At 40.5% G+C, this 115,343-nt stretch carries 95 protein-coding genes, 14 tRNA genes, 2 rRNA genes and 2 riboswitches (1 of these 113 only partly in view); of the genes, 24 read left to right on the top strand and 87 right to left on the bottom strand.

Features of this window, described 5'->3' with window-relative positions:
- The 17 genes from MHH44_RS02180 to MHH44_RS02100 form a co-directional block, all read right to left on the bottom strand.
- A protein-coding gene (locus MHH44_RS02180; RefSeq protein ID WP_014824906.1) for a sensor histidine kinase crosses the window boundary here: on the bottom strand, positions 1-1,177 show its 5' portion. It extends 197 nt beyond the left edge of the window; only the first 1,177 of its 1,374 coding nucleotides appear in the window; the start codon lies at positions 1,175-1,177; its stop codon lies off the left edge, out of view.
- The gene (locus MHH44_RS02175) at positions 1,174-1,842 is read right to left on the bottom strand and encodes a response regulator transcription factor (protein ID WP_039966977.1); all 669 of its coding nucleotides are present in this window, start codon (positions 1,840-1,842) and stop codon (positions 1,174-1,176) included. The genes MHH44_RS02180 and MHH44_RS02175 overlap by 4 nt, the downstream gene beginning before the upstream one ends.
- 102 nt (positions 1,843-1,944) lie before the next feature.
- A complete protein-coding gene (locus MHH44_RS02170; RefSeq protein WP_340734562.1) occupies positions 1,945-4,047 on the bottom strand; it encodes an MMPL family transporter in 2,103 nt (700 codons plus the stop codon).
- Between the two features lie 137 nt (positions 4,048-4,184).
- Positions 4,185-5,663, bottom strand: coding sequence for a class I adenylate-forming enzyme family protein (locus MHH44_RS02165; protein WP_340797662.1), 1,479 nt, complete (start codon positions 5,661-5,663; stop codon positions 4,185-4,187).
- Positions 5,664-5,678: 15 nt separating this feature from the next.
- Positions 5,679-6,410, bottom strand: coding sequence for a 3-oxoacyl-ACP reductase FabG (fabG, locus tag MHH44_RS02160; RefSeq protein WP_065217498.1), 732 nt, complete (start codon positions 6,408-6,410; stop codon positions 5,679-5,681).
- 16 nt (positions 6,411-6,426) lie between these two features.
- Complete coding sequence (phaZ, locus tag MHH44_RS02155) at positions 6,427-7,326, bottom strand: intracellular short-chain-length polyhydroxyalkanoate depolymerase (RefSeq protein WP_340734559.1); 900 nt, start codon at positions 7,324-7,326, stop codon at positions 6,427-6,429.
- A 1-nt stretch (position 7,327) separates the two neighbouring features.
- Positions 7,328-8,332, bottom strand: coding sequence for a 3-oxoacyl-ACP synthase (locus tag MHH44_RS02150; RefSeq protein ID WP_340797661.1), 1,005 nt, complete (start codon positions 8,330-8,332; stop codon positions 7,328-7,330).
- Positions 8,329-9,354: a branched-chain amino acid ABC transporter permease gene (locus MHH44_RS02145; protein WP_340734557.1), complete on the bottom strand. Its 1,026-nt coding sequence runs from the start codon at positions 9,352-9,354 to the stop codon at positions 8,329-8,331. The genes MHH44_RS02150 and MHH44_RS02145 overlap by 4 nt, the downstream gene beginning before the upstream one ends.
- Positions 9,355-9,358: 4 nt before the next feature.
- Positions 9,359-10,222 carry a branched-chain amino acid ABC transporter permease gene (locus MHH44_RS02140; RefSeq protein WP_008406200.1) on the bottom strand — a complete coding sequence of 288 codons (864 nt, stop codon included), beginning with the start codon at positions 10,220-10,222 and terminating at the stop codon, positions 9,359-9,361.
- Positions 10,223-10,235: 13 nt separating this feature from the next.
- Complete coding sequence (locus tag MHH44_RS02135; protein WP_340797660.1) at positions 10,236-10,943, bottom strand: ABC transporter ATP-binding protein; 708 nt, start codon at positions 10,941-10,943, stop codon at positions 10,236-10,238.
- Positions 10,936-11,694, bottom strand: coding sequence for an ABC transporter ATP-binding protein (locus MHH44_RS02130; RefSeq protein WP_340797659.1), 759 nt, complete (start codon positions 11,692-11,694; stop codon positions 10,936-10,938). The genes MHH44_RS02135 and MHH44_RS02130 overlap by 8 nt, the downstream gene beginning before the upstream one ends.
- A gap of 94 nt (positions 11,695-11,788) precedes the next feature.
- Complete coding sequence (locus MHH44_RS02125; RefSeq protein ID WP_340797658.1) at positions 11,789-13,042, bottom strand: substrate-binding domain-containing protein; 1,254 nt, start codon at positions 13,040-13,042, stop codon at positions 11,789-11,791.
- A gap of 526 nt (positions 13,043-13,568) precedes the next feature.
- A complete protein-coding gene (locus MHH44_RS02120; RefSeq protein WP_340797657.1) occupies positions 13,569-16,700 on the bottom strand; it encodes a BTAD domain-containing putative transcriptional regulator in 3,132 nt (1,043 codons plus the stop codon).
- Between the two features lie 165 nt (positions 16,701-16,865).
- Positions 16,866-17,048, bottom strand: a complete 183-nt coding sequence (locus MHH44_RS02115; RefSeq protein ID WP_340797656.1) for an amino acid transporter — start codon at positions 17,046-17,048, stop codon at positions 16,866-16,868.
- A gap of 472 nt (positions 17,049-17,520) precedes the next feature.
- Entirely contained in the window at positions 17,521-18,198 is a 678-nt protein-coding gene (locus tag MHH44_RS02110) for a GNAT family N-acetyltransferase (RefSeq protein WP_340797655.1), read from the bottom strand.
- Positions 18,199-19,311, bottom strand: coding sequence for a mandelate racemase/muconate lactonizing enzyme family protein (locus tag MHH44_RS02105; protein WP_445683034.1), 1,113 nt, complete (start codon positions 19,309-19,311; stop codon positions 18,199-18,201).
- Positions 19,312-19,553: 242 nt separating this feature from the next.
- The gene (locus MHH44_RS02100; RefSeq protein WP_008406186.1) at positions 19,554-20,165 is read right to left on the bottom strand and encodes a flavin reductase family protein; all 612 of its coding nucleotides are present in this window, start codon (positions 20,163-20,165) and stop codon (positions 19,554-19,556) included.
- Between the two features lie 809 nt (positions 20,166-20,974).
- On the opposite strand from MHH44_RS02100, the gene MHH44_RS02095 reads away from it, so the two are divergent.
- The 9 genes from MHH44_RS02095 (at position 20,975) to MHH44_RS02055 (ending at position 30,198) form a co-directional block, all read left to right on the top strand.
- A complete protein-coding gene (locus MHH44_RS02095) occupies positions 20,975-22,249 on the top strand; it encodes an L-lactate MFS transporter (protein ID WP_008406185.1) in 1,275 nt (424 codons plus the stop codon).
- 147 nt (positions 22,250-22,396) lie between these two features.
- Entirely contained in the window at positions 22,397-23,581 is a 1,185-nt protein-coding gene (locus tag MHH44_RS02090; RefSeq protein WP_340797654.1) for a YbfB/YjiJ family MFS transporter, read from the top strand.
- A 119-nt stretch (positions 23,582-23,700) separates the two neighbouring features.
- Positions 23,701-24,534 (top strand): MerR family transcriptional regulator, encoded by an 834-nt coding sequence (locus tag MHH44_RS02085; RefSeq protein WP_340797653.1) that lies wholly within the window; start codon positions 23,701-23,703, stop codon positions 24,532-24,534.
- Between the two features lie 111 nt (positions 24,535-24,645).
- Positions 24,646-25,809, top strand: a complete 1,164-nt coding sequence (locus MHH44_RS02080; protein ID WP_014824922.1) for an MFS transporter — start codon at positions 24,646-24,648, stop codon at positions 25,807-25,809.
- A 64-nt stretch (positions 25,810-25,873) separates the two neighbouring features.
- On the top strand, positions 25,874-27,076 hold the full coding sequence (locus tag MHH44_RS02075; RefSeq protein ID WP_340797652.1) for an ornithine--oxo-acid transaminase: 1,203 nt from the start codon (positions 25,874-25,876) through the stop codon (positions 27,074-27,076).
- A gap of 71 nt (positions 27,077-27,147) precedes the next feature.
- A complete protein-coding gene (locus MHH44_RS02070; protein WP_039966958.1) occupies positions 27,148-27,708 on the top strand; it encodes a DUF1273 domain-containing protein in 561 nt (186 codons plus the stop codon).
- A gap of 106 nt (positions 27,709-27,814) precedes the next feature.
- Positions 27,815-28,126, top strand: coding sequence for a hypothetical protein (locus MHH44_RS02065; RefSeq protein ID WP_008406178.1), 312 nt, complete (start codon positions 27,815-27,817; stop codon positions 28,124-28,126).
- 370 nt (positions 28,127-28,496) lie between these two features.
- Positions 28,497-29,888 carry a class II fumarate hydratase gene (fumC, locus tag MHH44_RS02060; protein WP_340797651.1) on the top strand — a complete coding sequence of 464 codons (1,392 nt, stop codon included), beginning with the start codon at positions 28,497-28,499 and terminating at the stop codon, positions 29,886-29,888.
- Positions 29,889-29,973: 85 nt separating this feature from the next.
- On the top strand, positions 29,974-30,198 hold the full coding sequence (locus tag MHH44_RS02055; RefSeq protein ID WP_008406175.1) for a hypothetical protein: 225 nt from the start codon (positions 29,974-29,976) through the stop codon (positions 30,196-30,198).
- A gap of 53 nt (positions 30,199-30,251) precedes the next feature.
- On the opposite strand, the gene MHH44_RS02050 is transcribed toward MHH44_RS02055, so the two are convergent.
- The 9 genes from MHH44_RS02050 to MHH44_RS02010 form a co-directional block, all read right to left on the bottom strand.
- On the bottom strand, positions 30,252-31,004 hold the full coding sequence (locus MHH44_RS02050; protein WP_340797650.1) for a prepilin peptidase: 753 nt from the start codon (positions 31,002-31,004) through the stop codon (positions 30,252-30,254).
- A gap of 313 nt (positions 31,005-31,317) precedes the next feature.
- On the bottom strand, positions 31,318-32,025 hold the full coding sequence (locus MHH44_RS02045) for a potassium transporter (RefSeq protein ID WP_340797649.1): 708 nt from the start codon (positions 32,023-32,025) through the stop codon (positions 31,318-31,320).
- Positions 32,025-32,615: a PilN domain-containing protein gene (locus MHH44_RS02040; protein ID WP_340797648.1), complete on the bottom strand. Its 591-nt coding sequence runs from the start codon at positions 32,613-32,615 to the stop codon at positions 32,025-32,027. The genes MHH44_RS02045 and MHH44_RS02040 overlap by 1 nt, the downstream gene beginning before the upstream one ends.
- On the bottom strand, positions 32,612-33,589 hold the full coding sequence (pilM, locus tag MHH44_RS02035) for a type IV pilus biogenesis protein PilM (RefSeq protein WP_340797647.1): 978 nt from the start codon (positions 33,587-33,589) through the stop codon (positions 32,612-32,614). Before pilM ends, MHH44_RS02040 begins: the two co-directional genes overlap by 4 nt.
- A gap of 123 nt (positions 33,590-33,712) precedes the next feature.
- A complete protein-coding gene (locus MHH44_RS02030; RefSeq protein ID WP_340797646.1) occupies positions 33,713-34,168 on the bottom strand; it encodes a prepilin-type N-terminal cleavage/methylation domain-containing protein in 456 nt (151 codons plus the stop codon).
- 100 nt (positions 34,169-34,268) lie between these two features.
- Positions 34,269-35,477 carry a type II secretion system F family protein gene (locus MHH44_RS02025; protein ID WP_340797645.1) on the bottom strand — a complete coding sequence of 403 codons (1,209 nt, stop codon included), beginning with the start codon at positions 35,475-35,477 and terminating at the stop codon, positions 34,269-34,271.
- Positions 35,474-36,517 carry a type IV pilus twitching motility protein PilT gene (locus MHH44_RS02020; RefSeq protein WP_340797644.1) on the bottom strand — a complete coding sequence of 348 codons (1,044 nt, stop codon included), beginning with the start codon at positions 36,515-36,517 and terminating at the stop codon, positions 35,474-35,476. Before MHH44_RS02020 ends, MHH44_RS02025 begins: the two co-directional genes overlap by 4 nt.
- A gap of 12 nt (positions 36,518-36,529) precedes the next feature.
- Complete coding sequence (locus tag MHH44_RS02015; protein WP_340797643.1) at positions 36,530-38,194, bottom strand: GspE/PulE family protein; 1,665 nt, start codon at positions 38,192-38,194, stop codon at positions 36,530-36,532.
- 15 nt (positions 38,195-38,209) lie between these two features.
- A complete protein-coding gene (locus MHH44_RS02010; protein WP_340797642.1) occupies positions 38,210-39,613 on the bottom strand; it encodes a VanW family protein in 1,404 nt (467 codons plus the stop codon).
- Between the two features lie 402 nt (positions 39,614-40,015).
- On the opposite strand from MHH44_RS02010, the gene MHH44_RS02005 reads away from it, so the two are divergent.
- The 3 genes from MHH44_RS02005 to MHH44_RS01995 are packed head-to-tail and all read left to right on the top strand — an operon-like array spanning position 40,016 to position 42,471.
- Positions 40,016-40,486, top strand: a complete 471-nt coding sequence (locus tag MHH44_RS02005) for a type IV pilus modification PilV family protein (protein WP_340797641.1) — start codon at positions 40,016-40,018, stop codon at positions 40,484-40,486.
- 4 nt (positions 40,487-40,490) lie between these two features.
- A complete protein-coding gene (locus MHH44_RS02000; RefSeq protein WP_340797640.1) occupies positions 40,491-40,982 on the top strand; it encodes a hypothetical protein in 492 nt (163 codons plus the stop codon).
- 1 nt (position 40,983) lies between these two features.
- Entirely contained in the window at positions 40,984-42,471 is a 1,488-nt protein-coding gene (locus tag MHH44_RS01995; RefSeq protein WP_340797639.1) for a hypothetical protein, read from the top strand.
- A gap of 131 nt (positions 42,472-42,602) precedes the next feature.
- On the opposite strand, the gene MHH44_RS01990 is transcribed toward MHH44_RS01995, so the two are convergent.
- From MHH44_RS01990 to MHH44_RS01970, 5 genes are all read right to left on the bottom strand, one after another.
- A protein-coding gene (locus MHH44_RS01990; protein WP_221712469.1) for an IS3 family transposase occupies positions 42,603-43,957 on the bottom strand; the annotation gives its coding sequence in 2 pieces (ribosomal slippage) (positions 42,603-43,504 and positions 43,504-43,957; 1,356 coding nt in all).
- 515 nt (positions 43,958-44,472) lie between these two features.
- Positions 44,473-45,768, bottom strand: a complete 1,296-nt coding sequence (locus MHH44_RS01985; RefSeq protein WP_340797638.1) for a nucleobase:cation symporter-2 family protein — start codon at positions 45,766-45,768, stop codon at positions 44,473-44,475.
- Positions 45,769-45,858: 90 nt separating this feature from the next.
- Positions 45,859-46,431 (bottom strand): xanthine phosphoribosyltransferase, encoded by a 573-nt coding sequence (locus MHH44_RS01980; RefSeq protein ID WP_008408004.1) that lies wholly within the window; start codon positions 46,429-46,431, stop codon positions 45,859-45,861.
- 148 nt (positions 46,432-46,579) lie between these two features.
- Positions 46,580-46,681: riboswitch (purine riboswitch) on the bottom strand.
- Positions 46,682-46,806: 125 nt separating this feature from the next.
- On the bottom strand, positions 46,807-47,502 hold the full coding sequence (locus MHH44_RS01975) for an RNA 2'-phosphotransferase (RefSeq protein WP_340797637.1): 696 nt from the start codon (positions 47,500-47,502) through the stop codon (positions 46,807-46,809).
- Between the two features lie 255 nt (positions 47,503-47,757).
- A complete protein-coding gene (locus MHH44_RS01970; RefSeq protein WP_340797636.1) occupies positions 47,758-49,215 on the bottom strand; it encodes an amino acid permease in 1,458 nt (485 codons plus the stop codon).
- Positions 49,216-49,307: 92 nt separating this feature from the next.
- Positions 49,308-49,488: riboswitch (Lysine riboswitch) on the bottom strand.
- A 155-nt stretch (positions 49,489-49,643) separates the two neighbouring features.
- Here MHH44_RS01970 and MHH44_RS01965 point away from each other — a divergent pair.
- Positions 49,644-50,843 (top strand): CynX/NimT family MFS transporter, encoded by a 1,200-nt coding sequence (locus MHH44_RS01965; RefSeq protein WP_008408001.1) that lies wholly within the window; start codon positions 49,644-49,646, stop codon positions 50,841-50,843.
- Positions 50,844-50,904: 61 nt separating this feature from the next.
- Positions 50,905-51,459, top strand: a complete 555-nt coding sequence (locus MHH44_RS01960) for a restriction endonuclease (protein ID WP_340797635.1) — start codon at positions 50,905-50,907, stop codon at positions 51,457-51,459.
- Between the two features lie 42 nt (positions 51,460-51,501).
- Here MHH44_RS01960 and MHH44_RS01955 read toward each other — a convergent pair whose 3' ends face one another.
- The 13 genes from MHH44_RS01955 to MHH44_RS01895 form a co-directional block, all read right to left on the bottom strand.
- Positions 51,502-52,557 (bottom strand): nitric oxide synthase oxygenase, encoded by a 1,056-nt coding sequence (locus MHH44_RS01955; RefSeq protein WP_340797634.1) that lies wholly within the window; start codon positions 52,555-52,557, stop codon positions 51,502-51,504.
- A gap of 92 nt (positions 52,558-52,649) precedes the next feature.
- The gene (locus tag MHH44_RS01950) at positions 52,650-53,639 is read right to left on the bottom strand and encodes a quinone oxidoreductase family protein (RefSeq protein ID WP_340797633.1); all 990 of its coding nucleotides are present in this window, start codon (positions 53,637-53,639) and stop codon (positions 52,650-52,652) included.
- Between the two features lie 89 nt (positions 53,640-53,728).
- The gene (locus tag MHH44_RS01945; protein WP_008407995.1) at positions 53,729-55,255 is read right to left on the bottom strand and encodes a tripartite tricarboxylate transporter permease; all 1,527 of its coding nucleotides are present in this window, start codon (positions 55,253-55,255) and stop codon (positions 53,729-53,731) included.
- Between the two features lie 19 nt (positions 55,256-55,274).
- Entirely contained in the window at positions 55,275-55,739 is a 465-nt protein-coding gene (locus tag MHH44_RS01940) for a tripartite tricarboxylate transporter TctB family protein (RefSeq protein WP_340797632.1), read from the bottom strand.
- Positions 55,740-55,798: 59 nt separating this feature from the next.
- On the bottom strand, positions 55,799-56,818 hold the full coding sequence (locus tag MHH44_RS01935; protein WP_008407993.1) for a tripartite tricarboxylate transporter substrate binding protein: 1,020 nt from the start codon (positions 56,816-56,818) through the stop codon (positions 55,799-55,801).
- A gap of 177 nt (positions 56,819-56,995) precedes the next feature.
- Positions 56,996-57,685 (bottom strand): response regulator, encoded by a 690-nt coding sequence (locus MHH44_RS01930; RefSeq protein ID WP_008407992.1) that lies wholly within the window; start codon positions 57,683-57,685, stop codon positions 56,996-56,998.
- A gap of 5 nt (positions 57,686-57,690) precedes the next feature.
- Positions 57,691-59,274 (bottom strand): ATP-binding protein, encoded by a 1,584-nt coding sequence (locus tag MHH44_RS01925; protein WP_008407991.1) that lies wholly within the window; start codon positions 59,272-59,274, stop codon positions 57,691-57,693.
- 223 nt (positions 59,275-59,497) lie between these two features.
- Complete coding sequence (locus MHH44_RS01920; protein ID WP_340797631.1) at positions 59,498-60,703, bottom strand: RtcB family protein; 1,206 nt, start codon at positions 60,701-60,703, stop codon at positions 59,498-59,500.
- Positions 60,696-60,962, bottom strand: a complete 267-nt coding sequence (locus MHH44_RS01915) for a hypothetical protein (protein WP_340797630.1) — start codon at positions 60,960-60,962, stop codon at positions 60,696-60,698. Before MHH44_RS01915 ends, MHH44_RS01920 begins: the two co-directional genes overlap by 8 nt.
- A 338-nt stretch (positions 60,963-61,300) precedes the next feature.
- Positions 61,301-62,272 (bottom strand): agmatinase family protein, encoded by a 972-nt coding sequence (locus MHH44_RS01910; protein ID WP_340797629.1) that lies wholly within the window; start codon positions 62,270-62,272, stop codon positions 61,301-61,303.
- Positions 62,269-63,498 carry an imidazolonepropionase gene (gene hutI, locus MHH44_RS01905; RefSeq protein WP_340799476.1) on the bottom strand — a complete coding sequence of 410 codons (1,230 nt, stop codon included), beginning with the start codon at positions 63,496-63,498 and terminating at the stop codon, positions 62,269-62,271. The genes MHH44_RS01910 and hutI overlap by 4 nt, the downstream gene beginning before the upstream one ends.
- A gap of 45 nt (positions 63,499-63,543) precedes the next feature.
- Positions 63,544-65,205, bottom strand: a complete 1,662-nt coding sequence (gene hutU, locus MHH44_RS01900; RefSeq protein WP_340734533.1) for a urocanate hydratase — start codon at positions 65,203-65,205, stop codon at positions 63,544-63,546.
- 25 nt (positions 65,206-65,230) lie between these two features.
- Positions 65,231-66,565 carry a YjiH family protein gene (locus MHH44_RS01895; RefSeq protein WP_340797628.1) on the bottom strand — a complete coding sequence of 445 codons (1,335 nt, stop codon included), beginning with the start codon at positions 66,563-66,565 and terminating at the stop codon, positions 65,231-65,233.
- A 157-nt stretch (positions 66,566-66,722) separates the two neighbouring features.
- Here MHH44_RS01895 and MHH44_RS01890 point away from each other — a divergent pair, with 157 nt between their 5' ends.
- On the top strand, positions 66,723-68,195 hold the full coding sequence (locus MHH44_RS01890; protein ID WP_340797627.1) for a response regulator transcription factor: 1,473 nt from the start codon (positions 66,723-66,725) through the stop codon (positions 68,193-68,195).
- A gap of 302 nt (positions 68,196-68,497) precedes the next feature.
- Here the strand turns inward: MHH44_RS01890 and MHH44_RS01885 are convergent, their stop codons facing one another.
- From MHH44_RS01885 to MHH44_RS01790, 20 genes are all read right to left on the bottom strand, one after another.
- A complete protein-coding gene (locus MHH44_RS01885) occupies positions 68,498-69,343 on the bottom strand; it encodes an aspartate/glutamate racemase family protein (protein ID WP_340797626.1) in 846 nt (281 codons plus the stop codon).
- Complete coding sequence (locus MHH44_RS01880) at positions 69,340-70,719, bottom strand: FAD-dependent oxidoreductase (protein WP_340797625.1); 1,380 nt, start codon at positions 70,717-70,719, stop codon at positions 69,340-69,342. Before MHH44_RS01880 ends, MHH44_RS01885 begins: the two co-directional genes overlap by 4 nt.
- Before the next feature lie 5 nt (positions 70,720-70,724).
- Positions 70,725-71,171, bottom strand: coding sequence for a GlcG/HbpS family heme-binding protein (locus tag MHH44_RS01875; RefSeq protein ID WP_008407978.1), 447 nt, complete (start codon positions 71,169-71,171; stop codon positions 70,725-70,727).
- A 21-nt stretch (positions 71,172-71,192) separates the two neighbouring features.
- Positions 71,193-71,927, bottom strand: a complete 735-nt coding sequence (locus tag MHH44_RS01870) for an SDR family NAD(P)-dependent oxidoreductase (protein WP_340797624.1) — start codon at positions 71,925-71,927, stop codon at positions 71,193-71,195.
- A gap of 10 nt (positions 71,928-71,937) precedes the next feature.
- Complete coding sequence (locus tag MHH44_RS01865; protein ID WP_340797623.1) at positions 71,938-73,356, bottom strand: FAD-dependent oxidoreductase; 1,419 nt, start codon at positions 73,354-73,356, stop codon at positions 71,938-71,940.
- Positions 73,357-73,378: 22 nt separating this feature from the next.
- Positions 73,379-74,242 (bottom strand): isocitrate lyase/PEP mutase family protein, encoded by an 864-nt coding sequence (locus MHH44_RS01860; protein WP_340797622.1) that lies wholly within the window; start codon positions 74,240-74,242, stop codon positions 73,379-73,381.
- A gap of 14 nt (positions 74,243-74,256) precedes the next feature.
- The gene (locus MHH44_RS01855; RefSeq protein WP_340797621.1) at positions 74,257-75,042 is read right to left on the bottom strand and encodes an FAD synthetase family protein; all 786 of its coding nucleotides are present in this window, start codon (positions 75,040-75,042) and stop codon (positions 74,257-74,259) included.
- Between the two features lie 56 nt (positions 75,043-75,098).
- Positions 75,099-76,049, bottom strand: coding sequence for a VOC family protein (locus tag MHH44_RS01850; RefSeq protein WP_014824964.1), 951 nt, complete (start codon positions 76,047-76,049; stop codon positions 75,099-75,101).
- A 132-nt stretch (positions 76,050-76,181) separates the two neighbouring features.
- The gene (locus tag MHH44_RS01845; RefSeq protein ID WP_340797620.1) at positions 76,182-77,132 is read right to left on the bottom strand and encodes an SMP-30/gluconolactonase/LRE family protein; all 951 of its coding nucleotides are present in this window, start codon (positions 77,130-77,132) and stop codon (positions 76,182-76,184) included.
- 133 nt (positions 77,133-77,265) lie between these two features.
- Entirely contained in the window at positions 77,266-78,261 is a 996-nt protein-coding gene (gene dmpG, locus MHH44_RS01840; RefSeq protein WP_008407967.1) for a 4-hydroxy-2-oxovalerate aldolase, read from the bottom strand.
- Entirely contained in the window at positions 78,258-79,145 is an 888-nt protein-coding gene (locus MHH44_RS01835; protein WP_340797619.1) for an acetaldehyde dehydrogenase (acetylating), read from the bottom strand. The genes dmpG and MHH44_RS01835 overlap by 4 nt, the downstream gene beginning before the upstream one ends.
- Before the next feature lie 17 nt (positions 79,146-79,162).
- The gene (locus tag MHH44_RS01830; protein ID WP_340797618.1) at positions 79,163-79,933 is read right to left on the bottom strand and encodes a 2-keto-4-pentenoate hydratase; all 771 of its coding nucleotides are present in this window, start codon (positions 79,931-79,933) and stop codon (positions 79,163-79,165) included.
- Between the two features lie 14 nt (positions 79,934-79,947).
- A complete protein-coding gene (locus MHH44_RS01825; RefSeq protein ID WP_340799475.1) occupies positions 79,948-80,424 on the bottom strand; it encodes a flavin reductase family protein in 477 nt (158 codons plus the stop codon).
- A gap of 70 nt (positions 80,425-80,494) precedes the next feature.
- Positions 80,495-81,448 (bottom strand): VOC family protein, encoded by a 954-nt coding sequence (locus MHH44_RS01820; RefSeq protein ID WP_008407963.1) that lies wholly within the window; start codon positions 81,446-81,448, stop codon positions 80,495-80,497.
- A 33-nt stretch (positions 81,449-81,481) separates the two neighbouring features.
- Complete coding sequence (locus tag MHH44_RS01815; RefSeq protein ID WP_340797617.1) at positions 81,482-82,690, bottom strand: acyl-CoA dehydrogenase family protein; 1,209 nt, start codon at positions 82,688-82,690, stop codon at positions 81,482-81,484.
- Between the two features lie 20 nt (positions 82,691-82,710).
- Complete coding sequence (locus tag MHH44_RS01810; protein ID WP_340797616.1) at positions 82,711-83,568, bottom strand: alpha/beta fold hydrolase; 858 nt, start codon at positions 83,566-83,568, stop codon at positions 82,711-82,713.
- Between the two features lie 13 nt (positions 83,569-83,581).
- Positions 83,582-85,066 (bottom strand): FAD-dependent tricarballylate dehydrogenase TcuA, encoded by a 1,485-nt coding sequence (gene tcuA, locus MHH44_RS01805; RefSeq protein ID WP_340799474.1) that lies wholly within the window; start codon positions 85,064-85,066, stop codon positions 83,582-83,584.
- A gap of 68 nt (positions 85,067-85,134) precedes the next feature.
- Positions 85,135-85,989, bottom strand: coding sequence for an alpha/beta fold hydrolase (locus MHH44_RS01800; protein ID WP_008407959.1), 855 nt, complete (start codon positions 85,987-85,989; stop codon positions 85,135-85,137).
- Positions 85,990-86,000: 11 nt separating this feature from the next.
- Positions 86,001-86,993 carry a VOC family protein gene (locus tag MHH44_RS01795; RefSeq protein WP_014824974.1) on the bottom strand — a complete coding sequence of 331 codons (993 nt, stop codon included), beginning with the start codon at positions 86,991-86,993 and terminating at the stop codon, positions 86,001-86,003.
- 101 nt (positions 86,994-87,094) lie between these two features.
- Complete coding sequence (locus tag MHH44_RS01790) at positions 87,095-88,294, bottom strand: acyl-CoA dehydrogenase family protein (protein ID WP_039967394.1); 1,200 nt, start codon at positions 88,292-88,294, stop codon at positions 87,095-87,097.
- A gap of 449 nt (positions 88,295-88,743) precedes the next feature.
- Here MHH44_RS01790 and MHH44_RS01785 point away from each other — a divergent pair, with 449 nt between their 5' ends.
- The 3 genes from MHH44_RS01785 to MHH44_RS01775 all read left to right on the top strand — a co-directional run bounded on the left by MHH44_RS01785 (position 88,744) and on the right by MHH44_RS01775 (position 93,186).
- The gene (locus MHH44_RS01785) at positions 88,744-90,570 is read left to right on the top strand and encodes a helix-turn-helix domain-containing protein (protein WP_008407954.1); all 1,827 of its coding nucleotides are present in this window, start codon (positions 88,744-88,746) and stop codon (positions 90,568-90,570) included.
- 275 nt (positions 90,571-90,845) lie between these two features.
- Positions 90,846-92,054, top strand: coding sequence for an MFS transporter (locus MHH44_RS01780; protein ID WP_340797615.1), 1,209 nt, complete (start codon positions 90,846-90,848; stop codon positions 92,052-92,054).
- Between the two features lie 169 nt (positions 92,055-92,223).
- A complete protein-coding gene (locus MHH44_RS01775; RefSeq protein ID WP_340797614.1) occupies positions 92,224-93,186 on the top strand; it encodes a fumarylacetoacetate hydrolase family protein in 963 nt (320 codons plus the stop codon).
- 47 nt (positions 93,187-93,233) lie between these two features.
- On the opposite strand, the gene MHH44_RS01770 is transcribed toward MHH44_RS01775, so the two are convergent.
- A complete protein-coding gene (locus MHH44_RS01770) occupies positions 93,234-95,081 on the bottom strand; it encodes an SLC13 family permease (RefSeq protein WP_340797613.1) in 1,848 nt (615 codons plus the stop codon).
- Between the two features lie 317 nt (positions 95,082-95,398).
- Here MHH44_RS01770 and MHH44_RS01765 point away from each other — a divergent pair, with 317 nt between their 5' ends.
- Positions 95,399-96,889 carry a catalase gene (locus MHH44_RS01765; RefSeq protein WP_008407947.1) on the top strand — a complete coding sequence of 497 codons (1,491 nt, stop codon included), beginning with the start codon at positions 95,399-95,401 and terminating at the stop codon, positions 96,887-96,889.
- Positions 96,890-97,344: 455 nt separating this feature from the next.
- On the opposite strand, the gene MHH44_RS01760 is transcribed toward MHH44_RS01765, so the two are convergent.
- Both MHH44_RS01760 and MHH44_RS01755 read right to left on the bottom strand, forming a co-directional pair.
- On the bottom strand, positions 97,345-98,274 hold the full coding sequence (locus MHH44_RS01760; protein WP_340797612.1) for an AEC family transporter: 930 nt from the start codon (positions 98,272-98,274) through the stop codon (positions 97,345-97,347).
- A gap of 230 nt (positions 98,275-98,504) precedes the next feature.
- On the bottom strand, positions 98,505-100,262 hold the full coding sequence (locus MHH44_RS01755; protein ID WP_340797611.1) for an S-layer homology domain-containing protein: 1,758 nt from the start codon (positions 100,260-100,262) through the stop codon (positions 98,505-98,507).
- Between the two features lie 142 nt (positions 100,263-100,404).
- On the opposite strand from MHH44_RS01755, the gene MHH44_RS01750 reads away from it, so the two are divergent.
- Positions 100,405-101,466, top strand: coding sequence for an S-layer homology domain-containing protein (locus tag MHH44_RS01750; RefSeq protein ID WP_340797610.1), 1,062 nt, complete (start codon positions 100,405-100,407; stop codon positions 101,464-101,466).
- Positions 101,467-101,607: 141 nt separating this feature from the next.
- Complete coding sequence (locus MHH44_RS01745; protein ID WP_340797609.1) at positions 101,608-103,761, top strand: leucine-rich repeat domain-containing protein; 2,154 nt, start codon at positions 101,608-101,610, stop codon at positions 103,759-103,761.
- Positions 103,762-103,803: 42 nt separating this feature from the next.
- Here MHH44_RS01745 and MHH44_RS01740 read toward each other — a convergent pair whose 3' ends face one another.
- Together MHH44_RS01740 and MHH44_RS01735 are read right to left on the bottom strand one after the other, a co-directional pair.
- On the bottom strand, positions 103,804-104,799 hold the full coding sequence (locus MHH44_RS01740; protein WP_340797608.1) for an MBL fold metallo-hydrolase: 996 nt from the start codon (positions 104,797-104,799) through the stop codon (positions 103,804-103,806).
- Positions 104,800-104,928: 129 nt separating this feature from the next.
- On the bottom strand, positions 104,929-105,438 hold the full coding sequence (locus tag MHH44_RS01735; RefSeq protein WP_339263529.1) for a DinB family protein: 510 nt from the start codon (positions 105,436-105,438) through the stop codon (positions 104,929-104,931).
- A gap of 52 nt (positions 105,439-105,490) precedes the next feature.
- On the opposite strand from MHH44_RS01735, the gene MHH44_RS01730 reads away from it, so the two are divergent.
- A complete protein-coding gene (locus MHH44_RS01730) occupies positions 105,491-106,252 on the top strand; it encodes an IclR family transcriptional regulator (RefSeq protein WP_014824986.1) in 762 nt (253 codons plus the stop codon).
- 29 nt (positions 106,253-106,281) lie between these two features.
- Here MHH44_RS01730 and MHH44_RS01725 read toward each other — a convergent pair whose 3' ends face one another.
- On the bottom strand, positions 106,282-107,496 hold the full coding sequence (locus MHH44_RS01725) for an FAD-dependent monooxygenase (protein WP_087617022.1): 1,215 nt from the start codon (positions 107,494-107,496) through the stop codon (positions 106,282-106,284).
- 239 nt (positions 107,497-107,735) lie between these two features.
- Here MHH44_RS01725 and MHH44_RS01720 point away from each other — a divergent pair, with 239 nt between their 5' ends.
- Both MHH44_RS01720 and MHH44_RS01715 read left to right on the top strand, forming a co-directional pair.
- Complete coding sequence (locus tag MHH44_RS01720) at positions 107,736-108,686, top strand: fumarylacetoacetate hydrolase family protein (RefSeq protein ID WP_008407937.1); 951 nt, start codon at positions 107,736-107,738, stop codon at positions 108,684-108,686.
- A gap of 57 nt (positions 108,687-108,743) precedes the next feature.
- Positions 108,744-109,868: a cupin domain-containing protein gene (locus MHH44_RS01715; RefSeq protein WP_008407936.1), complete on the top strand. Its 1,125-nt coding sequence runs from the start codon at positions 108,744-108,746 to the stop codon at positions 109,866-109,868.
- A 568-nt stretch (positions 109,869-110,436) separates the two neighbouring features.
- Here MHH44_RS01715 and MHH44_RS01710 read toward each other — a convergent pair.
- The 17 genes from MHH44_RS01710 to MHH44_RS01630 form a co-directional block, all read right to left on the bottom strand.
- On the bottom strand, positions 110,437-110,700 hold the full coding sequence (locus tag MHH44_RS01710) for a hypothetical protein (protein WP_340797607.1): 264 nt from the start codon (positions 110,698-110,700) through the stop codon (positions 110,437-110,439).
- A gap of 114 nt (positions 110,701-110,814) precedes the next feature.
- Positions 110,815-110,886, bottom strand: a tRNA-Glu gene (locus MHH44_RS01705).
- A 2-nt stretch (positions 110,887-110,888) separates the two neighbouring features.
- Positions 110,889-110,964: transfer RNA gene (locus MHH44_RS01700), tRNA-Asn, on the bottom strand.
- Between the two features lie 9 nt (positions 110,965-110,973).
- Positions 110,974-111,050 (bottom strand) — tRNA-Ile (locus tag MHH44_RS01695).
- A 6-nt stretch (positions 111,051-111,056) separates the two neighbouring features.
- Positions 111,057-111,132 (bottom strand) — tRNA-Phe (locus MHH44_RS01690).
- A gap of 10 nt (positions 111,133-111,142) precedes the next feature.
- Positions 111,143-111,218 (bottom strand) — tRNA-Asp (locus MHH44_RS01685).
- Positions 111,219-111,244: 26 nt separating this feature from the next.
- Positions 111,245-111,337 (bottom strand) — tRNA-Ser (locus tag MHH44_RS01680).
- 19 nt (positions 111,338-111,356) lie between these two features.
- Positions 111,357-111,432, bottom strand: a tRNA-Ala gene (locus tag MHH44_RS01675).
- An 8-nt stretch (positions 111,433-111,440) separates the two neighbouring features.
- Positions 111,441-111,517, bottom strand: a tRNA-Pro gene (locus MHH44_RS01670).
- Between the two features lie 23 nt (positions 111,518-111,540).
- A tRNA-Arg gene (locus MHH44_RS01665) sits at positions 111,541-111,617 on the bottom strand.
- Positions 111,618-111,644: 27 nt separating this feature from the next.
- A tRNA-Leu gene (locus tag MHH44_RS01660) sits at positions 111,645-111,733 on the bottom strand.
- 4 nt (positions 111,734-111,737) lie between these two features.
- A tRNA-Gly gene (locus tag MHH44_RS01655) sits at positions 111,738-111,812 on the bottom strand.
- 50 nt (positions 111,813-111,862) lie between these two features.
- Positions 111,863-111,938: transfer RNA gene (locus tag MHH44_RS01650), tRNA-Lys, on the bottom strand.
- 6 nt (positions 111,939-111,944) lie between these two features.
- A tRNA-Thr gene (locus MHH44_RS01645) sits at positions 111,945-112,020 on the bottom strand.
- Between the two features lie 9 nt (positions 112,021-112,029).
- A tRNA-Val gene (locus tag MHH44_RS01640) sits at positions 112,030-112,105 on the bottom strand.
- Positions 112,106-112,114: 9 nt separating this feature from the next.
- Positions 112,115-112,230, bottom strand: a 5S ribosomal RNA gene (gene rrf, locus MHH44_RS01635).
- Between the two features lie 86 nt (positions 112,231-112,316).
- Positions 112,317-115,245 (bottom strand): 23S ribosomal RNA (locus MHH44_RS01630).
- Positions 115,246-115,343 lie beyond the last annotated feature (98 nt).

Genomic DNA, 115,343 nt, shown 5'->3' with positions numbered 1-115,343 from the left:
CGTTATCTTTTATCGTCACAAAAATCTGATTGTCCTTTTTACTGCAGGTTACGATAATTTTCCCTTTGTCCTCACTGTAACGAATGGCATTTGACAGCAAATTGTCCCATACTTGTTCCATTAACTGCTCATCTGCAAAAACTTCAACTGGCTCCAGCTCATATACTAACTCCATCTGCTTATCATCCAGTTTCCATCGCTTTGAAAATAGCCGTTCCTTCAACTGTTTATCTAATGAATAAGTCTTTTTTTGGACAGGTAAGTTTTTCTGGTCAAGCGAGCTTAGTAATAGCAATTGCTTTGTTAATGCGGAAAGTCGCTTTGTTTCCTGTTCTATAATTTCCAAATACTGTACACGTTCTTCTTCCGTATTTTCCGCATCCTTCAGCACATTCGCATAGCCTTGAATATTGAGCAAAGGCGATTGAAAGTCATGCGATACATTGTTGATGAAGTCTTTCTTGATCTGATCATTTTCAGCAAGACGATTAGCCATCTTTTGAAACTGTGTTGCAAGCTGCCCAAGCTCATCATTCCGATCAATCGTTAATTGAATATCGTAATTTTCAAGGGCAATTTGCTTTGTTGCCTGCTGCAATTGTTTCAATGGTCTTACCATCTGACGGGCAAGCAAAATCATCGTCAATAAAATTACGACAGCGGTAATAATAATAAAACTAACGATCAATAAATGCATTTCAGAAAAGAGTGTGGCATTTTCCTGCCGTATGAAAAAGGCATAGCTCTCATCATCTAGTTGAAACGACACACCAATTGTATTTTTAATATCGTTCGCGAAATGATTCATAAAGTAAGAAGAACCATAATAATCACGAATGCCGTGATACACTTCATCCTTACCGATAATACTTAACATTTCAGGCGTGAGATTTGTTTTTTTAAACGCACTTCCGTATGAAACTAAATTTCCATCGGGATAGATGACCCCTATTTGATAGCCAAGCTTTGCAATGGATTGAAAGTAGGCATCAGCACTTTCTTTTGGCATTGATTTTAAAATCTGCTGTACTTCCTGTGCTACCCCATAATTTTTGGCATCTGTATCAGGTCTGATTTGCGATTTATAAATTTGACCGATTAACAGCATGGACATCGTAATGCTTATAATAATTACAGTCAATGTCACGACAATATATTGCCTGTATAATGTTTTCATTTCAATTCCTCTATTTTATAGCCGATTCCTCGTACAGTTTGAATTTTCACTTGTGCATTCACTTCTTCCAACCGGCTGCGTAGACGCTTAATATGTGTTGTCAGTGTGAAATCATCCCCGTCATAGTCATAGCCCCACACTTGTTCCATTAGCTGGTCTCGCGTAAATACGACTTCCGGTCTTGAACATAGGATGCTTAATAGCTCAAATTCTTTTAAAGGCAGTAACGATACTTGTTCTCCTACCTTTACTTCATACGTTTGCCGGTCAATGAGCATATTGGCGATCTTTATTTGACTGCGTTCAGTTTTTTGAAAGCGGCGTAAAATTGCACGTACTCTAAACAGCAGTTCTTTCGGCTCGAATGGCTTCACCATATAGTCATCTGCCCCTGCCAAAAACCCTTTTTCCTTATCATCCAGCGTTGTTTTGGCAGTTAGCATCAATACGGGCACACCGATTTCGGCTAGGTTTTTCGTCAATGTTACGCCATCCATTTTCGGCATCATTACATCGACAATGGCCAAATCTACCGGCTCCTGCTGTAATAAATTCAGCGCTTCCATACCATCACTTGCAAACAGTGCTTCGAATCCCTCTTTTTTCAAATGGATGCCGATTAATTTTCGTATAAATGCATCGTCATCTACAACTAATATCCGCATTGGATCACCGCCTTTTATTTGAAGTTCCATTACATATAAATTTATTCTCATTCTATCCATAAAAAGAGACATCGAAATACTCGATGCCCCTCAATCTAACCATTACTTCTTGTCTTTTTCAAATGTTAATATCAACATTGGTAATAGCATACCACGCACTAGGAATGTATCAATAAGGATGCCTACTGAGACGATAAATCCGAATACGAATAAATCGGCAATTGGCATCGTCATTAAAGCCGCGAAAGTCGCTGCCAGAATAACACCCGCTGATGAAATGACACCGCCTGTATTGCGAATCGCGATTTCCAGCGCCTGTTTTACTGTGGCACGTTTGCGTTCTTCAAGGAATCGGGACACTAAAATAATATTATAGTCAATACCTAACGCAACTAGGAAGATAAATGCATAGACAGGTACACGCGTACTGATTGCATCGTAGCCAAATAATACGTCGACAAGGAATAACCCTAATCCCAATGCCGATAAATACGACACTAAAATTGTTGCCATCATGTAAATCGGCATTTTCCAAGACTTCGTAAGAACAAACAATAGTACTAAAATTAAAATCGTTTCTAAAACTACAATTTTAATGATATCAGCGTTGTTTACATTACGCTCATCCAGCAATTTAGCCGTTGTTCCTGCAAAGTGCAGTTCACCGTTAATCCCGGCTGCCGCTAAATAATCCGCGCTGTTGTCACGCATTTCTCCAAGTTTATCGATTGCTTCCGGATCATATGGATTTAGATCAAACGCCATTGATAATTTCATTTTTGTTTCATCGTCCGAAACGGCCGATGAACGTACCGAAGCTATTTCATCTTCGGCTAATAATGCTTCCATTAAACCTTGTTTTTGCTCTTCTGTTAAAGCCTGTTCACTTTCAACTAATAAGGAAGTCGGTGCAAGTTCCCCTTTATCAAAGCGCGACTCGACGATTTCATAGCCGACGCGGGATGGCAATTCTTCCGGGAATGATTTCACCGTGTCAAATTCATACTCTAAATTAAATACATTTAATGAAGTAATAATCATGAAAATCAGAACTAATCCGCCTGATAAATAAGGTTTGTTCACAACAAACTTGGCGATTGCTCCCCAAATTCCATGTTTCACTTCTTTTGATTCACCGAATTTCGGTACTTTTGGCCAGAATGCTTTACGGCCAAATAATGCGAATAACGCGGGAACTAATGTGATGGAACCTAGCATAATAACAAAGACCGCTGTACCAAAGATTGGCGCGAAGTTTTGATAGTCACGGAAATCTGCGAAGAATAGAACAAGCATTGCTGCAAGCACTGTACCACCAGCAAAAAATACTGGCTCGCCAGTTGCACGCATCGCATATTTCATCGCTTCATATTTGTTTTCGTAATGGTTTAATTCCTCACGGTAACGTGAGAATACGAATAACGAGTAATCGATTACTGCAGCAAATAACAGGATACTCATAATCGATGTTGTAGAATTATTAATTTCTAGACCAGCTGCCCCCATTAAAGCAACCGACTGATTTACTACTTGATAAACAATTACCGTTGCAAGCAATGGAATGATTGCTAATAGCGGAGAACGGTAAATAATAATTAGTAGAACTAAAATAATCCCGATTGTCGCGAATAACAATTGTAAATCTGCTTGTTCAAACAGCTTAACTGTATCGCCGGCAATCCCTGCTGGACCTGTAATATAAAACTTCGTATCGCCTGTTTTTTCAGCTGCTTCATTTCCAATTTCAGATGCAAAATCGTTAATTTCCGCATACTCTGAATTGCCAAGACCTTTTTCCAGCGTCATCGGCACGATCATAGTCGTCTTGTCTTCAGACTTGAAGCCCTCTAAAGCTTGCGGAGGCAATGTTGAAATATCGATAATCTGATCGATTCCTTCAATATCTTCCGCAATCATTGCATTTAAAATTTCTTTCACACTGTCAACATTAATTTCCCCATCTTCATTATGGAAAACTAATATACCTGGTGTACCTTCATCGTTCGGGAAATACTCGCTCAACTTATTTTCAGCGATAATTGACTGCGCATCATCCGGCAGTGACTGGAAGTTTGTTACTTTGTATTCGCTCAGCATCGGACCGGCACTTAACCCGATCATCAGCACAAGCCATACAATAAGCGTAATCCAGGCCCCACGTTTTGTTGAGACCCAATCTGTAATTGGATTTAATAACTTGTTCATCGAAATCCTCCTTTTTTACACTTCTGCATTATATAGGAGCTATATGAACTTCATATAAACTTCTTAGGAAATCGATTCAAAAAAGACCAAAATGTCCCTATCAACATTTTGGTCCTTTAAACATCGGTATATACGCTTTATTCTGTTATAAACACACAATTCATAAGCTGCTTTTTATCAATTTTACCGACAACTGTTTTCGGAAGTTCCTGGAGAAAATAAATTTGCTTCGGCACTTTATAATTGGCGAGGCGTTCTTTACAGTACTTTAAAAGCTCAGATTTAAGTTGCTCGGACGGATCTCCAGAAATTACAAACGCTACAACACATTCGCCCCATTTTTCATTTGGAATACCTATAACCGAAACTTCCTGCACGGCTTTATGGGCGATTAAACATTGTTCGACTTCTTGCGGATATACATTTTCTCCGCCCGTTATAATCATTTCCTTTTTCCGTCCGACAATATAATAATCACCGTCTTCATCAAACTTTGCCAAGTCACCTGTCTTTAACCAGCCACCCTCGAATGTTTGGCTCGTCGCCTCTTCATTCTTCCAGTAGTGCGTAAAAACATGGCTCCCTTTTAAGCAAAGTTCCCCAACTTCCCCTTCTGCACATAGCTGACCTGCTTTATTGATAATTTTCACTTCGTTGAAAAGCATACTTTTTCCGATCGCACCCTTTTTGTTCATCGCTATTTCTGCATCGATATAAAAGTTATTAGGACCTGCTTCCGTTAAACCGTAACCTTCTTTAAAAAAAAGCCCTCTTTTTAGGAAACACTCATAAACAGGCTTTGGACAAGGTGCCCCTCCCGATAAAAATAATTTCACTGTCGGAAAACTGGACTGCATAAAATAGTCTGTTTCAATAATGGATTGGTACATCGTCGGTACAAACAATGAAACGGTCGTTTTATATTCGTCAACTGCCCGAACCGCTCTTTCCGGATCAAACTTTTGGCCGATCACTACTGTCCCGCCTGCCATAAGAATAGGTAATGCAAGTGCATTAATTCCTCCTGTATGAAATAGGGGCATATAATTCAGTGTGCAGTCCTTGTCATTTAACCCCCAGCTAATGACGGTATTTATCGCATTCGTAGTGACAGCCTCATACGACAAGACGACACCTTTTGGTTTACCGGTCGTCCCTCCTGTATAAATCATCATCCATGGAAGCTGAGGTTCATCACGCCACTTATATGTAGTAGGCTCAATTAATTCCGAGCTACCGCATGTTAAGAACTTGGCTGGCGAAAGCTGCATTGCGCGTTCACAATGCGTATCATCCGTAATTAATAAAGCAGGTGTGCAATCGGATAAAACCACCTGTAATTCGGCTATAGATAATTTTGTATTCAACGGAACATAGATCAATTCGTTCAAGCGACAAGCAATTAAAATGGCAAAGCTTTCAATTGAATTTTCCATCAACGTTACGACACGATCTCCCCGCTGTAACTGCTGTTTGGAAAAAGTGCTGCTCCATCCATTCGCATGCTGCATCAGCTCTTTATATGTCCACGTCTCACCTGTTTCTATTTGAATTAAAGCCGTTTTATCCGGTGTTTGGCCCGCTCGTTTCGCAATCCAAAAGTCCACCTGTTGCATTAGCCATCCCACCTTCTACATCATAATGCCGCCATCAACTTGCAGAACATGACCTGTAATATAACTCGCTTCATCCGATGCAAGAAATAAATAAGCATTTGCGATATCTTCCGGTTTCCCTAATCGCTGCAAACTTGTAATGCCCTCCATTTGCTGGAGCACTTTTTCCGGCATTTTTTCGACCATTGGCGTTGCGGTAAATCCAGGAGCAACAGCATTTACATTGATCCCTTTACGTCCGAGTTCCTTTGCCCAAGTTTTTGTCATCCCAATAATGGCCGCTTTTGTTGCGGCATAGTTTGTTTGACCAAAATTACCGTATACACCACTTACCGATGAAGTACTGATAATTTTCCCTGACCCTTGTGCGATCATATGAGGAGCTACTGCTTGTGTGCAGTAGTAAACACCGTTTAAATTAATTTGAATAACCTTCTCAAAATCCTCTTCGCTCATTTTGACAAGCGTTGCATCACGGGTAATCCCTGCGTTATTTATCAAAATATCGATTTTGCCGAAACGGTCAACAACTTGCTCAACCATTTCCTTTACGTCAGCGAGTTTTGATACATCAACAGCAAAGAAGGCGACATTTTCCCCTAGCTCTGCTTCCATTTTTTCACCTTGTTGTTTGTCATAGTCTACAATGGCCACTTTTGCGCCTTCTTCCAAAAAACGCTTTACCGCTGCAAGGCCAATACCACCTGCACCACCTGTAATAATTGCTACTTTATTTGCTAAACGCATATAGTCCCGCCCCCTTTTAAGATAGGATAAACTCCTCTATTGCCTCTTTCGTTTCATCCAAACAATCGACTAGCGGCGAGTGTCCGCAGTTTGCCAGTTTCATTATTTGTGCCTGGCCTGCAAAATCCTCGATAATTTCGGTTGTCATCGCCCCAGTAACTACAAAGTCGCGATCGCCGTATAAAACAAATGTCGGAATGTGTATATCTTTCACTTGATTCGTTCCCCTTGCGACTACATTATCGACTGCACTTATATTGAATGTATTTAATGCATGGTACACATCCGCCAAGTTACGCTGTGTCAGCATGTCATCCACATATTGTTCATAGCGCGCTTCGTCCGGCTGGTTCTGTGTATAGATCACACTGTTCCATACAAACTTCAGGCCATCACGGTTTTTCGTGTCATACATTTGTTGCATCGGAATCGTTTTCACAGGATCCTGCTCAATTTGTTCAATTGTCGCTAAACGCTTTGTAAGATCCGGTGTTCCGTCCGCATTTGAACTATAAAACGGATACCCGCGTGTTGAACCCGAAGCAAATAATACGAGCTTTTTACTGTAGTCCGGGTAATCTGCACAAAACTGCATCGCCACATTACCGCCTGTCGACCAGCCAATGATTGTAAAGTTCTTCAACTCAAGCGCATCAACGAAAAGCTTAATATCATCGCTGAAGTCTTTAATCGATGTAATCCGTTTATTGTACGTGGATTCGCCAAAGCCGCGCATATCTACCGCATAAATTGTGAATCGTTCATCCATTGATTCCATCAGCAAATCCCAATGTTTCGAACTTGTCATATTGCCATGAACTAATAGCACAAGTTCATCGCCGCCTTCTCGCTTCCGATATGTTAAAGTTTCACCATTTGATAATTCCACATTTGCCAAAACGTCCAGCTTATTCATTTTAAGCCCCCCATTTTACTGTAATCGCACCCCATGCATAGCCTATACCTGCACTCACTAACGAAACAATTTGCCCTTCCTGCAGGTTCCCTTCCTTTCGCGCAAGACAAAGAGATAAAATTTGATCGATTTGCCCGATATGACCGTAATGCGACAAATAAATCGAATTACCCTCTGAAAGCCCCAGCTCTTGTAATACATAGTCATGTGCAGACTTTTTCATATGAAGCATCGCAACATAATGTAAATTAGCTTCTCTATAACCACTTTTCTGCAGCGATTGGCGAATTACCTTTAAAAAATTGCTTAATGATTTCTGCTCCAAACGAAGCTTCATGCCTTCAGGATCGAGAACATCCAATATATAGCGGCCTTCCTGAAGATGATCAACCGTTAACGGTTCCTTTGTGCCACCTACCGGAACAACAACATCTTCCGAAAATGAACCGTCTGTAATAAGCGAGGCTTCCAGTACTTCGTGCCCGCCCGCGTTTTTCTGTAAAATCATGGCACCCGCACCTGCACCTAGATTGAACATAAAGCGTGTCCGCTCGTTTTCATAATCGATAAAATCATGGTTGCGGTACCCTCCAGCCAACAGGACCGTCTTGACGGAATCATCCGCAAGCATTAAACTTTTTGCTACTTTCATCGCCATAATGGCCGTACCGCATCGAAGCTGGACATCAAATGCCCATGCATTCACTGCCCCGATTTCTTCCTGAATTTTTATGGCAGCCGTCCATAACGGGTACTCTTTATGCTCTTCCCCGATATAAATGACGACATCAATATCTTTTGCATCCACTTGCGCTTCGGAAATTGCTTCCTTCGCCGCTTTCACACTCATTTCAACTGGATGGTCATTTGGACCAGCAACTACTTTTTCAATAATGCCCATTTTCGTCTCAACGACAAAGGTTGGAATATTTGCTTTTTCTGCAATTTGGGCACCTGTCATACGTCCTTCAGGTAAATACATTCCTAATCCAGTTATCCCGATCATCGCTGTATCTCCTTTTCACGAAGCTTTACGGATGCCTTTGTTTTTTGCCCCTTTTTCAGCCTCCACTCGTGATAGCGCATTGATACCGTACCTACGATGCCTCGCGGGAAGAATATTACCGCTAAAATGTACAAAATACCGAAGAAAATAATCCAACGTTCAAAAATCGGATAGTCTCTTGCAAGACCTGATAAGTAATGTTGCGCAAATTCGATGACGCCTGCACCGATGATCGGTCCGATTAATGTTCCAACTCCTCCGATGATCGTCATCATCAGTGCATCCAGCGTAATATCCATCGTCAGCACACTCGTATTGACAAAGCGTAGCGATATGGCGTAAAGCGAACCTGCCAAACTTGCAACAGAACCGGCAATAACGGAAGCAATGATTTTGTACCCCAACGTTTTAAACCCGAGGGAACGTGTACGCTGCTCATTTTCACGAATCGCAACAAGCACTTTCCCGAACGGTGATGCAACGATTCGTTTCAGTAAAATGAAAATGACAACTAGACAGATGAGCACTAAAAAGTAAAAGTACAGTCGCTCACGGAACAGTTCCGGTGCTCGGAAAGTAAACCCGTCATTCCCTTTCGTTACCGTACGCCATTTTTCCGCCAACACTAAGAACAACCCTGAAATAGCTAACGTAAACATTGCATAAAAGTGACTTTTCAACCGAAGCGTCAATGCACCACTTATTACACTAATAATGGCGGATAGCACAATACCGACTACAATCGAAGCAGCAAAAATACCGATGGACGGACCATAATCGCTCAGCATAATTGCGGTCGTATATGCACCAATCCCGAAAAACATCGCATGACCGAATGAAATAATACCTGTGTAACCTAGTAAAATATCGTAACTCATCGCCAGTATTGCAAAGATACAAAACTGCGTTAACAAAATCGTCATCGTTCGAGAATCCAGCACAAACGGTAATACGGCCATGACTCCTACTACGACTGCATATACTAAATTCATTTTCGATAAAATTAATGGCTGTTTTAACATTGAATCACCCCTTCGCAACTGTGAATAAGCCTTGTGGACGGAAAATCAGAACACTTGCCATTAAAATCATGTTGACCGCAACGGATAAAAACGGCACATAATATGCCATAAAGCTTCCGGCAAGCCCTACTAAAATTGCTGCCATCAATGAACCTTGGAAACTCCCCATTCCGCCGATGACTACAACGATAAATCCTAAAATTGCATATTCCATTCCCATTTCCGCATAAACAACCCCTGAATACGGAGCCATCAGCATTCCGCCTAATGCCGCCAATGCCGCGCCGCACATAAAGACAATTAAAAATACACGCTTAATGTTGATACCCAAGGCCTGTGTCATTTCCCGATTCATAACCCCAGCCCGAACGACTAATCCGATTTTCGTCCGATTTAATATAAAGTACAGAACACCAAATAAAGCAAAACCTACAATGATAATAAAAATCCGGTATTTAATAATCGTTAAATCGCCAATTTGCCAGCTGCCTGCCAAATAAGAAGGAACTTTAACAGGTACACCATTTGGACCGAAAACAACTTTAATCATTTCCTGCAGCACGAGCATAAATCCGAGCGTAATTAGAATCTGCTGTACGTGATTTCCGTAAACCGGCTTAATAATAAGTTTTTCCGTAATAAATCCTAGAACAAGGCCTGTGAGAATCGCTACAACAATTCCGACTAAAAAGCTGTTGCTCCATAAATACGTGAATACCCCTGTATAGGCACCCCATACGAACAGTCCGCCGTGCGCAAAATTCAGTACATCCATTAACCCGAATATAAGCGTCAATCCGGCTGCCAGTAAGAAAATAAGCATTCCTGTCGCTAGTCCATTTATCGCTAAACTGATTATTAGTTCCATTCGCTTCCCCTCCTTATCCGATTCCTAAATATTTACGCTTCAGCTGTTCGTCTTCGATCAAACCTTGCATTTCTCCTGATTGCACTGTTCGCCCGTCATCAATCAATGTGAACGTATCACCGATTTTACTCGCCATCATAAAGTTCTGTTCGACAAGTACGATCGATGTATGCTTTTTCATTTCAGTAATGGCTTCCATCACTTTCTCAATCACAATTGGCGCAAGCCCTTTCGAAGGTTCATCGATTAACAGCAGCTTGCTGTCGTTGACGAAGGCCCTTGCCATCGCAAGCATTTGCTTTTGACCGCCCGATAGATTGCCCCCTTGCTTTTTCCAGAACTTTTTCAAATCCGGGAATAACTCTAAAATGTAAGCCTGCTTTTGCATTGTCGCATTCGTTTCGTTTCGAATTGCCACTTTCATGTTTTCCTCTACAGTCAGCTGGCCGAAAATCCCCTGATCTTCCGGTACATAGCCGATTCCACTGTTCGCAATATCATAAGGCGTCATTTTAGTAATATCTTTCCCGTCGAAATGAATCGCTCCTTTCGATGCTGGTGTCAATCCCATAATCGTGCGAAGTGTCGTCGTTTTCCCGGCGCCATTCCGCCCTAGTAAAACCGATACTTCTCCTGCTTTCGCTTCAAAATTGATACCTTGCAAAATGTGATATTGTGAAATAAACGTCTCCACACGCTCCAGCGTTAAAATATTATTCATACGCAAGGCCTCCTAAATACGCTTGTTGTACCGTTTCATTGTTCATAATTTCCTCAGGTGACCCGTCAGCTAACAGCGCTCCATTGAACAGCACCATAATCGAATCGGACAAATCGATAATCATATCCATTTTGTGCTCGATCAATAAAATCGTTTTATCTCCGCGCTCTTTAATCGAACGAATAACATCCAATATTGCAGGTACTTCCTCCAATGACATGCCGGCTGTCGGCTCATCCAACAATAAAATTTCAGTATCAAGTGCCAGTAACATCCCGATTTCCAGTTTTCTTTTTTCGCCATGGGAAAGCTGATTCGCCACCTGATGCATCTTTTCGGTTAATAGCACTTGTTCCAAAATTTCAATCGCTTCATTCGTAATTTCTTTGTATTTCAAAAAATGATTGAGCATATGAAAGCGCACTTTTCGTTTCGATTGCACGGCAAGGCGCACATTTTCCAACACGGTTAAATTCGGGAACACATTTGTTATTTGAAATGATCTTCCAATGCCTAATCGTGTCCGATCCACAGATGACTTTTTTCGAAGTGATTGGCCTTTAAAAAAGACATCTCCTTCAGTAGGCTCCAGCTCGCCGCTAATTAAATTGAAGAAAGTTGTTTTTCCCGCACCATTTGGCCCAATAATGGACTTAAACTGCTTTGCTGTCATTTCAAAATTAATACTGTCCACTGCTTTATGCTCGCCGAATTTAATCGATAAATTGTTCGTTTTTAAAAGCGGTTCCATCATCTCACCCTCTCGTTTTTCATTTACATGGCGATCCTTATAGCAAAAGGCTGTCTTGAAAGCTCAACACTTTTTAGACAGCCTCACTTATTTACTAGTTTAAAATAGGAGGTTCTGTTTCTTCCGGAAGTAATTCACGCAGTAATACTGGTACCGGATAATCAAATTCCGCTACTTTTTCAAGGCGGATTGCGTACATCGCCTGTAATGCCTGGTGATCCTCTTCACGGAATGTCATCGTTCCTTTCGGTGTTTCAAATGACATACCTTCCATTAATGGAATCAACGTATTTCCGTCCGCATCCCCGCCTGATTTTTTCAGCGCTTCTACAATCGCAACAGCCGCTGTAAATCCGCCCGGTGTAAATAGATCCGGCACTTCACCATTGAATCGTGCCTTATGTTCTTCTACTAACCAATCATTCACTTCATTTTTCGGTAGTGTATGGTGGTATACAGAGAATCCTTCCATTCCTACTAACGGCTCCATAAATTGAAGTGCAATAATGTCCGGTGCACCAGTTGAAATTTTAATGCCTTTTTCTTGCAGTTTTAAATCCGCAATCTGGTTCCAAGGAGAGTTTGCCCCTGCCCATACAACGAATAAAAAGTCCGGTTTTGCATCAATAATTTTTTGCAAGTTAGATGTAAAGTCTGTTGCAGCCGGGTCTGCATATTCTTCCAACACAATTTCAGCACCTAATCCTTCAGCTGCTGCCTTAAATGCCGATACACCATCCCAACCGAATGAATAGTCCGGTGCGAACGTTGCAATTTTTACACCTTCACCAGCGATTGCGGCTGCCGCTGCATAAGCATCCTGTGAAGAGTTACGTGCCGTTCTGAAAATGTACGGATTAAATTCTGAACCTGTAATACTGTCTGCTACTGCTGGTTCTACAATCATAATTTTCTCGTATTCTTCTGCTAGTGGAAGTACTGCCAATGTGTCACCTGAACTTGATGAACCAACTAAAAAATCAACCGCGTCATCTTCTAGTAGCTTCGTTGCCTTTTGAACGGCTACTTCCGGTTTCGTTTCTGTATCTTCCCAAACGATTTCGATTTTACGTCCTTCCACTTCCATCGTGCCGTCCGTCGCATATTCAAGACCTAACTCGAATCCGTTTTTCGTTTGCTTACCGTATGATTCAAGAGCTCCCGTTAACGATGCAAGTACACCGACTTTAATCGGAGTTGAGGATGCAGCTGTTTCTGTTGTCCCGCTCTCACCTTGCTCAGCTGAATTTGTAGTTGATGAATCATCGCCGTCTGTTGAATCACTGTTACATGCAACCAATAAGAAAATCGATAATACCGCGAAAATTAACCATAAACGCTTTTTCATTCAATGTCCCTCCTAGCAAAATTTTCAGCATAGCTATCTGCTTATTCGTAATGTAACATCGCGAAGTTACAAATGAGTTACATTCGGGGGGATGAGGGGAATGGCAGCGCGAATTACCGTGCAAAAAGTTCTAATAAAATTTGTTTTGTGCTAATAAAAGTAAATTTGTTCTAATAAAATGCCGATTTTCTAATATATCGTGCGGTTGTTCTAATATCACTGCGCATTGAGCTAATAAAGGTTCTTAATCTTCTAATATCACACCGACTTCTTCTAATAAGCAGTTCAATTGTTCTAATAAAATTACGGCAAAGCTTTTTTCCACCCCAACTACCGGCAATCCATTCCTCTTTTCAGTTCAATTTCAACCAACATCTAATATCCGCCACATTTCTTCTAATAAAGCAATAACTTCCTCTAATAACTCACTCATTTGTTCTAATAAAACGCTCTTCAGCCCCCACTGTACTCCAATAAAAAAAGCTATGCTGAAATACATCTTCAACATAGCGCTCAATCAATCTATTCACATTTTCAATACAAGCTCATACAGTCGCTCGGTTGGTTCCATCGGTGTAATTTTATATTGGTCGTCCAGCACATCTACACAGCGTTCATAATGTTTGATCGCTTCCCGGCGGTTCCCTAAATAGTAATGGGCAAGCATCAACAGCCGGTAGCCTTCTTCATGACCGTCATCAAGAGCAATAATTCGGTCTGCCCACCGAATCACCTTTTCAAACTGCTGCAGGCGAATGTAATTTTGTGCGACCCGTTCCAAAATGAGCAAGATTTTTTCATTGTAATGCGCCTGAAAAGGTTCCAGCCAATCCCGTTCCATGTCAGAACAAAATGGTCCTTCTACAAGCCGCATCGCCAGCTTCAGCCATTCATTTGAAAGCTTTGCTGTCTTTTCTTCAAATCCGCGCTGGACATAATACGTAAAATAAGCAACATCACTATGAATCCAGCGATCTTCCAATTTATATAAATGCTGATGGCGTTTAATAAAATTGCTTTCCTCACGCGCCGATCTTTTCGGCTCCAACGTTTTTAACATCGCGTTAAAAACAACTTTAAAATCCCGTTGCATCGCTTCTTCATCCTGCTGCCAAATCGCGTCGCAAATTTGCTGGCGTGATACAAACTGCTCGCGATGAATATATAAATAGAAAAATAGTTCCTTCGCTTTCAAACGCTTCCACTCTTTATCTTGAATCATTTCATGCTCACGATAGACTTGTACAGGACCAAATAGCGTCAATGATAGCTCCGTACTTGGTGCGGCATTTATATTTAACTGGTTAAATACGAGCATCTCCTGCTGCAACTGTTTCGCGAGTTGAACAAATACAATTAAATAACGCGGTCCGAAAAGGGTTTTCTTCTCCATAAAAAACGGATAATCATTTACACATAAATCCCAAAAACGACGATAATATGTTAACGCATCTTGCTGATTATTTAAATTAACAAAACAATACGCCAGCCAAAAGAAACATATCATCTGACCGTACGTATCCTCACTGCGCTCATAATAGGATAATGCCTGTTTTGCAGTATCGACCGCTTCTTCAAAATGGCTGTTTTCTGCCAGAACTTTCGTCAATGCCGTCAACAGCAACGCCGACATCCAGAAATCCTGTACTTTATTCGTTTCCCTCAGTCCAATTTGTGCATGGCGCTTCGCCTCATACACATTATCGCGGTGATACAAAATTAGTCCCATATAACACTCGGCAGTAATACGCTTTACGTGAATAAGATTGAGGAGATCAAGTGTCTCATCAAAACAGCCTTTTGCACGTTCAAAATCTTTCATCTCCATGTTAAGCAGCGCCAGCCCTTTACGCAGCTTTGTCAGGGCAAGTGTATACGGCATATCAACGAGCGCTTCTTTTCCACCCTCAATAATTCGGCTATATGCCTTCGTATTCTCACCCATTAACACATCGATCAAGACGAGCAGTAAATCGGTCGTGCGATGCGCTTCTTCCCATTGGAACGGTTTTGACACACGCGCATTCAGCAGCTCTTTCGCTTTTTCCAGCTGACCGTGGCGCAAATAAAGACGCGCATCAATATTATTAATGCTTAACTCCAGGTTTTGCGACTGGCTCCAGCGCAATGCCTCCCCCGCTTTTCCTAAATTAATCAGATTTTCGGTATATAAACTATTAATAAGATGACGTTCTGTATTACTCACATCTACTTCGTTCAATAAACTAATTGCCTGCTGCAGATGATGTTCCGCAAAAACAGGCTGAAGGGTATCCAAATAAATATTGGCAAGCCCAAACTGTGAGCGCATTAAAAACAACCGGTCCTGCTGCAGCTGCGCTTTTATAAAGCATTCATTGTACGCATTTTTTGCCCGTTCATATTGTGCACGGTAACGCTGGCATTCCCCTTCATAATATAAAAGCTGATACGGTTTCTCTTCCATCGCAAAGTCTTTCAGCCGTTCCAGTAAAAATTCAAATTGCCCTGCTTCAATAAACTGCGGTGAAAATTGCAGCAGTAACTCGATATAGTACCGGTTATTTTTCAGCTGGGTTGCATGTGTGACAGCTAATACACCTAAATTTTGATTGGCATAATACCGGGCTGCCTGTTCATGAGATTCCTCATGCAGATCCGGATAGTATTCGCTCAGCCGCTGCTGCAGAAACTGTTGGAACAGTGCATGGAACCGGTATTTTGTTCCTCCTGCCAATGGCGTTATAAACGCAAGCTCATCCAACTTCGGCTTTACTTGCTGGATCCATTCCACTCCGTATAGTTCCGTAATGACATCAAGGGAAATCACTTGATGGATGCCCAGCTTTAAAAGCTGAAGCCGCAGTTGCTCATCCAGCTTATCGAATACTTCCGCGGAAAGATATGCAAAAAAATTCCCGACCGATCCTTCTGCTATATCGATTAGCTGTTCCTGACTATATTTCGCTTTATAGCCAAGCAGCATGATCGCCATTGCCCAGCCTTCCGTCATTTGCATAATAAATTCGCTTTGTTCATTCGTTAGTTGCCGGTCAAAAAATGCTTCAAATAAATATTGAACATCTTCTTCTGCAAAAGTAAATTCCGGTTCTAAACATTCTATCAGCTGATTATTCATGCGAAGCGTCAACAAACAGCTCCACTCAGGCATTTTTCTCGTGGCGACAATGATATGAAGGTTGGCAGGCAAAAATTGAAGCAGCTGATTCATAATGTAGTTGATCGGAAATACATGTGACACATGGTGATAGTCGTCCATCACAATTAAGAAAGGCTCTTTTATATCGTGCAGCTCATTTGCAATTTGTTTTGAAAGCTGCAGTAATTCTTCCATATTGTGAAACTTTAACGTCTCATCCCATCCTTTTAATTTATCGCCGAACGACGGGAAATGCTGTTGAATACTATAGATAAAATGACGCAAAAACGGAAATATTGAGTCATCATCCGGCGTAATCTGATACCAGGAGGATTTTGTCTTTTGATCATTTAAAAATTGACTCATAAGCGATGTTTTCCCGTAACCTGCGCTACTATGTAAAATGGTACACTTTGCATGCGGCCAATCCGAAAGCTTTTTCATTAATTTTGCTCTTCTTAAATAGTTATTGACTGGTGTTGGAGGTATCAGTTTCGAAACAAAAATATGTTGCTCCATGCTTTCCACCCCATTTAGAATTAATTTACAAATATATTAACATAAAGCAGAAAATTATTCTTTAAAATACAGGATTTATATAAAACACGACTAATATATAGTATATTAATAATTCATGTTGAATAGTATAACTATTTAAGAAAAGAAAAAATCCTCTATTCCAAACTAGAGAATTTTGTCCAAAAGAATTAATACAATTATTAAAGTAGCTGCGATTGCCATAAAGCCGAAGAAAAAATAACCAATTATTCGAATAGGTTTAGGCATTTGCTTCATATTATTAGAACTAGGGGTACCCACATGCTTTTGAAAATGCTCATCGGCATCATTGAACGGTTTTTTCTCCACCAAAATCACTTCCTCTCTTTTATTATGTACTACTCGTCAGTAAAGAAAGTTTCAAAAAGTATTACCGCTATGAGATTTACGAGTAAACCACTCAGCTATTTATGTATGAAAATCTGTATGAAAACCATGTTAATAAATAGTGATTTTAGAGAAATGAAAGCGAAACCAATGCCTGCAAATATAGATTTATCGGTATTTACCGCTATTTTTCTAAGTTCATGCGCCTTAAAAAAGTACTTTACTTAATTTTCTGAATATTTTATAATTATGAAAAGGAGCTGATACACATGCCAAACTATACTTACATTGCATCCGACGAAAATGACGTATCTTACCTATACGAAGATAACAGTGATTGCTATGATCTAGACTGCTTTGACGATAATGATGTTTAAAGGAGTATTCAAACGACATGGACGGGATTAAATCGATAAAGGATGTGGCGAATAACTGATTATCGCCACATCCTTTATTATTTTACATATTGAATAAGCCAGTCCGGCCCATCCGCTCTCATCGATATACCGATAAAGCCTGATTTCAGAAGTTGCTGCTGTGCTACCGTATTATCCATTGGGACAAATTGCTCTTCAGCCCACTTATGCTCTTTATAAGGAAGTGACTTCATAAATACATAGCGCAATTTCCCGCCATACTTCAGTTTCAATGCTGCAATATGCATATGTTGCGAAAACTTATCCTTTAAGCTCGCAATATTGCCCGGCATAACCGTTGCACAAACGGTATGAAACTTCGATTCATCCACTTGCTGCATAATGATTTCAGCCATTGTACGCTGCAGGCCATGACCCCGATAATCTGGATGAACATTGGAGATTTCCTGATAAAGCACTTTTCGCAGTTCCTTCTCAGTTTTCAAACCAATATCATAGCCTAAATGTTCTTCATCAATCATTGGCTCCAGCAGTGCTCGAAAAGCGATTAATTTCCCTTCAACGAACACCCCGATCATAAGTCCGTTCCCACTTAAAATAAAGCTCAACTCTTCATTATCGAGAGGCTGCAATATTGCTTTGTTCGGCAGTGCATCGACCACTTCCTGCTGCAAAACGGTTAACTCCGGAATATGTGTTTCGTTCAATACCTGCACGACATATCGTTCATTCCCTAAAAATCCTGTCGCAATCATTTACTGCACCACACAATGGTCACGTGTTAATTCCGCTAAAACCGCTTCGTCAATATCGACACCTAAACCTGCAAGTTCATTCAACTGAATATACGGGACATTATATTGAAGGTTTCCGATATCTTTTGAGAATTTTAACGGTCCAGTTAATTCCACACTCGTAAATACTTTATTTGAAAAGGCAACATGGAAACCTGCCGCCGAACCGACTGAAGACTCGACCATTGAACCGATTTGGCATTCAATCCCTGCCATTTCCGCCATATGTGCTAGCTTCATCGCAGGATACATTCCTCCGCATTTCATTAACTTAATATTTACCTTGTCCGCTGCACGCTTTGCAATAATTTCGCGCATTTCACGCACACCGCGTAAACCTTCATCAATCATGACAGGAATTGATGTTTTGGATTTAATTTCAACCATGCCATCAATATCATCCGCACGTACCGGTTGTTCCAGCCAGTCGATATTCAATTGTTCCAGTTCACGAACTGCTTGCATCGTTGTTGAACTGTTTACCCAGCCTTGGTTGACATCAACACGAATCGCAATTTCCTTTCCAACACGTTCACGCACTGCTTTTATGCGGGCAACATCACTCGCTACATCGCGTCCGACTTTCATTTTGAATGAGTTGTATCCCATTTCTACACGTTCTGCCGCTTCATTTGCCATCTTTTCAGGTGTTCCGATGCTTAATACATGTGTAATCGGGAACTTTTCATAATAACGCCCGCCAGTCAATTGATAGGCAGGTACACCAAGTTTTTTCCCCGCCAAATCAAAGCAAGCGATATCAATTGCCGCTTTCGCAGCCGGTGCACTGTAGATGAGCGCGTCCATTTTGGCATGGATTTTTTCAAAGTTCATCGGGTTTTCCCCGATCATTGCCGGTGCTAATGTATGTTTCAATACAGCGTAAGTACCTTCCAGTGTTTCACCCGTCACATGTTCGTCCGGCACTGCTTCGCCCCATCCGACTAAACCGCATTGTGATGTTATCTTTACAATAATAGACGGCATGTTCGGATATGTCCCGTAGCTCACGATAAATGGTTCAATTAATGGTAATTCGATATTAAATAATTCAATTGTTTTAATTTGTATCATTTGATTTTTCTCCTTTATCCCGCATTAATGGATAGTAATTTATCTGCCTCGAAAGCTTAGCGTAGCGGCAGAGGCAAGACTCCCACATCTTGACGGGAGATCAACTACCCGTAAAAGCCCAATTGGTTCGGGCCAACATGATGTTGGTCACACAAGCGTTGTCACAGGACGTGACGGTTTAAGCTTGTATTCCTTCCAATCAGTGGGGATGAAAAATCCCACTGATCGAAGTTTCACTTTATTTAAAGCGGGCGCTCGATTGTAAATTGCTCACCGATTTTTGCATAGTCATTTCCCGCAAGACGGCTAATTGCACCAAGACCTTTTGGATCAATTCGACCATCCTCGTACAGACTTTCTTCTATATGATAGTAAACGACTTTTCCGACGATCAGGTCACAACCTGCATTTTCATCATCGCCGCCAAGTTCCAGCGCTTTTTCAAGGACACATTCCAGTCGGACTTTCGCTTCCTTTACACCCGGAACATCGATTTTTTCACTCTTTACTAATGACAGACCTGCAACTGCTATCTCACTTTCATCCGGTGGCAAGTTTGCAGCTGTTTTATTTACTTGTTCTACATTTTCAGTATCGACAATATGGACAACAAATTGCTCTTTTGCACGAATATTTCTTGCTGTATCTTTTGGCTCCCCTTTTTTCCGTTGGATACTTACCGAAATCATCGGAGGATTTGAAGAAACGATATTGAAAAAACTAAATGGCGCCGCGTTCACAACCCCATCTTCAGATATCGATGTAACAAAGGCAATTGGTCTTGGAATGATGGAACCTATCAGAAATTTATAATTTTCACGTTCTGATATTTGTTTTGGATCAATTTTCTTCATAAAAAACTCGCCTCTTTTCTTATCACTAATTTGACTTTAGAGAACTGATTGCAACACGTCAAATAGTTTTTCTGCATTTTAATTTAGGACAAATACTTTTATACATATTTAATTCGTTCCATATTTTGTGTGATTTAAAGGCTGTTTTAATAGGCTTTTTCAAGGTTATTGAAACAAAATCCCTCTACCTCCTCCTTGATATTTTTCTTTTTCAATCAAAATTCTTCAGCGAAACTTCAAAAATTTCCTATTCAACTAACTGTTATAAACAGTTTCGCCATTCTATAAGGAAAGTATAAAAACAGGGCTATTTAGATTAAAAAATTTAGCAAAAACGTTGATTTATCAGTGTATAAAGCTATTTATGAGTTCTTTTATGTGTATTAGTAACTGTTATATTATGAGTTCAAAAGTATTTTCCGTTAATCCATTTCGAACATTTAAGAGAAATTACTTGCACAACTAAGTATTTTTAGTTATTTAAATAGAATTTATTACAGTTTACAATATTATCCTATCCTTAACATATTGCTATATTAAACTAATACTTCACCACCGGCAAAACCTTGATTTATCAACGTTAAAGCGCATTTTTACCATCAAAAAATAATTGCCTTAAGTACAATTTTATTACCCAAAAGAGAAATATATGTTTTTTCGAGATAATATATTTTGTGAAATTCTACTTGCACAACATAATAAGTTAATGTTAAGTTAATGTACATGGACGTTCATACTTTAGACATAACTACTTCAAGTAGAGAAATGTCGTATAACCGATATTTATTTTCGTGTGAGGGGGAAATTTTTTGAAAAAGAATCGTTGGTTAATTGCTGCATCAGCAATCGCTATTCACCTTTCAATCGGTGGAGCTTATGCATATAGCGTGTATAAAAATCCAATTGCTGAAGAGCTTGGGTGGGATGCATCGCAAATTACAATCGCGTTTACAATTATGATGGGGTTAGCAGGTTTTGCTGCCGCACTATTTGGTAGTACAGTAGAAAAATTAGGTCCGAAAAGAGCAGCGATGGTTGCAGCGGTACTATTCGGTTTAGGTCAAGGTGGCGCAGGGATTGCAATCGCTATGGATTCGGTTGTTTTATATTGGTTGACTTACGGACTGTTAAGTGGACTTGGGATGGGTATTGGTTATATCGCTCCAGTATCTACACTTGTTAAATGGTTCCCGAATCGTCGAGGTCTGGCGACAGGTATGGCAGTATTAGGATTCGGGTCTGGTGCATTAATTACCGCGCCGGTAGCTGTAAACTTAATGGAGTCTTTCGGTATTTCAAACACTTACTTTATTTTAGGTATTAGCTATTTTGTATTAATGATGATTGGTGCACTTTATATTGCTCCGCCTAAACCGGGCGAAGTAGAAGAAGCCGTTGCATCAGGAAAAGCAAAAACAACTGAAATTGCACAAATGTCTGCTCGTGAAGCTGTTCGTACAAAGCAGTTCTGGATGCTTTGGGCAATGCATTTAATTAATGTTACATCTGGTTTAATGTTGATTTCTGTTGCTTCTCCAATGGCGCAGGAAATTGCAGGTTTATCTGTAGCTGCAGCTGCAGCAATGGTTGGATTAATGGGCTTATTTAATGGTGGTGGCCGCTTACTTTGGGCAGCTGGATCAGATTATATCGGACGTTCTAACGTATTCGTTATTTTCTTCACGATTCAATTAATTGCCTTTATTACACTACCATTCACTACTAACGCCATTCTATTACAATTGTTCATATTCTTAGTAGTTAGTTGTTATGGCGGTGGTTTCTCGAATTTACCAGCATTTGCAAGTGATTTATTCGGTACGAAACAACTTGGTGTTATCCACGGATATTTATTAACAACTTGGTCACTTGGTGGGATTTTCGGTCCACTAATCGCATCAACTGTTTATGAAGCTGCAAATAGCTATGTACCATTGTTTTACTTATTCAGTTTCTTAATTGCAATTTCATTAGGAATTTCTTTATTAATGCGCTCGAATGTCAACAAAATGAAAAAACAACGCGCAAAAGAAGAAGCAAGTACAAAACACAAAGGGAAACAGGGAGAACCTGTTCATTCATAAGGGGTTCTATAGAGATGAAACGGAAGTATCAACTTTCGGTTCATCTCTTTTCTTTTTTCTCTTATTTCTGCGGGTATTTTCTCTATTACTCTTGAATTTAAGAATGTTACAATTACTGTAAGGGATTTTTTTCCAGGGGGGATGTTCATGAACCGTCAACATTTCAGTATCATTTTAGGAGGTATTTTATTTTTAGCGGTTGCAATGGGGATTAGCCGCTTTGCCTTCACGCCGATTTTACCGTTCATGCGTGTTGATGAAAATTTATCTTTTACACAAGGCGGTTGGCTCGCTTCCAGCAATTATATCGGATACTTCATCGGAGCTTTAGGGGCAGGGTTTGTTAATCGGTCGAAAAAGAATTTTCTATTATTGAACGTATTCATAAATGTCTTTTCAATACTTTTGATGGGATTGATTGAGTCCTATTTAATATGGATACTTTTGCGCTTTATCGCCGGATTAACGAGCGGTTTTATATTTGTACTTACATCAAGTATTGTAATGGATTATTTAGCGGCAAATTTATTAACACGCTGGAGCGGCTACTTGTTTAGCGGGGTTGGATTTGGAATCGCATTATCAGGACTTTTCGTGCCATTCTTTGAAGCGAGCTTTAACTGGCAAGGATCCTGGCTTGGACTTGGCGCATTATCCGTCTTATTTTTGGCGACGACGATATTTTTATGGCGGCATTTAAATGTCAAGAATCACATAAAGGAACCAAAGTCAGCGGACAACAACATTTGGCGCGGGTTTATGCCATGGTTGATCATTGCATATGGATTGGAAGGACTCGGCTATATTATTACAGGCACTTTTTTAGTAGACATCATTTATAATATCGAATCATTACGAGCCTATGCCGGATATAGTTGGGTACTAGCCGGTTTAGCAGCCATTCCATCTGCACCGATTTGGATGAAATGCATGTCCCGTTTTTCAACAGTTTCCATGATGAGTCTTGCCTATTCAATGCAAATTATCGGCATTTTGCTTCCGGTTCTATCGCAATCGGCATGGAGCGTACTATTGTCGGCGATGTCATTTGGTTTTACGTTTGTGGGACTCGTAACGATGTCGACCGCTTATGCTAGGCAGCTGTTTCCAAAGCAAAGCAACTATATCGTATCAATACTGACTACGTTTTATGCGATCGGACAAATTATCGGGCCGGTTATTGCGTCTCGTCTGGAAACTCACTTCCGCACGTTTAAAGCCCCCCTGCTGTTTGCAGGAGGTACAGTTACACTCGCGCTTGTACTGTTACTCGTCGGGTATTTCTACAGCAGGAAAAGCCCTGTTCATTTAGCTGCGGATATAAAACATTGAACCTCAATCACATCTCATGAAATTATGGAGATGTGATTTTTTCGGTTTTCCAAAATAATTTACCCCTATCCCCCATTAATGTTACGATACCGATAACATTGTACTTCGGAGGACATCCTATGGAAGAAAAACATTATTCAATTGGCGAGGTTTCCAAACTGACGAATATCTCTATCCAAACGTTACGCTACTACGATCAGATCGGCTTATTCAAACCTTCCTATGTCGATCCTAAAACAAATTACCGCTACTACAAAGACTCACAATTTTATCATTTGGATATTATCAAATCATTGAAGTATATCGGTGTCTCATTGGAGGAAATTAAAGCAGCGCAGCAGTTTACCCCTGCTGAACTTCTCTCCTTTTTGAAGCAGCAGGAAAGTGTCATTGAACAGCAAATGAATCGCATGTACGAAATTCAGCAGTCTTTATATAAAACAAAAAGGCAAATGGAAGAACAGCTGGCAATCGATGTAATGGATACGGTCTATTTCAAAAATGAAGAATCGGTCCGTATTTTATCAATTAAAACAAATGAACTGACACCGTACTATATTCCAAACACGTACTACAGCTCATTAATTAAAACACTGGAAGTCGAAAACAGCTTGCTGAGCAATCGGTATGGGTGCATTTTTCCTTACCAGCAATACGACAGCCTGGATGAACTGCATTACAGTCATGTTTTCACACCGCTCATTACAGACCGGTATATTACGCATTTAACAACCGATATGGACGTGAAAACAATACCTGCCGGACGCTATGTATGCATTGCGTTCATTTTTGAACCGGACGCGTATTTAACACAATACCAAAAGCTTTATCATTATATAGAAGAACATCAATTACAAGTTTTACCGGTTGTCTATGAAATTTTTATGCCTCTAAACTATTCTCCAAATGGAGAAGACCAGTTCATCGTGGAATTAAAAGTTAAGCTGCTCTAACTAATTTTTACAAATACTTTAAACAGTTCTATTGACTCTATAGCTACTGTAGGGTTTATGTTAGATAGTGCGGATTAACGATTTTTCACAACGTAATAAGGAGCAATAACAATGAAAGACTATAAAATAACATTAGGGTTACTATTATTAAACCTGTTCATCGCCTTTCTAGGAATCGGTTTAGTCATCCCGGTACTTCCTACTCTAATGAATGAACTGCAAATAAGCGGCACCGTTGTCGGCTATTTAACAGCAGCATTCGCAATTGCACAACTGATTGTTTCACCACTCGCTGGTAAAGCAGTTGATAAATATGGACGTAAAATTATGATTGTCATCGGATTATTTATTTTCGGTATTTCAGAATTTCTGTTCGGTTTAGGGAAAACGATAGAAGTTCTTTTTATCTCCCGTGTTTTAGGCGGAATCAGTGCGGCGTTTATCATGCCAGCTGTAACAGCGTTTATCGCGGATATTACAACAATGGAAACGCGTCCAAAAGCGCTTGGCTACATGAGTGCGGCAATTAGTACCGGTTTCATTATCGGGCCGGGCATCGGTGGATTTTTAGCTGATTTCGGTACACGTGTGCCGTTCTACTTTGCAGGGGCGCTCGGTACAACGGCAGCAATCTTATCTATTATTTTACTGCGTGAACCAGAACGCAATATGGTAAATGTAGAAAATGCACCGGTACAAACATCCGGATTTAAACGCATTTTAGAACCAATGTACTTGATCGCCTTTATTTTAATTTTTGTCGCATCATTTGGACTCGCAGCATTCGAATCGTTCTTTAGCCTGTTTGTCGATCATAAATTCAGTTTCACTCCCACAGATATCGCAATCGTTATTACAGGTGGAGCAATTGTCGGCGCGATTGCACAAGTTGCGCTGTTTGACAGGCTGGCCCAAAAATGGGGAGAAATTAAGCTTATTCGCTACAGCTTAATATTATCGGGCGTTCTAGTATTTTTAATGACCGTTGTCAGTTCATATTTTGCTATTTTACTCGTAACATGTATCGTATTTGTCGGCTTTGACTTATTCCGTCCTGCCGTTACGAGCTATTTATCTAAAATTGCCGGCAATGAGCAAGGTTTCGTCGGCGGGATGAACTCGATGTTTACAAGTTTGGCGAATATTTTCGGGCCGATTTTAGGCGGGATGTTATTCGATATAGATATTAACTATCCATATTACTTTGCAACGGTTGTCATCTTCTTCGGTATTCTGTTAACATTAATTTGGAAGAAACCTGCATCGTATATGTAATTTTTTCTGTCTTTTGCAATGGATTTATCTGTTTTACAAGTAAATTTGCTTAAGGAGGTTCATCATGACAACTAAATCAAAATCAGAACAACTTATTTCAACTACGGAAAAATTCGGGGCGCACAATTATCACCCACTTCCGATCGTAATCGAAAAAGCAGAGGGTTCCTGGGTGACAGACCCTGAAGGCAACCGTTATTTAGATATGCTCTCGGCGTATTCTGCTTTAAACCAGGGTCATCGCCACCCGAAAATTATTCAGGCGTTAAAAGATCAGGCAGATGCGGTGACACTTACGTCACGTGCATTCCATAGTGCGACATTAGGTGTTTGGTATGAAAAGGTCAGTAAGCTAACAGGCAAAAATATGGTACTGCCGATGAATACAGGGGCTGAAGCTGTGGAGACGGCGATTAAAACGGCCCGTCGCTGGGGATATGAAGTAAAAGGCATTGAAGCAAACAAGGCGCAAATTATCGGTTGTAACGGCAATTTCCACGGCCGTACAATGGGTGCTGTGTCGCTATCCTCGGAAGCGGAGTATAAGCGCGGATTTGGCCCAATGCTTGAAGGCTTTACATTAATTCCTTACGGTGATATTGACGCATTAAAGGAAGCCATTACACCGAATACAGCGGCATTTATCGTGGAGCCGATCCAGGGAGAAGCAGGTATAATTATCCCGACAGAAGGCTTCTTAAAAGCAGCGTATGAACTATGTAAAGAAAATAATGTTCTGTTTATTGCAGATGAAATCCAAACAGGTTTATCACGAACAGGAAAACTGTTTGCCTGTGAATGGGATGATGTTACACCGGACGTCTACATTTTAGGTAAAGCGCTTGGAGGCGGAGTTTATCCGATTTCAGCAGTTGTCGCGAATGATGATATTCTTGGCGTGTTCAATCCAGGGTCACATGGCTCGACTTTCGGCGGTAACCCGCTGGCGTGTGCCGTATCGATCGCAGCGATTGATGTATTACTAGATGAAAAGCTGACAGAGCGTTCATTGGAGCTTGGCGACTACTTTAAAGCACAGCTTCAGACAATTGAGAACCCGGTGATTAAAGAAGTGCGCGGGCGCGGTCTTTTCATAGGCGTTGAGCTTCACGAATCAGCTCGCCCCTACTGTGAAAAACTGGCTGAACGCAAATTGCTTTGCAAGGAAACACATGACACAGTAATCCGATTTGCCCCACCGCTAATCATTTCAAAAGAAGACTTAGATTGGGCAATCGAGCAGATTAAAGCGGTTTTTAGTGAATAGGTAGTATATTAAGAGGGCGCTGTGTTATGCATGGTGCCCTTATTTTATTGATGGTTAGGCAAAGGAGACTTATGATGAAATCACTTTATATTACGGGCTACCGTCCACATGAACTCGGGATATTCAATGACAAGCATCCCGGTGTCCCGGTTATTAAAAAGGCGCTGGAAAACCAGTTGCGCATCCTAATAGAAGACGGACTGGAGTGGGTCGTGATCAGCGGCCAGCAAGGTGTTGAAACATGGGCAGCACAAGTTGTACTGGAACTGAAAAACGACTACCCTCAACTCAAATACTCCATTATCACCCCCTTCTTGGAACAGGAAAAAAATTGGAATGAGCATAAACAAGAGACCTTTATGCATATAGTAAGTAAGGCTGATTTTGTTACAAGCGTGACGAAGCGCCCTTATGAAGCACCATGGCAATTTATCGAAAAGGACAAATTCATTATCGATAATACAGATGCGACATTGCTCGTCTACGATGAAGAAAATGAAGGGTCCCCAAAGTATGTGCTTCGCCTCATCCAAAAGTATATGGAGCAGCATGAGGAATACGAGCTATTGATGATCAATGCTTACGATTTACAAATGGTAGCTGAGGAAATGCAGCAAGGAGATGATTGGTAAAAATTATGTAAATATCTAAATTTAGTAAATATTCTGACTACAGTTGTTCGTTTTGGGGTATAATTTATTAAACAAATTATATTTTACTATTAAAGGAGGCCACATTATGAACCAATTGACGATGATTAATGAAACAACACCAATCAATATACCGCACCATACCTATAAGCGTGAGTGCCGATATACGAGAGGCATCAACATCCCTCTTGCAGATATCGAAAGAATTTTATATGGGCTGAGCGATGATGCACTTCATTATTTTGAGTTCCATAATATCGCGAAAGAAATTAAACAAGGAACATTATTAAATGGCTATGCGGGGCTTGCTAATATTATTTCAGACTATTATAAGAACGAAAAAAATATAGAGATTCCTGAACTGACAAATGGCCGAGATTTTTATGTAAAAATAGTCTAACAAAATTAAGGGGATGACTTCCTAAGTGAATACCGAAAATAACAACGTCTAAAGTATCCTATCGGTTCGGTGCTTTCGGCGTTGTTTTACATATTGGGAGATTCAGCAAATTGAATTTTCTAAAAATTTGTTTAATAAAACTATTGACTTTCTAATTGATAAAGATTATCATTATCATTGTAAGGTTGGTAAAACCTTTTCGATACTGTTCCCCCCAGTTCAGATTCGAAACTCATTAATTACTTTTCTCATATTTCGAAAAGATTAAATGGATTGATCTTTTCTCCTGGAAGAATGGCAAATCCCCTCACACGATTTGCCATTTTTTCATGGAAAATTGGGTATACATATATTAAAGGAGATGATTTAGTTGGAATTCCGTATTGAAAAAGACACTTTAGGTGAAATTCGTGTACCAGCAGACAAAATTTGGGGTGCACAAACCCAGCGAAGCAAGGAAAACTTCCAAATTGGGACAGAAAGAATGCCGATTGAAATTATTCGTGCCATGACCATTTTGAAAAAAGCAGCGGCGATCGCCAATAATAAGTTAGGCAAACTGTCCGATACGAAAAAAAATGTGATTGTGGAAGCAGCAGATGAAATTCTTGCGGGTAAATGGGATGAGCACTTCCCTCTTGTCGTCTGGCAAACAGGCAGTGGTACACAGACAAATATGAATGTGAACGAGACAATTGCCCACTTAGCCAATGAAAAGCTGGCGGCGGCCGGATCGCATGAAAAGGTTCACCCGAATGATGATGTCAACAAGTCACAAAGCTCGAATGATACATTCCCTACTGCGCTACATATTGCTGCAGTCGAAATCGTAGAAAACTATTTAATGCCACGCTTAAAGCTGTTACAGGCGACATTAAAAGAAAAAGCGCTGGCATTCAACGATATTATTAAAATTGGCCGTACGCATTTACAAGATGCAACACCGCTTACACTTGGACAGGAAATTGGCGGCTGGCATCATATGCTGTTAAAATGCGAAAAAATGATTATGGTGAACACACAGTTCATGAAGGAGCTTGCAATTGGCGGTACTGCTGTTGGTACAGGCATTAATGCCCATCCGGAATTCGGTGCCCGCACAGCTGCAGAAATCAGTAAACTAACAGGCATTGAATTTACATCTGCGGAAAATAAATTCCATGCACTGACAAGTCATGATGAAGTTGTGACAGCACATGGTGCATTGAAGGCATTGGCTGCAGATTTAATGAAAATCGCCAATGATGTGCGCTGGCTGGCAAGTGGTCCACGCTCAGGTATCGGTGAGATTACGATTCCTGAAAACGAACCAGGCTCATCGATTATGCCGGGGAAAGTCAACCCGACACAAAGTGAAGCGATGACAATGGTTGTGACACAGGTTGTCGGTAATGACGCAACAATCGCATTCGCAGCATCACAGGGTAATTTCGAACTGAACGTATTTAAACCGGTGATCATCTACAACTTCCTGCAATCAGCACGCCTCTTGGCCGATTCGATGAAATCATTCAACGACAATTGCGCAGTCGGTATTGAGCCGAATATGGAAGTATTGGATGCTAACCTGAAAAATTCGCTGATGCTTGTTACTGCGTTAAACCCGTATATCGGTTATGAAAATGCGGCTAAAATCGCGAAAACAGCGCATAAAGAAGGCACAACATTAAAAGAAGCTGCTATTGCATCGGGTCTTTTAACAGAAGATGAATTTGACCGTTATGTTGATCCAAAAACGATGATTTATCCAAACGCCGAATAATTTTTAGCTATCCTACACAACCTTCCAACAAGTTTAGTCAATTACTTTTATCAGTAATAAACTAATGTTGAGGAGGTTGTTTTTATTGAAAAAAATTCAATTTGTAAAGGATGGTTATGAAATCGTTGTAAATATTCGCAGAAATATACAGAGCGAAACGACTAAATACGTTGAAGCAGATGCCTATTATAATGATTTTGGCAACTACCGGATATTAGTTTTAGCAGATACCGTGGAAAAAGCGGTAGAAGTGGCAACATATGAACTATTGACCAATCATCCATTTGAGAAAATCATATTAGATTATTAAGTCATATTAAAAGGGATGCCTTGAAAATGAATTCAGGACACCCCTTTTTATCGTTATAGTAAGTTTAAATACAGATCAATAAGCTGGTCATCGTAAAAGTAAACGATGATGGCGGCAATAGCAATCGACGGTCCAAACGGTACAGGTGTTTTGCGCCCTTTTCCACGGACCTTCAATATGATGATGCCGACGATCATCCCGATTACTGAAGCTAAAAATAATGTTAATAAAGTATTGAACGTTCCTAATACTAATCCGATCAGTAAAAACAGCTTAATGTCCCCGCCGCCCATTCCACCTTTAGAAATGACCGCGATTAATAATAAGATTGAAAATCCGATTGCAGCACCGATTATACTATCCCACCATGGATCAAGCGGCGAAAGAATTCTTGCGACAATTAATAGCGGCAGGAAAAACAGTAAGATTTTGTCCGGAATAAGCATGTACGCAATATCCGAAACATTAATGATGACTAATAATGAAATGAAAAGAAGCGCTACTGCCAATTCCCATGTGATGCCGAGCTGCCATGTAGCAAACGCAAATAAGAGTCCTGTTACCAGTTCCGTAAATGCGTAAATCGGCGACACTTTCACACCGCAAGTCCGGCATTTCCCTCGTAAAAATATGTACGAAAAAACAGGCACGAGTTCAATAGCGCTTAAACGTCGATTGCAATGGACACAGTGAGATGGCGGTGTCACAATCGACTCTTTTTTCGGCACCCGTAACCCGACTACATTGTAGAACGAACCGAAAACCAATCCGAAAATCCCCGCAAATATTGTATACATAATCTCCATTTTAGATGCTCCTTACTGTACCTGCTATATATCAAGTGGTTGATTTCCATTCCGGGTCGGAAGCATTCTAGTGTCAACTCAGCTCCCCATGAGAAACTTAATCCTCAGTTTGGGGCAGATTATCCTCACTTGATACAGATTAATCCTCAATAACGGTATCTTAATCCTCAATTGCCACCACTTAATCCTCAATCGTGAGTCTATAATCCTCAAATGCATTTTTAATCCTCACTTTCAAAGGGGACATCATGCACAACTTAGAACAAAGACAGTGACTTTTAATTTCTACACAATTATATATTCGAATAAATACCTACTCGTAGTAGAAAGTTGTGACTTGAATATCGGCTGTTACGATTTCCGATGCTTCTTCCGTAAATTTGTCTTCTTCACCTGGAAGCGCAAAATCAATAATATCGATTCGCATCACGCGTTCTTTCTTTTCAATTTCTTCAACGAACTGCAGCAAGTTTACGTCATTTGGTGCAGCCACATTGATGTTAAATGTAACTAACTTTAATGAAGGCGGTAATGTTTCTACAGCGATTGTGGAAACAGGCAATTGTTCTGACGCCTCCGTGTCCTCCGCTTGATTCGTGCTTTCTGTTGATTCCGTTTCTACTCCCTCTTCTGTCTCCGGTGTAGAAAGCGGGTCTTGAAGCCCGGAACTAGATACGAGGGCATCATAGTTGTTGAAATCAATACTTTGAATACGTGAATCTGTTACATACTGCATTTCCTCTATCGATAAAATTAGCTCATCAATTTCCCGGTTATCCGGCACTTTTTTGCGTAATGCAAATTCATTTACATTCGTTTTAGACTGCTGTGACTCATTTGTTGCAATTGTTTCCTCTATTGCTGCGATTTCTGTATGAAGGCTGTTAATCTCGGAACGAATCATCTGTTCCTCATCCTGTTTCGGTTTAACGACATAGTAATACATTGCAAACAGCAAAGCCATCGCCAATGCAATTACGATGAGTAGTGTACCGTTTTTACTACTTGAGATAGAATTCATTACTCTTCACCTCCAGCAGCTACATGCAATTGGTCGATTACGAGGAAAATCTCCACGCTATATCGAGGTACTTCCGTGAATTGCTGTGTATCATTGACCTCTTCACCAGTAGGGTTGAGTTCAAAGTTTTGGATTGTACCTACTTGAACATCATCAAAGTACTGACTTTTTTCCAGATGACTTACATATACTGAAATAGCATTTAATGTTTCGAAATCCACTGCTACTTGTACGCCTGTCTCAGAAAAGGCATAAGAACGCAAATATGTATCTGTCGGCAATAAATTTCTCGTCTCGATGATAATCGGCGAGACGGGATATGAAACACGTTCAACAAAAGCGACCGATTCTTCCAATGAACCTTGACTCCCTGTTTGTGCTGAAGCTAATTCCGCATTTAATGCGTCTCTTGTCAGTATTAAGGAATCACGTTCAGGAATGGCACTCGCAATTTCGCTTCTCGTACCGAAATAAGTGATCGCCAATAAGCCTATAGTCAATACCGATAAAATCCCAACTAATATAAAGGCGAGCTTTAAACTCGTCGCACCCTTTTCAATTTTGGGCAGAAGGTTAATATCCGGAATCATTCGTTAACCTCCTTTAGAGCAAGTCCCAGCAAAGTCGCATGCTTTGCTTTACAGGTTGGAAAATACTCGTTGATTACCTTATCATCGACAATACTTACCGGTGTCGGCAGATTTTCATTAAGCAGTGCTTCAATTGAATGTAGTAACGGGTGATCCCCCATAACGACGATTTCATCAACTTCTCTTTCGCCTTTATGAAGCGAGAATTTAAAGAAGTTCATCATCCGGTCAATTTCCAGCACTTGATCAGTCGTTGCTGCACGGAAATCATCCAAATCAGCTGTATAGTTAAATTCAACCCCTTCATTTTCAACAACAGTTTGCTGCCAATTTTCCGAATCAGTATCAATCGTCTGGAATCGCAGAAACTCTACTTCCCCGTTTGAATAAATGCAGATCGACAATTCATTGATTGACCAGTCTGTCACTAAATATGTACGGTTCGTATCGATAAACTCGATATGCTCAAGCAATCGTAAATTACATAAAGCCCGAATATCGGCCACTTGCGGATGCATATGGTTGTCCAACAGCAGACCGATCATCTTCCCGACTTCATCTGGCGGTGCGGCAAACAGAACAGCTTTCCCGTCCCCTTCAATCGAGTCATGTACATCAATAAGCGGCTCCTGGAACGGCAGATGAATCGACTGGCCGACTTCCATTTGCACATATTCTTTCAGATTTTTACCGCTGATATCAGCAGGATGCTCGAATGTTTTCAATAAAATCGATGTATCCGGCACAAGGAAGCGAACATTTTGCTTTCTTCCACCCCAATTTTGAACATTTGATTTAATTAAATCATACATCGCCATCTCATCGAGAATAACCCCTTCCTGGACCGAAGTTTTCGGTAAGGGCGTTTCGTATATAACGGGCTGATCCACTGTTGCGCCTTTTAAAACGAGTGCACGCATTACATAATCACTGATTACGATGGATACATGCGATTTTCTTTTCATATTGAACATAGAGGGACCCTCCTCTTTAACCTTTAATGTAATGCCTATTTTGAGAAGCGCTTGTTTAAATGCGCCATCATCACTCAATGGAACACCCAAGCGCTGTTGGGTTGGGTGTTCTTTGGGGGATGATTATTCACCTACTTTCTTAGTACCCCAACTAAATTTCTCTCCTACTTTACCATTATCAAGATCTAATTCTGACAAAGTAGCTGCTTCTATAGAGTATGCTTTACCACCACTTTTACCTGAAGTTGTAACAGTATTCCCAGTACCTACTTTTGTCACTGTAAATGATTCTATTGTACCTAAATCTGTAATATAAGGTGCCCATTTACTTTCATCTGTAGCAGGAGCTGTTCCAGTAAATGTCTCTTCTTCTGGATTTTCTAAAAAGAAGATTTGACCCGCATTTAGTACATTTGCAGCATCCGCTTTAGCCGCTTTTACTCGCGAACTTTCAATAATATTCCCAATCGCTGGAATAGCAATTGCCGCTACAATGGCCAAAATAACAATTACAGCTAAAAGCTCAACTAAAGATAAACCTTCCTCATTTTTAATACGTTTTTTTAATGTATTAAACATATTAAATCCTCCTCTTTATTTTAAAATCAAGTTTTTGTTTTTGCACTGACGCTTTGTATCGCTTCGATGCCTCCTTGCAAAATGTCTTTTAATTTTCCATTTACATTTGTTCGTAAAGACTAAACATTGGCAAGAAAATTGCCGCTACGATTAGACCTACTGCTCCCGCCAATAATACAATCATTAACGGTTCAATCAAAGATTTTAAAGTATCCACGTTTCTATCAACTTCTTCTTCATAAAAGTCCGCAATCTTTTCAAGCATATAATCAAGCGATCCTGTAGACTCACCAATCCTTGTCATACTCGTTACCATAGGCGGGAAGATCCAGCTTTTTTCAAGGGGCTCTGTCAGCGAGCTGCCTCGTTCCAAGCTTGCCCGTGCATCCATTACGACTTTTCCAATAACCGGGTTGCCGGAAACCTTTTGTGAAATCGTCAATGCCTGCAATATTGGCACTGCACTGCTAAATAAAGATGATAAATTGCGCGTCAACCTTGCAATTGCTGTTTTTTGTAAAAGTGGACCAAATATCGGCATCTTCAGCATCAAATAGTGGATGGTGTAATTGAACTGTTCATTGTTCCTATATAAATATTGAAATACCACAACCCCAATAGCCAATGCTCCAATAGGGAACCACCAGTATTGTCTCAACCAATCTCCTAAAGCTACTGTCCAAACCGTTAAAGTCGGGAGTTTGGCATCCATCGATTCAAACGATTCAACAAATGTCGGTACAATGAAAATCAGCATGAAAAACACGACAACTACAATCATTATTAAAAGCATCGCAGGGTATGTCAGCGTCGACTGCACTTTTTTGATTAACCTGAAAGATTTTTCGTACGAATTCGCCAGACGCTCCAGCGTGTCATCGATATTCCCTGTTGCCTCCCCCGAACGCATCATATTGACGAACAGTTCAGGAAACGCTTTCGGATGTTTCCTGACCGCATCCGAAAATGGAATACCTGAACGAATATCTTCTTCTACTGCTTCAAGCGCCTTTTTCAATGGCTTGCTTGTCGCCTGCTTTGCTAAAATATCCGTCGCTTCTACGAGTGAAACACCTGCCCGAATCAATGTCGCAAACTGACGGCAGTATATAACAAAATCCTGTGTTTTTACTTTTTTGCTGCCCAAGCTGACTTCCATATGCAATAGACTTTTCGACTCTTCTAATTCTCGAGGATTGATACCCTTTTCGCGAAGCTTTGAAATGGCGGCTGCTTTATTCGCTGCATCAATCGTACCTTTTTGCGTTGCCCCCATTTTTGTTCGTCCTACATATTTAAATACGGTCAACTGTAATCACCCACATTCAAATATGGCCGTACTTCCTCCAACGAAACTTTTCCGGAAGAAACAAGCGCTTGTATGGATGTCTCTAACGTATGCATCCCTATCGTTCGGTTAGTCTGCATAATACTTGGAATTTGATGAATTTTTTCATTTCGTATCAAATTTGTTACAGCTGGAATACTTACCAGAATTTCTGTTGCGGCAACCCGACCTGCTTTGTCTTTGCGAATGAATAATCGCTGTGAAATAATCCCTTGCAAAACGTTTGCCAATTGAATCCGAATTTGCCCTTGCTGATGAGGCGGGAACACATCGATTATACGGTCAATTGTTGTCGGTGCACTTGACGTATGAAGTGTGCCAAATACTAAATGCCCTGTTTCCGCTGCCGTAATCGCTGTTGAAATTGTCTCTAAATCTCGCATTTCCCCAACTAGAATAATATCGGGATCTTGACGGAGTGATGCACGTAAACCATTCGCAAATGACCCGGTATCGACTCCAATTTCACGCTGGTTCACTACCGATTTTTTATGGGAATGCAAATATTCAATCGGGTCTTCCAGCGTAATAATATGTTTTGATTTTGTTTCATTAATATAGTCAATCATTGCCGCGAGTGTTGTTGACTTACCTGAACCAGTTGGACCAGTTACTAAAATGAGTCCTTGTGGTTTTTCAGCTAAATCGTACAGCACTTTCGGCATATTCAATGATTCAATTGTCGGGATTTCACTCGAAATGAGACGAGCAGCAATTGCTCCGACATTTCGTTGATGATACGCATTTACACGAAAACGGCAAAAGTCTTTCAATGAATAGTTGAAATCGGTTTCGCCCTTTTCTTCAAACTCGGCTGCTTTGTATGCCGGTAAAATATCTTTTACCATTTGCTCAATCATTTCCGCCGTTACAATTACATCGCCATATTGCTTCAACTGACCATTTACTCGGTAAACAGGAGGGATGCCGGTAGTAACATGCAAATCAGATGCATTTTCATCATACGCATGCTGCAATAAATCTTGTATGTTCAATGTCATGCCCATTCCTCCCTAGTCAATCGTCGCTACACGTAGTACTTCTTCTGTTGTCGTGACACCGGAAAGCACCTTCAATAAACCGTCCTGCAATAATGTGTTGTGCCCTGAATTTTGCATATAATCGCCAATTTCATAGCTGCTTGCCCCATTTAAAATGAGATCTTTCAATCCACGGTCAACAGGAAGTAACTCATGAATAGCAAGTCGTCCACGATAGCCTGTATTTCCACATGCCGCACATCCGCGACCTTTTCGAATCTTGTTAACTTCCAATCCATTATTCGCAAAAATCTGCTTTTCCCTAATTGTAGGCTCTATCTCTGTCGTACAGTCCCTACAAATTTGACGAACTAGACGCTGTGCCATTATCCCGACAAGCGAAGATGAAATGAGAAACGGTTCAATTCCCATGTCCTGTAACCTTGAAATCGATTCAATCGCACTGTTTGTATGTAATGTACTTAATACAAGATGTCCTGTTAATGAAGCACGAATTGAAATTTGGGCGGTTTCCAGATCACGTATTTCCCCGATCATGATAATGTCCGGGTCCTGACGTAAAATTGAACGTAATCCCGCTGCGAATGTTAATCCCACTTCTTCTTTTACTTGAATCTGGTTGACACCATTTAATTGATATTCGACCGGATCCTCAACTGTAATAATGTTAACTCCTTCATTATTTAAATTCGAAAGCGCTGCATATAACGTGGAAGATTTCCCTGAACCTGTAGGACCTGTAATGAGCACAATGCCATTCGGTTTCTCGATCATCTTCCTGAAAATTGCTTCGTTATTTTTTGTAAATCCTAGATGCGTTATCTCTGTTGCGGCATTGCTTATGTCCAATATACGCATAACTATTTTCTCGCCATAAACAGTCGGTAATGTAGAAAGACGAATGTCGACACTTTTGAACTCGATATTCACTTTAAACCGGCCATCTTGTGGAATACGGTTTTCCGTAATATTCAGTCCGCCCATGATTTTCACTCGGGCCGTCATCATATTTTGCATATGCTTTGGCAGAGAACGTTCTGTACGAAGCACCCCGTCGACACGATAACGAATTCTGTATTCGGTTTCATGCGGATCAAAGTGAATATCGGATGCACGCTGGGCGACCCCATTATTGATGATCTGGTTTACGAGCCGGACAATAGCTGAATCTTCATCCGTAATTTCCTGCTGTACTTCCGGTGTATTCACTTCAATTTCCGTTAACGCTGCGTCCATTGAAGCTTGCAGATCATAATATTTTGTAATCGTCCGGTACAGGTCGTCCTTCGTGACAATACTTGTCTCGATTTGGCAACCTGTTGCCATGCGGACTTCTTCAATCGCAAAGTAATCCATCGGGTCTGCCATCGCTATAAGTAGCTTGTTTTTGTCCCGACGCACCGGCATAATATTTGCACGTTTTGCCAGTTCCCTCGGTACAAGCTGCAGCAGCTCTGGTGATATGACATAGTTACTTAATGTCATATGCGGAATACCTAGTTGGAACTCCAGTACTTCAATTAACTGTTGTTCCGTCAGTATATTTTCTTTTATGAAAAAATCCCCGAGTTTTTCATCCCGGCTTTTATTTGCCAGTGCATAAGTAAGCTGTGATTCGGTAATAACACCTGACTCCAAAAGCAAGTCGCCTAAGCGTTTTCTCGATTTCGCCTTCATATTTTACGTCCTCCTTTATTTTGGAGTAATTAAATTTCCTCCTTTATCGTAATAGCTGCCAGGTGGAAGAGTTTCCTCTTCAGCGCCGTCGTTTGTGAAATTGTTTGATCCAGAACCTTCAGCATTGTTAGATTCATTTGAACCAGTATTTTGGGACCCGCTAACTGGAGTAGTTAATCCATTGCTTTGTCCATTTCCGTTCGTAGTTTCACCATCCGGGAAACCGTCTCCATCTAAATCAACTTGATAAGCAGGGTCATTGTTCAGATTTTCTGTTGTTGTCTTCACTTCCAGTTGTTTGGAAGACTTCAAAATAATCCGGTCAACAGGCGGGTAATAATCTCGGCTCACAAGCTTCTGCTCATCAAAAGCTGTACGATATACCGAGACACGTAAGCCTTTTGCACCTTCCTGTACTTGTTCAATCTGACCAATTGCCAGGTTTGCGGAATAACGTGTAATTGTACGGGGCTGGATTTCCTCATCCTGGGAAACTGTCACACCTACTTCCGTTTCCTTTGCAGGTGTATATACCTCAGTCCTCAAATTTCCTTCTTCCATAATCAGTTTTAAAACAACTGGATTGGATGAACTATTTGCGAATTTGAGATCCTCACTTGCAAGTGGATCCACCTTTGCTTCTAAGCCAGCTTTTAAATAGGAAGGGATTTCATTTTGCGAATGACGTTCCAGTATTTCCGCATTAATACTCAATGCTGCATTATATAGATTTGATGCAACAAAATTAATAGCTTCACGGTTCGCCAAATTTATCGTATCACCCAGCTTTTCAATCATCGAAAAAGCCATTTGCGGTTCTATTACCGTTTCATGAAGTTGAAGAACAAGTTCATTTATCCCCATTGCCCCTTCTGGCATAGGTTCGACTGATAATGAAATTCGGTCTGTTTCCAGTACCGATACATCTATGACAACCGCTTCAACAGGATTTGTTTTTAAATACGCGGCATTCAGTTGTACATTGCTATACGTTAAGTCCGTATTCCATGACGAAACATTACTAATCTCGTTTTTCACTATTTCACTAGGAGAAACAATTAGTGGGAGATGCACTGTAGGTTTATCTTTCCAGAATGCATACCATGACTTATGTACCTGATTTTCATAGTTTGCTACTGTACTTTCAATATCAAACTGGAATGTGGATGAGTTCAATTCAATTGAAGTGCCCCCGCCAGTGACAGTTAGGTTTTGGGTGTACCAGTCTTTAACAGCATCAGTCAGCAATACTTTTAACTCCTCCCCCTTCAAGTCATCTGTCTCTATCCCTCCGATTGTGGAACCGGCTGCATTATTATCAGCGGATGCAACCGAACTTACTATAAAGTTCGGAATCCAGATTGATAAAAGGACTACCAGCAAAGTTATTGGGATTATTGACCTAAAGATAATTTTCATTTTCTCACCCCGTCTAATCACTCTAATTTATCAACTCTTATAAGTAAGAATTTTATAACTATAAACCATTTCTACTAGTATTTTAATACAAAACTTTAATGGAATATATTACAATTAATTCAATATATTATCTCATAAACTTCTATTTTTATACTAATTTTTATCCCTTTTACCAACTATCTACTTATGTTACTATTATAATACATGATAGATTACTTTGTGACTATGTATTTTTTATTAAATATAAATTTTTATTTATGTACGTACCATTTTACCTATTTAAAATAGTTTTATAATTCAAATATTAGTATTTCTACATATGAATAATATGAAGGAATGACTTGTTTACGACTGATTAATTAATTTATTATTTAGAACCCATGAGAAAAAGGAGGACATAATTTGAGATTATTGAAAGAAGAGCGGGGGATTTCTTTAGTGGAGGTAGTCGCTTCGATTGTATTGATTACGGTTATTTTACTTTCATTTTTCAGTCTATTTCTCCAATCAAAAAAAACACATGTTGCTTCTGAATCTATTATAGATGCGACTTATGTTGCTCAGCAGGAAATGGAAGAATTATACGGCTTTATTTTAGATCGGAATGATTCTTGGTTTAAAGACTCTGCAAATACAACAATTACCTTACCCAATTCTAATATGAAATTTACTTATACAACGGAATGTGGAAAGGATTGCAAAAAGTTTGTATATATTTATTCAGACAGTAATGGGGTTTCTAAATATAACGAAAAGCATTGGATACAATTAGAAAATAAATCTAATAAACTAGTACATGTTTTTATAAATGTACCCAAAAAAAATAGCTCTTCACCTGTAAAAATGGAATCTATTTTCCGTTGGGGGAATTAATATAATGATGCATTTAAAAAGTAATCGTGGCTTAACCTTAGTTGAAGTTATAGCTATTACATTAATCACTTCTATTATAGCAATTTTAATATTCAGTATTATTCAAACTAGTGTAAAGCAGAAAGAACTTCAAACACAAGAAACCCAAGATTTATTTGACATAACTTATGCTCTTAAAATAATAACAAAGGAAATTCGATATTCAACAGCGATTGAAGTCAAAACATCTGAATTAATATTAACAATTCCAAATTCTACATTTGATAAAAGCATAACTTATTTAATAAAAGAGAATCAGTTAATTAAGAAAATTAAAATTATAAGTAATGGTAATGTAATAAATCCCGAAAATGTAGAAATAATTACAGATAGTTTAGGTTGTGGAGAGTTTAAACTTGATGAGGATAATATTAATGTCGTAATGATAACATTATCGAATACGAATAGTTGCGCAAATGGTCAAAATACAGAAATTCATTTAAGAAAGGGGCATTAATATGAAAAACTTAAGACAAGAAAATGGGTATTCAATGCTTCTCGTAATTTTCGCTACAGTACTTATTTCTATTTTGGGTCTGACCCTAATAACAATAAATACAAATTCATTAATAACTTCAAAAAACGAAGAGGTTGATCAATCTGTTTACTATGTTGCAGAAGCAGGGTTAAATGTAAAAACAGAGAAATTAATTAGCATTATTAATTCTGCCTTTAAAGATACTATTAATAATAGAAAAGTAGATTTTAATAAAGAACTTTATAATTACGAAGTCAACTACAAAAAGAATTATTCTACAAATAAAGTTAATTATTGCGGTTTTATATATACCTACAATTTTAAGGAGAATTATAAATCTTATATCGAAAATCTCTATTTAGTTAATACCAAAAATTTACAAGAACAATTTACCGATTTCAAAAACCCAGATTCAATAGCAAATTTTTCTATTAAAAAAAAAATTTATAATGATGAACTTACATTTGATATTGAGTCAACAGGTTCTTTACAAGAAAAGACACGTACTCTATTAAATAGTTTATCTATAGATTTCAAAAGGTATGGTATCAATACTGTTGTTGGAAATTGTAGTGGCGGAAACACTACCCCACCCACACTTAACGGGATATTACTTCCCCCTAAGGGCAGTTCAGAACAAGGAATTCTAAGTATCTACGTAGCCGACAGTGAAGTTAATATTAATGGTACAGGTAATCAAAAGCTCATTATCGGGAACATCGATATTAATAAAATAAATAACTATTTACCATCATCAACAAAATATAAAAATATGATAAAACAGTTAGTAGAGTCAGCTAAAGAGAATTATAATACGACTAAGAATTACGGTACGTATAAACATAATTTAACGACACAGAATTTCACAGTTAACAAGAACGATACGTTAACCCTTATCGTCACAACTGAGCAGTTTAAAAATATTTCTACTTTAACTGTCAAAGGTGGAGGTATATTAAATATTGTTGTAACTGAAGGAAATCCTGAAATTAAAGGTACGATTAACTCTAATGACGGATCAAAAATTAACCTTATTATAGAAGAAACTCCTATCCTTTATACAAACGAAGGTTTCAATTATAATTCTACAAATATTATTGCTTTAAACTCAGGGAATTTAATTTTAGAGGCACAAAAAGGGCACGTAAAAAAGAACTTAAATGGGGGAAATATTATTTCCAACACTAAAAATATTTCATTAAACGCTAGTAAGGATTACCCTAATGCTGGAATCTGCACACCGTTTGCATCTTACAGCAGTAAAGGTAAACAAACCTTGACTTCAATTGTGGTTAATAAGATTAAAACAATTAATGGATTTTCATCCAATATATTCAATCCGAATGGTAATCCTTGTGATTTAGGAAATTTCTTTGATTTTATAGATACTACGCCTCCTGTAATACCTAACTTAGATGGTCTAAACGAAGCCTTTGATTATGTATTGGAAGATATACGAGAAATCTAATAACCTTATTTTAATTTTTCGAAGTTTAAAAATCTCTCTCTCTTAATTAGATAAATAAATTTAAAAAATCTCATGGCAAAGCTAATACTATATTTGAAGTGACCCCTATAAGTTAGACACGGTTATTTCGTTTAGGCTGCTTGGGTAAACTGAGTTCGGTATTCTACCGGACTCAGTTTTAATTTTGCCTTTAAACGTTTTGTGTTGTAATACGTTATATATTTTTCAAGTTCCATTTTAAAATGTTCGACACTTTCAAATTCCTTTAAGTAGAGGAATTCTGACTTCATGATACCGAAGAAATTCTCCATGACAGAGTTGTCATAACAGTTTCCCTTACGTGACATACTTTGCACAATACCTCTTGATTCAAGAACGTGGCGATATTGGTTCATTTGGTAATGCCAACCTTGATCTGAATGCATCAGTAATTGATGTTCCTCTGGCAACCTCTCTAGTGCCTTATCCAACATTTCTGATACAAGCGAATATGTTGGTCTATGACCAATTGTGTACGTAATAATTTCGCCATTAAATAAGTCTAAAACAGGCGATAAATAGAGCTTTTGATCAAACAGCTTAAACTCCGTAATATCTGTAACCCATTTTTCATTCGGTCCTTCTGCTATAAAGTTCCGATCCAATATATTAGGCGCAATCTTACCGACTGTACCTTTATATGATTTGTATTTCTTCATACGCACTAAGCACTTTAAACCTAATTCTTTCATGATACGTTGAACCTTTTTATGATTCACTTTTTGCCCACGATTTGCTAGCTCATCACGAATACGTCGATAACCATAACGACCTTCGTGTTCGTTATAAATTTCTTGAATTTCGGCCTTTAACTCGGCATCTGTATCTTGGCGATCCATCTTCTTCACTAAATCATAGTACGTACTACGTGGAATGCCTGCGAATGCCACAAGCGCTTTCACCGAGTATTTATGCCTTAATTCATAGACGACTTTTACTTTGTCTTCTTTGGTGATTTTTCCTTGGTTTGAACTAAGGCGTTCAACTTTTTTAAATACTCATTTTCCATACGTAGACGATTGATTTCCGCTTGAAGCGCTTCAGGTGAGCCTTCTACTGGTGTTAGTTTTGAATGTTTGTTCGTTTCTTTTTTCATGGATGTACGCCCCTTTTTCTTTGATTGAAGGGCATCGAATCCTTTAGTTTCAAACTGTTTTCGCCATTGAAGTATGGATGATGGTGCTGCTATACCAAAGATAGCCGCTGTTTCATTTAAGGACGTACCGTATTCAATCATATAATTTAGTACGTCTAGTTTAAACTGCGCTGAGTAATTTGTATATCGTTTTATAAAGGCGTCTGCACCATTATGTTCATATTGTTTGACCCATATATGAATTGATTTATTATCCGTACCTATCGACTTTGCGATTGAAAGATAACTCTCATTACCTTTCAAAGCTCGATTCACTGCCTCGAGCTTTTCCTCAGGACTAAATTTAGCCATAGAAAAACTGCACCTCCAATTGTTAGATGTGTCTAACAATTGGGGTGCAGTTCAATTTTGCTATGGGATTATTTTATTTACCCCATATTTATTTAGGATATAGATAATACATTTGGTAACCAGCCATCACTGAGTATGAAAGAATTACCCTAGGATAACGCCGTGAGTCAAGCAACATTTCGGCTATTTTAGAAGGGATTTACCAATTAAGTACACCGCATCACCCTACTCACTCCATTTAAATTAAACCAATTACGAAAGAAACGGTAATGTTCCTCATACGAAACTATTGTCGGTTTACGAACATTCAGTGCCTTTTTCCCATTCAAAAATACTAAATACTCTATACGAATTATCATACGTAAACTTATATATTTCTGCTTTCTCTTCAAAAAATCAAGTTTATAAACTTTTTTACACAAAAAAATCGCCTACCTTAACTAAATTAATAGTTAAAGTAGGCGACAACGTTCTAATTCTAACAAGAAGGTGGGATACTCATTAGAACCTTCTATTTAGTTTGCTTCCCCGACATGCATCGGATCAACACGCTTCGTCCCGACCATATTAAACAACACATTCAAGAAAATCGCCGTTACAGACCCTGCAACAATCCCATTAGAAGTCAAAATCGACATCCAAGAAGGCAGGTTTTCGAAAATGCCTGGTACTGTGGCAACGCCGATTCCTAAACCAACGCCAAGTGCTGCTACCATTGCGTTTTCCATTGATTTCGCGATTTCTGGTGCTAGCATTCTAACACCTTGTGTAATAACCATACCGAACATTGCAAGCATCGCTGCACCAAGTACTGGTGTTGGGATAATAGTAGTTAATGCTGCTAATTTTGGCAGGAATCCAAGTGCTACCAGCATACCGCCAGTAATGAAGATGACTTTGCGGTCGCGTACGCCTGACATTTGGATCAGTCCTACATTTTGTGAGAATGTAGTATACGGGAAGGCATTGAAAATACCACCGATGATCGATGCTAGTCCTTCAGCACGGTACCCTTTAGATAAATCTTTTGAAGTTAAATCTTTTTTTGTAATATCACTTAATGCATAGTAAACACCTGTTGATTCAACTAGTGATACCATCGCCACCAATGTCATCGTTAAAATAGCAGAAGCATTGAATGTTGGTGTTGCCAAGTAGAATGGTTGCATAATGTGCAGCCAAGATGCTTCAACAACCGGGGCAAAATCAACTTTGCCCATGAAAATACCGATTACTGTTCCTGACACCATACCTAGTAAAATTGCAATCGCACGAACGAAGCCAACTGTGAAGCGGTAAATTACTAAAATAATTAATAATGTAATAAACGCTAACGCCACATTTGAACCTGATGCAAAGTCTGCCGCCCCTTGTCCGCCAGCCATATTGTTGATAGCTACTGGGATTAAGCTGATTCCGATAATCGTAACGACCGAACCTGTTACAACAGGCGGGAAGAATTTAATTAATTTCCCGAAAAGACCACCGATTAATACGATAATCAAACCAGATGCGATAATCGCGCCGTAAACATCACCTAAGCCGCCGCCAGAACCGATTGCAATAATCGGGCTTACCGCTGTAAATGTACAGCCTAATACAACCGGTAATCCAATTCCTATCACTTTACCTTTCCATACTTGGAACAGTGTTGCTACCCCACACATGAAAATATCGATTGCGACTAAATACGTCATTTGCGCTGAACTGAATCCTAATGCCCCACCGATAATTAACGGTACTAAAATGGCTCCTGCATACATTGCCAACAGATGCTGAATTCCAAGCATTGTTGCTTTCGTGTTATTCATAAAAAGTTTTCCTCCAATATATGTGTACTCTTGCTGAGTCAATTTACATCGTTTGAACTTTATTACCTTTTAGAAATATGTGCTGCTTAATTAATCGTAAAACTCTACTTTGCCGTTTGCCAATGATTTAATATTCGCCAATGATTCGATGCGCAGTCCTTGCTCGCGTAAAATTTTTCCGCCCTCTTGGAAGCCTTTTTCAATTACAATGCCGGCTCCGACAATTGTTGCACCTGCCTGGTTCGCAATATCGATTAAACCTTTCAACGCTTCACCATTCGCTAAAAAGTCATCAATGATTACGACATTATCATCCGCCGTAATAAACTTATTCGATACCGAAATTTCGTTCGTTTCGTTTTTCGTGAATGAATGTACTTTCGATGTGTACAGGTTGTCGGTTAAAGTAAGTGATTTGCGTTTGCGCGCAAAGACAACAGGTGCACCTAGTGTTAACCCTAAAAAAGTTGAAGGGGCAATACCAGATGATTCGATCGTCAATACTTTCGTAATGATTTGGTCCGAGTAACGCTTCGCAAATTCGTCTCCGATTTCTTTCATTAATAACGGGTCAATCTGATGATTTAAAAATGAATCTACCTTTAACACTGTATCTGAAAGCACTTGGCCCTCTTTTTCTATTTTTTCCTTTAAAAGCTTCATGATAAAAGCTCCTTCCCATTTGAATGTAATCAAAAACAAAAAACTCGAAAGGCAAGCTCCCTACGATGAGTGGAGCAAGACTTCCGAGTAAGTTCAAAAGTAATAACAAATGTTTTGTGCAAATATATAATAATTGGACAAATACATTCATTAAGCATGCTTCACTCATAGTCGGTTTATTTACGGTAAACCGGTAGAAACTTGCAAGCCTTATCCTTGCTATTATATGAGTGGCGAATATTTAATTTAACAATATGAATGTTCCAATTATAATCATGGAAATGCTAGTTTGCAATAACATTTAAATAATAAAATTATTCTTATTTTTCGGAAATTTAGTTAAAAAGTAAATTTTATTAGGGATAATGTTCGGTTTTAAGCATTTTTCTGTAAAACTTTTGATAAATTTTCTTTGAATTGTTCGAACTTCGAACCATCCGTACTGAAGTAGCTCATGCTGCGCGTAACAAAAATCATCACCTTTTTGCCATCTTCATATACCATTTCCGCAAACGGTCCGGTCTGTTCGAGTAATTGCACTTTTGTTACATCTTCATTATAAATGACTAAACGGTCAGCATACCGCGCTTTAAATTGCTCGTATGCGGCAGTCCCTTGCAAAATAATAATTTCCGGCTGAAACTCATCCATTACTTCTTTAAAAATGAGATTTCCCCGCTCAAAATTAGCGGTATCCTCTTTTTTCGCTACTTTCGCTTCATCGGCTGATTCCAGCTGATATGTATTCAGCGACGTATAAATGAGCGATTCGTGATGATTGTTTTCCAGCCAATTTTCAAACTGCAATGAACCTTTAAATTCACGGGGTGCCCCTTTAATTTCACTTAAATATAGATCCTGGAAAAGATCTCTGTTCACTAATGAATCTGCAAAAGTCTGCTCACTACGGTCTTCCACTTTAAATAGCGGCACCGCATGCGAGCTTACTAGGAAAATACGTGATTTGTACGGGTTCCCTTTTGTGAGAAACGGTCGATACATCACCTTTTTATCATCTTCCCCTGTTAACCAAGGATAGACTTTTTTATAGAAACCTTTTGAAATAGGCATGTTTTCACTTCCTTATTCTTCAGCGTTACTCATTTTTTTATTTCTTTTATAATACCACTGTTGCAGCAATCGTACTCGGGAAATTTAATCCTCAGTTATATACTGGTTGTCCTCAATCAGTCTAGCATAATACTCAATCACTCTCACTTAATCCTCACTTTCCCCTATATATTCCTCACTTGAAGACAAATAATCCTCAATACAACAAAAAACGCAATGAAAGCCTATAAGCTCACATTGCGTTTCAGAAATTAATTATTTATTTGATAAGTCGCAGTCCTGTAAAGGAACGATTTTCGTTTTATGTTTAAATTTGTAGCCAAACCATAAAGCGGCAAACAATGGTAAGCCGATATATGAAACGACGACACCGTACCAGTCAATTGTTCCACCCGTAAATGCCATATAGTTTTGACCTAGCACGACAATCATACATAGGGCAAACGCGAATAGCGGTCCGAATGGGAAGAATTTGGATACATACGGTAAATCCCTCAATGAATGTCCTTGTGCGACATATGCACGGCGGAAGCGATAATGACTGATGGCAATACCGAGCCAAGCGATGAACCCGGACATACCGGACGCATTCAACAGCCAAATGTAGACAACACCGTCACCGAAAAAGGATGCCAGGAATGCTAACGAACCGACTGCTAATGTAGCTAAAAGTGCATACATTGGAATACCACGCGATGTTACTTTCATGAAAAGTTTCGGTGCTTTTCCATCTACCGCTAACTGATAAAGCATACGACTAGCTGCATATAATCCTGAGTTCCCTGCAGATAACATAGCCGTTAAGATAATGGCATTCATAACAGATGCCGCAAACGCCACACCTAGGTTTTCAAATACTAATGTAAATGGACTTGTCGCAATATCTTCAGATAAAAGACGTGAATCCGTATACGGGATCAGTAATCCGATTGCACCGATTGCGAAAATGTAAAACAACAGAATACGCCAGAATACTGAACGAACTGCTTTTGGAATGTTTTTGCCTGGATCATCTGTTTCCCCTGCCGTTACCCCAAGCATTTCCGTACCTTGGAATGAGAAACCGGCTGCAAGGAAAATACCGAACAGTGCAAGGAAACCGCCATTAAACGGTGCATCATCTTTGAAGAAATTCGTAAAGCCGACCGGATCGTTCCCGCCTAAAATTCCGAAAATCATTAAGAAGCTGACAATGATGAAGACAATTACCGTTGCAACTTTAATCATCGCAAACCAGTATTCCGCTTCACCGAAAGCTTTTACAGACGCTAAGTTAAATGATAAAACAACTACGATAAATAAAATGGTCCATAACATTGAAGAACTGTCCGGGAACCAGTATTTCATAATTAACGAAACGGCCGCAATTTCTGCTGCAATTGTAATCGCCCAGTTGTACCAATAGTTCCAGCCAAGCGCAAAGCCTAAAGCCGGATCAACAAATTTTGTTGCATACGTACTAAACGAACCGGATGTTGGCATATAGGCAGCCATTTCCCCTAATGATGTCATTAGGAAATACACCATAACGCCGATCAGCGCATATGCGAGCAATGCCCCACCAGGACCCGCCTGTGCAATCGCACCACCTGATGCTAAGAATAAACCTGTACCGATCGTTCCGCCAAGCGAAATCATCGTTACATGGCGACTTTTTAAACTTTTTTTCAACCCGTTATTATTACCGAGCTGATCTATTTTAATCTCACTCATGAATATAAAACTCCCTTTTTGTTTTGTTGGTGAAGTGTAAAAGAAAAACCACCACAAGTTTTTGTGATGGTTATAGTTACACCTCATCAAACTTGAAAGATAGCTCAACACATGCTCACACATGTGACAGTTCTGTTCCTTATCGGAAACAGCCCCAGCATTATTTTCAAGAAGAAAAATAACACTTCGGCAACCATTCCTTTCATAAAGCTTCACCGATTCTTCCTAATCTCAGCTATACTAGTCTTAATGATTGCGACCTCTACCTCATAATTTACATGAGGTAATGTTTTATTTAATTTAATTGAATCAATGATTAAAAGTCTAACATAACATTTTTTTGATAGCAATGGCTTCACCTTTATTCTGTTTTTTATGAGTATTCACACTACTCTAACATATATCAACATACAAAAGGAGAATCGAAAATGGACACACAACAAGTAAATCAAAATAGCAAAAAAATACTATCCAACCGACCGCTCATCTATTTTATGGTAGCCGTATTTTTATTTGCGACCACATTACGTACACCGATTACATTGATCGGCCCGATTATTTCATTTATACGTGAAGGGCTTGGGATATCGAACTTTCTTGCAGGCTTTTTAACGACCATTCCTTTAATTGCCTTTGCGGTTGTATCACCATTTGCACCACGCATTGCCCGTAAGTTTGGGATTGAATGGACATTATTTTATTCCGTCATTTTACTTTGTGCAGGGATTTTACTGCGTTCGCTAGGGGCAACGTCTTTACTCGTTATAGGAACAATATTAATCGGGGTCGCAATTGCATTCGGGAATGTTCTTATCCCTAGCTATTTCAAATGGAAATTCCCATTACATATCGGATTATTAACAGGGATTTATTCCGTTTCAATGAACATTTCTTCCGGAATTGCTGCAGGCTTCAGTTATCCTATAGCGGCAAACGCAGGATGGCAAATCGCAGCAGGTATTACAATTATTTTAGGGATTCTTACATTACTAATCTGGCTGCCGATTTTGCGCCAGGAAAAAATTGCATTAAATATGCCGACATCGCAGACTAAGAAAACGCAAATGTGGAGGTCACCGCTTGCCTGGGCAGTCGCTGGAGCAATGGGATTCCAGTCGTTCATATTTTACTGCTCGTCTGCATGGTTGCCGGAAATCTTCATTAGCCAGGGCCTTGATGCTACAGCGGCCGGGTGGATGGTATCCGTTATGCAGTTTGCACAAATTCCGATGACATTTATTATTCCGATTCTTGCAGGGAAAATCGCTTCTCAACGTCCAATCGTCATTTTCTTTACGATTTGTTACTTAGTCGGTTTTACTGGTGTCTTAATGGAATGGACAAGTCTTGCTGTCGTATGGATGATTTTATTAGGCTTTGCAGGAGGGGCTTCGTTTGGTTTAGTACTGATGCTGTTTTCATTGCGCACAAAGACAGCCTATGATGCAGCTGAACTTTCCGGCTTCGCACAATCAATCGGTTATTTTGTTGCCGCAATCGGGCCAGTTTTGTTCGGCTTTGCACATGATTTGACGGACAGCTGGACAATCCCGATTGTGCTGTTCATTCTCATTTCTGTTCTATTGTTTTTGGCTTCCTTTATGAGCTCAGACAATCGTACAATATAACCAAACGTATGTACCCTTTTATGATATAATAACCGTAGTAAATAAAAGGAGTACAGAACTATTGCGTAAAAAGAGAAGACGGAATAAAAAACGCCTGCCAGTAATCCCGCTATTTTTCATCGCATCGGCTGGTACAGCTGGTTTTTATGTAACGAAAACATCTGAAGGCATCGGTATGGGAATTGTCGCTTATTTCGTTCTATATATCGCGTTTAAAATTTGGCTGAAATCGCTGAAGACGAGGAAATTGCGGAAGTCCGGCATTCGCGAAGTCGATAAAATGACCGGTGAAGATTTTGAGAGATTTTTAGGCGAATTATTTAAGCGCCGCGGATTTAAAGTGAGCTATACCGCTACGAGCGGTGACTACGGTGCCGACCTTATTTTAAAGGACGGAAAAGATATTATTGCAGTCCAGGCAAAACGCTATTCCGGTACTGTCGGTGTAAAAGCGGTACAGGAAATTATCGGTGCGGTAAAAATGTATGAAGCAACAGAGGCATGGGTTGTCACAAACAGTCATTTTACACGCCAGGCCGAAAAACTTGCCGACATCAATGACGTTTATTTAATCGATCGAGATGAATTGATTCAAATTATGTTAAATAAAAGGTAAGAAATAGGTGTGCAGAGGCTTTCGCTTTCTGCACACCTATTTTTAATATGGCTGCTGCTGGTATAGGTAGTTTGGTTTTTTAATCGTGTTGGCAATCGGTTCATGATACAGGTCGGTCGTTGCAGGAGATAATGGCGGGACAAGCCATACCCAGTTCCCTGTTACTTCCCGGCCGCTTGCATGTTCCTGCTTTTGAAACAGCTGAAACTGCTGGGCAGCGGTATGATGATCAACAATACTTACGCCCGCTTTTTTAAACGAATGCAGCACCGCAACATTCAGTTCTACGAGTGCACGGTCCTTCCAAAGCGACGCATTCACTTCAGTATCCAGTCCCATTGCTTCCGCCACTTTCGGCAGGAAATTATAGCGGTACGTATCCGCCAAATTGCGCGCCCCGATTTCCGTCCCCATATACCACCCGTTAAACGGCGCTGCCTGAAAATCAACGCCCGCAATATTAAAACGCATACTCGAAATAATCGGTACTGCATACCATTTCATATTTAACTTTGAAAAATCATAATCCGGATGGGTAATTGCTACTTCCAGCACATGCTTTTCAGGAATTTCAAAAAACATTGGCTCCCGGTTATCTACTTGAATGACAAGCGGTAAAACATCATAGTTTGAACGTGCACCTTGCCAACCGAGATTTTCACATATTTTCGTAAACTCAATCGAGTCCGAATCTCCAACAATCCCATCATCTGTTTCATAGCCAGCATAGCGAATGAGCTGGTGGTTCCACACCCGTACACGTTTCGGGTCAAACAGTGTAATGGCAGGTCTGATTTTTCCGTTGTTTGTCGCAAAATCGATATGGTGTAGAAGCGCTTCATAAATTTCGACCTCATTTAATAAATGGCGCTGATCAAACACATTTAAGCTATTCCAAAACAGGCGTCCGATACATTTATTGCTGTTGCGCCATGCAACCCGTGCACCGTGCGTAAGCTCATCTGTCGTTAAAGTGAAATCAGGAAGATGCGCCTCTTTCTTCCGTTCTTTCAGCCACTCTTCTGACTGCTTTGTTTCTTTTTTATATAAAGTTAGGAATTCTATTCGTTCATGCAATACTGTAGTCGTTGTTGCCATTGTTTCATCCCCTTCTAATCCCATTTTGGCGCCTTCGATAGGGAATCTCAACAATACAACAACCGGTTAAAACATGTATTTTTCATATATGACTAAAATTGTTCATAATGTTTATCTTTTATAAGGCGAATTAAAATCTTACCTTGATGCTTTCTACTTTCGATTAGGCGATGCGCCTCCTGAACTTCCTCCAAATCAAAGACTCGCGCAATTGGAACGCTTAATTCTCCACCTTCGAACAATGGAATAATCCGTTCAACAACAGGAGCGAGTCGAGCAGGAGCTTCTTTACGAGTTGTACCTAAGCTGAAACCTTTTATGTTTCGGCAGCTATTGTGCACATCGCTTGTTGATATTACACCAGCTTTTCCACTACTGTTTCCAAACTGCACTAATGTGCCAAAATTAGCTAAGCATTCAAGACTTGCCTTTGTAACATCACCAGCGACCGAATCAAAAATCACTTGTGCCCCTTCACCATTAGTATGTTGCTTAACGCCATCTACAAAGCTGTCGTAAGTAAACACATCATCAGCACCTATACTCAGAACATAATCTTTCTTACTTAAATCACCGACAGTTCCAATGATTTTTGACACACCATAATGTTTTGCCAACTTCACAAGCATTGTCCCCACACCACCAGCAGCGCTATGTACGACAATTGTATCTTCCTTTTGTACATCTCCAATTTGTTTAAGTAATATCTCAGATAATATTGTCACGGTTGGAAGTGCTGCGGCTTGTAATGGATCGATTGTTTCGGGAATTTTAAAGGTTAATGATTCCTTCGCGGCTACTACTTGCTGATAAGAGCCCCCATTAGGGAATGCGAAAACATAATCTCCTTTTTGAAATACAGAACTTTTACTTTCGATGACGTGCCCTACAATATCTAAGCCTAATGTAATCGGAAATGTACTCTGACCTTTACTTCCCATGCGCGTTTTAATATCTGCATAATTTACACTCGTATATAGCCCCTGTATTAATACTTCTCCCTTTTGAATGGCAGGTATTTCTACATCCTCTAAAATTAAAACATCTGCCGTTCCTGCTTTGTATTGACGTACACTTTTCATTTCACGCACTCCCCTTTATTTATTTCAAATAAAATAGCCGCCCGGATTCGGACGGCAACTCTTCGTTCAACAACACTTAGTAGCTTAACTCATCCTTCTTCATTAATAATTACATTTTTCCCACGTAATTTCATAAGAATCGGAATCAGTATCCATAAAACTGCAATAATTAAAAAGACTAATGAAAGTGGTTTTGCTACGAAAATACTGTATTCTCCATTGGAAATTGTTAATGCGCGACGCATGTTGTTCTCAATCATTGGTCCTAACACAAGCGCTAAAACTAATGGGGCCACAGGGAAATCATTTTTCGCAAAGAAATAACCTGCAATTCCGCATCCTAATAATAAGAATAAATCAAATGTTGTATACTGAACTGCATATACACCAAAGAATGAAATGGCAATAATAATAGGCAGTAAAAATCTTTTCGGAGTTTGGATAATTTTAGCGAAAACTCGAACTAGCGGCATGTTTAATACAAGCAGCATTAAGTTTCCAAGGAACATACTCGCGATTAATCCCCATGCTACATCCGGATGTTCCTCAAATAGTAATGGACCTGGCTGAATATTGTACATAATGAACGCACCCATTAATATAGCTGTCGTTCCTGATCCCGGGATTCCTAATGTTAAAAGCGGAATCATCGCTCCACCCGACGCCGCATTATTTGCAGATTCCGGCGAAGCAACCCCGGCAATGTTTCCTTTACCAAACGATTCCGGGTTTTTGCTGATTTTCTTTTCTGTAATATAAGCAAAGAATGAAGCAAGCGTCGCTCCTGCACCTGGTAGCACCCCTAAAAAGAAACCAAGGAATGAGCCACGTGTAATTGGTGCCGCGCTGTCTTTTAAATCCTGTTTTGTAGGTAAAATACGATTAATTTTCGCGATAGGTTCATCGTTGCCATCCTTCTCAAAAATCGTTTTAAATACTTCACCTAATGCAAATAAACCTACTGCAACTGTTAAAAATTCAATTCCACTAAATAAAACCGGTTGGTCATATGTAAATCGGGCAATTCCTGAAACAGCATCTATTCCAATCGTTCCTAATAATAGGCCCAGAACCGTCATAATTAATGCCTTCGTAATCGATTTACCCGCTAAACCACTTACCGCTGCCAATCCTAACAGCATTAGTGAAAAATATTCTGCCGGACCAAAATTTATTGCTACTTTAGATAATGGTCGGGCTAATAAAACCAATCCGATTAACGCAATAATACCTGCGACAAAAGACCCGATTGCCGCAATGGATAAAGCGGCTCCAGCTCTTCCTTGCCGTGCCATTTGATATCCGTCCAGCGTCGTAACAACTGAAGAAGATTCGCCTGGTGTATTTAATAAAATAGATGTTGTAGATCCACCATACATTGCACCGTAGTATACTCCCGCCAGTAATATGATTGAACTAGTTGCAGCCATTTCTATTGGTAACCCTGACGTTAATGTAGCCGTAACAGGAATTAATAATGCAACCCCACTCATTGGGCCGATTCCTGGTAGTACGCCTACAGCTGTTCCAATAATTACACCTAATAATGCGAATAAAATATTATGCCATTGAAAAGCAATAGCAAAGCCATCTAATAAGTACTGTATCGTTGACAAATTAGCTCCTCCTTTCTATTTAGAGTGGGAATTTAGGCAATGATCCGCCTAATACGTTGACGAAGCCGAAGTAAATAATTGCTGAAAATGCGGCTGCCACTATAATTGAGCTAACCCACTTTCCTCGTTCAAGTGTTTGAAATGAGATTAATAAAAATGCAAAGGTCGTAACTAAATAACCTAGTTTTTCAAGCAAAAATGCATAAGCAACCGCTGAAATAAAAATAATCAGGAATCGCTTATAATTAGAGAAGCTCTCCCCTTCCTTATCTTCAGCAATTTTATACATTGCCTGATGACGAATCGTTTCAAAAAATAGTAAAATACTTAATATAATTAGAGCGATTCCTAATCCAAACGGAAATGTACTCGGGCCAATTTGAGAGCCGTACGCACTTGTAGAAATTTTTTGGGATTCGACGATAATAAGTATTCCTAGCACTAAAAATACAACACTAGCAACACGGTCAAATTTTAAATTCATCGTTGTACACCTCCTATAAAGAAGATATGGGCAATAAATTTGCCCACATCAAGGTTTCATTATTTTTGCATACCTAAAGCTGTTAAAATTTCAGTAATCGTTCCTTCTTGTTCTTCAAGGAATTTCACGAAATCATCACCTACACGGAAATCTTGAGCCCAGCCGTTACGCTCTAATTCTGTTTTCCATTCCTCTTTATCGTTTAACTCTGTTAGTTTTTCGATCCAATAATCCTTTGCAGTATCAGACATATCTTTAGGTCCGAAAATACCGCGCCAAATTGTGAACTCTGCTTCAATCCCTAAGTCATATAATGTCGGGATTTCTTCCAAACCTTCAAGTGCTATCTTTTCCGGTGATGTAACTGCCAATACTCGAACGTCACCGCTCTTCACATAAGGTGTTACAGTTGAAATATCTGTTCCGATCGCATCGGCATTATTCCCTAATAATGCGGCCATCGCTTCCCCGCCGCCGTCATAAGAAACATATTTTACGGCTTTTGGATCAATGCCGTATTCATATGCAGGTAAAATTGTAACTAAGTGGTCCATTGAACCTGGAGCGGAACCGCCAGCCATTGTAAGCGCTGTTGGATCTGCCTTAATAGCATCCAATAAATCGGTTAACGACTCGTAAGGAGAGTCAGCACGAACAACAATTGCACCAAAATCCTTCGTTAGCTGTGCTAAAGGTGTTGTATCTTTATATCCGTAAGGGCTATTCCCTTCAGCTTTTAAGTTATTAATTAAAATCGGCGGTGATTTTACCATTAACATATGGTCGTTTTTTGCTTCTTTTGTCGCGTATGTTGCCATGAATACGGCACCACCGCCACCTGGTTTGTTTTCTACTGTTATCGGTTTTTCGATTAATTTTGTTTCATTCATAACTTTTGCAATCGAACGAGATGTTAAATCCCATCCCCCGCCAGCCCCGGATGGCGCTACGATTGTTAAGTTACTTGTTGGATAGTCTTTATCGCCTGATGATGTCCCCTCACTATCAGTACACGCTGCCAATGTCAGTGTTAACGCCGCTGCTGAAAATAAAGTTAACAGCTTCTTTTTCATTGTCATAAAAATAGTCCCCCTTCTGTCTCACGCGTTATGTAAGCGTTATCTTAATTAAAAAGGATATTGTGTCTTTTTTATATATAACGAAACTATTGTCTTTTATTTTCATAGTGTCTATATTGTTCATATTGTTCACGACATAAAAAAGAGCATGTCCCTATTACGACATACTCTTGTTTGTTATTTTTTTATAAAGTACCGGCGCTCTGGTCTGCCGACGTAGCCATAAATATGCTCAACAAAAATTACTTTTTCATCCATTAGATGCTCCAAATAACGCCTCGCTGTAGTTCTGCTGATCCCTATTTCTTTGCCAAGTTTTTCAGCAGTAATTCCTTCATCGCAATTTTGAATATAGGTCACCACTTTTTCTTTTGTAACAGAATCAATGCCTTTAGGGTTGCTTCCCTTTTCCAGTTCACTCGCATATGTAAGGTTATTCCACAGTTTTTTTATATCCTCAGCCTGTAAGCGGTCGGTTGAGCTAAGTATTGTTTTTTTCTCTTTATATTTGAGAAGGCATTCTTTAAAACGCTGTAGTGTTAAAGGCTTTAATAAAAAATCAATCACACCGCTCGCATATGCCTTTTTTACAATTTCAACCTCCGCTGCTGCCGTAATTAAAATAATATCGGTATCCATATCCTTTTGCTTAATATAATCGATTAGTTCTGTCCCCAAGTTATCGGCAAAGTAAATATCCAGCAAAATCAAATCCGGCTTTATTGTATCCAGCCAAATTTTTGCTTCTTCAATTGTATGGGACATTCCTATCGTTTTAAAACCATCAATTTGCTCAAGAAACTTTTCATGTATTTGAGCAATCCGCATATCATCTTCAACGATTAGTACTTCAATTGTATTCCCCATACGACTCACCCCTCTTTTGGAATTGAAAAAATGAATAGTGCCCCACCCAATTCTCCACTCTCAATTGCAATTGATCCATTTAATTTTCTCAGGTTTTCATCGACGATAAACAAGCCATAACCCCGATGCTCTTTGTCTTTTGTTGACTGCTTTTTTTCAAATATATTGTTGATCACTTGTTGATCGATTCCATTCCCTGAATCTTCAATTTCACAAATGACTTCTTTTTCATCCTCGTAAATATAAATTCGTACGATACGTTCTTCTTCATCTAAATGCTCTACTGCTTCAAAGGCATTTGTTACCAAATTCCCTAGGACTGAAATAAGTAAATGCTTTTCAAGATGTTGACCCAGTTTCCCACAAAAACTATCTTCATCTAGTAATAACGTAACCTTTAATTCTTTCGCTCTATTATAAAACCCGATGATAAGACCGCAAATAAACGTATCTTGTATTTTTTCGTTTAAAAAGGATATTAACGCATGATTCCCAAGTCGCTCAGAATGAATCAAGTAGAGGGCTTCATCATATTCCTTCAGTTGAATCAACCCTGAAATCGTATATAAAAAGTTATTGTATTCATGTGTCTGTGCCCGTAACGATTCGATATACTGTTTTACTTGTGACAGCTCATTGGCAACTAAATCAATTTCTTCAAACGGTCTAAAACTGGACACCGCACCGGTTACTTCGCCATTATTAACAATCGGAACACGGTTTACTAATGTTTTAACACCATTAATGGTCATCATTCGGTCTAATTGTTCATGACCGGATTCCATCACTTTAATTAAATGTGTATTCGGAATTACTTTACTAATATTTTCGCCTATTTCAGAATCCCCGCTCCTTAAAATCGCCTTCGCAGAATGATTAATCAATGTAATGGTCCCTTCTCGATCAACCATAATAATTCCTTCTCGAATCGATTCCAATATCGCATTTCGCTCGGACAATATTTTAACGATTTCCTGAGGTTCGTAATCCAATAATTGTGCTTTTGTTTTATTGGAAAAATAAGTGGAAAGAATAATAGATAAAACAATCGTAATGAAAAATATTATGATTAAATACTTGGAATAAATGATATTTGCTGAAAAGATATCGGCAAATAAAAAGCCAACTGAAACGACACCAATGATTTCCCCATTTTCATCTTTTACAGGTGCCTTGCCGCGTAATGCTTTACCTAAAGTACCTTCCGCATTTGATATGTAAGCTTCTCCATCGATAAGCGCTTTAGCATTATCGTCACCAACCATTTTTTGACCGATTCGTTCTTTTACTGGGTGGGCATACCGGATTTCCTTTTCATCCCCAATGACCACATATTCGGCATTAACACTTTGCTGAATTTGCAATGCAATTTTTTGAATTTCTGCTGATGTTTGGGGTTGCTTCAGTCCCTCTATAATATCCGGGTGCTTCGCAGCGACTTGTGCTACGCCAAGTGCACGCTCACCTATTTCTTTTTCCACGATTTCCCCAATAATAAAATAGGTTGAAACTAAACTTACTAATAAGATCATGGCGGCCAGAATCGTATTGTACTTGAAAAAACGAAAATTTAATGAGCTTCTTTCCATATGCTATTACCCCTATTTTGGCAGTTATTACTTTAGATGATTATAGCATAAGAATTTTCTCTTAATTCTAACAATTGGCAAACTCCTGCAATATATGCAAAATGAGCTCAGGTTATACGGAATGCTGCCAAAAGCGAATAGCCACTTGACGCCGAATAATTAAGGCGCCAAGTGGCTACATTGTCGTTTTAAAAGTTATCTATTTAATATAGTGATCAATACACTATCTCTTCCATTTATCGCTAGCTTTGAAATTATAGACCGGAGTCACGTGCCTTTGGATTGTCACCGTTTCTCCGATTTGCTCAACAATTTCCTGCATCGGCTTATAGGCCATTGGTGCTTCGTCGAGCGTTTCCTCACTTACCGAAGTGGTCCAAATTCCTTGCATCGTCTGTTTGAAATCATCCATCGACAGGTTTTTCATTGCGGCTGTCCGTGAGTAAATGCGGCCTGCTCCATGTGGGGCGAATTCATTCCAGTCGACATTCCCTTTTCCGATACAAATAAGCGAACCGTCCCGCATATTCATCGGAATGACGAGTTTTTCATCCTTTGCCGCACGCACTGCCCCTTTACGTAAAATCATGGCATCCGTATCAATGTAGTTGTGTACGGAATCAAACTGCTCCGCGAACTCCCACTTCATATGTTCGGCGATTGTCTTGGCAATATGCATACGGTTTTCATATGCAAAACGCTGCGCCAGTTTCATGTCGGCAATATAAGCCTGGAACAGATCACCTTCTAAATAAGCTAAGTCCTTTGGCACAACCGGATTTTCGTTCTTATATGCTTTAATCATTTTCTGAATGTCCTTGCTGTTACCGGCTTCTTTCAGTGCTGCAATTCTTTCGGTTAAATCTTCGCGTTGCAACGATTCGAATGCACGCTTCTGATGCCAGTTCGCCACCTTTGCCCCGACATAGCGTGAGCCCGTATGAATCAATAAATAATGAATACCGGTCTCATCTTTTGCAAGCTCAATAAAATGATTACCGCCGCCCAATGTACCGAGCGAGCGTCCTGTATACTCGTTTTGCAAGCCGCGTGCGATGAAGTTTTCGTTCTCAAAACGCTCTGCGTCCTTTATTTTTATCGCCGTTTCATGGATTTCATTGCCACTTGGTACGAAACGTCGGATTACTGTATCGAGTTCATTAAAGTCAATTGCGTCTTTGCCGATTTCCGAAACGAGCACCCCACACCCTACATCAACACCGACGAGATTCGGTACGACACGGTCATTCAGCTGAATCGTTGTGCCGATTACACAGCCTTTCCCGGCATGATAGTCAGGCATTATTCGAACTTTTGTCCCTACCATAAATGACTGATTGACGAGTTCATCAATTTGCTGAATCGCCGCTTCCTGTGGTGTATTCGTATAAATTTTAGCGTTTGTATACTTTCCGTTAACCTTAATCAATGCTGTTCACGCCTTTCCTTTTTAAACTGAGTACAGCGTATATAAGAAGCGCTACCCCAATGTAGCTGCCAAGCAGAAATGTCGGAAATCCTTGGTTAACAAATCCGAAGGTCAATTCGGATTGCAGCACAACTGTATCCGGTGCAAATTGCGGTTTGTAGAATAAAGTTTGAATCAATCCGATTAACAGCTGTGCGGCAAAATATAGAATATGTAACATTAGTGCCCCGATGAATGCGAACAGGATTTTACGTTTCATGCCGAATCTCCTTTTGCGAACATAATTGTTACTATTTACGATTGGGGCAAGGAGAAGTTTCATAAATTTTCCTGTATGGCAGAGGCAGTCAACTTTTATTAGAAGAAAGCGGAATATATTAGAAAACTGGTGGACGATATTTGCAAATTCGGACCATATATTTGAAAATCGGGGACAATATTAGAAAATCGGTATGCTTTATTAGAAAATAGCCATTTTATTCGACACTTGGGCACGGATATTAGAAAGAATCGCAAACTTATTAGAAAACACAAGCCTTCCTTAATAAAAAATGGACCGTTCGAAAAGCGTATAAACTTTTCAAACAGCCCAATTTATTACTTCTTCAAATGAACAAACCTCGATACCATCATTGTTAAAAACGCGTATACGCCGGCTTTTACTGTTTGCAGTTCCTTCGTATCACGATGCGGGTCAATACAGACGAAATCCATACCTTTTACGCTGTCGTATTTCCCCACTTCATACAGCAAATCAAACAGCTCATCTGTCCGCATGCCACCTGGTGTAGAGGCAGGGACTCCCGGTGCATATGCAATATCAAGTACATCCATATCTACTGTCACATACACTACATCTACTTTTTCAGAAAGCTCCTTCATTACATTTGCTATTACCGACTCCGCGCCACGACGACGGAAATCTTTTAATGTAATGCGGTTTACCCCATAATGATCCGCAGCACGTAAGAGACTCGGGGCATTGTAAAAACCGTGCAGCCCGATGTTGTACACATCTTCGCCCTTCACTACACCAGCATCAAGCAACTGGCGGATTGGTGTACCGTTTGTCGGGCCATCCGATTCTGTTGTCCGTAAATCCAGATGGGTATCGAACTGTAAAATACCGATTCGTTGCCCAGAAGAATTGGCAAATGCTCTCACAACAGGCGCAGTAATCGAATGATCCCCGCCAATTTGTACATAGAAGCTTTCAGGACAGCCATTCAATACATCCGTCATCGCCTGTTCGATATTGTCATGACATTGCAAAATATTCGTCCCGTGCATTTTCACATCGCCGACATCAGCAATCCGAAGTGCTCGAATATCTACATCTTCATCAATCGAATACGTTGTGAACAGATTCCAGCTTTTGCGGAAAAAATCCGGATATTCCGAAGCTGCTGAAGCACTGATTGACGAACGGGACAGTGGGACCCCGGTAATGACCACATCAAAGGATTCCGAAAGCTCCCCATAACTTGGTTCAACCCAGTCTTTTACCTTCATGTCTTCAGATTCCACTCGATTCCAAGTAGTTGCCGGACTTACAAGAAACTCGCTCACAGTAAGCTGCCACCTTTCACAACGACATCTCCTGCTTTAATTACAGTATCTGTATGATTCATTCCGTAAAAATATTGAAGCTGCTTATAATTCGGGACGTCTAAAATCAGTACATCTGCCTGTTTACCCTTTTCTAGTGTACCGACTTCATCTGCTCGTTTTATCGCATGAGCAGCATTGATCGTTGTTGCACAAAGCACTTCTTCCATCGTCATTCCCATGTTCATGCACGCCAGATTTTGAATGAACGGCAAGCTGATTGTCGGAGACGAACCTGGATTAAAGTCCGTTGAAATGGCTACAGGTACACCACTATCAACCATGAGGCGACCTCTTGCATACGGTGCGCGTAAAAAGAATGCGGTTCCCGGCAAGAGTACTGCAATTGTCCCTGCCTTTGCCATTGCAGCAATCCCTTCATCCGATGCAACGAGTAAATGCTCTGCGGAGATGGCACCGACTTCTGCAGCGAGTTCCGCCCCTTCATATGGCTCGATTTCATCTGCATGGATTTTCGGTATCAGTCCGTATGCTTTGCCTGCTTCCAAAATAAGACGGGATTGTGCAGGTGTGAACACTCCTTTTTCGCAAAAGACATCATTGAATTCTGCTAGCCCTAACTCCGCCACTTTTGGAATCATCTGCTCTATTATAATTTTCACGAATTCATCTTCATTGCCTTTATATTCTTTCGGAACGGCATGTGCGCCCATAAAAGTCGAGACAATATCCACCGCATGTTCTTCCTGCAGCTTTTTCACAACATACAGCTGTTTGATTTCGTTTTCAAGATCAAGACCATAGCCAGATTTCGCTTCAACCGTCGTAACGCCATGGCGCAAAAACTCGTTTAAGTGCTGAACGGTTTTATTATATAAACCATCAAAACTCGCTTCACGTGTTTTTGTCGTTGTATAGTGAATCCCGCCACCTTCATTCATAATATCCATATAGGACCTTCCGGCAAGACGCATATTCAGCTCATGTTCACGTGTTCCCCCATGCACTAAATGTGTATGACAGTCAACAAGTCCAGGCATCACAATCTTCCCTCGTGCATCAATTACCTCGGCACTACCTACTAGATGCGGATATTCCTGTTTTATTTCATCAAGAGGCGCAATCATTGCGATGCGATCTCCTTCGATTAGTACACTTACCTCTGTTTTCAGGCCGAGCTCGCTCATCTGCTCACGACGGCGAGGTAATTTTATATCACTTTCCATTGTTAATACTTCATTTGCATTGTTTATTAAAATAGCCAAAGTTCATCATCCTTTTAGCATCGGCATATTGATACCTTTTTCTTTTGCTGTGCGAACTGCAATGTCGTAGCCTGCATCGGCATGGCGTACAACCCCCATACCCGGGTCTGAAATAAGCACGCGATTGATTTTTTCTGCTGCTAGCTTTGTGCCGTCAGCAACAAGTACTTGGCCGGCATGTTGGGAATACCCCATTCCTACACCGCCACCATGATGAATGCTCACCCAGCTCGCACCGCCTGCTGTATTGACGAGCGCATTCAATAACGGCCAGTCTGATACAGCATCTGATCCGTCCTGCATCCCCTCTGTTTCACGGTTTGGTGAAGCGACTGATCCGGAGTCCAAATGGTCACGGCCGAATACAATCGGCGCTTTCAATTCACCGTTTGCAACCATCTCGTTCACTCTTAGTGCAAATCGGTGGCGGTCACCATACCCCAGCCAGCAAATACGGGCAGGTAATCCTTGCCATTTCACCATTTTCTGTGCCATATCAATCCAGTTTACTAATGCTGTGTCCTCAGCAAACATTTCTTTTGCCAAAGCATCTGTTTTGTAAATATCCTCCGGGTCACCTGACAGTGCTGCCCAGCGGAACGGTCCTTTTCCTTCACAGAATAACGGGCGGATATATGCCGGTACAAATCCCGGGAAGTCAAAAGCGTTTTCCACACCCATTTCCTTTGCGTAGGCGCGGATATTGTTTCCGTAGTCAAATGTTTCCGCTCCTGCCTGCTGGAATTCAAGCATTGTTCGCACATGCTCTGCCATCGTTTCCTTTGCACGGCGTTCGTATGTTTTCACATCCGTTTTGCGCAGTTGAAGTGCTTCTTCCAACGTCATCCCGTTTGGAATATAGCCATTAATCGGGTCGTGGGCAGATGTCTGGTCTGTAACAAAATCCGGAATCAAACCACGATTCAACAGCTCACGGTTAATATCCGCACAGTTTCCTACTAAACCAATTGACGCAGGTTCTTTAGCGGCTGTTAACTTATTTACAAGCTCTATCGCCTCATCTACTGTTTCGACAAGGTAATCACAGTAGCCTTCATTTATTTTTCGTTCGATTCGCGCACGGTCCACTTCAACAACTAAAATGACCGCACCCGCCATTTTTCCTGCTAATGGCTGGGCACCACTCATGCCACCCATACCACCAGTTAGTATCCACTTACCACGAAGGTCGGCTGTTCCAAACTTCTTTTTCCCTGCTTCCACAAAACTTAAATATGTTCCTTGGAGAATTCCCTGTGCCCCAATATAAATCCAGGAGCCTGCCGTCATTTGCCCGTACATCATTAAGTTGCGTTCTTCCAGTTCATAGAAATGGTCCCAGTTCGCCCAGCCAGGCACTAAATTTGAGTTGGCGATCAGCACGCGCGGTGCATTTTCATGTGTTCTAAATACTGCGACCGGTTTACCTGACTGCACAATCATTGTTTCATCATTTTCCAGTTCTTTTAATGTCGCAATGAGCTTTTCGTAGCTTTCCCAATCACGTGCCGCCTTCCCGATGCCGCCATATACGACTAGCTCATCCGGATTTTCCGCTACTTCCGGGTCTAAATTGTTCATCAGCATGCGCATTGCCGCTTCCTGTGTCCAACCTTTACATGAAAGCTCTGAACCACGTGGTGCACGGATGTTTGTTTTATATACCATAAGAAATCTCTCCTTTAATTTGAAGTTAGAATAAGATAAATGCTATTGGTGTGACGAAAATGAGTGTTAAGACAACGCGCTCAAACCAGATAATGATCATTTGGCGTATTGATAACGGAATGTCTGTCGATAGAATTACGGGAATCACAGCTGAGAAGAATAAAATAGCTGAAATTGAAACAACGGCTACAATAAACTTCGTTACAAGAACCGCCTCCGTTACAATCATCGCCGGTAAAAACATTTCCGCAATCGATAATGACAATGCTTTTGCTGTCAGCATCGGATCCGGAATTTGCAGTAAATACGTAAATGGCGCGAAGATGTATGCCAACCAATCAAATAGCGGCGTATAAATTGCCAATACCATTCCTAATAAACCAATTGATAATATGGAAGGAATAACACCCATCGCCATAATAAAACCGTCTTTTAAATGAATGTATAAGTTTCTAGACAAAGACGGGTTTGATTTTGTCGCTTCCACCGCTTCTGTCCAGGCTACTTTTAGACGGTCATTTTTTATAATCTTTTCAGGCTGAGGAGTTGAACCTTCATAATATTCATCTTTAATTTTATTTAACGGATAAATTCGGGCTGTAATCGCTGTAACGACGAATGTCACAACTAATGTCACCCAGAAAAATAAGTTCCAGTATTCCATTAAATCGAGTGTTTTCGCAACGACTACCATAAAAGTAGCTGACACTGTAGAGAAGCCTGTCGCAATAATGGCTGATTCTCTCGCTGTATATTTCCCTTCCTTATACACACGGTTCGTCAATATTAAGCCAACCGAATAGCTGCCAACAAATGAAGCTACCGCATCGACTGCTGAACGGCCCGGTGTTTTGAAAATCGGCTTCATTACCGGTTGCATAAGTACCCCTATAAATTCAAGCAAGCCATAGCAAACGAGCAATGCTAAGAAAACCGAACCAATCGGAATGACCAGCCCCACCGGCTTAATAAGTTTTTCTAATAAAAATGGACCGATATCCGGATTAAACAACCATGCAGGACCAAATCCAAAAATAAGCATTACCCCTGCGACCAGTCCGCCTATTTTAAAAATTGATAGCACCATATTTACTTTTGAGGTATTCCACTTTTTCGTGACAAATGGATAAAATGCTCCGAGTACTAAAAGAATCAACACATACCCGTTTACTAATGCTGGTGTGAATGTTGTGAATGCACTTACGATATGGTCGATTAAAATCGACGTTTTTCCATTCCATTCAAATGTGATAAAAAAACTAAAAATTCCGATTAAACTGCAAATCACCATTTTAATGAAAATGCTCATTTCAAACTGTCCAATTTTCGGCAGTTCTTGTTCTTCCTGGTACTTTGTCATTCAACCACCCCTTTGTTATTCTCAGTTTAATTTTCTTTCAATTCCGAATAAATAGAATAAAAACATCAATTATAGTAATATTTGAATAAAGTAAACTTATTTTGAATGATTTTTAGAATTTATATATTAAATAGTAATTATTAAAGGTGGTGTTCGATTGAAAGTCTTAATTGCTGAGCGGGATTTTGAGGAAATTGCAGGAATTGAATGGTATTTAAAAAACTATTTTATGCGGGATATTGAAGTAATTGGCGTAATAGATGGCAGTAGAATAATTGAAGCTTTTGAAGAAGCGAGGCCGGAAGTACTACTTATTGAAGTGGAACTTGTTTCTCCATCCATAGAGCAATTTTTACAAAAGCAGGCGATCCCTGTTATCGGAATAACAGCGGAACCTATTTTTCAGCAGGCAATGAAAGCAATCCGCTTAAAGGCAATCGATCTTTTTGTGAAGCCCGTTCCATTGGAGCAGCTAAAGTCTGCATTGCTGAAAATCCCTTCGACTAGGCGGGCAGAAACTTCAAGCAGTACCATTCCAGTCGAAACGCAATTATATTCGGATTTATTTTTAAATAAGCCTGGGAATTTCTCATTAGATGGAAAGTCTTTCTTCTTAATTGAGTGTGCAGACTACGAGCATAACTTAATGCTGTATGAGTGGCTCATTGAATTTCCTATTTTTCATAATCTGTTAGCCCTGCCGCTGCAAAACCGTGTGATTTGTATTGCTGAAATCGATGTTTTTACCAATCTATTCAGGCAGCTTAGAATCATGAGCCAGGAATGGGAGAAATTTAGCGGTGAATCGCTGAATATTGCTGTTTATGACGGCGAGGAGACAACTTTGCTGACAATGTATCAGGAATGTAAAAAAACATTGGCTCAGCGCTTTTATAAAGGGTATTCCCATATTTTTAAAAGCTCACAAACACTTCATGTGACAAGGCTTGATCCGCTTTTAACCCCTGAAGAACAGCAGCTTTGGATTACGAGTCTTGAAAACGGTGATTTAAAAGCAATTAAGACTTTTTTATATATGCTGACAACGAGTTCTACCTATTACCACCAGGATGATGTGCGTATCCATTTGACGAGTATTTTAGCGCAAATTCGCCGGTTCATGATGAAGTATCATCTGCAACAGCAAGCAAAAATCGAACAGCAATACCGCGCACTGTTCCACTTTATATTAGAGCATCCGATTTTATATGCGATTGTACAGGAGTTTATTTTGTTTACACAGCGGTTGATCGATGCGCGGAAAAATTTACAGCTACAGCAAATTGCTGACTATACGGAATTGGCTGTCGAAATAATTGAGCGCGACTATGAAAATGCTGAACTGACATTACAGCATGCAGCGAATAAATTAAATATAAGCACCAACTATTTGAGCAATGTATTTTCAAAAAAACGAGGTATTCCGTTCCGGAAATATTTACAGCAGTACCGCGTACAGCAAGCCGAAAAGCTATTAATAGAAACGAGTTTAGGGATAGGGACAATCGCGGAAATGGTCGGTTTCACGGACGGCAATTACTTCACTAAAGTATTTCGGGAATACTATCAGTTAACCCCCTACCGCTACCGTCTGCAGGTGAGGAAAACAGTCGGCTCAGCCAAAAATTGATTTCCATCCCGTGGACGCTTTCCGGGGGCGTGGCGTGAGGCCAACACGATGTTGGTCACAAAAGCGTTGCCACAGGACGTGGCGCTTTTAGCTTTTGTTCCTAAGTCTCAGGCGTCACGCTTATCCCCAAGGAGTCGCCTCTCCATTCCAATCAATTTTAATATCCGTTTCTTACTTATAGTTTTTTCTTTATTCAATCAGTTTTTTCTTTCTCCCTCATACAAAAAGAAATCAATCCTTATAGCAATTGATTTCTCCGGTTTTCAATAATTTAATTGAATACTATTGAGAAATAAAAGAATTTATACAGACGCCGTAGCGCGGACAGATAGGCCGAAATCCATATCAGCTGCTGCTTGTTTCAAATTATAATAGTCTCTTAACTTTTCAACAATTTCCGTTGGGGGTTTTTCGTTGTAATAGCCTACACGTGTCACCGTCATACCGCTTATCTTCTGCAGATCAACAAGCGATTCACACATTTTAATTCCTGTACCAAAAGAATCGATAATCGGGACATTGCCGACATGGTGAATATGATGGGTTGCCAGGAAAATATTCATCGGCCCTTCACCAGGAATAATAACATCCGCACCTTGCGCAATAGCTATTTCAGCAGCAGCAATAAATTTATCGATAATTGGCTGAGGATTTTTATAGCCTTCCATAATATCGTAGAAGCCGATATCCGCCTGTACGATCGGTCCAAGCTTTTGTGCCAACCCGTATTGCTGTGCATTGAAACGCAGCTGATCGGCTAACGGTGCCAGGAAGTTAACAATCCCTATTTTCGATCCAAGCATTGATGCCATATGCATCGACGCTTGACCGTAACCAATTACCGGAATATCAACAAGCGCACGTGCCTCGATTAAGCCAACGTCCGGAATCGTGCCAATAAACACTGCATCATAGCCAGCTTTTTCCGCGATTAATGCATTGCGGATAAACTGCTCCTTATGCAGGCTTTGTAAATAGTTGTACGTAATATAGTGACCGGGATAATTTTCCGGGTACGTATCATTCGTCATACCGTGAAGGACGACATCTACATCTGGACGCGCTATTTTTAAAATATGCTGAATGACCGCATCGCGATATTCCGGAATATCTTCAATTGATGTTAAGCTTTGGTGCCAAATTTTCATTTAAGTACCTCCTGCTTTTTTGCTTGTATTGCTGTTCTTGCAGCTATGCGGCCGAAAATTGCGGCTTTCCCTAAAGAACTGCCCGTCATATAACCCGCTCCGTGGAAACCTCCGACCATTTCGCCTGCTGCATATAAACCTTGGATTGTTTCACCGAATGGATTGAGCACATGCGTATGTTCATCAACTTGGACACCTGCATACGTAGCAAGCATCGCTGTTGCAGTTTCCATTATATAAAACGGAGCTGTTTCGATTGCCGTTGGTATACCGAATTTATGAGTGAGCGATGTACGGCCAAATGCTGTATCATGCCCTTTTTTCACATCCGAATTATATGTGGAAATCGTTTGTTGCAGCGCGTCTACCGGTAGACCTGCTTTCTCTGCTAACTGTTCAATTGTGTCAAAGCTTTCAATTAAATCTTCTCTGTAAAGTAAATCAAAATCATAAAGTGCATCATTTGCGACACCTTTGTCCATGATTGTCTGGTCCCATACTTGATATGTCCGGCAATTCGGTTGTTGTAGTGCTGCATCACCAAGCAGCTTATACGAAATGGATTCATTCACGAAGCGCTTACCAAGCTCGTTCACAATGATGCCGCCTTTATAAAACGTATGGGCCTGACGTTTCTTATCATTTGTCGATGTTGGGTGGAAGCCGTATGTGCCCTTCAAATAACTAAAATCTTCGAGCCATGCACCTGCCGAAGCAGCAAGTTTAATCCCGTCGCCTTTATTACCCGCCCCACCGAGACGAACCGTATTCGCTAACTGCGGAGCAAACTGTGCCAGCAGCTCTTCACTTTGAGAAAAACCGCCCGCTGTTAACAGGACACCATAATCCGTAGTAAGTTCGATCTGTTCACCGTTCTCTTCGTATACAACACCAACTACTTGCTCATTATTCTTTACTAAACGTACAACGGGTGCATTGGTTTTAATTATTACGCCATTTGCTTCAGCATTTGCACGTAATTGGCCAATTGCCTGGCTAGGAATGATCGTATGTCCGCGCGGGTTGGAATGTCCGCTTACAGCTTGGCATGTTTGGAATTGGACATCCTGTTCGACAAGCCAGTTGTATGTAGCAAGCTGATGTTTACCGTATGCTTCAATGAGTGTACGTTTGTTTTTATATTGACCTACAGCAAGGAAATCTTCCATTAAGCTTTCTGTCGTATCTTCAATACCGAGCTTCTTCTGAAAATCCGTCTCGGCAAAGGCCATAAAACAGCCGCTTAATAAGGAACTGCCGCCAAGTTCAGCTTGTTTTTCCAGGACGATGACCTTTGCGCCAGCAGCAGAAGCCTCCACTGCTGCACAAAGTCCTGCCATACCCGCACCAACAATTATAAGATGGTCACGGCTCATCCGCACTACGCCTCCTTAACTGTTTCGGCCAATAGTTCAAGAGCGGCTTCACAAACTTGCATATCATGTGTATAGTGACCGCCGCTTACACCGATTCCTCCGATGCATTCACCATTTAATTGAATTGGATAACCCCCTCCGAAAATAACGAGGCGATTTGTATGAACAAGACCTTCCATTAGTGGCGGATCATCTTTTAAACGGTCGTACCATTCATGTGTAGCACGATTATATGCTGCCGCCGAGAATGCTTTATTTTGTGCAATTTCCAACGCTAATACCGGTGCACCGTCCATAGCTGAAAATGCTTTTAAATTTCCGGCTTTGTCCACGATTGAAATTGCGAACTTCATGCCTAGCTCTTTCCCTTTTTCCTCTGCTTTCTCTAACATTTTCTTCGCTAAATCTAAAGTCACTGTGTTTTGCTGGAATGAGTACGTTAATTCTGTCATTTTAATATCCCCTTTTAATTATTATTTAGCTAATCCAACTGGTGCACCGAATCCGAATGCCTCTACTGAAGTGGCAGTAATCGCGCGGCTCTTCGGCAGTACAAGGTCCACGATGACATTGGCAATATCAATGGCATCCAACCAGCCGTCTTTATTCAAGTTTGCTCCAAGTTCATTGGTCATCTGTGTATCAACCGGGCCTGGGCAAATGGCATTTACTCGTATACCGTATGGCTTTAACTCTTCACCCAATGCTTTTGAAAAACCGATTACCGCATGTTTGGACGAGATGTAGGCACTACGGTTCGGACCACCTTTCGTCCCCCATATTGAAGAAATATTGATGATCGCACCTGTACGTCTTTCAATCATTGACGGAACCGTTTCATAGCAGAAGTAATAAGGGCCATGTACATTAATATCGTGCATTTTGATCCATTCTTCGGGCGTCGTTTCCGTAAATGGCTTTAATGCCATCGCTCCTGCATTATTGATCAATATATCGATTGGTCCAAGCTCCTTTGCGACAACTGCTACAGCTTCCTGGACTTGTGCATAATCCGAAACATCGCATTTAATTCCGATTGATGGGACATTATATTTTGTTTCAATCAGCTGCTGCACTTCTGCGCACTCTTGTTCATTGCGCGCACAAACAGCAACTTTCGCACCTTTTGAAGCTAGTAATAAGGCAGATTCTTTACCGATTCCCCGACCGCCGCCTGTCACAAGCGCTACTTTACCTAGTAATTCCATATGAACCTCCCTATTGATACGACTTTTCTTTTTCCCCGATATACCGCACTGCATCATGCCCTGCTCGGCGACCGAAGACTAAGCAACGCAGTACCGATGTACCACCCGGGTATTTGCCGTAGTAAACACCCGAAGTTTCGCCTACAGCATATAGACCAGGAATCGCTACTTCATCACCCGTTAGGACACGCCCATTTAAATCTGTAGCTAACCCGCCATTCGTAAATACGTTGCAGCAAATAATCGGATACGCAATAAACGGACCTTCGTTAATCGGAATAGACCAGTTCGATTTGTTTAATGCCAAGCCAGTTGTTGCAAGCCCATCGACCCGGTTGTAGATAAATTCACCTGTCGGGCAAGCTGCATTAAATTCATCAATTGTGTGCTTTAAGTTTTCTGCATTCACACCGATCTGATTTGCGATATCTTCAATCGTTTCTCCGATGATTGCCGGAATATCGGTTTGCAGTGCCTCTTCATAATTCGGGATGTTATACATTTTTTGATCGGTAATCATGTAAGCAATATGGTCTTCACATTCGTAAAAAATTTTGCGTGCTACTTCTTCATACTGTTCATCAATTGTTGTAACCCCTTCGTCTGTAAAGCGTTTCCCCTGCTTATTCACGAGGATGGCATACGGGAACAACATGACGCCCGCTTCTTCGCGTTTACTGCGCGGGTCTACTGTTTCAGCATGGAAAGCATCAAACTGCCCTTTTCCGGCAGCACCGATATTTAACGCCATGCGGATTGCCTCGCCTTTATTAAACAGGCCACCTTCAGAGACCGGCGGAATTTTATGTGCATCCCGTCCGATATACTGTGCCATCATTTCTTTGTTCCCTTGGAAACCACCTGCACCTAAAATGACCGCATTTGTTTTCAGAACGATGGATGTCCCGTCAGCCATACGTACTTTGATGCCATTGATCGCCCCATCACCATCGAGCGTTAAATCCCATGCTGTTGTTTCATAAATAATTTCCACACCTAAAGCACGTGCTCGTAAAGTGAGGGCATCGATAATGGCACGTCCTCCACCAACCGGTAACAGGCGCGGTTTGGATGCAGTCAAAAACATTGTGGGAAGAAAATCAAAATCAACACCTTTCGACTCTACCCAACGTAATGTTTCTCCCGCTTCATCACGTAATGTTTCGGCATATGCACGATCCATAAATGAATCAGAAAATGTGACCATATCTTCAACGATGCCATCTGCCGGCTTATCGATATTTTCCATTCGCATATAAGCAGCCGTCCAGCGTGTATTTCCACCACGCTGTTCAAAAGGTGCACGCTCTAAAATAGCAATCGTTAAGTTTTCATTTTGATCCTTCGCTTGTTCAGCTGCAGCTAATGCAGACGCTGTTCCAGCTGCACCGCAACCAACAATGACTAAATCATAGTCCACTCCACTCATATCTACACCATCTTTCAGAATATTAAGAATATTGTTTTTCCAGTTGTTGAATTTCTTTTAACTTAAACAATTCTTGGCGTTGTTCCCATGTGCAAATGACATCATGAATGTTTTCCTGACTTTCATCCCGCATTAAAATTTGCATTGCATCGGTAGCACCTTTAATCGCACCGCGTAAAGCCGAGTTGGCACACAGCATAATCTGGAAGCCTAAATTTTGCGCTTCCTGACGTGATACTAAAGGCGTTTTACCACCTTCTACAAGATTAATAATATGCGGGATACCAGGTACCTCTTTTGTAATACGGGACAATTGCTCATACGTAGTTGGCGCTTCCACAAAAATTGCATGTGCACCTGCCTCTTTATAAGCATTTGCTCGTTCAATTGCTTCATCGAAACCAAGGACACCTAACGCATCCGTACGCGCAATGATCGCTAGCTGATCATCTGTACGTGCATCAAGAGCAGCTTTAATTTTGCCGACCATTTCATCCTTTGATATTACTTCTTTCCCGTTGAAATGACCGCATTTTTTCGGCATGACCTGGTCTTCAATCTGCAATGCAGCTGCACCAGCTTTTTCCAGTACCTTTACTGTTCGCTGCATATTGATGGCGTTGCCGAAGCCTGTATCGGCATCAACGACAATCGGAACCGTTGTCACTTCACTCATCCAGGAAACAACCTGGGCGATTTCCGTTAAAGTCGTCAGTCCGACATCCGCCCAGCCAAGCTGCGCATTTGAAATGCCGGCTCCTGTTGCATAAATGGCCTTAAACCCGGTTTCTTCGATAATGCGGGCCGTCATTGCATCAAAGGCGCCCGGTAATATAAATGTGTCTTTACTTGTTAATAACTGTTGAAACATCTCTGTTTTTTTCAAGTTTAACCAGCCTCTCAACTAATTTCTTGGTATTTTTGGGTTGCGCGTTGATGAAAGTAAATCGAACAGTCATCAATATTTAAATCATGGTAAAAAATAATATCCTCGGTATTCTTCACATACACTTTTTGCGAGATAGCGCGCTTGCCTGCTAAAATCGTGACATAGTATTCTCCGCATTGAGGAAGTGTATAGTAATCGTGTAATCCGTTTTTCATCGAATATTGGACGCTGTACGGCTTTCCTAATAACGCTGTTACTTCTTCGACATAGCCCCGTTTCAATTTTTCCCGAATGCATGTCGAGCTCACCTTTTTACCTGAAATGGAAAAACGCTTCACAATATCGACTATAATTTTGCAATCACTGTCAGAGTAAATCGTAGCAGTCGTACCGGCTCCTCTAACTCCGTACGTATAGTCAAAACCTGCTACAGCATACTGCACTTGAAGCCCCACTAAATATTGCTGTACAAATTGCTTCGGCTGAAGAGCAGCAAACGATTTCGTAAAATCCACAATATAGAACAAATCGACACCTAATGATTGAAAGCGTTCGGCCTTTTTCTCCATCGGCATTAAATAGTCCACTTCTTCATTTGAAAAGACCGTTTTCGGATGGGGGAAAAAACTCATCACAGCCAATTTCAAGCCATTTTTCCGGGCTTTTTTTCGGGCTGCTAAAATTACTTCCTGATGGCCTTTATGCACACCATCAAAAAATCCTAATGCCATTACTGCCGGTTCGCTATTTTGCTGGACAATCGGTAGATTAATTTCATTTACGAGAATTATTTTCATGCTTCTTCACAACCTCTCTAAGATGGCGTAATTTAGTGGTTTATGCTTTTTAGGCCTTACCTTGCTTCAATCGTAATATTGTTTAATTCTTTATCCTGCACACTGTCGCCCCAATATGTATTGCTTAAGGCACGTTCTTCCAATGTCCACTCAACCGGTTCCCAATCTGGTTCAAAAATCAGGTAACCCCCCGAAAATAATTCCACACGGCAACCACTTCCCGGATCCATTACATATAAATAGATCGCCTGAGATACACCGTGTTTACCTGGACCGATAAATGGCAGATTATTTTCTTTTAAAATATCTGCAGCACGTAAAATATCCTGTGTATCATCAAGCCAGTAAGAAATATGATGGAGTCGGGCTGGTGTTGGAAGCGTTTCCTTTTTTATCATCGCCACATCATGCACAAGTGGTGTCACACTCATCCAGCCGGCCAATATACCGTCATCGCCACGTACATACTCACGCATATTGAAACCGAGCACTTCCATTAAAAATTCATAGGATTCATCTACATCTGTCGTCGTATGAATGTTTACATGATCAAATCGACGAGGCGAAATCCCTTTATTCCATGATTTATATACTTGGTTTTTTAGAATCGAAGCTTTATCTGATGCAGCCTTAGATTTTTCAACCTCATAATAAAGTTCAAATGTATGTCCGCTTGGTAATTGAAAACGGATCGAATCACCGATGCCCGGTGTTGTGCCTTTTGGATATTCCTGAACAGCTATCCCTTGCTCGTCTAAAAGTCCTTTGAATCCTAGAACACAGTCAGCTGTTTTTGTACGCCAGCCAATATGCTTTACGTGAGCATTTTCACCGGCTTCAATGCTCAATGTATGGTGCTGGAAATCACTGTAAGCACGTAGATAGTGAACACCGTCAATTTCCGTTGTTTCTTCCAAACCAATAATCTCTTTAAAGAAAACTAATGACTTTTCCAAATCTGTTGACACTAAAGCAACATGGCCTAATTTAGCGATTTCTGGTGCCACTGTAATTCCCCCTCAAACTGATGGATATGAATAACTTCTTATTGTTTTCAATGTTACAAAATGTACTTTTTGATATCTAGGAAACTTTTATTCAGAAAAATCTAACTTTTAGTAAAAAATTATTGAATTTTACTAATCGTTTCCGCTGCTCGCCAACATAAACTCGTAAGGTAATACACCTGTCGTTTTTAACGGAAACTGCAGTAAATAGCCTGCTAGCGGCTCTTCTTTTATACGCGCTTCCGGCAAAGATTCATAAGCTGTTGTTACAAATAAGTTGTCCAAATTTTTCCCGCCGATTGTGCAGGAAGTGACATGGGAGACGGGTATGATAAATTCTTCTTTGATCTGCTGGTCTTGTGGATTAATACATACCACACGGGTTTGTTCCTTACTTGTTTTTGCCATAAGACCGCTTTTAAATAATGTTACATACAAATTACCTTCACTATCGATCGTCATACCGGCCGGATATCCTTCGACCATTTTGAACGTGTAAACAACTTTTTCAAAAAGCAGCTGTCCCTTTTCTGTTAATTCATATTGAAAGATTGCATGCTTCGACGAATCAATGTGATAAAATTTATTTGTTTTGCGATCCCATTCCAAACCATTTGATATCGCTACTTTCGATAGATGCGTCTGAATTTCGCCTTCTGCATCAACGGAAATTAATTTCGCATTTTCGAATGGATAGTTAGAAAATGCAGTTTGCGGTGTTTCTTTAAACTTTTTAAAAAAACCGTCTGAAGAGCCCACCCATAGTCGTCCATCTGGTCCACATTTAGAATCATTTAAAAAATGTAATTCAGACAGATCTGGCGGCAAAACAAACGGTTTTTTCAGGCCTAATTTAAAATTGATTAAATAGAGGCCGTCTTTATAAACTCCAATAAACTGACCATCTGCTGTCGGGATGATTGATTGAATCCAGCCCATTGCATCATACACATCTTCTTTTTCCGTTTCCGGGTTAAAAGTTATGATTTTTTTATTCGCAATATCGAGCCAAACCACACCGTATGCCTGATGCCAGATTGGGCCATCTGCAAATTTCGCGCGGTATTTCCCACAAATCTTCATGCGCTCACCTTCTTTATCTATAAAAGTATTTAAAAATAGTTGATGAATAAAAAGCTACCTCATTTATATTAAGGTAGCATTCAACATTATTGGTTTATTTCATTTATCATCGTAATATCAACAGAGCTTTTCATTATTTCCGCAAACTCTGTGCCACTTCGTAAATTAAATCTTCCTGTCCGCCGACTGTTTTACGGCGTCCCAGCTCAACTAAAATATCGCGTTCATCTACACCGAATTGTTTGGAAGCTTTTTCTGTATGGAGTAAGAAGCTAGAATACACGCCTGCATAACCCATAATTAAGCTCGAACCTGAAATTTCCTGCGGACGCGGTAAAATAGGTGCGACGATGTCATTTGCGACATCGATAATATTGTACAGATCAACACCTGTTTGAATGCCCATCCGCTGCAATACAGCAACCAATACTTCGGTTTGCGTATTGCCGCTGCCTGCCCCCAATGCACGCAACGATCCGTCAATATAAGTAGCGCCCGCTTCAATTGCTGCCAAAGAATTGGCCATCGCCAGTGACATATTATTATGTGCGTGAAAGCCGATTTCACAGCCGATGTTTTCTTTCAGTGCCCGAATACGTTCCGTGACTTGGTCTGGTAAAAGGTAACCTGCTGAATCCGTCACATATACGATTTCAGCACCGTAGCTTTCAAATAATTTTGCCTGCTCGACAATGACACTTGTCGGCGCCATATGTGCCATCATTAAAAACCCGGCAGTTTTCAGTCCCAATTCACGACTATAGGCAATATGCTGTGCTGAAATATCGGCTTCTGTCACATGTGTTGCAACACGTGCCATTTTTGCGCCTGCATTCACGGCATTTTTTAAATCATCCTTAATCCCGATGCCGGGAATAAGTAAGACAGCTACTTTTGAATCGGTACATTCATTGGCAGCTGCTTCGATTAACTTCAGTTCGTCTACAGCAGATAGACCGTACTGCAAGCTCGATCCGCCTAACCCATCACCATGTGCGACTTCAAAATACTCTACTCCTGCCTGATTTAATCCTCTGGCAATATCTCGTACTTGCTGCTCGGAATATTGATGCTTCATGGAGTGACTGCCGTCTCGTAACGATACATCTAAAATATGAATGTCTCTCATCGCACAACCGCTCCTTGCGCTATTAGATTTTTGGCTAATTCATTTGCTACACGTGCAGCAGCTGCCGTCATAATGTCCAAATTTCCTGAATAAGGCGGGAAGAAATCGCCAATCCCTTCCACTTCTAATAGAACTGATACTTTATTGCCTTCAAAAATTGGTTCACCGCATAAACGATAGCCCGGGACGTATGTTTTTACTTCTTCAATCATCTCTTTTATAGAAGCGCGGATTTCTTCTTCTTTCCCAGTCTCGGCTACGAGCGCATGGACGGTATCACGCATCATAATTGGTGGTTCTGCAGGATTTAAAATGATAATTGCTTTCCCTTTTTTCGCACCGCCGACCACTTCGATTGCATTTGCCGTTGTCCGTGTAAATTCATCGATATTTGCACGTGTTCCCGGGCCCGCACTTTTACTTGCGACTGTTGCGACGATTTCGGCATAGTCAACAGGCACAACACGGGAAATCGCTGCCACAACCGGAATCGTTGCCTGACCGCCACACGTTACCATGTTGACATTGTCTTTTTCAAAGTGCTCACTCAAATTTACTGGCGGAACAGTGAATGGCCCTATTGCTGCCGGCGTTAAATCAATCATCTTTTTACCTGCAGCTTTAATTACCTCGTAGTTTTCTCTGTGAGCATAGGCACTCGTCGCATCAAAAACGATATCAACTAGATCTAACTGTGATTTAAATCCTTCAATACCATTTCCGATTGCTATATAGCCACGTTCACGTGCACGTGCCAAACCTTCTGATTGCGGATCAATACCAACCATGACCGCCATTTCCAGTGCATCACAACGCTCAATTTTATACATTAAATCCGTACCGATATTCCCTGAACCGATGATGCCTACTTTTAATTTCGTCAATTTGCTCACCTCAATCCTTAATCTGTAAATCGTACTTTTAGCTGTCCATACTTACCGAAATCAATTTCAAACTCGTCATTCACTTCGAAAAATACTGCTGCTGTAATTGCGCCTGCTAAAATGAATTGACCTGCTTTCAGTGAGATATCATATTCACTTAACACATTGGCAAGCCAGGCAATTGCTTTCGCCGGGTTCCCCATTACTGCGCTGCTCACACCTTGATCAATCACTTCGCCATTTTTCTTCACGACTATCGGAATGTTCGCGAGCTCTTCAAAAGATGGTAAATCAGATGGTGTGCCAATAATTGCCCCGGCAGAAGAACCATTATCCGCTACCGTATCTTCAAATTTAAATTTCCAGTCCATAATGCGACTATCGATGATTTCAATTGCTGGTGCAATCGCTTTTGTTGCTTGTAATACTTGTTCAACAGTCACATTCGGCCCTTTTAAATCTTCCTTTAACAAAAAAGCAATTTCGAACTCTACTTTCGGTTGAATAAATTGTGATTTCGAAATGGTACTGTTATTTTCATATACCATCGTGCTCAAAATATGGCCAAAATCAGGTGTATCTACATTAAACATTTTTTGCATGACTTCGCTCGTTAATCCAACCTTCATGCCCACCAATTCAGCTTCCTTCAATTTCTCCTTAATTTGTAACAGCTGAATATGATAAGCGTCGTCAACTGAAATATCAGTTGACGACGTGAAAGGTTCAATTGGCTGTTTCGAACGTTCAGCAGTTAATAAGGCACTTGCAGCTTGTTGAATATCCAATTTGAATCCCCCTGTTATACAGTTATTGTTTCTAATGAACGGTAATTGCCCGCGTAGAATAATAATGGCTCTTTCGAATCATCTAGCTTAATATCCCGTACTTTGCCGATGAATAATGTGTGATCACCTTCGACATACTCCGATACAACATCACAGCTGATCTGTGCGATGGCCCCTTGTAAAACCGGTACCCCTGCTAAACGCTCGAAAGTTACCTCTACTACTTCATCTTTCTTTTGACCGGCAAAAACCATTGAATAATCTTGTTGATCTTCAGCTAAAATATTTACACCGAAAATGCCGCTCTCTTTAATTTTTGGCAGGCAGCGTGCCTTTTCTCCGATTGAAATTACAACCAGTTTCGGCTCTAAAGAAACAGACATGAATGCATTCGCTGTCATACCATGCTCTTGTTTATCGTGCTCTGTTGTAATGACGGTAACACCTGTCGCAAACTTACCCATCGCATTTCTAAATAAACGATCATCCATCATAATGAAGCCTCCTCTGTAAATATTTTATTTTCACTTCGTAAACTATCCGCTTTGCTGCGAGACACTTTTACGCTTTAATTGTCGGGTTATTTTCAGGGTTATTGTCCATTTGATCGCCCCAATAAGTGAAACCTAAGCTCATCTCATCTAATGTCCAACGAATTGGCTCCCAATCCGGCTCGAAAATTAAATAGCCGTTTGTGAAGATTTCCAGACGAACTCCACTACCAGGGTCAATTGCATAAATGTACATTGCCTGTGAAATACCGTGTTTTCCTGGACCTTTAAACTCAATACCGTTTTCCTTTAAAATATCCGCTGCACGTAATAAATCCTGTGCATTATCCAGCCAGTATGAAATATGGTGTACTTCGTGTGTAGATGCGGAATGCGGATCAAAGCTAAATGCAATGTCGTGTACAAGTGGTGTTACACTTAACCATGCGCCTAAATAGCTGCCGTCCGGTGCTTCCACATATTCACGTAAGTTAAAGCCTAAGTGTTGTATCATAAAATCTGAAAATTCATTTGCCGGTATAGAGCTTAATAGATTCACATGGTCAATACGACGCGGTGATACTCCTCTATTCCATGATTTATGCGTCTGATTTTTTAATACAGAACGTGTTTCCGGTGCAGCTAATGTTTTTTCCATATCAAAATAGATTTCAAATGTATGTTTACTAGGAAGCTGGAAGCGGAATGCTTTTCCTTGACCTCTTTCCGTGCCTTCCTCTACCCAATTGATTTCGATTCCTTCTTTTTGCAGATTTTCAGCAAAAGCATCTACATCTTCAGGACGTTTTGTACGCCATGCAATATGATCAAGGCGAGACTCTTCACCAGCACGAAGCGTTAATGTATGGTGCTCGAAGTCACCCCATGCACGTAAATAGTGAACACCGTCTGCTTCTTCTGTTTCTTCAAGACCAATTACTTCTTTAAAAAACCAAAGTGATTTTTCTAAATCTGTACTTACTAAACCAAAGTGGCCAAGTTTTGAAATTTCCGGATTTGTCATAGTGCATTCCCCTTTTTTTGATTATTTATTTATCTATGCGAAATATGTGTTTGGCTCTAGATCGACCATTAAACGTCCATGTGTTTCAAGTAAGCTTGACGGTGTAATGAATGCGTGTAAATGCATCGTAATAAAGTCGCGGTAAAACGCCTGGAATACGTTGCTATTGTAAGCAAATACCGAACCTGATCCCGCAAGCATCAAATCATACGCTTCCTTACATAATTGGTTGGCATAGCCGTACTGTGCCTTAATGCGAATACTCACTTTTTGCGTAAATTCTTTGCCGCTCGTTGAATATTCGTCCAAAATTTTAATCGCATTTTCGAATAACGATCTTGCGCACTCCAACTTCAGATCGATTTCCGCTATTTGTAAATGTGTCAGCGGGGCATCTGACATTTTGTTGTAGAATGTATTGCCGATCCCTGCTTTATTCACACGTTCCATATGGACATCAAATCCGCCAAGAGCTGTGCCTAATACCGGTGCTGCAATTGATAATGTCAGTGACGGTACGAATGGTGTACGGTATAACGGATTGTCTTTTAATTCATCGATCATATAATGACGCTGCTGAGCTAAGCGGTCTAATGAAATGCGGTGATCCGGGACAAACACTTCCTTAATGACAATACTGTTACTGCCGGACCCTTTTAAACCGACTACATCCCAGTCGTCCAAAACCGTTACATCCTCACGAGGTACGATTAAAATCGCCATTTCGATTCCGCCATTGCCATCGTCAACCGGTGCGCCACAGTAGAACCAGTCAGCATACGGAGCACCCGATACGAAAGGCCACTGTGCGTCTTTAATGAAGTAACCGCCATCAACTTTTTCAATATCGATACGGATCGGTTTGAAGTTACCTGCTAAAATCACATCATTATCACGGTTTGGCCCAAAAATCTCTGCTAGCGCTTTTTCGCCGTATACATAGGAAATCATGTAATCGCGAATATTGCTTAACGCTGTGAACCATCCGGCAGACGGATTTCCGCGACTGATTTCAGTTACGACATCAAAATAGTTTTGCATGCTTGTTTCATGTCCACCGAAAATTTTTGGTCGTAAAACTTTCAATAATCCTTTTTCACGCATTTCCTGAATGATTTCATCTGGAATTTGGCTGTTTTTATCAATTTCCAATGTTGCTTCACGTAATTTCGGTATGAGCTGGCGAGCGTTCTCAACAAGCATTTCGCTTACAGATAATGTACTTACTACTGATTCTCCCATGATATAGCCCCCTTATATGATTAAGAATGTACTTCTTTTTTATCCTTTGTGAAAAAGTGCTTTGTCGCGTGTAAAAATTCTTCACGCTGTTCGATCATTGCCCAGTGACCGCATCTTTTTAAGATGTGCAGCTCTGCATTTGGTAAATGTTCCAGCGCATAAAGACTGCTTTGTACTGGCACGAAACGATCGTGGTAGCCATGGATTAATAAAAATTCATTTTGCATACGCTCCAGTGCCGTTTGCGGAATTTGGAATTCTATCATTGTTGAACGTGTAAAGTTTTCACGGTATGAACGTTGGATCTCCGGACGTTGGAATGCTTCCCAACGCGCCTCTACTACTTGGTCTACAAAGTCCTGCATACGATCCAGGTCATAGACGAACCAGCTCAGTAAGTTGCGCAAGTTTTCTTTTGTCGGGTCTAAATGGAAGTTTGCCAGTTTTGACAGTTCCGGTGTTGGCTGTGATAACGAGACACCTGCACCCATCAGAACAATTTTATTGAAGCGCTCTGGAGCAGCCATGTTCAAATATGTTGCTACAACGCCGCCTAAAGAGTTCCCAATCAGATTTGCTTTTTCAATGTTCAGCTCATCCATTAAGTCGAGTACTTGCTTCACGCGTACCGACATCCATTGGACGCCGTTTTCCGGATATTCTTCCGGATGGTCCGTGTTGCCGAAACCGAATAGATCAAGGGCAACTACATGGAAATCTTCCGCATATTCATCGATGACAAATTGCCAGTTCGCTTTACCATTTGCTCCAGGGCCAGATCCGTGGATTAAAATAACCACATCTTTATTTCCGATGCCGCCCTCCATAATAAATGTTTCGTAATCGCCTGTTTTTACTTTGCGCTCAATAATAGTCATAATAACTTCCTCCCTAAACCGTCATTTTTTGTTGGCTATACTTTGCGGCATGTTCCCCAGCAATGCGTCCAAATACTGCACCGGAAGTCAAGCCGGCACCACCCGGATAATTGTCATAATACAAACCGCCGACAATTTCACCTGCTGCATACAAGCCATCTATCGTTGTGAAATCATTATGAATGACTTCCGCTTTTTTCGAGATTTTCAAACCGCCGTACGTAAATGTAATACCGCACCCGATGGCATACGCTTCAAATGGACCTTCTTCAATCGGGTTTGCCCAATTGGATTTTGGAACGTCCAAGCCACTAGTTGCTTTGCCGTCCAATATATTCGGATTGAATGCTGTATCGCGGCTGACCGCTGCATTAAATGCATGAACTTCCTGCATGAAACGGTTTTTGTTGATACCGTCCATCTTTTCCGCTAATTGTTCCAGCGTTGGCGCGGACACTTTTGACACGTGACGCCCTTCATATTCTTCCCGAAGGAAAGGTTTTGTTTTTGCATCGAAAATTTGCCATGCACACTGTCCCGGCTGCTTTAATATTTCACGTCCAAGCTTTGCGTACGTATAATTCCGGAAATCGGAGCCTTCATCTATAAAGCGTTTGCCTTCATTATTGACTAGGATGCCAAATGGATAGCTTAATTTTTGGAAGCCTTCTTTATAATCCGGCAAATAACGGTCGCCTCCAACCGCGTGTGCACCAGACCAGTTTCCTGTTGTGCGGGCTCCGAGCTGCATTGCCATTCGCAAGCCATCTCCCACGTTATATTTACATCCGCGCGTATGAACAGTATCCCAACCAGGTCCTAAATATTTCGTTCGCATTTCCACATTTGCATGGAAGCCGCCGCTTGCCAGTACAATCGCCTGACAATCAATCTGGCGTTCTTCACCGGCATGACGGACGATAATCCCTTTTACTTTGCGCTGTTCCGTTAACAGATCAACAGCCGCCGTATTGTAATGGATTGTAATACCTAAACGATTGGCTTCATTATGTAACGCATCAACTAAGCCTTTTCCGCCGCCGACTGCTTCGATGACCATGTTGCCCCAAAATTTGAATTTTCCGTCTATTTTATATGCCTGCCGACCATAGATCGGGATGAATTTAATATTGTGATTGAGTAACCATTGCATCGTTTCAAAGCTTTTGTCGGTCATGACCGATGTTAAATCGTAATCTGTACGAAAGTTCGCCATTGTGCATACGTCATCAAAAAACTGTTCGCTTGGATAGCTGCCGAAATCCGTCATCGCAAATTCCTCGTCCGTCATATCCGGTAGCAATTGCCTAACCTCTTCACCATCTTTAAAAGCAAAGCGAATTGATCCGTGCGTATATGTCGTATTGCCACCTTTTTCTTCTTCAGAGGAAATTTCCAGTACCGTTACTTTCGCGCCATGTTCTGCTGCCGAAATGGCCGCGCATAACGCAGCATTTCCGGCACCTACTACGACGATATCTGCTTGTTCATTTAACATTTTCAAATCACTTCCACTTCATTTTGTAAGCGCTTTATTATCATTCAGCGGAAAACACTCAGAAAGACTTAAATTTTACGGTTGAAGAATTGTTGAATTAAATAATTGAACGACTCTTTTTTCTCGATTTGTGTCCAGTGACCGCATTGAGGGAATACATGCAATTGTGCGTTTGGAATATGTTCTGCTAAATAATAGCTTGATTCGATTGAGCATACTTTATCGTTTTGACCATGGATTAATAAAATCTGATTGCCGATGCGGTTTAACGCTACGACTGGAATCGGTACAGCTGCCGTCGAGAAAATCGAGTTATTTGAGCGCTTTACTTCTTCTCGCATCGCATTGGCATAGCGTGCATCTGTTAAACCGTCAATAACCGGTTGCATCGCATCCTTGTCGTAAACGAACCAGCCCATAATTTGCTGTAGGCGTTTTTTAGAAGGATTGTCATAGAACGATTTTGCGCGTGCCAACTCTAAGCTTAGTTTCGTATTAGGTGTGCCGCCTGGACCCATTAATACAACGCGGTCAAAACGTTCAGGATATTCAAGCAACAGTTCTAGCGCAATGGAACAGCCTAACGAGTTCCCTACTACATGGGCTTTTTCGATTTCATAGTAATCTAGCAGCTCAATTAATTGCTCTACCCAGCAATCCATCCACAATTGGCGATTCTTAAGCGGTTCATCCGGATGATCACTATCGGCAAAGCCGTATAGGTCAGGTGCTAAACAGTGGAAGTCATTCCCACAGTCATTTAAAGCATAACTCCAGTTGGCGATTGACGTTACACCAGGACCTGAACCGTGTAAAAATAAGATCGTTTCATTTGTCTTTGAACCTGCCTCATGGACAAATGATGTATATTTACCTGTTTTCACGTGACCTGATTTAATTTTCACTTCATTTGCTACTGTCATTTTCCATCCTCCTATACTTCTAATGCTGGAACTGCTTTTGTCTCTTTAATCCCTGTGGCATCAATTGTTGGCACGATAAGCGGATTACCTGTAATGCTGTCCCCCCAATAAGTGTTTCCAAATGCACGTTCTTCGGGACGCCATACGATTGTTTCCCAGTCTGGCTCGAAAATTAAATAACCGCCTGTAAACAGTTCCACTCTGCAACCACTTCCAGGATCAATTACATATAAGTAAATTGCTTGTGAAATGCTATGTTTTCCAGGTCCTATAATTTGCAGTCCGTGCTCCTTGCAAATATCCGCAGCTCGCAGTAAATCGCCTGAGTTATCTTGCCAGTAAGAAATGTGATGGAATCGCGCTGTTGTTTCAAGTTTTTCATGAGATACTAAAGCGACATCATGTACTAATGGTGTTACACTCATCCAGCCGGCTAAAATATCCCCTTCTTCTGTTTCAACGCATTCATTGATCCGGAAACCAAGTTCTTCCGTGAAGAATTTATAAGTGACACTTGAATCCGCATCCGTATGAATATTAACGTGGTCAAGACGTCGAGGAGAAGCGCCCTTGTTGTATGATTTATAAGTTTGGTTTTTCAGAACAGAGCGACGGCTTTCTTCCACAACCGGTTTTTCAATATCATAGTAAAGCTCCAGCCGATGACCCGATGGTGCCGTAAAACGGATTGCTTCACCGATTCCTGGTGTTGTCCAAGCGGCGATATGCTCAATTTCATAACCTTTGCCGCCTAATTGATCCGCAAATAAAGCAACATCCTCTCTGCGCTTTGTACGGAAACCGATATGGGTTACTCGACCTGCTTCACCTGGCGCAATGGACAGTGTATGGTGTTGGAAGTCTCCCCACGCCCGTAAATAATACGTATCTCCAATCTGTTCTGTTAGCTCAAGGCCGATAACATCTTGGAAAAAATGCAATGATGCTTCCACATTCGAAGACTGTAATGCGACATACCCTAATTTTGCTATTGCTTGTTTCATTCACTTAGCCCCCTTACTTAAAAGTAACTGTACTTTACTTCACAACTATCAAACTACAAGAAAACTTTTTTGTTTTTTCTGAAAAATCCGTAAATATTTACTTAATAACGAATTTGATTTGGCTGTAAACCTGCTAATTGTCTGCCATAGTTTTCTCTCGTAATAACCGGTGACAATGAACGGTGGGAGTTTAATGTTAAGAAATCACGAAGGAGACGTTGCATCGGGCTCGCATCATACACAAAGCCGGATCCGCTCGCTCTTAAAATTGCCTGAACCGCGTCATTCAGCATTTCATTTGCGTAGCCAATATCCGCCAACGCTTTCAGACGTAAATCTTTTGGCATAATCTCCCCTTTTGCTGCCCACTCATCAATCGATTTTGCTAAATTCATAAAGTAAAGTTCAGCAGTTTCTACTTTTAACTCGGCTGTTGCTAATAAATGATGTGTGCTCGCCGCATCTTTAATCATTTTCACACCCATATGCTGAGCGGTACGATAAGGCAATGATTGTTTAAAATTATCGAGCATCTCTTTTACAACACCTAGACCTGGTAAACCTAAAGATAAAATTAAACATGGGAATAATGCAGAATTATATAACGGAATATCGCGTAAATGCGGTGACTGGAAATCTCCGTCTAAAATTTTCACAAATGATGTAACACGGTGTTCCGGTACGAAGACGTTTTTCATTCTCACAGCATTACTGCCCGTTCCACGAAGACCTAGTGTGTGCCAGTCATCTTCAATTTCCAGTACATCAAATGGCACTGTCATTAACAGCTGCTCTAAAATGTTGTCGTTCTCATCTTTTGTATACATGCCAAAGTAACCCCACGTCGCATGCAGTGAACCAGAACAGAACATCCAGTGACCTTCCTCTACAAGGTAACCGCCTTCCACTTTACGGACCGTACAAGATCGTGGTTCGTAAACACCCGCAAATAATACATCTTGCGGATTGTCAGAGAAAATTTCCAAGTGTGCCTTTTCATTGAATGATTCCGCCACCATAATATCGCGTATCGCACATAGAGAAGCAATCCATCCAGTTGAAGCACATGCTTTCGATAGTTCAATAATGACCTGGCTGTAAGTTTCGACACTTGCCTGCAAACCGCCGTATCGTTCCGGACGTAAAATATACATTAAGCCAGAATCTTTCAATTCCTGCATTGTCGCTTCTGGTATTCTTCTAATCTCCTCTGTTTCCTTAACACGTTTACGAACATTCGCTGCAATCTCCTGCATTTTATTCATTACTTCAATTTGTCTTTCTGTAAGCGCTGTCGTCATCATTTCAACTCCTTATATTTGTTAAATCCAATATTACGGTTTTAAATTTCGAATAATATGGTGAATATCTATGGAATTTACAATCAAATATAAGTAAAAATTAACGAATCTTGATCAGACAGCAAACGTCCACTCGTATAAAAAATACGGTTTTTATGGATTGTGCAAATCTTTTTGTTTCATCTTTATGGAAAACGATTTTCAAATTAAAATAAACGTTTTTCTGTATAAAGCCACTTTCCAACATAATAATTCCCTTTAGTTATATTACAAAAAGCAGGAATAACAGACCAAATTTAAGTTTTTTATAGAAAATAATATTAAGTTGGAAATAGTAATTTCTTTACTAATTTTCAATAAATATTAAAAAGTATCTTCTCATTTCTATGTAAAGTATGGTATGTTTCATTTTAAAATAGATAATATTCCGAATATTCAGGAGGTTTAAAATGGCTGGCTCATCTTATGTAGATAAAGCGTTGTATACTACTACTAATACATTTGGAATTTTAAGGAAGGAACTGATTGAAAGCTTAGGCCTGGAATACGCAAAATTTTTTTTACAGCGTTATGGCTGGAATATCGGTATTACTCATGCCAAAGAAGTTGATTATTTACCACTCACATTAACCGAAAAATTAAATAGTGCTGTCGGATACCACCTTGCATCCGGGCAAATTACGGATCTTCTTTCAGAAAGAGTCTTACACTTAAACCCTGATGATACGGTGAAGTATATGTACGCTAAAGGAATTTGGGTAAATTCTTATGAAGTTGAAGAACACCTGAAACATTTCAGTCAAAGTGATTCCTGTATTTGCCATACACTGGCCGGTTATTCAAGTGGCTATACCTCTTATTTAACGAAAAAAGAAGTATATATTGTAGAAATGACGTGCCGTGCCAAGGGCGATGAACATTGTGCATTTGAAATGCGCATGTTGGAGCACTGGGATCCCGAAACTCAAGCCGACTTAAGGAAAATTAGTCAGACACGTATGATTGATGATTTGAACAAAACATATATGGAGCTTTTCGAAGAGAAGAAACATACAGAAAAAGTATCAACTTTCCATAACAACCTAACACTTGGTATTTCACAAGGAATGCACATCGACCAGATTTTAGAAACAATTTACAATACGCTGAACATACCTGCTATCGTACAGGACTTAAGCTTTAATACACATCACTCGATTGGGATGACACAGGAACAGCTGGAATTTATTAAAGAGGATTTTATTCAGCAAATGCCCCAAACAAAGTCAGGAAAAATTTTAATTCAGCCAATCGACCCTATGCAGCCAAGTCAGGTAGATTGTCCGAATCATACGCGGCTAATTAGTCCGATTATCGTACAGAAGCAAATTATTGGCTATATTTCCTTCATCTATTTTTCGAAGGATACAAATTATAAAGAAGAAATGCATTATTTACAACGCTCAGCCGTTTCCATCTCCCTCTGCTATTTAAATGAAAAATCGAGTCTGGAAGCGACTGAAAATATTAAAGCATACTTTTTTGAACAGTTACTTCAGCAGCAGTATACTTCTAAGAAAAGTATGATCAGCCGCAGTTACCTCCTACAAATTGATCTAAATGAAGATTTTTATATCGGCAATCTTGGCGTCTCCAAAAAGGGGATACCTGTTCATGAAGCTTCCACTATTTCTAAAATTATTCAGTCCGTCATCGTCTATTTGGAAATGCATCAAACATCGATTTTCATTACAGAATTCCAGGATGAAATTGTATTTCTGTTCCCTAAAAAGGATGATACCGAGGATATTTATCAAAATATATTGAAGCACTTACAGCGTAAATTCAGAAATTATGATTTCCGCATTGGTTTAAGCCGCGTAATTAATGATATTGATGACATTGCGGAAGCACATCGACAGGCAATTTCGTCGTTAAATATCAATAAGCGAGATACAATCGTATATTTTGAAAATACGAATATACTTGGCTCATTAATTAACCATCAAAACAGCGATATTATTGTGAAATTGGCCCAACGTGAGCTGGATCCTATTTTGTCATTAAAACCAAATAAAAGAGACGAATTTTTGAAGACTTTATACACATTTTTAAATCATAACGGAAACCTTAATCTGACGATGGTTGACTTGAATTTATCGATGAGCGGGCTTGTTTACCGTATTCAAAAAATTGAGGAACTGCTTGACCGGAACCTGCGCAGCTCAAAAAACCTTTTTGAATTAATTCTTTTAATAGAGTCGTTAATCGTTCTAGGTGAAATTGAAATAGAATAACCGAATTTCTAGTACAAAACAGCGGAATTTCCGTAGTTTTGTACTTTTTTTATTAATTGTTAATTTCATACGCCAAAAGCTGATTCAGCCAACAATATTTTTCCGGTATTTAACAATTTTTGTTTAATTAGAAAATACTTTTCCGTAAATTATTATCGTTCCTGTGAAAGGGCTTACATGATAATATCTGAATATTCAATCGATCGAGGGGGGGTATTTTGCACAACATGCTGTGTTTTTAAGTTCCAAATAAATAAAAAATTAGGGGGTATTTCATGTTTCCAACATCCAACAGAGGTTTTTTAAAGTTTTTAATTGTCCTGATTGCCTTCCAAGACGTAGCTGCTGGTGTAGCTGGATCGATTATGGCAGACCTTATTGTAGCCTTCCCGGAGTTCAGCCCTACTACTGTTATGTTAATTGCGACAATACCCGGGTTGCTTCAAATTTTCCCTTCCCTTTTCTATGGTAAGCTAGCGAATAAATTTTCAAAACGTGCATTATTAACGACCGGGTTAATCTTATTCATCATTGGCGGAATCATGCCATTCTTCTTAAGCAATCTATTCGCAATTATTGTTTTCCGTGGTATTTTAGGCCTTGGTGTTGGTATCACTTTACCTTTATCCATTGATATTATTACTGGTTTCTTTGATGGCCGTGAACGTGATTTCCTGATCGGATTCGGTACATCGACAATCGCATGTGTTGGTGCAATCTTCTTCCAAGTAGTTGGTGGTATGCTGGCAGACTCTTATGGTTGGAATTATGGATTCCTAGTGTACTTATTCCCTATTTGGATTTTAGCTATTACGTTCATGTTTTTACCGGAACCGAAAAAACAGGATGTACCAAACGCGTCAATTAAAGATGTTTTATTTAAAGCACCTAAAACAGTTTACGGCTTTACAATTGGACAGATCATTTTTTCAGCATTCATTTTTGGCTATGTAACAAATATATCAATCATTATTCAAACTGAAGGTTTAGGAAATGCGACGGAAGCTGGTTTGGCAATATCGCTCTTTACAACAGGTACATTAATAACAGGCTTCATCTTCGGCAGATTGCGTTCTATGTTGCCAAACATGATCGTACCACTAGGTGTACTGTTAACAGCTACGGGTATTTTATGGTGTTCTGCAGTAGGTAGTCTAACGATGATCTTTGTAGCAAGTGTACTTGGCGGCATGGGCTTGGGAATCGTTCTACCCGGCGTATTAGCACGTGTATCGGAGTTATCTAACTTGGCAAAAGGGATTTCCTATGTCGGTATCGCTGCTGCCGGTCAAGGTTTGGGCGGTATTGTGAGCCCTTACATGTTTGCCACTCTTTTAGGTATTTTTGGCTTAGAAGGCGGGCGTTCTACTTTACTTGTATCTTCTATCGGTCTGTTTATTTTAGCCATTGTCTGGGCGGTTATTGCAACAAAAAAATCACCCCTTCCCATTCATGAAAGTGAAGGTCAGACTGAAGTTGCTTAGCCTATTAAAAGGCTGTTCCTATGAGTTTACCTCATAGTTGAACAGCCTTTGTTTTATTTTTTCATAAGTTTTTATTGATTTCCCCATATAAATCCCTAAATTAACAACTAACTATTTTTTACTTTTTTAATTACAATTACGGTACTTCACTATTTTAGGAGGGCTTTCAATGGGAATTAAATTAGTACGCTTTCAGCAAGATGATGCGATTCAATGGGGTGTTTTAGAGGATGAACTTTATGTAGTCAATGGTTCTTACCGAACATTACGGGATATTTTAACAACGGGCATGGAGAATGTTGTTACTGCCAAACAAACAGGTCAAATCGTCAATCAATCTGACATTACCATTCTTTCGCCTGTAACAGATGATGCAAATATTTACTGTCAGGGTACAAACTACAGCGCACACCGTGTGGAAGCCGGTTTTTCACAGCAAAAGCCGCCATATAATCTACTATTTACTAAGGCACCAAGTACGTTAACTTCTGCAACAGCAAATATCGTATGCCCTGCACATGTTCGCTTACTCGACTATGAAATTGAGCTAGGCATTATTATGAAGCAGGATGTAACGGAAGCGGTTGTAGTGACGGATCATAATTTAAAAGATTATATAGCAGGTTTCGTTATTACGAATGACGTTTCCGCACGGGATGTACAAATCGTTGAACAACAATGGTTTAAAGGAAAAAGCTACCGCGGCTTCTGCCCTACTGGACCGTATATTTATTTACTGGAAGACGGCGAAATTGATTATTTAGAAAGGCTAGAGCTCCATTTATCTGTAAATGGTGAAACGCGCCAACAGGTGAAAACAGATCAGCTATTGTTTAAACCGACTGAAACATTAACCGAAATGTCGAGTATTTTTGATTTGAAAACTGGTGACCTTGTTTTAACAGGTACTCCTGCTGGTGTAGGTCTACGTCTGAATGCTGAGATTTTAGGAATCATTTATGATAACTCCATCCCTTATGAAGAAAAAATAGAGGCGTTCTACAATTCTCAAAAAGATAACGGCTATTTACAGCCTGGTGATGTGATGCGCCTTGAAATTAAAAGTGAAGATGGTGTCATTGATTTAGGCGTACAGGAAAATAAAATTGTACAGGCTGTTACAATAAAATAAAGAGGTATTTGAATGACAATCCCATTCAAATACCTCCTTTATACCGACTAAAATGGAAACAGCAACGGTACTGCAATCATCATGACGATAAACATAATAACCTGTAATGGAACACCGACTTTGACGAAATCCATAAATTTATAGCCGCCCGCTGTTAATACAAGAGAGTTTGTCGGAGATGCAATCGGTGTCGCAAATGCCATACTCGCAGCAGTTGCTACCCCTATCATAAATGTATACGGGTTCGCATCCATAGCAAGTGCTGCAGTGATGGCAATCGGCGAAAACAGTACCGCTGTCGCAGTATTACTAACAAATTGCCCGAAAACAACTGTTAATAAATAAATCCCCATCAATACACCATATGATCCGAAATCTCCGAGCAAACTGATAATCCCTTCCGCGAGAATCGTCATTCCCCCTGTCTTCTCGAGTGCTGTCGCCATCGGAAGCATTGCCGCTACGAGCACAATACTTTCAAAGTTCATTTTGCTGTAAGCATCATCCATATTGCGCAGACAGCCTGTAATAATCATAAGAACGGCCCCGATTAATACAGCAATTACGGCGTCAAACACTTCAAATACCATGAGTCCGATCATCAGCAGCATGATGATACCAGCAATCGGAGCCTTTCCGTTTGCTGCAATTGCTCCCGCTAACTCGCGTGGCTGCCCCACTACGACAACATCATGCGTTTCTCGGGACAACAGCTCGATTTCATCCCATGTTCCCTGCACTAAAATCGCATCTCCAAAACGCAGCTTCTGGTCGGCCATGTTTTTCAATAAGTAGTCACCTTTACGGTTGATTCCCAGAATATTTAAATTGTACTTTTCACGGAACCCGATTTTACTGACAGATTCCTTAATAAGACGTGACTGCGGTGTTAGCAATACTTCCGCTACACCAATTTTTTTCGTGACGAGCTCTTTTGCATGATCTTCGAACGGCTGAACCGTCAACGCAAAATCATGGGCAAACCGTGCTACATCATCGGCAAAACCTTGAACATACAATTCATCTCCTATATGAATAACACTATTCGGACCCGCAAGTTCCTGGTACGTCATCGGCCGTAAATTAAGCCCTTCCTGCACAGCACCGTGTTTTATTTTCATAATATAAATATGATAGGTTGCCGGAAGTTTCAAATCAGCAAGCTTTTGTTCCGAAATGGTCGAATGCTCGCTTACGACTACGCGGAACAATTTATCATGTATATCATATTCCTTGGCAATTTTTTTGGGAGAAAGCTTATACCCCGCACTTGATTGCGAACGGTTATCCTCATTCGGCAACAGCACATTGCGTACTAATACTAAATAGATAATGACGGTAATCGTTGCGATAATTCCGATTGGAGTTATCGTAAAAAACCCTAGTTTTTCAAAGCCGTGATCAACGAGTGTTTGCGAAGCAATCAGGTTTGTCGGCGATGCAATTAATGTCATCAGCCCCGACATGCTCGCAATGTACGAAAGCGGCATTAAAAATTTGGACGGGCTTACTTTGATGCTGATTGCTATCGAAACTACAATCGGCAGCATTAATGCAACCGTACCTGTATTGCTCATAAACGCCCCGACAATTGCGACAATGACAAGAAGCAAAATGAAGAGACGGAGCTCATTATCCCCCGACCATTTCAAAAGAAGGTTTCCTGCCATTCCTGCAAGACCCGTCCTTAAAATACCTGCCCCGACAACAAATAGTCCTGCTATCATAATGACGACAGAATTCGAAAACCCTGCCAGCGCTTCAGCGGGAGTCAAAATATTTAATATGACAAATGATAATAACGCCATTACTGCGACAAGATCTGCCCGCAATCGATTCGTCGTAAATAGAAGAATCGTAACTGCTAAAATAATAAAAGTTAATGTTAGTTGCATGCTTATGTCCTTTCGTAAAGTAATTGCCTCTACTATATAGGTAATAATAGAAGAACTACCCATATTTGTCGATAAACAAATAAGAAGTGATTATTGACCAAAAATGCGGAGCAATCTTTATCTTTCTAAGCTGGAAAAAGGTATAATTTACTAGAAAACTATATTGTCGGAATTTTCATTAATGTCCATATATAATAACCAGTTCTTTAATATAAAGATTACTTAAAAAGAATTATTATAATCTAGTAGAAATTATGATTTAGATTTGTTATATTATTTATGAAGAGTTTTTCAAAAAGATTTAGGAGGAACTATACATGACAAACGAACGTTTAACAACAATTACTGGTGCTCCAGTAGTATCGAACGATGATTCGCAAACAGCTGGTCGCCGTGGCCCGATCTTATTACAAGACGTATTCCTAATTGAGAAATTAGCGAATTTTAACCGAGAAGTAATTCCTGAGCGTCGTATGCACGCAAAAGGTTCTGGTGCATTCGGTACATTTACTGTAACGCATGACATCACAAAATATACAAAAGCAAAAATTTTCTCTGAAGTTGGTAAGAAAACAGAAATGTTCGCACGTTTCTCAACTGTAGCAGGTGAGCGCGGTGCGGCTGATGCTGAGCGTGATATTCGCGGTTTCGCATTAAAATTCTACACTGAAGAAGGTAACTGGGATATGGTTGGTAACAACACACCTGTATTCTTCTTCCGTGACCCATTACACTTCCCGGATTTAAACCACGTAGTTAAGCGTGATCCAAAAACAAACATGCATAACGGCAACTCGAACTGGGATTTCTGGACTTCATTACCAGAAGCTTTACATCAAGTAACAATCGTAATGTCTGACCGTGGTATTCCAGCAGGTTACCGCAACATGCACGGTTTCGGATCTCACACTTACTCAATGATCAACGAAGCTGGCGAACGTGTATACGTGAAATTCCACTTCCGTACACAACAAGGTATTAAAAACCTGACTGGTGCAGAAGCTGCTGAAATTATCGGTAAAGACCGTGAATCTTCACAACGTGACCTATTCGATTCAATCGAAAAAGGCGATTTCCCGAAATGGAAAATGTACATTCAAGTGATGACTGAAGAGCAAGCTCGCAACTCTAAGGACAACCCATTCGACTTAACAAAAGTTTGGTACAAATCTGAGTACCCATTAATGGAAGTTGGAGAGTTCGAATTAAACCGTAACCCGGAAAACTACTTCGCTGATGTTGAGCAAGCTGCATTCGCTCCATCAAACGTTGTACCTGGTATTTCATTCTCACCAGACCGTATGCTGCAAGCCCGTTTATTCGCATACCAAGATGCAACTCGTTACCGTTTAGGTGTTAACCACCACCAAATTCCAGTAAACACACCAAAATGCCCATTCATGGTATATCACCGTGATGGTCAAGGTCGTGCTGATGGAAACCGTGGTTCAGCAATTACTTACTATCCAAATAGCTATGGCGCATTACAAGGTCAAACACAATATAAAGACCCTGCATTAGCTCTTGATGGTCCAGCTGACATCTACGACTTCCGTGAAGATGACAACAACTACTTCGAGCAACCAGGTAAATTATTCCGTCTTCAAACGCCGGAACAGCAACAACGTTTATTCGAAACAACTGCTGCAGAAATGAACGGTGTTGAAGAATTCATCAAACGTCGTCACATTTTACACTGCTACTTAGCTGATCCAGCATATGGTGAAGGTGTAGCTAAGGCAATGGGTCTTTCATTAGATGGTATGGACCTTTCAAACCCATACTCTAATACGGTAAGTATGTACTAAGATGTACTCTATGAATTTAGCTTCTTGCTCAAATTGTTAAATTCACTAGCTTTTCATTAATTTAGTTTTACTAGATTACGAAAGCGTTATTGATATCCAACTATAATCGCTTACAGCCGCAAGTATCTGAGGGGATACTTGCGGTTTTTTTATGGAAAAAGGGCTGCCACATAACCCAAAAACCCATTTTTCTCTATGAGAAAAATGGGTTTTTTAGCTGTGCGTAAAAATTGATTTCCATTCCGGGACGCTTTCCGCGGGCACAGCGTGAGGCCAACACGATGTTGGTCACAAAAGCGTTGCCACAGGACGTGGCGCTCTTAGCTTTTGTTCTTAAGTCTCAGGCGTCGTGCATTTCCCGCTGGAGTCGCCCTTCATTCCAATCAATTTTTAAAAGTATCCGTTTCGTTTTAACCTATTCCAATCAAACTTGTAATTCTATTTGATTCCCTTTTCTAAGCAAATAAAATCGTCGATAAGTAAATAACAAACGTCACGGTTAAACAGCTGATAATCGTTGAAAACAGTACTGTCTGGGCAGCTGTTGCCGATTCAATATCATACTCCAGTGCTAAGCTGGAACTGTTTCTTGATGTCGGGAATGCACTTGCGATAAATAGCGATTGTGCCACTACTCCGTCCAGACCCAATGCAAAAATAATAACAAGTGCTGTTGCAGGGCCGACTATTAATCGTGTAAAGCAGCTGACAAAAATCGTTTTATTGAACATCGAGCGCATTTCGATTGTAGAAAGCTGCGCACCTAATGTTATAAGTGCAACCGCCACAAATCCGTCTGCAATATGCTCCAGCGGAATACTAAACGTTTCAGGGATCGGTACACTAAAATAATTTAATGCCGCACCAATAATTAGCGCATGAACGATCGGCATTTTCAAAAAGTCCCGGACAATCGCTAATCCTGATTTTGTTGATGAGATTAAATTATACAAGCCATATGTATACGTCGTCATATTTTGAAAAATAACAAGAATAACTTGAATCGCTACCCCGATCGGCTGGGTTGCGAAAATCATTTGTGCAACCGGGATTCCATAGTTACCAGAGTTTATAAGGACAACACTGTTTTTGAAAACGGCCGATTCCTTTTTATCAAGTTTTAACAACTTTGCGAGCAGCTGACTTAACAGCATTTGCGCACCGATAAACAAAATAATAAAAATCGTAATTTGTCCAAGCACACTCATTTCAATGGATGTTTCATAAATATTGATAAATACCGCAGCCGGCATGAAACAGTATGTAATGAGGTGGGATAATGCTTTAAGGTTAAACTGAAACTTGCGCTGTAAAATAGCACCTATAATAAGTAAAATTAAAATCGGTGCAACAATTTTGAAGAAAATCATCGATAAATAGACCATGCGAAAACTCCTTTTGTGCATGTGTGCTGTAGTAGTTAATTATAGCGTAATTGTATAGGAATTGTCAGAAGTTCCTACGAATTTTCCATTTTCAGCTTAGCAGTCAACCTATTATTGCTAATCTTCCACTCTGTGCGAGACATACCCCAAAAACCTCCTTTTTCTTTGTGAGAAAAAGGAGGTTTTTTCGATGTGCGTAAAATTGATTTCCACTCCGGGACCATTCAATTTTATAAATAGTCGATTGCTATTAACGCATTGTAAATAAGTTCGGCAAACTCGCCGCGTGATAATATTTTCTCAGGATTAAATGGACCTTGCCCATCGACAACACCAAACAGCTCCAGAATTGCAATGCTTTGACGCGCTTCAAATGTCAGGTTTGCAATATCCGGATAGCTAATGTTTAATTCATTGTATACTTTCGCCAAATCCTGATTTAAATAGCGGTACATGTTGGCAATAATAATGGCTGCTTCTTGCTTTGTCACCGAAGCATTAGGTGTAAAACGGCTCGATGTTGCACCACTCATGATGCCTGCTTCCAATAATCCCTGGACTAGTTTTAATTGCTGCGCATTTGCTATATCCAGATATTTCGATTTGGCGTTACTTGATAAATCCAGTGCCGATGCAATCATTATCGCTGCATCGAGTTTGCTTACTTGTTTATAGGTTTGAACTAGACGGCTTTTCGTATTAAATAGAATGCCGCGCTTTGCCAGCTCTCGAATGGCACGTCCTTGGTCAGTGTTTGGAATATCCGTATAAATAACGCTGCTATTCGCTGCTTTAAATGTACCACCTGTGGCTGTACGGATAATGAATTTCGAGCCATCTACCTTAAATGATGCCGGTGATGTACCAGTTGATAGAACACGTTGAATTACTTGTGAAGTATTCGCCTTTAATTTAGAGACCGGAACATGAACTTCTACTGTATTTTCAAAAGTTTTTGCACGATTTCCTTCTGTAAATTGGAGGTGAAGCTGATTATTGGCTACATTTACAGACACACCGACTGTAGCTGTAGAAGACTGTATTTCCGATGTAGGAATAATGATTTCAATATCTCCCGCTTTTAAACGCATATTCCGGTCTGTAATATTTTTTACTTGAGAAGTAGTTATTTGTGTTGTATAGCGGCCATTTTGATAGGTCATCGTTTCATAGTTTGACCAAGTTGCTGTTTTCGGAATTGTTGTCACAACTGTACTTGCTGAATCATCCGGAATGTAAAGCGGATCATATGCCGGCTTCTCGATGACTACTCCGCCCGGCTTTATTTCATGAATATAATCAGGATAGTACGTATACACAAGCTCAATATAATATGGATCTCTCCACATTGTTTCAAGACGAACAAGCTTTTCCCACGATGTTACATGTCTTTTCGCTTCTGCCGATAAGTTGTTGTATAGTGATCGGGCTTTCGCAATTTCCTGTGTTGTCGAGCTGCGGCTAATATCGTTCATATATATATCAAATGCGTTGGCATCAAGCTTTGCCTGCTTCACAACAGTATTTTGATAAATAATATAATTCTCACCATCAATTAAAATGTGGAGGTTTATTACAGACGACTTCGCAAGATCACTCAGCGCATTGTACGCCATACGTATACTTTTAATTTGAGCTTCTGTATATTTCAATTTGTCGATACGATTAATGCGGTCCATCACGACTTTCGCTTCTTTTTCAGCTTGTGCCTTTTGAACAGCTAACCGGCTTTCGAAGTATTCAAGGTTTGTAACTACTTGTTTCTCGATTGGCTTTTTCGCCTCGCTGTTTAATGCTTCATATGCTTTTCGTGCTGCACTGATTTCAGTAGGCGTCGACTCGTCGTTTAACGTTTGAATCATTTCTCTGACTTTATCTGCTGCGACAATATCAGACGCAGCTGCCCCCTCTGCCTCTACTTCCCCTATCATCCCAATACTTACCGGGATTGCGGCCAATGCAGCTAGCATTAACTTTGATTTATTCATATAGATCACTACCTATTCTCATTTTATATACCATATCTATTATATCGGCTCTTATCCCATATTTTAGAATAAAAAGTAAGTGGAAACTGGAGGTAGTCATGGTAAAGTAAAAATAATCCAATTATAAAGAGGAGGTTTTTTTATGAAACGCTTCTACTTCACAATTATCTCTATTATTGTAGGGCTGTCTTTTTTTATTTCTCCAACCAACTCGGTGGCAGCGAAGCAAGTGTTTAAAGATGTCCCGACAAACCATTATGCGTATGACGCAATTAAATGGGCATATGATTTTAATATTATAAACGGCTATGCTAACGGTACATTCCGTCCAAACCAACCCGTCACAGAACAACAATTTGCTCAAATTTTAATTAGCTATTTTGATTTGGAACCTGTCTCGGAAGAACTGGATAAGTTCACAAAGAAAGAGATTCCATCCGATGCAAACTATAATACGCTTGCCGCCTATCAAGTACCTTTAAACGGCTATTTCCATAACAGTATTCGAGGTGCAGCTGTAAAACGGGGAACTGTTGCACAGGCGATTGCCTATATAGCGGATGGACAAACGACTTTAAATAAAGCAATCCGTTTTTTACTGGATCATGATATTTCTAACGGACAAAACGCAAAGTATGAGCAAACTAATTTACAGCATTTTTTCGGTACAACAAATAATTTAACACGTGCACAGCTTGTTCTGTTTTTCTATAACATGCAAAATAAAAACTTCTTTTATCGTTCTGACATGGCAGAAGAGAGCTTTGCTAGTAATAGCCCGCTTTATGAACGTGCTTCTTCCGCCCGCAGTATGCTTGATAAATCATTACGCACAGGTGCAAACTGGTCCCCTACTGCCGACAAGAAGCCAAATAAATCTTGGAATGGCGAGTATACGTATTTTCATACTTACGGTAAAGGGGACCTTGATTCAAAGGGGCGTGTATTAACAATCTCTAATAGTACGAAAACCGGTTTCCAATTGATCTATTATACGTATGACGGCTGGGCATCCGGCACGATTGAAGGAACAGCGACATTCACAGCCGATACAAAAGCGCGGTTATCCAAAACAGCGGATGGTGATCGATGTGTTATTGAATTCGAACGGCTTACTAATAAGACAATTAAAACAACCGAGTTTTATTGTGAAGCCGGCCGTGATAAAGGAACGACATATAGTGGAACGCTCACTTTAGAGTAGCAAAAAGGTTCTTGTCTAATAAGGTGGCAGGAACCTTTTCAAGTTGTAATTTACCACTAAAAAATATTTATTTAATTTTGAAACTTATTTCCAAATAATCCGTCTGTACGTTAATTCCAAAATAAAGAAAGGATTTAACCTATGAAAAAAATCATTATTACCTGTGCGTTAATGCTCGTTTCTATTATCGGATTTTGCAGTTCTGCAACTGCTGCACCATATGAGACATACAAGAATTTCTATTATGTAATTTTTACAGCTGAAAATGGAAAACAAGAGGTACGAATTATTGGCTCTTCTGCACCAAAAAACTTAACTATTCCCGAAACAATCGCCGGCTATCCTGTAACGGAAATTGCGGATAATGCTTTTGCGATTGATACAGAATGGTTTAATTATGATGCTCCTGATTATGAAGAGAGAATCGTCCATACCGTTAGTTTTCCGAAAACGTTGAAACGAATCGGTGATGGAGCATTTATAAACAACTCCCTTCAAAACGTTACATTACCAGTCGGACTTGAAGAAATCGGGACAGAAGCCTTTATGGGGAATTCCATTTCATCCCTTACTGTTCCGGACTCCGTCACAACAATTGGCGCATCAATCGTCGGCGCTCTATACAGCGATCGTAATGTAGATGTGACATTACCTGCTCATTTGCAAAGTAAGCAGGATCACCAATATGAAAATTTATATTATGCCATTACCGAATATAACGGTAAACAGGAAATTAAAATTACCGGCTTTGACGAAAATGCAGGCGCTGAGTCATTCAATATTCCGGCTGCCATCAATGGCATTCCCGTTACCGAAATCGCACCATTTGCCTTTACAACTAAACACTCCATCATTCCGGCTACTAACACAGCAATGAATAAAGAGCCATTTAGTGTAACATTGCCAAATACAATTCGTGTTATCGGACCTTATGCATTTGCATCCGTTAATTACGATAAAAACAAGCCGCTTCAACTCCCTTCAAGTCTGGAAGTGATCGGCAACAATGCATTCAGCTTCAGTGAAAATATATTCGGAGGAAAAACACTTGTCTTACCGGACAATTTGAAAACAATCGGTAAGGAAGCATTCAGCAGGAATAAAATTGCCGGCGTCACGATCCCGGACTCTGTTACGCACCTTGGCAAAAAAGCCTTTTACGCAAACCGCTTGTCACAAGTAAAAGTCGGCAAAGGCATTAAAACCATTCCAGCCTTCGCTTTTGCGAACAATACCATCACAAGTTTAACCTTGCCGAATTCATTACAAACAATTGATGACAGTGCATTTCAGTACAATAAGCTGCCGCGCCTATCATTACCGAATAGCGTGACAAATGTAGGACAATACGCATTTGCCAATAACGGGTTAACTTCGGTAACATTGTCAAACGGGTTAAAAACAATTACGCCTTATTCTTTTTCGTACAATAATCTAACAGATGTAACGATCCCAAAATCTGTCGTCGTCATTGAAAGTTTTGCTTTTCATACAAATAAACTTAAATTTGTGAAATTCCCGGCAACATTAAAGATAATCGGTGAGCAAGCGTTTGAAACAAATAAACTAACATCGTTAACACTACCGGAAAATGTGCAAAATATTAAATACGGAGCCTTTAGCGACAACGAATTAACAAATATAACCATTCCATCAAAGTTAACTAAAATTGAAAGCTTTGTATTTGCGGATAATAAGTTAAAGAATGTGACGATTCCTAAAAACATTAAAGTTATCGAACAATATGCATTTGTTAACAATGCTTTGACATCTGTTTCATTAAAATATGGATTAACCTCAATCGGCCAGCACGCGTTTGATACGAATAGATTAACTACTATCATTATTCCGGACAGTGTGACAGCAATGGGACCATATGTATTTGCAAATAATAAATTAAAATCTGTTCAAATTCCTAAAAATATAAAAGTATTAAAAGAAGCTGCGTTTGCGAACAACGCGCTGAGCTCAGTTACGATCCCTTCGAAAGTAACGACAATCAGCAATGGTGCGTTTTTCAATAACAAGCTGAAAAAGCTGACAGTTCCTGCAAATGTCCAGTCATTAGAGTTCAGTTCAGTGCTTATGAATCCGCTGAAAACCATTACATTACAAGGTAAGAAAACAACGATCATTAAATCCGCCGACATTAATAAAGCATCTGCTATATATGAATTTGGTATCAACACAAAACCGCTGAACAATCTTTATACAACGAGTAAGTATACAAAAGCTTTCGCAAAATGGAATCAACCTCAAACGACTCCGACGACACTTTATGTGAGATGGAAATAATACGCTATAACAAAAACAGCTGCCTCTCCCGGGCAGCTGTTTTCATTTATCAATCAAACTTGTAACTGAAAAACACCACTCCCCGTTCCGTACCTCACGCACAATTAAACCGCGCTGTTCTGCAAGGAGCGTTAATCCAATAATTTCAGAAATCATAAATGTAAAATATTTCGCAAACCGCTCTCCGTATACAGCTTCCCCTAATTGTTTGGCAGTTTGATGGCCTTCACCTATTTTGGATACAACCTTTTGCAACTTGTATTCTATTTTACTTAAGCTTTTTTCCATCACTTCACTCAAGTTATCATAAATCTCTTTATGACCTGCAAACACGGTACGAACATGGTAAGCTTTCATTTTTTCTATCGAGTCTAAATATTGGCTAATCGGGTTTGTAACGTTTCCTAAATGGTCATGATCGATTAAAGCATTCGTCATACCAGTAGCCAATAAAAAATCCCCCGCGAATAACCATCCTGTCTCCTCATCAAACAAACAAATTGAGTCCGGTGAATGCCCAGGAGCAGCCATTACGCGTAATCCTCCGATTGCTTGCCCGTCTTCCAGTTTCATAATCGGCGGATAGATCATCACCTGTTCTTTATTTTGAAGGGTATTCTCCATTTTTGCCATTCGTTCACGTCCAAATTCTGGTACCCCGTATTGCTCATACAAATCATAGTAAAAGCTAAGCTTCTGCTGTAAATAATCATGCTCACACTTCAAACGAGGAATGGCAATTTCACTGGCATAGACAGGAATCGGGTAATCATTCGTAATTTGATTTACTACCCCGATATGATCATTATGAAAATGAGTTAAAATAATACCGGTAATTTGATTAATTTCTATATTATATTCTTTCAATTTACGATAAAAAAACTGCTCAAATTCCTCATTTTTAATGCCCGCATCGATTAATGTATAGTCTTTTCCATTTTGGTAGACATAACAGTTAATACTCCCCAATCCACTATAGTCAGAAGGGAAAATAATCGGATAGACTGCTTTATTCCCTGTTTTTATTATTGCATCCACTTTTCCACCTGCTTCCACTGTTTTATACGCAGAAAGGGCATGCCCCGAAATCCATTCCAGACAGCCCTCTCTATTGTATCTTTATAATACCTTACTATACGCACATCAAACAGTGGATACTTCCGACTCTTACTCTACTTTTTGCGGCTGTACCAATTCTAAATGACGCTGCATCTGCCCTACGTGACTTTCAGTATGCAAAATAATTAGATGGTTGATTAAAAATGATAACGGCTTGCCATCAAAATTCGGGTTGTAGCTAGGTGCAGTTTTTTCTAAATCTTCCTGTTGCACTTTTGCAAAGCTTTCGTTCACTAAAGGAATGAGCGCATTGAGCCTTTCAATCGCTTTTTCCTTTGAAACAGTCGCTACATAATTTTCATCTACCGCAGCTAAACGACGGACATGTTCATGGTTACGTCCCCATTTCGCTCCTGGTACGACTAGGAGTGCCTCTAAGTCAGCTACCCAAAACTCGATTGCTTCGATGATGTGTGTAGCGATTTGCATAACCGACCATTTTTCTTTGGATGGTTTTTTATACAGCACTCCCGTCTCTGTTATACTTATTAGATCAACCATACTATTGATGCTTTTCTCAAAACTTTCAAACTTCTTTTCCATAACATTAGTTTTCATGATATAATCTCCTTATTTTGAATGACTTTTTAAGAAAGGTGAATAGAATACTATGTCAAGCAGTACTACAATCGGATCATTAGCATTAGGTATTCAAATTATCGATGTCGTTGCGCAAAGCGACCACCCACTACGTTTTTCCGATATTCAGGAACAAACAGGCATTTCTAAAAGTAATCTCTATAAATATTTAAATACACTTATCCAGTTAGATTTGCTTTATCGTGATCAAAAGACGGGTAGCTATTCACTCGGCTATAAATTTTTGGAATACGGGAATGCTGCCATGCAAAACGACGATTTTATCGAACGCCTTACACCCTATTTTAAAGAACTTAGCAATCTCACAAATATGACGACATTGCTATCGCTTTGGGTAAATGATTCCCCGGTTATCACAAATATTTGGAATACGAATTTTGGCTTAAGTATCGGTGCGCAAGTCGGTACGAAACTGCCGATTAATTCATCTACAGGAAAAATTTTTGCGGCCTATGCTAATTCCTTGGAAATTACGAACTGGATTGAAGCTCAGCAAAATGAACTTGCCAATTTTGATGTTGCGGCTTTTCAACGCGAGCTGAAAGGAATTCGCAAAAACGGGTTTTCGTTTGCACATGAGCCTCTTGTCCGTCATGTTTCCTCTATCGGTTTACCAATACTCAATTACAAAAATGAGCTTGTCGGTGCCATCACAGTTGTTGGCTTTGAAGAGGACGTACCTACAGACACTTCATCTGAAATGATGCAGCAAATTATTGATATGAGTAAAGAAATGTCGACTGTATATGGCTTTAAAGAGAAAGGGAACTAATCCCCTTTCTCTTTTTAATTTTCCGTTATTCAGCTCTTAACTTCACTTTTGCGTGTGTTGAAGTAATTATATAAAAAGTCTGCTACATCATAGTTTGTTTCCTTGTGACTGCCGAATAAATGATCACGTAACAACACAAGCGCACGGTCAAGGTCGTCAGCTGTATCTGCATGAATAATTTCACCCCAGCGACGTGCTGAATTTTGTACCATTGCTGAACGCGGTTGGCGCTCTTTTTGATAACGTAAAAATGCTTCATTGTACGTTGCTTCATTTTCTAAAGCTTCTCCTAATACATATGCATCTTCAAGTGCCTGTGCACCGCCTTGTGCTAAATATTGGAGCATCGGGTGAGCTGCATCTCCCAATAGTGTTACATTTTCATCTGTCCAGTTTTCTATTGGCAGACGGTGGAACATCGGCCAGCGGAATTGAGTCGAAATATACTTTAACGCACGCTCTACATCCGGATGTGCACCTTCAAAGCGTTGTTGCATTTCTTCCGGAGTCCCCCAGTCGCCTTCCGGTTTATAGTCATATGTTTTGAAAACAACGACTTGATTATATAACTCACCGCGACGAACAGGATATTGTACTAAGTGTAAGTTCGGTCCAATCCACATAATCACATCATCCATTGCAATATCGCCTTCAGCAGTAATCTCTTCAATCGGTAATGTCCCACGGTATGCTACATATTCCGAACAGATCATTTCGTCTTGAGAAAATAGCTTACGTACATTTGATTTAATACCATCTGCCCCGATTGCTGCTTCTGCTGTATAGGACTCACCACGTTGGTTTGTAATCGTTACTTGACCTGGCGTTTGTGATACTGTTTGGATTTGCTCATCGTTTTTAAATGAAATACGGTTATTTTTCAAACATGCTTCATATAAAACACGGTGTAGATCCGAGCGGTGCAATACAACGTACGGCTGCTTGAAACGCTCCTGGAAACCGTCAGTCAAATCAAGTACAGCTAATTCCTTTGCCGTATAAATATCTTTTAGCACTAAGCGCTTCGGTACGACCGCTACATTTAATATTTCTTCTTTAACACCTAATTGGTCCAATACATGCAGTGCGTTAGGTGCTAATTGGATACCTGCTCCTATTTCTCCGAATGCAGGTGCTTGTTCTAATACTGCTACCGTTTTATCTGTGCGTTGTACTATTGAAAGCGCTGTCGCTAAACCGCCAATTCCCCCACCAACTACAATTACATCACTAATATTTGTCATATCATTACCTCCGATTCTATAAATAGAGAACTTTGTTTACTTATAATGAAAATGTAACGTAAAAGAGAAACATTTGTCAATAATATTTCTAAATTTACTGATAATTAATTGCTTTTAATAGGTCCTAAATCACTTATTTAAAAGATTTTTCTGAAAAATATTGACTTTACTACCTAAAGTACTTTATATTTTCTTTAAATAGAGAACTTTGTATTCTATTTCGATAAAGGGGGATAATTATGAAATTAGTCAACTATACAGTGAACGGTATTACACGTGCTGGAGCGATTGTGAAGGAACAAGTAATCGATTTAAACCATGCTTTTGAAGCAAAACTTCAAGCAGAAGGTGAATATCGTTATAAGGAGATTGCCCATGCTTATGTGCCGGCAACTACAGATGGTATTTATGAAGGCGGGAAAAAATCTATTGAATTGGCGCAACAAGCTGTCGACTTCATTTTAGAGAATCCAAACGCTTCTATTACAAAAGCGGTTTTTGATCGTAACGAAGTACATGTTGGAGCACCAGTATTAAATCCAGGAAAGATCATTTGTGTAGGTCACAATTACCGTGAGCATATTCTGGAAATGGGCCGTGAGTTACCAACACATCCAGTTATTTTCGCTAAATTTGCAAATACACTTTTAGGGCCTGATGATGATATTCCATTCTATCCGATTTCTGAACAGCTTGATTATGAAGCAGAGTTTACATTTGTTATTGGTAAACAAGCCCGTAATGTTTCAGAAGAAGACGCCCTGGATTACGTAGCCGGCTATACAATTACGAACGATGTGACTTATCGTGATATCCAACGTCGTACATTACAATGGCTGCAAGGTAAAACAGTAGACGGTTCTGCACCGATGGGACCTTATTTATTAACAGCTGATGAATTACCGGATCCATCAGGGTTATCTGTTGTATTGACAGTGAATGGCGAAGTACGCCAGCAAACGAATACGGCTAACTTAGTATTTTCTGTACAAAAGCTAGTTGCTTTCCTTTCTAACTTAATGACATTAGAGCCGGGTGATGTAATTTTAACAGGTACTCCAGGTGGGGTTGGCGTTGCTATGAATCCTCCGACTTTCTTGAAAGACGGCGATGTTGTCCGCATCGAAATTGATAAAGTTGGTGCACTGGAAAATAAAGTAGCAGCTGCAAATGTGCCAGTAAGTGTATAACCTTCAATACGGTCTAGTATTCTTTATGCACAATTACTATTAAAGGAGTGAAGATGTATGGCAGGAGTATCAGAAGAAGTAAAAGAGTTTATGAAAAGTGACACGGTAAAAGATTTTACGAAAGATATTGAACAATATCATTTAGGTCCACTTTGGGAAGCCATTCCGGAAATTATGAATCATACACCAAAGCCACAAGCACAAGCTTACCTTTGGAGTGATGAATTAATTAAAAAGAAAATGGGCGAAGCAGCACAAATCTTTACACCAGATCGTGGCGGAGAACGTCGTGCAATCTATTTCCAAAACCCGGGATTAACATATCGTCAGCCTTGGGGGTGGGCATCAACTACACAAACGATTTATGTAGCCGTACAAATGCTGCTGCCGGGTGAAAAAGCCCCTTCTCACCGTCACTCTCAATCAGCGTTGCGCTTTATTTCTGAAGGACAAGGCGCCTACACAATTGTACAAGGCGAACGTATTTTCATGGAGGAAGGCGACTTTTTAATTACTCCTAAAGGATTATGGCACGGTCATGAGCACGTTGGCGATGAGCCGATGCTATGGACAGACGCGCTGGATATCCCGACTTTATACGGAATCGGCGGTACTTTCTTCGATCCTTATGAAGGCGGTTTGCAAGAGCCGAATATTCCGGATAATTTCACGGAAAAGCGTTATCGTGGAGGAATGGTACGCCCTGTCGGTGATGACAAGTATACAGTAGCACCACTAGCCAACTACAAATGGGATCGTACGGTTGAAGGAATTAAAGGCTTAATGTCATTTGATCCAGACCCGCATCATGGTTTTGCTGTTGAATATATTAATCCTTCTACAGGTAAAGCAGCCAACCCGACATTAGGTACACGTATGCAGCACTTACCAGCTGGCATGCATACAAAAGCTTTACGCCATACGCATTCTACTGTTTATCAAGTGCATAGAGGTGAAGGCTATACAGTTATTAACGGTACACGCTTTGACTGGAAAAAAGGCGATTACTTTGTCGTTCCAAACTGGGCTTGGTATGAGCACTATGCTTCAAAAGATTCGTACTTATTCTCTGTAAACGATATTCCGATTATGGATCGTTTTGAATTAGAGATCGAGCAAGCGTATGAGTCGAATAATGGTCACCAGGAAGTGACTGGAGAATTTAAAGCTGCATTCCGTTAATGCAGCATCTATAAAAATTCTGCCCAATTTTTATAGAACATAAAATTCATCATTTATAATCACATAGTATAACAATTGAACTTTGAACAATTTTCCACGCATCCCTTTTATAATATATCTCAAAAAACATCCTACATCGATAAATCGTCCATGCCGAAAGCGATTTGTCTGTAGGATGTTTTTTATTAAAGTATAAAGTTGTAATAGCTGTATGATTTACTATTTGTATCGCTCATTACAGCTGGACAGTCTATCAGGTAACCTTCATTTTTATTGATGGCCCTTTACTAAATAAAAGGCTCTGTTAAATTTAATTGTTGACTTTGAAATAAATAATTAGAGGAGCTCAACAAATTAAGTTCCTCTAATTATTTTCCTTTCATGACAATACTCATACTCTAATTTAACCTTTAGTTTTCTACACGAATAAAGCACTTTTCATATATTTCAATGGCTTCAATTTGTAAATCATTTAAATTAATCTTCAATTCAACTTCAAGGTCTTCATTTTCTTCTCCGTCCCAGCAGATGTATATTTCACAAATATCACCTTTCGGGAGCAATTCTTTTAGATAATGACACAAATCGAGAAAATTTTTTTGGATTTTTCATAGTTATGTGGAGAATAAGCCTTATTATAGTCCGTCAATTCCCAAATAGGATTTGCAAATTGTAAAATCTCAAAGATATAGGGTGTCGTAAAATGCTTTTGTTTAACTATGTTAAGATGTTCTGCATCGGGGCAAACATAGTCAACTTCATATTCATGTTCTACATCACCTTCATTTAGTTTTATCGGAAAATTAAAGCCTATATAGACTATCATACTCATTTCTTCAAACTCCTTAACATTCAGTATTTCAAATAATTCCCTATGTTGAATTCATTTTTAAAATAACAAAAAACACATTGCAAAATCTGCAATGTGTTTTCTTTCAAGTGTATATGACCCGTACGGGATTCGAACCCGTGTTACCGCCGTGAAAGGGCGGTGTCTTAACCACTTGACCAACGGGCCAATGGCTCCGAAGGCAGGACTCGAACCTGCGACCTGCCGGTTAACAGCCGGATGCTCTACCAACTGAGCTACTTCGGAATAATACTATGGTGGGCCTAAATGGACTCGAACCATCGACCTCACGCTTATCAGGCGTGCGCTCTAACCAGCTGAGCTATAGGCCCATAGTATGGTGGGTTTGGACGGAATCGAACCGCCGACACTTAGAGCTTCAATCTAATGCTCTACCAACTGAGCTACAAACCCATAAAAAAAATGGCGGTCCCGACCGGGATCGAACCGGCGATCTCCTGCGTGACAGGCAGGCATGTTAACCGCTACACCACGGGACCAACATCTAAAGTAAAAATATTAAAAATGGAGGAGGTAGAGGGATTCGAACCCCCGCGCGGTGTTACCCGCCTGTCGGTTTTCAAGACCGATCCCTTCAGCCAGACTTGGGTATACCTCCAAAGGGAATAAAATATAAATGGTGGAGCCTAGCGGGATCGAACCGCTGACCTCCTGCGTGCAAGGCAGGCGCTCTCCCAGCTGAGCTAAGGCCCCATTAATAATGGTCGGAATGACAGGATTCGAACCTACGACCCCTTGGTCCCAAACCAAGTGCTCTACCAAGCTGAGCTACATTCCGAATATGTCAGTAAAAATATATTATGGCGCGCCCGGCAGGAGTCGAACCCACAACCTTCTGATCCGTAGTCAGACGCTCTATCCAATTGAGCTACGGGCGCGCATTATTAGAGATAAGAATTATAAAATGGTGCCGAGGGCCGGAATCGAACCGGCACGGTGATCACTCACCGCAGGATTTTAAGTCCTGTGCGTCTGCCAGTTCCGCCACCCCGGCATTTTGGAGCGGAAGACGAGGTTCGAACTCGCGACCCCCACCTTGGCAAGGTGGTGTTCTACCACTGAACTACTTCCGCAAAATGCTTAAGATCTATTTATTCTGACAGTATGTATAATTTTATAAAACTGGTGAGCCATGAAGGACTCGAACCTTCGACCCTCTGATTAAAAGTCAGATGCTCTACCAACTGAGCTAATGGCTCTCTAAATGGTGCCGGCGAAAGGAGTCGAACCCTCGACCTACTGATTACAAGTCAGTTGCTCTACCAACTGAGCTACACCGGCATTTAGAAATGGTGGAGGATGACGGGCTCGAACCGCCGACCCCCTGCTTGTAAGGCAGGTGCTCTCCCAGCTGAGCTAATCCTCCAATATTCTAGCGAAGCGACGTCCTACTCTCACAGGGGGAAGCCCCCAACTACCATCGGCGCTAAAGAGCTTAACTTCCGTGTTCGGTATGGGAACGGGTGTGACCTCTTTGCCATCATCACTTCACTATAGTGGGCTTTAAATAAGCCTATGTAAAAGAATTTCATTCTTTCAAAACTGGATAAACGTTTCATTGAATTGAGCAATAAAATGTGGTTAAGTCCTCGACCGATTAGTATTCGTCAGCTGCATGCGTCACCGCACTTCCACCTCGAACCTATCTACCTGATCGTCTTTCAGGGGTCTTACTTACTTGCGTAATGGGAAATCTCATCTTGAGGGGGGCTTCATGCTTAGATGCTTTCAGCACTTATCCCGTCCATACATAGCTACCCAGCGATGCCTTTGGCAAGACAACTGGTACACCAGCGGTATGTCCATCCCGGTCCTCTCGTACTAAGGACAGCTCCTCTCAAATTTCCTACGCCCACGACGGATAGGGACCGAACTGTCTCACGACGTTCTGAACCCAGCTCGCGTACCGCTTTAATGGGCGAACAGCCCAACCCTTGGGACCGACTACAGCCCCAGGATGCGATGAGCCGACATCGAGGTGCCAAACCTCCCCGTCGATGTGGACTCTTGGGGGAGATAAGCCTGTTATCCCCGGGGTAGCTTTTATCCGTTGAGCGATGGCCCTTCCATGCGGAACCACCGGATCACTAAGCCCGTCTTTCGACCCTGCTCGACTTGTAGGTCTCGCAGTCAAGCTCCCTTATGCCTTTACACTCTACGAATGATTTCCAACCATTCTGAGGGAACCTTTGGGCGCCTCCGTTACTCTTTAGGAGGCGACCGCCCCAGTCAAACTGTCCGCCTGACACTGTCTCCTACCCCGCTAAGGGGCATGGGTTAGAAGTTCAATACAACCAGGGTAGTATCCCACCGACGCCTCCTTCGAAGCTGGCGCTCCGAGATCTCTGGCTCCTACCTATCCTGTACAAGTTGTACCAAAATTCAATATCAGGCTACAGTAAAGCTCCACGGGGTCTTTCCGTCCTGTCGCGGGTAACCTGCATCTTCACAGGTACTATAATTTCACCGAGTCTCTCGTTGAGACAGTGCCCAGATCGTTACGCCTTTCGTGCGGGTCGGAACTTACCCGACAAGGAATTTCGCTACCTTAGGACCGTTATAGTTACGGCCGCCGTTTACTGGGGCTTCAATTCACAGCTTCGCTTGCGCTAACCGCTCCTCTTAACCTTCCAGCACCGGGCAGGCGTCAGCCCCTATACGTCACCTTACGGTTTTGCAGAGACCTGTGTTTTTGCTAAACAGTCGCCTGGGCCTATTCACTGCGGCTTCTCTAGGCTATGCACCCAAAGAAGCACCCCTTCTCCCGAAGTTACGGGGTCATTTTGCCGAGTTCCTTAACGAGAGTTCTCTCGCACACCTTAGGATTCTCTCCTCGACTACCTGTGTCGGTTTGCGGTACGGGCACCTCTCACCTCGATAGAGGCTTTTCTTGGCAGTGTGAAATCAGGAACTTCGCTCATACGAGCTCGTCATCACAGCTCAACGTTATAGTATGCGGATTTGCCTACATACACGCCTTACTGCTTGAACACGCGCAACCAACGGCGTGCTTACCCTATCCTACTGCGTCCCCCCATTTCTCAAACGGTGAGGAGGTGGTACAGGAATATCAACCTGTTGTCCATCGCCTACGCCTATCGGCCTCGGCTTAGGTCCCGACTAACCCTGAGCGGACGAGCCTTCCTCAGGAAACCTTAGTCATACGGTGCATGGGATTCTCACCCATGTTTCGCTACTCATACCGGCATTCTCACTTCTAACCGCTCCACCAGTCCTTCCGGTCTGACTTCAACGCTGTTAGAACGCTCTCCTACCACGCATACTCAAAGTATGCATCCACAGCTTCGGTGAATCGTTTAGCCCCGATACATTTTCGGCGCAGCGTCACTCGACCAGTGAGCTATTACGCACTCTTTAAATGATGGCTGCTTCTAAGCCAACATCCTGGTTGTCTAAGCAACGCCACATCCTTTTCCACTTAACGATTACTTGGGGACCTTAGCTGGTGGTCTGGGCTGTTTCCCTCTTGACTACGGATCTTATCACTCGCAGTCTGACTCCCGTGTATAAATATCCGGCATTCGGAGTTTGTCTGAATTCGGTAAAGCGAGATGCCCCCCTAGTCCAAACAGTGCTCTACCTCCGGTATTCTCAATCACGAGGCTAGCCCTAAAGCTATTTCGGAGAGAACCAGCTATCTCCAGGTTCGATTGGAATTTCTCCGCTACCCACACCTCATCCCCGCACTTTTCAACGTGCGTGGGTTCGGGCCTCCAGTGAGTGTTACCTCACCTTCACCCTGGACATGGGTAGATCACCTGGTTTCGGGTCTACGACCACGTACTAATTCGCCCTATTCAGACTCGCTTTCGCTGCGGCTCCGTCTTCTCAACTTAACCTCGCACGTAATCGTAACTCGCCGGTTCATTCTACAAAAGGCACGCTATCACCCATTAACGGGCTCTAACTACTTGTAGGCACACGGTTTCAGGATCTATTTCACTCCCCTTCCGGGGTGCTTTTCACCTTTCCCTCACGGTACTGGTTCACTATCGGTCACTAGGTAGTATTTAGCCTTGGGAGATGGTCCTCCCGGATTCCGACGGAATTTCACGTGTTCCGCCGTACTCAGGATCCACTCTGGAGGGAATGAACTTTTGACTACAGGGCTTTTACCTTGTTTCGCGGACCTTTCCAAGTCGCTTCGTCTAATTCATTCTTTTGTAACTCCGTATAGAGTGTCCTACAACCCCAAAGAGCAAGCTCTTTGGTTTGGGCTCTTCCCGTTTCGCTCGCCGCTACTCAGGGAATCGAATTTTCTTTCTGTTCCTGCAGGTACTTAGATGTTTCAGTTCCCTGCGTCTGTCTTCAACACGCTATGAATTCACGTGAAGATACTATCCGATTAAAGATAGTGGGTTCCCCCATTCGGAAATCCCCGGATCAAAGCTTACTTACAGCTCCCCGAGGCATATCGGTGTTAGTGCCGTCCTTCATCGACTCCTAGTGCCAAGGCATCCACCGTGCGCCCTTATTAACTTAACCAAAAGTTAACACTTAGATCAGAGATCTAAGATTTAAGTTTACACGTCAATTGCTTGACTTGTTTAAAAATCTATAAAATAGAAATTTGATTTATTGCT

The organism is Solibacillus sp. FSL K6-1126 (assembly GCF_038003445.1).
GTDB lineage: Bacteria > Bacillota > Bacilli > Bacillales_A > Planococcaceae > Solibacillus > Solibacillus silvestris.
Note: the sequence above shows the minus strand (reverse complement) of the source record. Positions and strands in the feature narration are given on the sequence as shown.

Excerpts from the sequence above, each read along its gene's own strand:
- dmpG (WP_008407967.1), bottom strand. The coding sequence starts at position 78,261 with ATGAGAGACATTCATATTTTAGATGTATCGTTACGAGACGGCAGTCAC.
- MHH44_RS02075 (WP_340797652.1), top strand. The coding sequence starts at position 25,874 with ATGACAACTAAATCAAAATCAGAACAACTTATTTCAACTACGGAAAAA.
- MHH44_RS02050 (WP_340797650.1), bottom strand. The coding sequence starts at position 31,004 with ATGGAGATTATGTATACAATATTTGCGGGGATTTTCGGATTGGTTTTC.
- MHH44_RS02015 (WP_340797643.1), bottom strand. The coding sequence starts at position 38,194 with ATGAAGGCGAAATCGAGAAAACGCTTAGGCGACTTGCTTTTGGAGTCA.
- MHH44_RS01955 (WP_340797634.1), bottom strand. The coding sequence starts at position 52,557 with ATGGCAACAACGACTACAGTATTGCATGAACGAATAGAATTCCTAACT.
- MHH44_RS02110 (WP_340797655.1), bottom strand. The coding sequence starts at position 18,198 with ATGATTGCGACAGGATTTTTAGGGAATGAACGATATGTCGTGCAGGTA.
- MHH44_RS01775 (WP_340797614.1), top strand. The coding sequence starts at position 92,224 with ATGGGAATTAAATTAGTACGCTTTCAGCAAGATGATGCGATTCAATGG.
- MHH44_RS02100 (WP_008406186.1), bottom strand. The coding sequence starts at position 20,165 with ATGAAGAAAATTGATCCAAAACAAATATCAGAACGTGAAAATTATAAA.
- MHH44_RS01940 (WP_340797632.1), bottom strand. The coding sequence starts at position 55,739 with ATGAATTTAAAATTTGACCGTGTTGCTAGTGTTGTATTTTTAGTGCTA.
- MHH44_RS01825 (WP_340799475.1), bottom strand. The coding sequence starts at position 80,424 with ATGGATGATCGTTTATTTAGAAATGCGATGGGTAAGTTTGCGACAGGT.
- MHH44_RS01815 (WP_340797617.1), bottom strand. The coding sequence starts at position 82,690 with ATGGGAGAATCAGTAGTAAGTACATTATCTGTAAGCGAAATGCTTGTT.
- MHH44_RS01935 (WP_008407993.1), bottom strand. The coding sequence starts at position 56,818 with ATGACAATGAAAAAGAAGCTGTTAACTTTATTTTCAGCAGCGGCGTTA.
- MHH44_RS02105 (WP_445683034.1), bottom strand. The coding sequence starts at position 19,311 with ATGATACAAATTAAAACAATTGAATTATTTAATATCGAATTACCATTA.
- MHH44_RS01730 (WP_014824986.1), top strand. The coding sequence starts at position 105,491 with ATGTCAAGCAGTACTACAATCGGATCATTAGCATTAGGTATTCAAATT.
- MHH44_RS02085 (WP_340797653.1), top strand. The coding sequence starts at position 23,701 with ATGGAAGAAAAACATTATTCAATTGGCGAGGTTTCCAAACTGACGAAT.
- hutI (WP_340799476.1), bottom strand. The coding sequence starts at position 63,498 with ATGGAAAGTGATATAAAATTACCTCGCCGTCGTGAGCAGATGAGCGAG.
- MHH44_RS02045 (WP_340797649.1), bottom strand. The coding sequence starts at position 32,025 with ATGAATTCTATCTCAAGTAGTAAAAACGGTACACTACTCATCGTAATT.
- MHH44_RS02140 (WP_008406200.1), bottom strand. The coding sequence starts at position 10,222 with ATGGAACTAATAATCAGTTTAGCGATAAATGGACTAGCGACAGGAATG.
- MHH44_RS01975 (WP_340797637.1), bottom strand. The coding sequence starts at position 47,502 with ATGCCTATTTCAAAAGGTTTCTATAAAAAAGTCTATCCTTGGTTAACA.
- MHH44_RS01865 (WP_340797623.1), bottom strand. The coding sequence starts at position 73,356 with ATGAGTGGAGTGGACTATGATTTAGTCATTGTTGGTTGCGGTGCAGCT.
- MHH44_RS01735 (WP_339263529.1), bottom strand. The coding sequence starts at position 105,438 with ATGAAAACTAATGTTATGGAAAAGAAGTTTGAAAGTTTTGAGAAAAGC.
- MHH44_RS02010 (WP_340797642.1), bottom strand. The coding sequence starts at position 39,613 with ATGAAAATTATCTTTAGGTCAATAATCCCAATAACTTTGCTGGTAGTC.
- MHH44_RS02150 (WP_340797661.1), bottom strand. The coding sequence starts at position 8,332 with ATGATCGGGATAACTGGATTAGGAATGTATTTACCTGAAGGACGTATG.
- hutU (WP_340734533.1), bottom strand. The coding sequence starts at position 65,205 with ATGGTATATAAAACAAACATCCGTGCACCACGTGGTTCAGAGCTTTCA.
- pilM (WP_340797647.1), bottom strand. The coding sequence starts at position 33,589 with ATGTTCAATATGAAAAGAAAATCGCATGTATCCATCGTAATCAGTGAT.
- MHH44_RS01720 (WP_008407937.1), top strand. The coding sequence starts at position 107,736 with ATGAAATTAGTCAACTATACAGTGAACGGTATTACACGTGCTGGAGCG.
- phaZ (WP_340734559.1), bottom strand. The coding sequence starts at position 7,326 with ATGAATAAGCTGGACGTTTTGGCAAATGTGGAATTATCAAATGGTGAA.
- MHH44_RS01965 (WP_008408001.1), top strand. The coding sequence starts at position 49,644 with ATGGACACACAACAAGTAAATCAAAATAGCAAAAAAATACTATCCAAC.
- MHH44_RS02040 (WP_340797648.1), bottom strand. The coding sequence starts at position 32,615 with ATGATTCCGGATATTAACCTTCTGCCCAAAATTGAAAAGGGTGCGACG.
- MHH44_RS01820 (WP_008407963.1), bottom strand. The coding sequence starts at position 81,448 with ATGACAAATCCGGAAATTTCAAAACTTGGCCACTTTGGTTTAGTAAGT.
- MHH44_RS01885 (WP_340797626.1), bottom strand. The coding sequence starts at position 69,343 with ATGAAAATTTGGCACCAAAGCTTAACATCAATTGAAGATATTCCGGAA.
- MHH44_RS02145 (WP_340734557.1), bottom strand. The coding sequence starts at position 9,354 with ATGTTAAAACAGCCATTAATTTTATCGAAAATGAATTTAGTATATGCA.
- MHH44_RS01800 (WP_008407959.1), bottom strand. The coding sequence starts at position 85,989 with ATGACAGTAGCAAATGAAGTGAAAATTAAATCAGGTCACGTGAAAACA.
- MHH44_RS01785 (WP_008407954.1), top strand. The coding sequence starts at position 88,744 with ATGGCTGGCTCATCTTATGTAGATAAAGCGTTGTATACTACTACTAAT.
- MHH44_RS01870 (WP_340797624.1), bottom strand. The coding sequence starts at position 71,927 with ATGGAATTACTAGGTAAAGTAGCGCTTGTGACAGGCGGCGGTCGGGGA.
- MHH44_RS01765 (WP_008407947.1), top strand. The coding sequence starts at position 95,399 with ATGACAAACGAACGTTTAACAACAATTACTGGTGCTCCAGTAGTATCG.
- MHH44_RS01845 (WP_340797620.1), bottom strand. The coding sequence starts at position 77,132 with ATGAAGATTTGTGGGAAATACCGCGCGAAATTTGCAGATGGCCCAATC.
- MHH44_RS01710 (WP_340797607.1), bottom strand. The coding sequence starts at position 110,700 with ATGAGTATGATAGTCTATATAGGCTTTAATTTTCCGATAAAACTAAAT.
- MHH44_RS01760 (WP_340797612.1), bottom strand. The coding sequence starts at position 98,274 with ATGGTCTATTTATCGATGATTTTCTTCAAAATTGTTGCACCGATTTTA.
- MHH44_RS02120 (WP_340797657.1), bottom strand. The coding sequence starts at position 16,700 with ATGGAGCAACATATTTTTGTTTCGAAACTGATACCTCCAACACCAGTC.
- MHH44_RS01970 (WP_340797636.1), bottom strand. The coding sequence starts at position 49,215 with ATGAGTGAGATTAAAATAGATCAGCTCGGTAATAATAACGGGTTGAAA.
- MHH44_RS01755 (WP_340797611.1), bottom strand. The coding sequence starts at position 100,262 with ATGAATAAATCAAAGTTAATGCTAGCTGCATTGGCCGCAATCCCGGTA.
- MHH44_RS01770 (WP_340797613.1), bottom strand. The coding sequence starts at position 95,081 with ATGCAACTAACATTAACTTTTATTATTTTAGCAGTTACGATTCTTCTA.
- MHH44_RS02135 (WP_340797660.1), bottom strand. The coding sequence starts at position 10,943 with ATGAATAATATTTTAACGCTGGAGCGTGTGGAGACGTTTATTTCACAA.
- MHH44_RS01930 (WP_008407992.1), bottom strand. The coding sequence starts at position 57,685 with ATGGGGAATACAATTGAAGTACTAATCGTTGAAGATGATATGCGGATT.
- MHH44_RS01855 (WP_340797621.1), bottom strand. The coding sequence starts at position 75,042 with ATGAAAATAATTCTCGTAAATGAAATTAATCTACCGATTGTCCAGCAA.
- MHH44_RS02080 (WP_014824922.1), top strand. The coding sequence starts at position 24,646 with ATGAAAGACTATAAAATAACATTAGGGTTACTATTATTAAACCTGTTC.
- MHH44_RS01875 (WP_008407978.1), bottom strand. The coding sequence starts at position 71,171 with ATGACAGAATTAACGTACTCATTCCAGCAAAACACAGTGACTTTAGAT.
- MHH44_RS01925 (WP_008407991.1), bottom strand. The coding sequence starts at position 59,274 with ATGGAAAGAAGCTCATTAAATTTTCGTTTTTTCAAGTACAATACGATT.
- MHH44_RS01725 (WP_087617022.1), bottom strand. The coding sequence starts at position 107,496 with ATGACAAATATTAGTGATGTAATTGTAGTTGGTGGGGGAATTGGCGGT.
- MHH44_RS01780 (WP_340797615.1), top strand. The coding sequence starts at position 90,846 with ATGTTTCCAACATCCAACAGAGGTTTTTTAAAGTTTTTAATTGTCCTG.
- MHH44_RS02065 (WP_008406178.1), top strand. The coding sequence starts at position 27,815 with ATGAACCAATTGACGATGATTAATGAAACAACACCAATCAATATACCG.
- MHH44_RS01810 (WP_340797616.1), bottom strand. The coding sequence starts at position 83,568 with ATGACTATTATTGAGCGCAAAGTAAAAACAGGCGATTACGAAACATTT.
- MHH44_RS02090 (WP_340797654.1), top strand. The coding sequence starts at position 22,397 with ATGAACCGTCAACATTTCAGTATCATTTTAGGAGGTATTTTATTTTTA.
- MHH44_RS01715 (WP_008407936.1), top strand. The coding sequence starts at position 108,744 with ATGGCAGGAGTATCAGAAGAAGTAAAAGAGTTTATGAAAAGTGACACG.
- MHH44_RS01985 (WP_340797638.1), bottom strand. The coding sequence starts at position 45,768 with ATGAATAACACGAAAGCAACAATGCTTGGAATTCAGCATCTGTTGGCA.
- MHH44_RS02030 (WP_340797646.1), bottom strand. The coding sequence starts at position 34,168 with ATGTTTAATACATTAAAAAAACGTATTAAAAATGAGGAAGGTTTATCT.
- MHH44_RS01880 (WP_340797625.1), bottom strand. The coding sequence starts at position 70,719 with ATGAGCCGTGACCATCTTATAATTGTTGGTGCGGGTATGGCAGGACTT.
- MHH44_RS01895 (WP_340797628.1), bottom strand. The coding sequence starts at position 66,565 with ATGACAAAGTACCAGGAAGAACAAGAACTGCCGAAAATTGGACAGTTT.
- MHH44_RS01750 (WP_340797610.1), top strand. The coding sequence starts at position 100,405 with ATGAAACGCTTCTACTTCACAATTATCTCTATTATTGTAGGGCTGTCT.
- MHH44_RS02165 (WP_340797662.1), bottom strand. The coding sequence starts at position 5,663 with ATGCAACAGGTGGACTTTTGGATTGCGAAACGAGCGGGCCAAACACCG.
- MHH44_RS01790 (WP_039967394.1), bottom strand. The coding sequence starts at position 88,294 with ATGACGACAGCGCTTACAGAAAGACAAATTGAAGTAATGAATAAAATG.
- MHH44_RS02000 (WP_340797640.1), top strand. The coding sequence starts at position 40,491 with ATGATGCATTTAAAAAGTAATCGTGGCTTAACCTTAGTTGAAGTTATA.
- MHH44_RS02125 (WP_340797658.1), bottom strand. The coding sequence starts at position 13,042 with ATGAAAAAGCGTTTATGGTTAATTTTCGCGGTATTATCGATTTTCTTA.
- fabG (WP_065217498.1), bottom strand. The coding sequence starts at position 6,410 with ATGCGTTTAGCAAATAAAGTAGCAATTATTACAGGTGGTGCAGGTGGT.
- MHH44_RS01745 (WP_340797609.1), top strand. The coding sequence starts at position 101,608 with ATGAAAAAAATCATTATTACCTGTGCGTTAATGCTCGTTTCTATTATC.
- MHH44_RS02070 (WP_039966958.1), top strand. The coding sequence starts at position 27,148 with ATGATGAAATCACTTTATATTACGGGCTACCGTCCACATGAACTCGGG.
- MHH44_RS02020 (WP_340797644.1), bottom strand. The coding sequence starts at position 36,517 with ATGACATTGAACATACAAGATTTATTGCAGCATGCGTATGATGAAAAT.
- tcuA (WP_340799474.1), bottom strand. The coding sequence starts at position 85,066 with ATGTTAAATGAACAAGCAGATATCGTCGTAGTAGGTGCCGGAAATGCT.
- MHH44_RS01795 (WP_014824974.1), bottom strand. The coding sequence starts at position 86,993 with ATGAAACAAGCAATAGCAAAATTAGGGTATGTCGCATTACAGTCTTCG.
- MHH44_RS01915 (WP_340797630.1), bottom strand. The coding sequence starts at position 60,962 with ATGAAACGTAAAATCCTGTTCGCATTCATCGGGGCACTAATGTTACAT.
- MHH44_RS02170 (WP_340734562.1), bottom strand. The coding sequence starts at position 4,047 with ATGAACAAGTTATTAAATCCAATTACAGATTGGGTCTCAACAAAACGT.
- MHH44_RS01980 (WP_008408004.1), bottom strand. The coding sequence starts at position 46,431 with ATGAAGCTTTTAAAGGAAAAAATAGAAAAAGAGGGCCAAGTGCTTTCA.
- MHH44_RS01950 (WP_340797633.1), bottom strand. The coding sequence starts at position 53,639 with ATGAAAAGTGTACGTCAATACAAAGCAGGAACGGCAGATGTTTTAATT.
- MHH44_RS02130 (WP_340797659.1), bottom strand. The coding sequence starts at position 11,694 with ATGGAACCGCTTTTAAAAACGAACAATTTATCGATTAAATTCGGCGAG.
- MHH44_RS01995 (WP_340797639.1), top strand. The coding sequence starts at position 40,984 with ATGAAAAACTTAAGACAAGAAAATGGGTATTCAATGCTTCTCGTAATT.
- MHH44_RS02175 (WP_039966977.1), bottom strand. The coding sequence starts at position 1,842 with ATGCGGATATTAGTTGTAGATGACGATGCATTTATACGAAAATTAATC.